The sequence below is a fragment of the Pseudonocardia sp. EC080619-01 genome, from assembly GCF_001420995.1.
Taxonomy (GTDB): domain Bacteria; phylum Actinomycetota; class Actinomycetes; order Mycobacteriales; family Pseudonocardiaceae; genus Pseudonocardia.
The window spans coordinates 576,441-691,783 of the sequence record NZ_CP012185.1 but is presented as its reverse complement, the minus strand read 5'-3'; the positions used below and the strand labels follow the sequence as shown (position 1 = coordinate 691,783).

Annotated in this window: 97 protein-coding genes and 9 pseudogenes (1 of these 106 only partly in view); 50 read left to right on the top strand and 56 right to left on the bottom strand. The window is 67.5% G+C overall.

What is annotated here, in order from left to right; all coding sequences use genetic code 11:
* The 4 genes and pseudogenes from AD017_RS31360 to AD017_RS31345 all read left to right on the top strand — a co-directional run.
* Positions 1-668 carry the 3' portion of a proline racemase family protein gene (locus tag AD017_RS31360; RefSeq protein WP_060577293.1) on the top strand. The gene continues 334 nt to the left of window position 1, outside the view, so 668 of the gene's 1,002 nt are visible here — the last part of the coding sequence; the start codon falls outside the window, past its left edge; its stop codon occupies positions 666-668.
* A gap of 1,161 nt (positions 669-1,829) precedes the next feature.
* Positions 1,830-2,596: pseudogene (locus AD017_RS31355) on the top strand (IS256 family transposase); the annotation flags it as partial.
* Between the two features lie 207 nt (positions 2,597-2,803).
* A complete protein-coding gene (locus AD017_RS31350) occupies positions 2,804-4,033 on the top strand; it encodes an IS110 family transposase (protein ID WP_060577292.1) in 1,230 nt (409 codons plus the stop codon).
* 99 nt (positions 4,034-4,132) lie between these two features.
* Positions 4,133-4,605, top strand: a pseudogene (locus AD017_RS31345) (transposase); the annotation flags it as partial.
* Positions 4,606-4,658: 53 nt separating this feature from the next.
* Here the strand turns inward: AD017_RS31345 and AD017_RS33995 are convergent.
* From AD017_RS33995 to AD017_RS31330, 4 genes and pseudogenes are all read right to left on the bottom strand, one after another.
* Positions 4,659-4,884, bottom strand: a pseudogene (locus AD017_RS33995) (leucine zipper domain-containing protein); the annotation flags it as partial.
* 241 nt (positions 4,885-5,125) lie between these two features.
* On the bottom strand, positions 5,126-6,004 hold the full coding sequence (dapA, locus tag AD017_RS31340) for a 4-hydroxy-tetrahydrodipicolinate synthase (RefSeq protein WP_060577291.1): 879 nt from the start codon (positions 6,002-6,004) through the stop codon (positions 5,126-5,128).
* 41 nt (positions 6,005-6,045) lie between these two features.
* The gene (locus AD017_RS31335) at positions 6,046-7,452 is read right to left on the bottom strand and encodes an NAD(P)/FAD-dependent oxidoreductase (RefSeq protein WP_060577290.1); all 1,407 of its coding nucleotides are present in this window, start codon (positions 7,450-7,452) and stop codon (positions 6,046-6,048) included.
* Positions 7,453-7,550: 98 nt separating this feature from the next.
* A complete protein-coding gene (locus AD017_RS31330; RefSeq protein ID WP_060577289.1) occupies positions 7,551-8,918 on the bottom strand; it encodes an MFS transporter in 1,368 nt (455 codons plus the stop codon).
* Positions 8,919-9,251: 333 nt separating this feature from the next.
* Between AD017_RS31330 and AD017_RS31325 the strand changes: the two genes are divergently transcribed.
* Together AD017_RS31325 and AD017_RS33990 are read left to right on the top strand one after the other, a co-directional pair.
* Positions 9,252-10,511, top strand: coding sequence for a CdaR family transcriptional regulator (locus AD017_RS31325; RefSeq protein WP_060577288.1), 1,260 nt, complete (start codon positions 9,252-9,254; stop codon positions 10,509-10,511).
* 485 nt (positions 10,512-10,996) lie between these two features.
* Positions 10,997-11,389 (top strand): annotated as a pseudogene (locus AD017_RS33990) (transposase); the annotation flags it as partial.
* Positions 11,390-11,442: 53 nt separating this feature from the next.
* On the opposite strand, the gene AD017_RS31315 reads toward AD017_RS33990, so the two are convergent.
* Complete coding sequence (locus AD017_RS31315; RefSeq protein WP_168172337.1) at positions 11,443-12,888, bottom strand: DnaB-like helicase C-terminal domain-containing protein; 1,446 nt, start codon at positions 12,886-12,888, stop codon at positions 11,443-11,445.
* An 843-nt stretch (positions 12,889-13,731) separates the two neighbouring features.
* Between AD017_RS31315 and istA the strand changes: the two genes are divergently transcribed.
* Positions 13,732-15,213, top strand: coding sequence for an IS21 family transposase (gene istA, locus AD017_RS31310; protein ID WP_060577485.1), 1,482 nt, complete (start codon positions 13,732-13,734; stop codon positions 15,211-15,213).
* The gene (istB, locus tag AD017_RS31305) at positions 15,210-15,977 is read left to right on the top strand and encodes an IS21-like element helper ATPase IstB (RefSeq protein WP_060575501.1); all 768 of its coding nucleotides are present in this window, start codon (positions 15,210-15,212) and stop codon (positions 15,975-15,977) included. Before istA ends, istB begins: the two co-directional genes overlap by 4 nt.
* Here the strand turns inward: istB and AD017_RS31300 are convergent.
* The 3 genes from AD017_RS31300 to AD017_RS31290 all read right to left on the bottom strand — a co-directional run bounded on the left by AD017_RS31300 (position 15,926) and on the right by AD017_RS31290 (position 20,245).
* Entirely contained in the window at positions 15,926-16,798 is an 873-nt protein-coding gene (locus AD017_RS31300; protein ID WP_145986109.1) for a UvrD-helicase domain-containing protein, read from the bottom strand. The two genes, istB and AD017_RS31300, sit on opposite strands and share 52 nt — an antisense overlap.
* 5 nt (positions 16,799-16,803) lie before the next feature.
* Positions 16,804-18,711, bottom strand: a complete 1,908-nt coding sequence (locus tag AD017_RS31295) for an ATP-dependent endonuclease (RefSeq protein WP_145984171.1) — start codon at positions 18,709-18,711, stop codon at positions 16,804-16,806.
* 292 nt (positions 18,712-19,003) lie between these two features.
* Complete coding sequence (locus tag AD017_RS31290) at positions 19,004-20,245, bottom strand: class I SAM-dependent methyltransferase (RefSeq protein ID WP_060577283.1); 1,242 nt, start codon at positions 20,243-20,245, stop codon at positions 19,004-19,006.
* Between the two features lie 429 nt (positions 20,246-20,674).
* Here AD017_RS31290 and rfbA point away from each other — a divergent pair, with 429 nt between their 5' ends.
* The 4 genes from rfbA to AD017_RS33980 all read left to right on the top strand — a co-directional run bounded on the left by rfbA (position 20,675) and on the right by AD017_RS33980 (position 24,952).
* Positions 20,675-21,568 carry a glucose-1-phosphate thymidylyltransferase RfbA gene (gene rfbA / locus AD017_RS31285; protein ID WP_082538462.1) on the top strand — a complete coding sequence of 298 codons (894 nt, stop codon included), beginning with the start codon at positions 20,675-20,677 and terminating at the stop codon, positions 21,566-21,568.
* Positions 21,569-21,579: 11 nt separating this feature from the next.
* Positions 21,580-22,563, top strand: coding sequence for a dTDP-glucose 4,6-dehydratase (rfbB, locus tag AD017_RS33985; RefSeq protein ID WP_082538463.1), 984 nt, complete (start codon positions 21,580-21,582; stop codon positions 22,561-22,563).
* Complete coding sequence (locus tag AD017_RS31275) at positions 22,563-23,867, top strand: NDP-hexose 2,3-dehydratase family protein (protein WP_060577484.1); 1,305 nt, start codon at positions 22,563-22,565, stop codon at positions 23,865-23,867. The genes rfbB and AD017_RS31275 overlap by 1 nt, the downstream gene beginning before the upstream one ends.
* A 377-nt stretch (positions 23,868-24,244) precedes the next feature.
* Positions 24,245-24,952, top strand: a complete 708-nt coding sequence (locus AD017_RS33980) for a response regulator transcription factor (protein ID WP_227013387.1) — start codon at positions 24,245-24,247, stop codon at positions 24,950-24,952.
* Between the two features lie 129 nt (positions 24,953-25,081).
* Here the strand turns inward: AD017_RS33980 and AD017_RS31270 are convergent, their stop codons facing one another.
* On the bottom strand, positions 25,082-25,708 hold the full coding sequence (locus AD017_RS31270) for an NADPH-dependent FMN reductase (RefSeq protein ID WP_145984172.1): 627 nt from the start codon (positions 25,706-25,708) through the stop codon (positions 25,082-25,084).
* A gap of 63 nt (positions 25,709-25,771) precedes the next feature.
* Between AD017_RS31270 and AD017_RS31265 the strand changes: the two genes are divergently transcribed.
* A complete protein-coding gene (locus AD017_RS31265) occupies positions 25,772-26,179 on the top strand; it encodes a MerR family DNA-binding transcriptional regulator (RefSeq protein WP_060577279.1) in 408 nt (135 codons plus the stop codon).
* 40 nt (positions 26,180-26,219) lie between these two features.
* Here the strand turns inward: AD017_RS31265 and AD017_RS31260 are convergent, their stop codons facing one another.
* The 12 genes from AD017_RS31260 to AD017_RS31205 form a co-directional block, all read right to left on the bottom strand.
* Positions 26,220-27,563 carry an MFS transporter gene (locus tag AD017_RS31260; RefSeq protein WP_082538466.1) on the bottom strand — a complete coding sequence of 448 codons (1,344 nt, stop codon included), beginning with the start codon at positions 27,561-27,563 and terminating at the stop codon, positions 26,220-26,222.
* Between the two features lie 1,078 nt (positions 27,564-28,641).
* Complete coding sequence (locus AD017_RS31255) at positions 28,642-30,945, bottom strand: SDR family oxidoreductase (RefSeq protein ID WP_060577278.1); 2,304 nt, start codon at positions 30,943-30,945, stop codon at positions 28,642-28,644.
* 32 nt (positions 30,946-30,977) lie between these two features.
* Positions 30,978-31,922, bottom strand: coding sequence for an aromatase/cyclase (locus AD017_RS31250; protein WP_060577277.1), 945 nt, complete (start codon positions 31,920-31,922; stop codon positions 30,978-30,980).
* 29 nt (positions 31,923-31,951) lie between these two features.
* Positions 31,952-32,731 carry a 3-oxoacyl-ACP reductase FabG gene (gene fabG, locus AD017_RS31245; RefSeq protein ID WP_060577276.1) on the bottom strand — a complete coding sequence of 260 codons (780 nt, stop codon included), beginning with the start codon at positions 32,729-32,731 and terminating at the stop codon, positions 31,952-31,954.
* 1 nt (position 32,732) lies between these two features.
* Complete coding sequence (locus tag AD017_RS31240; protein ID WP_082538467.1) at positions 32,733-34,181, bottom strand: acetyl/propionyl/methylcrotonyl-CoA carboxylase subunit alpha; 1,449 nt, start codon at positions 34,179-34,181, stop codon at positions 32,733-32,735.
* A 10-nt stretch (positions 34,182-34,191) separates the two neighbouring features.
* Positions 34,192-34,659, bottom strand: coding sequence for a biotin/lipoyl-containing protein (locus AD017_RS31235; RefSeq protein WP_060577275.1), 468 nt, complete (start codon positions 34,657-34,659; stop codon positions 34,192-34,194).
* A 77-nt stretch (positions 34,660-34,736) separates the two neighbouring features.
* Positions 34,737-36,377 carry a carboxyl transferase domain-containing protein gene (locus AD017_RS31230; protein ID WP_060577274.1) on the bottom strand — a complete coding sequence of 547 codons (1,641 nt, stop codon included), beginning with the start codon at positions 36,375-36,377 and terminating at the stop codon, positions 34,737-34,739.
* A 100-nt stretch (positions 36,378-36,477) separates the two neighbouring features.
* Entirely contained in the window at positions 36,478-36,729 is a 252-nt protein-coding gene (locus tag AD017_RS31225) for an acyl carrier protein (RefSeq protein ID WP_060577273.1), read from the bottom strand.
* A 56-nt stretch (positions 36,730-36,785) separates the two neighbouring features.
* Entirely contained in the window at positions 36,786-37,994 is a 1,209-nt protein-coding gene (locus AD017_RS31220) for a ketosynthase chain-length factor (RefSeq protein ID WP_369821727.1), read from the bottom strand.
* A 5-nt stretch (positions 37,995-37,999) separates the two neighbouring features.
* A complete protein-coding gene (locus tag AD017_RS31215; protein ID WP_060577482.1) occupies positions 38,000-39,271 on the bottom strand; it encodes a beta-ketoacyl synthase in 1,272 nt (423 codons plus the stop codon).
* The gene (locus AD017_RS31210; RefSeq protein WP_060577271.1) at positions 39,271-39,600 is read right to left on the bottom strand and encodes a TcmI family type II polyketide cyclase; all 330 of its coding nucleotides are present in this window, start codon (positions 39,598-39,600) and stop codon (positions 39,271-39,273) included. The genes AD017_RS31215 and AD017_RS31210 overlap by 1 nt, the downstream gene beginning before the upstream one ends.
* 39 nt (positions 39,601-39,639) lie before the next feature.
* Positions 39,640-41,133: an FAD-dependent monooxygenase gene (locus tag AD017_RS31205; protein ID WP_060577481.1), complete on the bottom strand. Its 1,494-nt coding sequence runs from the start codon at positions 41,131-41,133 to the stop codon at positions 39,640-39,642.
* 491 nt (positions 41,134-41,624) lie between these two features.
* Here AD017_RS31205 and AD017_RS31200 point away from each other — a divergent pair, with 491 nt between their 5' ends.
* The 8 genes from AD017_RS31200 to AD017_RS31165 all read left to right on the top strand — a co-directional run bounded on the left by AD017_RS31200 (position 41,625) and on the right by AD017_RS31165 (position 50,426).
* Positions 41,625-42,767 carry a nucleotide disphospho-sugar-binding domain-containing protein gene (locus tag AD017_RS31200; protein ID WP_145984173.1) on the top strand — a complete coding sequence of 381 codons (1,143 nt, stop codon included), beginning with the start codon at positions 41,625-41,627 and terminating at the stop codon, positions 42,765-42,767.
* Between the two features lie 1,045 nt (positions 42,768-43,812).
* Positions 43,813-44,961 (top strand): DegT/DnrJ/EryC1/StrS aminotransferase family protein, encoded by a 1,149-nt coding sequence (locus tag AD017_RS31195; RefSeq protein WP_060577269.1) that lies wholly within the window; start codon positions 43,813-43,815, stop codon positions 44,959-44,961.
* The gene (locus AD017_RS31190) at positions 44,948-45,571 is read left to right on the top strand and encodes a dTDP-4-dehydrorhamnose 3,5-epimerase family protein (RefSeq protein WP_060577268.1); all 624 of its coding nucleotides are present in this window, start codon (positions 44,948-44,950) and stop codon (positions 45,569-45,571) included. The genes AD017_RS31195 and AD017_RS31190 overlap by 14 nt, the downstream gene beginning before the upstream one ends.
* Before the next feature lie 83 nt (positions 45,572-45,654).
* Positions 45,655-46,656: an NAD(P)-dependent oxidoreductase gene (locus AD017_RS31185; RefSeq protein ID WP_060577480.1), complete on the top strand. Its 1,002-nt coding sequence runs from the start codon at positions 45,655-45,657 to the stop codon at positions 46,654-46,656.
* A 165-nt stretch (positions 46,657-46,821) separates the two neighbouring features.
* Complete coding sequence (locus tag AD017_RS31180; RefSeq protein WP_168172842.1) at positions 46,822-47,733, top strand: hypothetical protein; 912 nt, start codon at positions 46,822-46,824, stop codon at positions 47,731-47,733.
* Positions 47,726-48,589, top strand: coding sequence for an SDR family oxidoreductase (locus AD017_RS31175; protein WP_060577266.1), 864 nt, complete (start codon positions 47,726-47,728; stop codon positions 48,587-48,589). Before AD017_RS31180 ends, AD017_RS31175 begins: the two co-directional genes overlap by 8 nt.
* A complete protein-coding gene (locus AD017_RS31170; protein ID WP_369822008.1) occupies positions 48,535-49,725 on the top strand; it encodes a glycosyltransferase in 1,191 nt (396 codons plus the stop codon). Before AD017_RS31175 ends, AD017_RS31170 begins: the two co-directional genes overlap by 55 nt.
* An 89-nt stretch (positions 49,726-49,814) precedes the next feature.
* Positions 49,815-50,426 (top strand): NADPH-dependent FMN reductase, encoded by a 612-nt coding sequence (locus AD017_RS31165; protein WP_060577264.1) that lies wholly within the window; start codon positions 49,815-49,817, stop codon positions 50,424-50,426.
* Positions 50,427-50,538: 112 nt separating this feature from the next.
* Here AD017_RS31165 and AD017_RS31160 read toward each other — a convergent pair whose 3' ends face one another.
* From AD017_RS31160 to AD017_RS31145, 4 genes and pseudogenes are all read right to left on the bottom strand, one after another.
* Positions 50,539-51,558 (bottom strand): hypothetical protein, encoded by a 1,020-nt coding sequence (locus AD017_RS31160; RefSeq protein ID WP_145984176.1) that lies wholly within the window; start codon positions 51,556-51,558, stop codon positions 50,539-50,541.
* Positions 51,551-52,458 (bottom strand): annotated as a pseudogene (locus tag AD017_RS31155) (aminoglycoside phosphotransferase family protein). The gene AD017_RS31160 and the pseudogene AD017_RS31155 overlap by 8 nt, the downstream one beginning before the upstream one ends.
* Before the next feature lie 75 nt (positions 52,459-52,533).
* Positions 52,534-52,977, bottom strand: a complete 444-nt coding sequence (locus AD017_RS31150) for a hypothetical protein (protein WP_227012941.1) — start codon at positions 52,975-52,977, stop codon at positions 52,534-52,536.
* Positions 52,978-53,161: 184 nt separating this feature from the next.
* Positions 53,162-53,593, bottom strand: coding sequence for a hypothetical protein (locus tag AD017_RS31145; protein WP_145986106.1), 432 nt, complete (start codon positions 53,591-53,593; stop codon positions 53,162-53,164).
* 228 nt (positions 53,594-53,821) lie between these two features.
* Here AD017_RS31145 and AD017_RS31140 point away from each other — a divergent pair, with 228 nt between their 5' ends.
* Positions 53,822-54,436 (top strand): TetR/AcrR family transcriptional regulator, encoded by a 615-nt coding sequence (locus tag AD017_RS31140; RefSeq protein WP_060577261.1) that lies wholly within the window; start codon positions 53,822-53,824, stop codon positions 54,434-54,436.
* A 232-nt stretch (positions 54,437-54,668) separates the two neighbouring features.
* Here the strand turns inward: AD017_RS31140 and AD017_RS31135 are convergent, their stop codons facing one another.
* The 4 genes from AD017_RS31135 to AD017_RS31120 form a co-directional block, all read right to left on the bottom strand.
* Positions 54,669-55,445, bottom strand: a complete 777-nt coding sequence (locus AD017_RS31135; protein WP_060577260.1) for a 2-phosphosulfolactate phosphatase — start codon at positions 55,443-55,445, stop codon at positions 54,669-54,671.
* Complete coding sequence (locus AD017_RS31130; protein WP_060577259.1) at positions 55,442-56,332, bottom strand: aminoglycoside phosphotransferase family protein; 891 nt, start codon at positions 56,330-56,332, stop codon at positions 55,442-55,444. Before AD017_RS31130 ends, AD017_RS31135 begins: the two co-directional genes overlap by 4 nt.
* A 127-nt stretch (positions 56,333-56,459) precedes the next feature.
* Positions 56,460-57,491 carry a hypothetical protein gene (locus AD017_RS31125; RefSeq protein WP_145984177.1) on the bottom strand — a complete coding sequence of 344 codons (1,032 nt, stop codon included), beginning with the start codon at positions 57,489-57,491 and terminating at the stop codon, positions 56,460-56,462.
* Positions 57,491-58,162 carry a hypothetical protein gene (locus AD017_RS31120; RefSeq protein WP_060577257.1) on the bottom strand — a complete coding sequence of 224 codons (672 nt, stop codon included), beginning with the start codon at positions 58,160-58,162 and terminating at the stop codon, positions 57,491-57,493. The genes AD017_RS31125 and AD017_RS31120 overlap by 1 nt, the downstream gene beginning before the upstream one ends.
* Before the next feature lie 238 nt (positions 58,163-58,400).
* Here AD017_RS31120 and AD017_RS31115 point away from each other — a divergent pair, with 238 nt between their 5' ends.
* Positions 58,401-59,138, top strand: coding sequence for a hypothetical protein (locus AD017_RS31115; RefSeq protein ID WP_145984178.1), 738 nt, complete (start codon positions 58,401-58,403; stop codon positions 59,136-59,138).
* Positions 59,139-59,192: 54 nt separating this feature from the next.
* On the opposite strand, the gene AD017_RS31110 is transcribed toward AD017_RS31115, so the two are convergent.
* On the bottom strand, positions 59,193-59,894 hold the full coding sequence (locus tag AD017_RS31110; protein WP_227012942.1) for a TetR/AcrR family transcriptional regulator: 702 nt from the start codon (positions 59,892-59,894) through the stop codon (positions 59,193-59,195).
* A 180-nt stretch (positions 59,895-60,074) separates the two neighbouring features.
* On the opposite strand from AD017_RS31110, the gene groL reads away from it, so the two are divergent.
* A complete protein-coding gene (gene groL, locus AD017_RS31105) occupies positions 60,075-61,709 on the top strand; it encodes a chaperonin GroEL (protein WP_060577255.1) in 1,635 nt (544 codons plus the stop codon).
* A 101-nt stretch (positions 61,710-61,810) separates the two neighbouring features.
* On the opposite strand, the gene AD017_RS31100 is transcribed toward groL, so the two are convergent.
* From AD017_RS31100 to AD017_RS31080, 5 genes and pseudogenes are all read right to left on the bottom strand, one after another.
* A complete protein-coding gene (locus tag AD017_RS31100) occupies positions 61,811-62,998 on the bottom strand; it encodes a hypothetical protein (RefSeq protein WP_145986105.1) in 1,188 nt (395 codons plus the stop codon).
* Positions 62,946-64,169: an IS110 family transposase gene (locus AD017_RS31095; RefSeq protein ID WP_060572134.1), complete on the bottom strand. Its 1,224-nt coding sequence runs from the start codon at positions 64,167-64,169 to the stop codon at positions 62,946-62,948. Before AD017_RS31095 ends, AD017_RS31100 begins: the two co-directional genes overlap by 53 nt.
* Before the next feature lie 1,131 nt (positions 64,170-65,300).
* Complete coding sequence (locus AD017_RS31090; RefSeq protein ID WP_060577253.1) at positions 65,301-65,636, bottom strand: helix-turn-helix transcriptional regulator; 336 nt, start codon at positions 65,634-65,636, stop codon at positions 65,301-65,303.
* A pseudogene (locus tag AD017_RS31085) lies at positions 65,633-66,764 on the bottom strand (tyrosine-type recombinase/integrase). Before AD017_RS31085 ends, AD017_RS31090 begins: the two are co-directional and overlap by 4 nt.
* Before the next feature lie 176 nt (positions 66,765-66,940).
* Positions 66,941-67,702, bottom strand: a complete 762-nt coding sequence (locus tag AD017_RS31080) for a site-specific integrase (protein ID WP_082538470.1) — start codon at positions 67,700-67,702, stop codon at positions 66,941-66,943.
* A gap of 380 nt (positions 67,703-68,082) precedes the next feature.
* On the opposite strand from AD017_RS31080, the gene AD017_RS31075 reads away from it, so the two are divergent.
* Positions 68,083-68,487 (top strand): hypothetical protein, encoded by a 405-nt coding sequence (locus AD017_RS31075; RefSeq protein WP_060577251.1) that lies wholly within the window; start codon positions 68,083-68,085, stop codon positions 68,485-68,487.
* Positions 68,488-68,537: 50 nt separating this feature from the next.
* Here AD017_RS31075 and AD017_RS31070 read toward each other — a convergent pair whose 3' ends face one another.
* Both AD017_RS31070 and AD017_RS35660 read right to left on the bottom strand, forming a co-directional pair.
* A complete protein-coding gene (locus tag AD017_RS31070; protein ID WP_060577250.1) occupies positions 68,538-70,163 on the bottom strand; it encodes a hypothetical protein in 1,626 nt (541 codons plus the stop codon).
* A gap of 82 nt (positions 70,164-70,245) precedes the next feature.
* Positions 70,246-70,686, bottom strand: a complete 441-nt coding sequence (locus AD017_RS35660; protein ID WP_060577249.1) for a site-specific integrase — start codon at positions 70,684-70,686, stop codon at positions 70,246-70,248.
* Positions 70,687-71,670: 984 nt separating this feature from the next.
* On the opposite strand from AD017_RS35660, the gene AD017_RS31055 reads away from it, so the two are divergent.
* Positions 71,671-72,429 (top strand): hypothetical protein, encoded by a 759-nt coding sequence (locus tag AD017_RS31055; protein ID WP_060577247.1) that lies wholly within the window; start codon positions 71,671-71,673, stop codon positions 72,427-72,429.
* Positions 72,430-72,681: 252 nt separating this feature from the next.
* Here AD017_RS31055 and AD017_RS31050 read toward each other — a convergent pair whose 3' ends face one another.
* The 3 genes from AD017_RS31050 to AD017_RS31040 form a co-directional block, all read right to left on the bottom strand.
* Positions 72,682-73,044 (bottom strand): hypothetical protein, encoded by a 363-nt coding sequence (locus tag AD017_RS31050; RefSeq protein WP_060577246.1) that lies wholly within the window; start codon positions 73,042-73,044, stop codon positions 72,682-72,684.
* 50 nt (positions 73,045-73,094) lie between these two features.
* On the bottom strand, positions 73,095-73,463 hold the full coding sequence (locus tag AD017_RS31045) for a type II toxin-antitoxin system VapC family toxin (RefSeq protein WP_060577245.1): 369 nt from the start codon (positions 73,461-73,463) through the stop codon (positions 73,095-73,097).
* A gap of 64 nt (positions 73,464-73,527) precedes the next feature.
* Positions 73,528-73,815 (bottom strand): AbrB/MazE/SpoVT family DNA-binding domain-containing protein, encoded by a 288-nt coding sequence (locus AD017_RS31040; RefSeq protein WP_060577244.1) that lies wholly within the window; start codon positions 73,813-73,815, stop codon positions 73,528-73,530.
* Between the two features lie 249 nt (positions 73,816-74,064).
* Here AD017_RS31040 and AD017_RS31035 point away from each other — a divergent pair, with 249 nt between their 5' ends.
* The gene (locus tag AD017_RS31035; RefSeq protein WP_060577243.1) at positions 74,065-75,336 is read left to right on the top strand and encodes a hypothetical protein; all 1,272 of its coding nucleotides are present in this window, start codon (positions 74,065-74,067) and stop codon (positions 75,334-75,336) included.
* A 190-nt stretch (positions 75,337-75,526) separates the two neighbouring features.
* Positions 75,527-75,760: a hypothetical protein gene (locus tag AD017_RS31030; protein WP_145984179.1), complete on the top strand. Its 234-nt coding sequence runs from the start codon at positions 75,527-75,529 to the stop codon at positions 75,758-75,760.
* 575 nt (positions 75,761-76,335) lie between these two features.
* On the opposite strand, the gene AD017_RS31025 is transcribed toward AD017_RS31030, so the two are convergent.
* Positions 76,336-76,530: a hypothetical protein gene (locus AD017_RS31025; RefSeq protein WP_145984180.1), complete on the bottom strand. Its 195-nt coding sequence runs from the start codon at positions 76,528-76,530 to the stop codon at positions 76,336-76,338.
* 142 nt (positions 76,531-76,672) lie between these two features.
* The gene (locus AD017_RS31020) at positions 76,673-77,032 is read right to left on the bottom strand and encodes a hypothetical protein (RefSeq protein WP_060577240.1); all 360 of its coding nucleotides are present in this window, start codon (positions 77,030-77,032) and stop codon (positions 76,673-76,675) included.
* A gap of 1,642 nt (positions 77,033-78,674) precedes the next feature.
* On the opposite strand from AD017_RS31020, the gene AD017_RS31015 reads away from it, so the two are divergent.
* From AD017_RS31015 to AD017_RS37610, 9 genes and pseudogenes are all read left to right on the top strand, one after another.
* A complete protein-coding gene (locus AD017_RS31015; RefSeq protein ID WP_060577239.1) occupies positions 78,675-79,001 on the top strand; it encodes a hypothetical protein in 327 nt (108 codons plus the stop codon).
* Between the two features lie 165 nt (positions 79,002-79,166).
* Positions 79,167-80,726 carry a TIGR02677 family protein gene (locus tag AD017_RS31010; protein ID WP_060577238.1) on the top strand — a complete coding sequence of 520 codons (1,560 nt, stop codon included), beginning with the start codon at positions 79,167-79,169 and terminating at the stop codon, positions 80,724-80,726.
* A gap of 41 nt (positions 80,727-80,767) precedes the next feature.
* Positions 80,768-81,961, top strand: coding sequence for a TIGR02678 family protein (locus AD017_RS31005; protein WP_369821715.1), 1,194 nt, complete (start codon positions 80,768-80,770; stop codon positions 81,959-81,961).
* Positions 81,958-86,055 carry a TIGR02680 family protein gene (locus AD017_RS31000; RefSeq protein WP_060577236.1) on the top strand — a complete coding sequence of 1,366 codons (4,098 nt, stop codon included), beginning with the start codon at positions 81,958-81,960 and terminating at the stop codon, positions 86,053-86,055. Before AD017_RS31005 ends, AD017_RS31000 begins: the two co-directional genes overlap by 4 nt.
* A complete protein-coding gene (locus AD017_RS30995) occupies positions 86,045-87,286 on the top strand; it encodes a TIGR02679 family protein (protein ID WP_060577235.1) in 1,242 nt (413 codons plus the stop codon). The genes AD017_RS31000 and AD017_RS30995 overlap by 11 nt, the downstream gene beginning before the upstream one ends.
* A gap of 238 nt (positions 87,287-87,524) precedes the next feature.
* A pseudogene (locus AD017_RS35915) lies at positions 87,525-87,662 on the top strand (VOC family protein); the annotation flags it as partial.
* An 89-nt stretch (positions 87,663-87,751) separates the two neighbouring features.
* Positions 87,752-87,904, top strand: coding sequence for a hypothetical protein (locus tag AD017_RS35655; RefSeq protein WP_168172340.1), 153 nt, complete (start codon positions 87,752-87,754; stop codon positions 87,902-87,904).
* A 26-nt stretch (positions 87,905-87,930) separates the two neighbouring features.
* A complete protein-coding gene (locus AD017_RS30985; protein WP_060577234.1) occupies positions 87,931-88,332 on the top strand; it encodes a GAF domain-containing protein in 402 nt (133 codons plus the stop codon).
* Positions 88,333-88,353: 21 nt separating this feature from the next.
* Positions 88,354-88,479, top strand: a pseudogene (locus AD017_RS37610) (hypothetical protein); the annotation flags it as partial.
* An 87-nt stretch (positions 88,480-88,566) separates the two neighbouring features.
* Here the strand turns inward: AD017_RS37610 and AD017_RS30975 are convergent.
* Positions 88,567-89,193 (bottom strand): TetR/AcrR family transcriptional regulator, encoded by a 627-nt coding sequence (locus tag AD017_RS30975; protein WP_060577232.1) that lies wholly within the window; start codon positions 89,191-89,193, stop codon positions 88,567-88,569.
* Positions 89,194-89,406: 213 nt separating this feature from the next.
* Between AD017_RS30975 and AD017_RS30970 the strand changes: the two genes are divergently transcribed.
* The 3 genes from AD017_RS30970 to AD017_RS30960 all read left to right on the top strand — a co-directional run bounded on the left by AD017_RS30970 (position 89,407) and on the right by AD017_RS30960 (position 92,187).
* Positions 89,407-90,930 carry a carboxylesterase/lipase family protein gene (locus AD017_RS30970; protein WP_369822007.1) on the top strand — a complete coding sequence of 508 codons (1,524 nt, stop codon included), beginning with the start codon at positions 89,407-89,409 and terminating at the stop codon, positions 90,928-90,930.
* A 16-nt stretch (positions 90,931-90,946) separates the two neighbouring features.
* On the top strand, positions 90,947-91,744 hold the full coding sequence (locus AD017_RS30965; RefSeq protein ID WP_060577230.1) for an alpha/beta fold hydrolase: 798 nt from the start codon (positions 90,947-90,949) through the stop codon (positions 91,742-91,744).
* Between the two features lie 68 nt (positions 91,745-91,812).
* Positions 91,813-92,187 (top strand): YciI family protein, encoded by a 375-nt coding sequence (locus AD017_RS30960; RefSeq protein WP_060577229.1) that lies wholly within the window; start codon positions 91,813-91,815, stop codon positions 92,185-92,187.
* Between the two features lie 142 nt (positions 92,188-92,329).
* Here the strand turns inward: AD017_RS30960 and AD017_RS35650 are convergent, their stop codons facing one another.
* Entirely contained in the window at positions 92,330-92,485 is a 156-nt protein-coding gene (locus AD017_RS35650; RefSeq protein WP_168172849.1) for a hypothetical protein, read from the bottom strand.
* Positions 92,486-92,595: 110 nt separating this feature from the next.
* On the opposite strand from AD017_RS35650, the gene AD017_RS35910 reads away from it, so the two are divergent.
* Both AD017_RS35910 and AD017_RS30950 read left to right on the top strand, forming a co-directional pair.
* Positions 92,596-93,075, top strand: a complete 480-nt coding sequence (locus tag AD017_RS35910; RefSeq protein WP_193427377.1) for a hypothetical protein — start codon at positions 92,596-92,598, stop codon at positions 93,073-93,075.
* A complete protein-coding gene (locus tag AD017_RS30950) occupies positions 93,072-93,506 on the top strand; it encodes an MBL fold metallo-hydrolase (protein WP_227012944.1) in 435 nt (144 codons plus the stop codon). Before AD017_RS35910 ends, AD017_RS30950 begins: the two co-directional genes overlap by 4 nt.
* A gap of 187 nt (positions 93,507-93,693) precedes the next feature.
* Here AD017_RS30950 and AD017_RS36775 read toward each other — a convergent pair.
* Positions 93,694-93,795: pseudogene (locus tag AD017_RS36775) on the bottom strand (3-ketoacyl-ACP reductase); the annotation flags it as partial.
* Positions 93,796-94,062: 267 nt separating this feature from the next.
* On the opposite strand from AD017_RS36775, the gene AD017_RS30945 reads away from it, so the two are divergent.
* On the top strand, positions 94,063-94,929 hold the full coding sequence (locus AD017_RS30945; protein ID WP_060577227.1) for an AraC family transcriptional regulator: 867 nt from the start codon (positions 94,063-94,065) through the stop codon (positions 94,927-94,929).
* Between the two features lie 266 nt (positions 94,930-95,195).
* Here the strand turns inward: AD017_RS30945 and AD017_RS34900 are convergent, their stop codons facing one another.
* From AD017_RS34900 to AD017_RS33950, 3 genes are read right to left on the bottom strand one after another with little or no spacing between them, the layout of a single operon-like run.
* Complete coding sequence (locus AD017_RS34900; protein ID WP_145984181.1) at positions 95,196-96,176, bottom strand: hypothetical protein; 981 nt, start codon at positions 96,174-96,176, stop codon at positions 95,196-95,198.
* On the bottom strand, positions 96,173-97,876 hold the full coding sequence (locus AD017_RS33955) for a class I SAM-dependent DNA methyltransferase (protein ID WP_082539119.1): 1,704 nt from the start codon (positions 97,874-97,876) through the stop codon (positions 96,173-96,175). The genes AD017_RS34900 and AD017_RS33955 overlap by 4 nt, the downstream gene beginning before the upstream one ends.
* Positions 97,877-97,887: 11 nt before the next feature.
* On the bottom strand, positions 97,888-99,594 hold the full coding sequence (locus tag AD017_RS33950; protein WP_082538475.1) for an AIPR family protein: 1,707 nt from the start codon (positions 99,592-99,594) through the stop codon (positions 97,888-97,890).
* A gap of 907 nt (positions 99,595-100,501) precedes the next feature.
* Between AD017_RS33950 and AD017_RS30930 the strand changes: the two genes are divergently transcribed.
* The 3 genes from AD017_RS30930 (at position 100,502) to AD017_RS30925 (ending at position 101,529) form a co-directional block, all read left to right on the top strand.
* The gene (locus tag AD017_RS30930) at positions 100,502-100,681 is read left to right on the top strand and encodes a hypothetical protein (protein ID WP_082538476.1); all 180 of its coding nucleotides are present in this window, start codon (positions 100,502-100,504) and stop codon (positions 100,679-100,681) included.
* A gap of 313 nt (positions 100,682-100,994) precedes the next feature.
* Positions 100,995-101,297, top strand: a complete 303-nt coding sequence (locus tag AD017_RS33945) for a DDE-type integrase/transposase/recombinase (RefSeq protein ID WP_168172341.1) — start codon at positions 100,995-100,997, stop codon at positions 101,295-101,297.
* 16 nt (positions 101,298-101,313) lie between these two features.
* Positions 101,314-101,529 carry an IS3 family transposase gene (locus AD017_RS30925; RefSeq protein WP_082538478.1) on the top strand — a complete coding sequence of 72 codons (216 nt, stop codon included), beginning with the start codon at positions 101,314-101,316 and terminating at the stop codon, positions 101,527-101,529.
* 106 nt (positions 101,530-101,635) lie between these two features.
* On the opposite strand, the gene AD017_RS30920 is transcribed toward AD017_RS30925, so the two are convergent.
* From AD017_RS30920 to AD017_RS30885, 8 genes are all read right to left on the bottom strand, one after another.
* The gene (locus AD017_RS30920; protein WP_060577224.1) at positions 101,636-102,454 is read right to left on the bottom strand and encodes a DUF6282 family protein; all 819 of its coding nucleotides are present in this window, start codon (positions 102,452-102,454) and stop codon (positions 101,636-101,638) included.
* Complete coding sequence (locus AD017_RS30915) at positions 102,451-103,920, bottom strand: class I adenylate-forming enzyme family protein (protein WP_060577223.1); 1,470 nt, start codon at positions 103,918-103,920, stop codon at positions 102,451-102,453. Before AD017_RS30915 ends, AD017_RS30920 begins: the two co-directional genes overlap by 4 nt.
* 5 nt (positions 103,921-103,925) lie before the next feature.
* On the bottom strand, positions 103,926-105,071 hold the full coding sequence (locus tag AD017_RS30910; protein ID WP_060577222.1) for an acyl-CoA dehydrogenase family protein: 1,146 nt from the start codon (positions 105,069-105,071) through the stop codon (positions 103,926-103,928).
* Positions 105,072-105,127: 56 nt separating this feature from the next.
* A complete protein-coding gene (locus tag AD017_RS30905; protein ID WP_060577221.1) occupies positions 105,128-106,564 on the bottom strand; it encodes an MFS transporter in 1,437 nt (478 codons plus the stop codon).
* 66 nt (positions 106,565-106,630) lie between these two features.
* The gene (locus AD017_RS30900) at positions 106,631-107,443 is read right to left on the bottom strand and encodes an enoyl-CoA hydratase/isomerase family protein (RefSeq protein ID WP_060577220.1); all 813 of its coding nucleotides are present in this window, start codon (positions 107,441-107,443) and stop codon (positions 106,631-106,633) included.
* The gene (locus AD017_RS30895; protein WP_060577219.1) at positions 107,443-108,372 is read right to left on the bottom strand and encodes a fumarylacetoacetate hydrolase family protein; all 930 of its coding nucleotides are present in this window, start codon (positions 108,370-108,372) and stop codon (positions 107,443-107,445) included. The genes AD017_RS30900 and AD017_RS30895 overlap by 1 nt, the downstream gene beginning before the upstream one ends.
* Complete coding sequence (locus AD017_RS30890; RefSeq protein WP_060577218.1) at positions 108,372-109,328, bottom strand: MBL fold metallo-hydrolase; 957 nt, start codon at positions 109,326-109,328, stop codon at positions 108,372-108,374. The genes AD017_RS30895 and AD017_RS30890 overlap by 1 nt, the downstream gene beginning before the upstream one ends.
* An 81-nt stretch (positions 109,329-109,409) precedes the next feature.
* Positions 109,410-110,018 (bottom strand): TetR/AcrR family transcriptional regulator, encoded by a 609-nt coding sequence (locus AD017_RS30885; RefSeq protein ID WP_060577217.1) that lies wholly within the window; start codon positions 110,016-110,018, stop codon positions 109,410-109,412.
* A gap of 219 nt (positions 110,019-110,237) precedes the next feature.
* Between AD017_RS30885 and AD017_RS30880 the strand changes: the two genes are divergently transcribed.
* The 4 genes from AD017_RS30880 to AD017_RS30865 all read left to right on the top strand — a co-directional run bounded on the left by AD017_RS30880 (position 110,238) and on the right by AD017_RS30865 (position 115,061).
* Positions 110,238-112,646 (top strand): xanthine dehydrogenase family protein molybdopterin-binding subunit, encoded by a 2,409-nt coding sequence (locus AD017_RS30880; protein WP_060577216.1) that lies wholly within the window; start codon positions 110,238-110,240, stop codon positions 112,644-112,646.
* Entirely contained in the window at positions 112,643-113,479 is an 837-nt protein-coding gene (locus AD017_RS30875; RefSeq protein WP_060577215.1) for a xanthine dehydrogenase family protein subunit M, read from the top strand. Before AD017_RS30880 ends, AD017_RS30875 begins: the two co-directional genes overlap by 4 nt.
* Complete coding sequence (locus tag AD017_RS30870) at positions 113,476-113,976, top strand: (2Fe-2S)-binding protein (RefSeq protein ID WP_227012945.1); 501 nt, start codon at positions 113,476-113,478, stop codon at positions 113,974-113,976. The genes AD017_RS30875 and AD017_RS30870 overlap by 4 nt, the downstream gene beginning before the upstream one ends.
* Positions 113,977-114,491: 515 nt before the next feature.
* Positions 114,492-115,061 carry a hypothetical protein gene (locus tag AD017_RS30865; RefSeq protein WP_060577214.1) on the top strand — a complete coding sequence of 190 codons (570 nt, stop codon included), beginning with the start codon at positions 114,492-114,494 and terminating at the stop codon, positions 115,059-115,061.
* Positions 115,062-115,343 lie beyond the last annotated feature (282 nt).

The following is a 115,343-nucleotide window of genomic DNA, read 5'->3' as shown; positions in this document are numbered from 1 at the left end:
AGCCGGTCACCACGGTGCGCCTCGACGCCCCGGTCGGCCTGGTCGTGGCCGAGGTCCGGGTCCAGGATGGGCGGGCCGAGGGGGTGACGATCGCGAATGTCGCCTCCTACGCCCACGACATCGGCCGGCAGATTGACGTCGAGGGCGTCGGACGGATCGAGGTCGACATCGCCTATGGCGGCAACTTCTACGCGATCGTCGACCTTGAGGCGCTCGGCGTGCCGTTCGAGCGAAAGGCAAAGCAACAGATGCTCGACGCCAGTCTGTCTGTCATGGCGGCGATCAACGAGCAGGCCCGACCTCAGCACCCGGAGCAACCCGAGATCTCCGCGTGCCATCACGTCTACCTCGCCGCTCCCGGGGCCACCGCACAGCACTCCCGCCATGCGCTAGCGATCCATCCCGGCTGGGTCGACCGGTCGCCGGGCGGGACCGGAACGAGTGCGCGAATGGCACAGTTGCACGCACGCGGTGAGCTGGAGCTGCACACTGACATCGTCAACGAGTCGATCATCGGGACGTCGTTCACCGGGCGCCTCGTGGGCGCTACCGACGTCGGCGGGCGACCCGCTGTACTGCCCACGTTCACCGGACGCGCTTGGGTCACCGGCACCGCGCAGTACATGCTCGACCCCTCCGATCCGTTCCCGGCGGGTTTCGAGCTGTGAGCGCTCTGCGGGCGGCAACTGCGGGCTCCTGGTGCAAATAGGTACACAATCGCAGCCGCTGGTGCAGGGGTGTGTGCTGCATCTGGTTCGCAACACCTTCCACGATATTGGTCGCATGAGCCCGCCCTGAACGTCTTCGCGATTGCCTTCGGGAACGTGTCGTCCCCGACACCACCTGGTCACCATCAACGCCAGTTGTATCGTCGATCAGACAGACCGCTCACTCCGGTGGGTGAGAACCGATGGCCAGGCGACCGCAGAGGCGGACGATTCATGCCCTCCAGGGAATCCGGCACTCTTGATTGGGTGGGTCCGGGCGGACGGTCGTCGACAGGCGGTGTCGGCGACAGCGCTGGAGCCTCGGTGAGAGTGTAGGTCGCTGCTGTCCACCGACAGAGTTTGAACGGCCGCCGACACGCGGTGGTGGGCTCGGTGGTGCGGAGGTACTCGCCGCTCTGAGACACACGCTCATCCGATGTGTCCCGGCCATGTGCTGACTGAGCGCGCCGGGGCGACTACGGATAGATGCACCGCTCCCCAGCACCCGGTTTCGCTGTGGGCTACAGCAGAGCCGGGGCACCGACGGACGGATGACCGATCGGGTGGCCCGCACGTGGTGGGTCGGGGTCGTTGCTCGAAGACGACCCCGGCCCCGGGCGGCTACTCGTCCGCTCCCCAGCGACGAGTAGCTGCACCAGCAAGGCCTTGGGGTCACGGAGGACCAAGGAACGTGACCTGTCCGCACCACAGTCGCGGCGGTGGGGGACGGAAGCGACGGATTATCGGACGCGCGATCTCGGATCGGTCGACGAGACACCCACAATTGGACCGTCCGAGGTCTGTTCCGAGATGCCCAGGTCGCGTTGTGTGCTCGGCGTCGGTGATGGGGTTACAGGCCGCCAGCCGGGCCGCGCCGTGGCGGGCCAGGATCCGTGATTTCGAGCATGCCGCGACTGGCGGTGGTAGCTGCGATCGCGGCCGGGCCACAGCGCAGCTCACGTCGCGCGGCCAGGACCGCCTGGTCAGTGTCGGCGCTGGGTGGCGTCCCCGCTGGTGGTGGAAGTAGCGGGCCCGTCCGGCGTGGCTGAGCACGGTGGAGGGGCCACCGCGTGAGTCTCTGCGTGAACCCGCCAAGGATCACGGAGAGAAAGGTGCCACGCGATGGCCCTGGACCAGTCTGCCCTGCTCGAAGTCCTCGAAGCGCTCAAGGTCGCCGATGTCGGTGACCGTGTCCGCACCGCCGCGGAGACGATCTACCGAGCATTGATCGAAGCCGAGCTCACCGACACCATCGGTGCCGCGCTGCACGAGCGCAGCGATGCCCGTACTGCTCAACGCAACGGGCACCGCACCCGCACGTTGTCGACCACTGCCGGCGACCTGGAGCTGCGGATCCCGAAGCTGCGCACCGGAAGCTTCTTCCCGTCGCTGCTCGGGCGCCGACGCCGGGTCGACCAGGCGCTGTTCGCGGTGGTGATGGAGGCCTACCTGCACGGCGTCTCGACGAGGAAGGTCGACCTGGTCAAGGCCCTCGGCGCCGACTCCGGGATCTGGCAAGTCCGAGGTCTCACGGATCTGCGCCGATCTCGACACCGAAGTCGGGGCGTTCCGGGACCGGTCACTGGCCGAGCAGCGCTTCCCCTACGTGTTCCTCGACGCGACCTACTGCAAAGCCCGGGTGAACCACCGGGTCGTGTCCCAGGCGGTGGTGATCGCCACCGGCGTCCGCGCCGATGGCTGGCGCGAGGTCCTCGGGTTCGCCGTCGGCGACAGCGAGGACGGGGCGTTCCGCGACCGCATTCCTGCGCAGCCTCAAAGCCCGCGGTCTCGGCGGGGTGCAACTGGTGATCTCCGATGCCCACACCGGGCTCAAGCAGGCCATTTCCGCGGTGCTGCTCGGGACGGCCTGGCAACGCTCATCCGTCAACATCGGCAGCGGCGGGAGGTTCCCGCTGGTCCACCTCCACCACCGGAAGAGGACCTTGGCAGCGTGACCCTCGAGGTCCAGCGGCAGACTGGTCCCTCCCGGTGGTGGTCGTTCCTCGATCGGCCAGTGGGAGTCGTGCCACGAGCACCTGGATGAGCGTCCGAAGGGGATCGGCCCGGAGTGGATCTGTCCTCCGAAGGAGCTCCTCTTGTCCAACCACCACCCACCAGGCTGGCCCGCGTTCACCGGCATCGACTGGGGCGGCAGCGAGCACCAACTCTGCGTCCTCGACACCACTGGGACGCAGCTGACCCAGCAGCGCGTCACCCATAACGTCGCCGGGCTCACTGAGCTCGACACCGCGCTCACCGCGCACGGCACGGTCCTGCCCATCGCCGTCGAGCGGGCTGAGGGCGTGCTCGTCGAGCACCTCCAGTCCCGGGACCACACCGTCTTCCCGGTCTCGCCCCGCATCGCCGCCCGGGCGCGGGAACGCTACCGAGTCGCCGCGGTCAAGGACGACCGGCTCGACGCGTTCGTCCTGGCCGACACCCTGCGCCCCGAGCACCATCGCTGGCGAGCTCTGAGTGTCCCCTCGCCGCTGCTAGCCGAGATCCGAGCGCTGACCCGCGACCGAGATCGTCTCCAGCAGACCCAGCAGGCCACCGAATCTCAGCTGCGGGCGATCCTCGAGGCCTACCACCCCGCGCCCGCGCGGCTGTTCTCCTCGGTCGACCGCCAGATCACCCTGCACTTCGTCCTGGACTACCCGACCCCGGCCGCGGCGTCACGGATCAAGGCCACCCGCATGAGCGGGTTCCTGACCCGCCATCACTACACCGGCCGAGTCTCCGCGCAGGTCCTGGCCGAGCGGTTGCGCGAGAACCTGCTCACCGCCTCGACCGGGACCGTCGCCGGCAAGTCCTACTCAGCCCGGTCCTTCGCCCAGCTGCTGCAGCTGCTCAACACCCAGCTCGCCGAGTACGACGACGCCATCGCCGCCGCGGTCGCCGAGCACCCCGACACGCCGATCTTCGCTGGCTTCCCCGGCGTCGGGCCGGTCCTCACCGGCACGCTCCTCGCCGAGATCGGTGAGGACCGCACCCGGTTCCCGACACCGGCGACGCTGCTGGCCGAGTCCGGGCTGGCTCCGGTCACCTGCGCCTCCGGCCGCTCGCGCAAGGTCCGATTCCGCTACGCGGCCAACACGATCCTGCGCGAGGCAGCGATGTGGTGGGCCTACAACTCGGTGAAGGAAGCCCCCTGGGCCAAGGCGGCGTTCCGCGAGGCTCGTGACCAGCGCGGCCAGCACTACCACCGCGCACTTCGTGGCCTCGCCGCCCGCTGGATGCGCGTGCTCTGGACCTGCTGGAGCACTCACACCTCCTACGACCCGCAACGCCACACCACCGCCCAGGCCGCACTCACAGCGGGCTGAGCAGCGCCCTTCTCCAGCCGCCGGCGACCAAGCCGCGCGGCCACCTGATGCTGCACTGGTTCAGAAGATCGAACAGCTCGCAGGTTGACAGTGGGAGTCTGCCGGGTGCACTTCGCAGCGCTTCGTCCTGGCCCAGGTCCCTAAAGGCAACGCCGAGATGGTCGCCGCCGCGATCCGCACGATCTTCGCCCAGCCCAAGGCTGACATGGTCCGTGACCAGCTCGAGGTGATCGCCGGCATGCTCGGCCGTCAATCAGCGAAGGTCGAAACGATCCTGCGGGACGCCGCACCCGATCTGCTGGCCTTCGCTGATTTCCCGCCCGCGCACTGGAAGAAGATCTGGTCGACCAACCCGCTGGAACGGCTGAACAAGGAGGTCAAAACGCCGCACCGACGTCGTCGGGGTGTTCCCCAACCCAGACGCCCTCCTGCGCCTGGCCGGTGCAGTCCTGGTCGAGGCCCACGACGAGTGGCAGGCCGGTGACCGCCGCTATCTCGGCGAGGCCACCATGGCCCTACTCGTCCCGAATGCCGCCGCAGAGCTGGCCGGACCTGAACTCATCACGGCATGATCTGACCTGCAGAGACCCTCGCGAGCGACTTACACCAACCGGGGGGACGCCACCCGGCGCTGTTCGGCGCTGTGACGGGTCGGGCTCTGGTGTGGGCGGGAGGACCGGTCGCGCAGACCGGGATCTCCTTCCCGGTCGTAGCGGGTGATCCAGCGGGAGACGCACTGACGGGAGACCCCGAGCTCGCGGGCGACGTGGGACTGCGGACGGCCATGGTCGCGGACTCGTGCGGCGAGCAGCCGACGCCCCTCGCAGGGTCAAGCGAGCGTTAGCGTGCACGGTGGCGGTGTCCTCGTGGCGAGATGGACGGCTTCAGGCACCTCCCACCTCGCCCGAAGGGCCTTCCCCGTTCAAGTAGCCACGCCGTCGGCCACCCGTCACCAACCGTCTGGCCGGGTACAGCGTGGTCGGCGATGGCGGGCAGCGGTTTCCAGACCGCGGCGAGACGGTCGGTGTCCTTCTCGGTCTTTCTGCAACCCTGTCGAGCCCATGCGGCGAGTGCTCGGCCAACCGTTGCCGGTCAGAGCGCGTAGAGGAGCTTCTCGATGCGGCGTGCGTGTTCAGGAGCGAGGTCGGCGACGGGCCGCCGGGGTGACCCGATGGGGTGCCCCAGCGAGGCCATCGCGCTCTTGATCGCGGGCATGAACGGGACCGAGATGAGTGCGTCGATCACCGGGTACACGTGCTTCCATGCGGTGAGGGCTCGGGCGTGGTCACCGTCCCGCACAGCCCGGTAGACCGCGACGATCTCGGTCGGCACGACGTTCGCAGCCCCAGCGAGGACGCCGGCCGCACCCTCCATCAGCGACGCGTGGATCAGGCTATCCCAGCCGACGAAGGTGGCGACGTGGTCGGCGTGGTGATGGATGAGCTGCAGCGCCTGCTCCATGTTCGCGCTGGAGTCCTTGACGTAGCGGATGGTGTCGATCTCGCGAGCGAGTCCGCCGACGGTGTCCGGATCGAGGTTGACCCCGGTAGCCGAGGGAATGTTGTAGAGCATGATCGGCAGGTCCACGAGTCCGGTGACCTCGCGGACGTAGTTGACGGTCTCGGGCAGGGTGAGCGGCTCGTAGTAGGGCGTGACGAGCATGGCGACGTCGGCGCCGGAGGCTCGGGCCTCGTTCGTCAGCCGAATCGCCTCCGCGGTGCTGGAGGCGCCGGTCTGGGCGACCACGGGCACCCGACCGGCGGTGTGTTCCACGACGGTGTCGACGACGAGCCTGCGCTCGTCGGTGCTCAGCGCAGCGAACTCACCGGTGGAACCGCAGGCCACGAGCCCGTCAACGCCACCGTCGATCGAGCGGTCGACGAGGAACCTCAGCGCTGGGACGTCGACGTCGCCGCCGACGTCGAAGGGGGTGGCCAGCGCGGTAAGGACGCCCTGCAGGTCCTGGGTCATGTCGTGTCTCCTGACGGTCGGTGGAATGCAGGTGGCTGGGTTCAGGACGCGAGGGCGGGGGCGATGGCGGGCGTCCCCTCGAGTTCTCTGCCGCGGGTCTGGTGATCGGTGGCGAGCACGCCGGCGGCGTCCTGCGCGGCGGTGAAGCCGGAGGAGACGGCGGTCTCGGTGTAGAGCGTCCCGAGGTAGTCGCCGGCCAGGAAAACGCGCTCGGTGGGTCGGGTGAGGGTCGGCTGTAGCGCCCCGCGGCCGGGGAAGCAGTACGGGGCGCCGGTGGGCCAACGCTGGACGTGTGCTTCGGAGATGATGTCCGCGGAGCCGGGCAGGACCTGGTCGAGGTCGCGGGTGTATAGGTCGAGGATCTCGTCGTCGGGACGGTCGATGAGCGTGCGGGCCAGGCTGGCGGGGGAGAAGGTCATGAGGCTGCCTCCGGGCCGACGCTGGGTGGTCTCGGCGCCGCGGACGATGTTGCCCATGTTGAGGGCGACATTGAATGACCGTTTGGGGCTCGCGATACCGTAGGCGCCGTCCCAGGGGCGGGGACCGGTCTCGTTGGTCAGGAACGCGGCGCTGACGTACGGTCCGTAGACGATCTTCGACAGCGCCTCGCGAACGTCCTCCGGCAGGTCCACACCGACGCGGTGCGCGATCGGCGCCGGTGTGGCGAGGACGACGGTGCGGGCCTCGGCCTCGTGGTCGACGCCATCGCGGGTGTAGCGCACGACGACGGAGCTCCGGCGGTGCACGACCTCCCGGACCTCGGCGCCGAGCCGGACCCGGTCGCGCATCGACGCCGCAATGGTCTCGGTTAGCACCGATGGGCCACCGGAGATGCTGCGGTCCAGGCCTTGCCCGATGTTCCAGACCAGGCTGAAGTAGCCGATGCCCGCACCGGCGGCCAACTCGTTCGGGTCGGCGGCCGAACGCGTGACAGTCGGCCGGAATAGTGCTTCGGCGTCCTCAGGCAGCGCGCCGGTGTACTCGGCGAAGGAGCGGTTGTTCTCGAAGGCGTAGATGCGCTCCTGCCGGGCGCGAGCGCTCTCACCGGGGCGAACGGCGACCGCGCGCGCGTAGCGCAGGACGTCCAGGCCCACCTTCGCACCGGTCCGGATCAGGGCGACCCGCGAAGCCAACGGCATGGGGATGCGCACCGGATAGGTCTCGACCCGTCCCTTGAGCAGGAGCTTGCCGTTCATCGCCAGGCCCTTGAGTGACCCCGGTACCCTCACCGAGCCGATACCTGTCTCGCCCAGCAGGGCCGCGGTCGAAGTGTTCGCCCCGGCGAAGACGTGCCCACCCCAGTTGAGGAAGTACGGCCCACGCTTCTCTGACCGGATCCGCCCGCCGACCCGGTCACCGGACTCGAGCACCAGGCCATCCCAGTGGCGCAGGCGCCATGCCGCCGACAGGCCGGACAACCCGGCTCCGACGATAACTACGTCCTTCATGTCGTACTCCTCGTGTGCTGTCACCGGCGGGACGGGGTCGCGATGTGGACCGATGGGTGAGGGATGGGCCCGGCCCGGGGCAGGTCCTACCCGGGAGGTCAGGACGGGCCGTCGGACGCGGGGGCGGCAGAGGACGCTAGTTGTGCGTCCGCGGGGCCGAGCGACGCCGCCTCGCCCAAGCCCAGACCACGGGTCTCGGGCGCCCAGAGCCAGGACACGACCATCCCGAGCAGCGTGATCACCGCGCCGATGATCATCGTCGGAGCGATTCCGAGACCCGACAGCGAGAGCGGTACGAGGAAGGTCCCGACGGCGGCTCCGATGCGCGAGAGCGAGGAGGCTAGACCGACCGCGGAGCCCCGGATCTCGGTCGGGAACAGCTCGTTCGGGTAGATCCACTGCAGAATCTGGGACCCGCCGATGAAGACAGCGTAGGCAACGAACAGGCCCATGACGACCAGGGTGGGCGCGTTCGGGAAGATGCCGAGCAGCAGCATAGCCACACCGGCCCAGAGGAAGCTATGGATGATCAGCGACCGGCGCCCCATTCGGTTCACCAGCAGCAGCGAGACGACGCAGCCGACCATGAACATCACGGTGATGACTGCTGCACCAATCGTGTCCGTGCCTTCCTCCAGACTCAGTGCCCCGAGGATCTTCGGCCCGAACGCGTAGATGGCGAACAACGGGACGATCGAACAGGTCCAGAACAGGGTGATGAACAGCATGCGCTTGCCATAACCGGCCCGAAGGAGCGCGCCGACCCGGAGGTTCTCCTGCACCTCGGGCTCGATATCGTCGACCGAGGCCTGCGGTCCGAAGATTTTCTGCATGACGGCTGTGGCCTCCTCGGCGCGGCCCTTCCTCAGCAGCCACCGCGGCGACTCCGGCGTGCCGATCCGGCAGAGGACGATGATCAGGCCCGGGAGGGCGGCACTGGCCAGCATCCAGCGCCAGCCGTCCTCGTAGGACAGCAGCAGCTCGCCGACCAGGTAGGCCGCGGCCGCACCGACAAACCACATGGTGACGAAGGCACCCAGCAGGGGCCCGCGGTATCGCCGCGGAGAGAACTCCGCTAGCAGAGATGTCGCGATCGGGTAGTCGGCGCCGACCGCGACGCCGACGAGCAGCCTCATGGCAATAAGCCAGAACGCGTCGGTGACGAAGAACTGCAGGGCCGAGAAGACGATGATCGCGATGAGGTCGATCGTGAAGAGCAGGTGCCGCCCGAAGATGTCGGTCAGCCACCCGCCGAGGAACGCCCCCAGGAAGATGCCGATCAATGCCGCGGCGCCGACCAGGCCTTCCTCGGATGGGGTGAGGCCCAGCGCCGGCGACGCCTGGACGAGGGCGACGCCGATGATTGACAGCACGTAGCCGTCGAGGAACGGGCCGCCCGAGGAGAACAGCGCGAGCTTCTTGTGGAAACGGGACAAAGGCGCATCTTCGAGCACATTGTGGGACATCGGGACTCCGGGATCGGGTGCCGTGCCGCGACCGTGCGGCAACGCTCCGCGTGACCGGCGGCGCGTACCGACGACGGTGTCAGCGACGCCGCGGTTGGGGCTTCCGACAACCGTTCGAACTCGACGGGTCCCGTTCCGACACGGTGTCGGATGCAAGCCTCCGGCCTGATGTTTCTCCACCACCATGTCGTGGTCGAGCAAGCCGTCCGTGGTGATTGACCGGGCTACGGGCGCGGAATACTTTCGGTCGTGCGACCGACGACACGCCGACGTGACCCCGGGACCTCACATGACCACCGATCTCGCGGGCGCCACCCGCGGACCCGCCCGCCGATGAGCGCCCCGCCGGCCCCGGGTGCGGGTGACCGGGACCTGTCCACCGGGGCGGTGGCCGACGGCCTCCAGCAGGTCGTCGATGTGCTCGCAGCCCGGCTGGGCCGGTCGGTCGCGGTCGACGACAGCCGGGGCAGGCTCGTCACTGTCAGCCGGCACTTCGGCGACGAGGACGACATGCGCGTCCACGCGCTCATCCGGCGGGAGTCCGACCCGCGGGTCATGGCGCACTTCCGCTCCCACGGCATTTACGACTGGCATGCGCCGGGCCGGACTCCGGCGAATCCCGACTTCGCGTTCAAAGCCCGCGTGGTCTGCCCGGCCCGGGCGCACGGCATCTCCTTCGGGCACCTGTTCCTGATCGACGACGGCGTGGCGGAGTGGGAGATCGAGCTCGCCACCGCCGCTGCCGCCGAGGTCGGGCTGCTGATGTACCGACGGCTCGTGCTGCACGAACATGGCGGGCAACGGCGGGAGGAGCTCGTCCGGGACCTGGTCGCACCCGCCGCCCCCACTCGCGCTCTCGCCCGCGTGGCGCTGGGTGCCGAGCTCGGTGTCGAGGAGGCGGCGCCCGTCGTCGCACTGGCGGTCGATGTTCCCGAAGCCGGGTACTGGACGGACGTGTGCGAGTCGGCACTGCGCGCGGGGGTGGAACGGGCGACCCGCGACCACGGGATCCCCCGTCCCCTGCTTGCCGTGCAGGCGACCAGGGCGGTTCTCGTCCTGACCGGCGAGGCGGCCACGGCCGGGAAGCCCCGCTCTGTGGTCAACCAGGCGGTCGCGGAGGCGGCGAGACTGTGCGGGAGCCGGGTCGTCGCGGGCCTGGGGGCTCCCCACGTCGGGGCCGACGCCACGCTCGAATCCCACGACGGAGCTCTGCTGGCCGTGCGAGCGGCGACGGTGCTGTCCGCGCTAGGCGACGTGGTCGACGAGGACGACCTGGGGGTCTTCGCCGTCTTGTTGCGCCTGCCCGCCGCCGAGCTCCGCCCGACCCTCTACCCGGGCCCACTGCGCAAGCTGCTCGCCCACGAGTCCGGACCTGCTCTGGCGGAGACGCTCGAGGTGTACCTCGACGAGGGCTGCGAAGCGACCCGGACGGCCGCCCGCCTGCGGATCCACCGGTCGACGCTGTACTACCGGCTCGGGCGGATCCAGTCGCTCTCCGGGATTTCGCTGCAGGACGGGCACGGACGTTTGGCGCTGCATGTCGGCACCAAGCTGCGACGCTTCGTTGAGGCCCGCGGTAGCGGCCGGGCCTGAGACCAGCCCTCGTCCCCGAGGCCCGGACGGCCGCCGTCAGGCGAGGTGGGTTGGCGCAAGGAACTTCCTTGTCCGGAACAGGTCGGTTCGGTTGATGGTCTGCCGTGCCGCCTAGATCTGTTAGACGAGCTGCGGCTGCGTCAGTGGCGGGTCCCCGCGGTCCTCGATGCCCAGCGCCGCCCATCCTGGGGTGTCGAGGTTATCGGTGCCGTTCACACCGCGGTAGGGATCCGACCGCGGTGGGCGGCGACGGCATCGGAGCCGGCCAGACCTGCGCAGGAGTTTCATGCCTCGGGGCGCTGCACGCGGTCGTAGTCGCGCAGCAGCTGGCGGTGGCGCGCAACGCGTTGCGTCGCCGTCCCGGACGGCCTGACCCGCACATCGGGCGGCCCGGCCCTGGGAGAGCGCGGGCCGAGACCGCCGGTCGGGGCAGGTCTAGGGGCGTCCTGCAGATGATCTGAGGGGCCTGCCGGGATGATCATCGGATGGTCGGTAGGGGCGAGTTGACCGACAGGGCTTGGGCGCAGAGCGAACCGCTGCTGCCGGCCAACAGCGGCCGGGGACGACGGTGGCGCGATCACCGCCAAGTGCTCAACACGATCCTGTGGAAGCTGCGCACCGGGGCGCCGCGGCGGGACCTGTGCGAGCGATACGGGCCGTGGAAGACTGCCCACGAGCGCCTGCGGATCTGGACCGCGGATGGCACCTGGGACCAGATCCTGGACCACGTCGTGGTGAAGGACGACTCGGTCGGCAACGTGGAGTGGACCTTCAGCGTCGGCTCCAGCAACGTCCGGCCCACCAGCACTGAGCTCTACCCATCTCAGCTACGCCACGCCGCAGGCCCGCGACCAGCTTCACCCAGGATGGAAAACGCTCACTGGCGACCGACCGGTCAATGAACATTGTTTACGCGACACTAGAGAGTCGATCAGGGAAACCCTACTGATCCGTCCAGCGTCGTGAATCGCGAGTAATGCAGCTGGTGGGCAACGGTCACCGTACTGTTCGGGCCATGCCGGTTCTTCGCGATGATCAGGTCAGCCTCACCGACTCTGGGATGATCGGGCTCTTCCTGGTCGGGTCGATCCAACAGCACTACTGCGTCGGCGGCGTGCGCGAGTGCGTCCGACTCGCCCAGGTCACTCAGCAGGGGGCGTTTGTCAGTCCGATAATGCACAGATCGTCCGAGATCCGCGCAGCCCACGATCGCCACGCCCAGCTCCATCGCCAATGCCTTTAGTCGTCGACCAACTTCAGTCGATTCTCGTTCTCTGTTGTTCGCAAACGATCTCGCCACGATAGCGCTCATCGGATCGATAACGATGAGACGTAGGTTCTGTTGGTCCACAGACTGAATCACTGCACGTGACAGCGCGTCAAGGTCCGGCGAGGCTCCCGTCTCGATAAACATCGGGCTATCCGCGATCCTGTTTATCGTGTCGGCCATGCGCATCCACTCAGCCTCGGACATACGGCCCGAACGCATATCGCTAATTCGGATCCGCACCTCTGCGGACAGCACCCGCTGAACGACGTCCACCTTGAACATCTCGGAGGTAAAAAGGGCTGCCGGGACTCTCCCGCGGATCGCGACATCCCTCAGTATCGTCAGTGCCAACGACGTCCGCCCTGCCCCCGGTCGTGACGCGATCACGGTGAACGAGCCCGGGATCAACGCGCCAAGCGTGACGTCGAGATCGGTCAGTCCCGTACTCAGGTCCGCAACAGCGGGGCCGACCGAGGCGACGGCATCGATCTTGTCCATCGTGGGTTGTAACAGATCTAGCAGCTCCTCCGGAAGTTCGACATCAGTGCGGCCGTTACCGAAGCGCGACACTTGTGCACCGAACTGCATCTGCCGCAGCAGTCGCTCGTCCAACGCCCGAGTTGTCGGCGCACCAACTATATGATCGTGCGCTTCACGGAGGCGGTTAATGGGCTCCTCGTCGTCTTCCCGTGAGTCGAACGTCACTGCCGTCTCGAAGTTTGATCCCAGCCCGCCCGCAGTCAGATTCGCCGAACCCACCCACGCTGATCGGTGCCCGTCATCGTGCTCAAGAACGTAGGACTTCGCGTTCTGGAAGTCCGGCGCCATCACCATGGACGTCTGGACCTGCATCGGGAAGTCCTGCGCCAAGGCGAGGATGGAGCGCAAGGCCGGGATCTCGTACTGCAGTGGACTCCCGCCCAGCAGAACTTCAATCCGCCCGCCGCGGTCCAGCAACGCCTGCAGGTCTATTCTGACGCTCGCCAGTCCAGCCGAGGTGAAGAAGCCGGTGCGAAGTAGAATCGACGTCGCAGTTGGCAGTTCCTCTCGCATCCACGCTAGCAAACGATCATCCCGGCCCTCGAGTGCGTAGTCGACAACGCGCATGACGCACCTTTGCATGCCGGGCACCTCACGTCGCTCGTGGGTATGCCGCTCGGCGACCTGCCGCGTCCACTTGACGGTTTCTTGCCCAGGTGCGGCAAGTCGCGGCAGTGCTCACTTAGATAGCGTGTTGAGAAGATCAACTCTCGGGTGTGAGCACGTACTCCTGCTTGCGTCGGGTAAGTTCGCCGCAGGCAATGCGTCGGGTGATGGTGTTGATCGCCATCCATCGGATCATGGCCTCGGTCATGGCGGGGTGTCACTTCGTAGTCTCGGGCCAGGCGGCGGTGTGCGGTGAGTCGGGCTAGGACCCGCTCGACCACTCACCGTCGCGGGAGGCTGGCGAATCTGCGCTGTTCAGGCGGTTTGCGGACGACCTCGACGGTGGTGCGCAAGATCGTGTTCGCCCAGTCGAGGAGGCGTCCAGCGAACCCGGCGTCGGCGTAGACGAACCCGCACCTCCGTGTGGAGGTAGAGGTCGAGCAGGATCAGTCTGGCGCCTGCGCAGTGCTCCACTGATGCTGGACACGCCATGGTGGTGAGCAGCAGGCCGAGGGTGCCGGTGACGGGTGTCCACCGGTCTGCGGCGGCCTCGGCCGCTCCGCCGTCGAGCAGCGGGCGCGTCGCGAAGTTCTCCAGCAGCTCCTCCGGGTTGCGCCGGTGCGGCAGAAGCCGTGTGTCCGCGTACGGGCTCTGATGTCGCTGTAGGTACGAGCTGATCTGTCGTTGGTCCGGCGCGTCGGATCCAAGATCGGCTCAGGGAGGGACCACCCTCCGGGCTTGTCAGCCGCCAAGCAGACGAAACCCGGAGGGTGGTCACCCGTGATCCTGCCTGTGGAGGCATGGATGGATATCAGGAGGTTCGCCCCGCTGCGCGCGGCTGGGGCGTCGTGGAAGGAAATCGCAGCTCAAGCGGGCTGTGACTGGAGGACGGCGAAGAAGTATCTCTCGCCGGGAGCCCCGATGGCACCGCCGCGGGCGAGCTCGCGGGCGGGGACGGTGCCCAGGCTGGTGGACCCGTTCACTGACGTGATCGATGCCTGGCTCGCCGATGATCCGCGCCTGCTGGCCACGGTGATCCATGAGCGGTTGGTTGCCGACTACGGCTTCACCGGGCACTACCAGCGGGTCAAGGTCTACTGCGCCCGGGCGAGGGCACGGATCGAGCTCGAGTCCGACGCCCAGGGGCGCCCGCCGGGGCTGCACCGCCGGTTCGAGGTCGTCGCGGGCGCCCAAGCCCAGGTCGACTGGGGCGACGAAGGAACGCTGCTGGCCGGGGCCGGGCAGGGACGGAAGGTCTACTCGTTCCACATGACGTTGTCCTACTCGCGGGACCCGTTCATCTGCTTTGTCACCAGCCAGGATCTGGCCACGTTCTTCGACTGCCATCGCCGGGCGTTCGCGCACTTCGGCGGTGTCCCGGCCACGATCGTCTACGACCGGACCAAGACCGTGGTCCGCCGCCATGTCGCGCCCGGGCGTGCGGTCCCACTCCATCCGCAGGCGGCGTCGTTCGCTGAGCACTACGGGTTCGCCATCGACGTGCTCGCCGCCTACCGTCCCACCGGGAAGGGCCGGGTCGAACGTCAGGTCGCGATCGGGCGAGACCACGTCCTGTCCGGGCGGAGGTTCACATCGCTGGCGGAGCTCGATGCGGCGTTCGCCGCCTGGGTGCCGATCCGGCGCGGGCAGGTCCACCGCACCCACGGCGAGGTGATCGGTGTTCGCGCCGCCCGTGATCACGACGCCTTGGGGCCGTTGCCGCAGTTCGGATATGCGGTCACCGAGACCCACCTGCGCCGCGTCGGGCGGGACGCGTTGATCTCCTTCGCCGGATCTTCCTACTCGGTCGCCGCGAGAGCCGCCGACAGGCGCGTGACGAAGGCCGGGCAGCGGGTCGAGGTCCGGGTCGGGGTCGAGCACGTGGAGATCTGGCGGCTGCCCGTCGACAGCCCCGACCGGACCCCGATGCTCCTGGCCAGGCATCGGCTCGCGGCCGTCCGCGGACAGATGATCGTCGACCCCGCACACTGGGCCGAGCTCCCTGACGGCCACACCCGCGCCACCACCCTCACCGTCACAGACGAAGAACCTGTTGCCGCCCAACAACTCCAGGACGACCCGACATTCCCTTCGGCGTCGACATCGGCGTCGGCGTCGGCGTCGGCGTCGGCGTCGATGGTGTTCGGTGAGTCGCAGGCAGCACTCAAGGTCATGGTCGCCCGACGTCCGCTGGCCTATTACGACCGGCTCGCCGGGCTGGCGCCACCACCTGACCCCGCCGCTGCGGCCGGCGCCGAGAACGAGTCGTTGGTGGGTGCGGCATGAGTGAGCTGATCACCGGCAGGATCACCGCGCACGCCACCCGTCTCGGGCTGCCGCACCTGGCCGAGAACCTCGAACTGCTCGTCGGACGCGCCGAGGCCGACTCCATGGGTTACCGCGAGTTCATCGACACCGTCCTCGGTGAGGAACTCGGCCTGCGCGAAGGACGCCGGTTCCGCACCGCGCTCAAGCTGTCCGGGCTGCCCCACCACAAGACCCTCGACGAGTTCGACTTCGCCTTCCAGCCTGATCTCGACGTCCGCAAGATCCGCGATCTCGCCGCTCTGGCGTTCGTCGAGGCCCGCGGCAACATTGCCCTGCTCGGGCCGCCCGGCACCGGGAAGACCCACATCGCCGTCGCGCTCGCCGTCGCCGCCTGCCAGGCCGGGCACTCGATCTACTACACCAGCCTCGATGACTGCGTCCGCCAACTGCGAGCCGCCGAAGCCGCCGGCCGGTTCGCCCGCAAGCTCCAGACCTACCTACGGCCCTCGGTGCTCGTCCTCGACGAGGTCGGTTACCTGCCCTGCGACCGGGCCGCAGCGAACATGGTGTTTCAGCTGATCAGCCGCCGCTACGAACGCGGCTCGATCATCCTCACCAGCAACAAGACCTTCTCCGAATGGGGCCAGGTGTTCACCGACGAGGTCATCGCCACCGCGATCCTCGACCGGCTCCTGCACCACTGCGACGTCGTCGCCATCAACGGGCCCAGCTACCGGCTCAAGGACCGAGCGCTGTCCGCCGTCCCGGCAGCTGTGTCATGATCCCGTCCGGGCCAACGACACGTCAGGTCGTCCACCGACCGACACCACAGCCCGTCCCCGGACACGCCGCGGAAACCATGGATGAGCTGCATCGGATCGGCGCGAATCACCTTGGTCTGCGCGGCCAGGCGCCGGATCACGGCGTCCTGCAGGGCTGAGGCGTCCTGGTGCTCGTCGGCGACGACGACGGGGAAGCGCGCGAGGTAGCCCTCAGCGAGTGCGGGAAACTCCTCGAGCAGCTGCCAGAACAGCGCACCAAGGTCGTCGAAAACGAGCCGGCCAGCGCGATGCTCGACGGCGATGCCTTTCAGCAGGACGTCGAGTTCCTCTGGTGGGGGGGTCCGGCCGTCTTGGAAGGCGGGGTAGCGGTGCTCGGCCAGCCCGTCGAGCGGAACCTTGCGTCGCTTGAGCGCTTCCATGGCGGCGGGAGCGGCCACGGCGAGGGCCGCGGCGCGCCGTCGGGTGCTGACGATCTGTAGACGCGGTGGAAGGCCCAGTGCGCGGCGGTGCGCGCGTACCGCGCCCCAGAATAGGGAGTGATAGTTGGATACGAGGACACGGCGTCGAGCCAGCGGGTCGAGTTGGCGCGCGGCTTCGCGGTCGAGCTGGCTGCGGGCCTGGTTGGAGAAGGTCAGCAGCAGGACCCGGGCTCCGATGGTGGTGTCGGGGACCGGAGGCAGTGGCAGCGTCGCCGTGAGCTCGCCAGCCAGACGTACGGCGAGGTGGGTCTTCCCGGTTCCGGGGGGTGCGACGACGACTCGATGCACGGCCGAGCTCGCGCAGACGGCGTCGTGCTCGGGGTCGGCGCGGCGCCCGGTCATGACAGTCACGGCGTTCCCGTGGCGTCGCTGCACTCGGCCGGCGGTGGTTGCGGTGCCTCGCCCATGAGCAGCTCGGCGAAGCGTGGCTGGTCGTCGGCCTGTAGCCAGGCCACGAGCTTCCGGATCCCGCGACGGTAGGCCGCAGGGACACCGGAGGTCGCGAGGATGGTTTCGGCCACGAGTCGGCTCTGGCGAGCGCCCTTAATTTCGAACGGCGGATGCTGGTTCTTCGACGGGCCAGCGGCCAGCACCACGGCGACCAGCTCACGCGCGGTCGGCTCCGGCAGCGCCGCGAGCAACCCGCCTACGTCGGTCGCGGACTTGGCCGGTTGCCGGATGTCTTCCGGCAGGTGCGAGAGGTGCCCCAGCAGGTGCTGGCGCTGGTCGTCCCAGCTGGCTGTGCGGTCCTCGGCCAGGGCTTCGAGGGCAGTGGCGAGGGCGGGCAACGGCACCCGCCCGGCCAGCGAGCGCTCGAGATTCCGTGCCTCAGTCGCCGGGTCGTGCAGTAGCAGGGCCGCATAGTGGCCCTCCTCGCGGAGGCGTCGCAGGGTCTCGGGCCGATCCTGCTCGACCCAGACCACGACGTCCCTCCCGGCATGTGCGAGCAGATTGGCCATGGGCGGCTGCAGCTCGGCACCCGCGCAGTCGATCAGCTCCACCCCCAGGTTGGCCATCGGTGGTACCTCGCCGGCGGCGGCGAGCGCATGCCAGAACGTCGCGAGCACCGGGCCGTCGCTGACCCCTTCCACCAGGAGCGGAACTGGCGCGAACAGGCCTCGGACCACGCCCCCGTCCAGCCAACGCTCGTAGTGCCGCTTGGCCGGCACCTCTAGATCGGCGAGGGGCCGCACCTGGTGCGGGCTCGGCATGAGCACGAGGTCATCGAGTTGGAACCCGCGCACGATTTCCGGGGAGTGGGTGGACAGGAACAGCTGTCCACCGTTGGCGACGATCGGGCGCAGCATCTGCACGAGCTGGGCCTGGCGCACCGGCTCGAGGGCCTGTTCCGGTTCGTCGAACGCGGCGATCAACGACCCGTGCTTACCGGCTGAGAGCCGCAGGATGGTCGCGACCAGCAGCATCCGTTGTGCCCCCAGGCCCTGCCGCTCCACGGGGATCGCGATGTCGCCGGGCCCGGGGAAGGCCAGTCGCAACGCCTGAAGTAGCTCGCGTCGCGAGACCGGACCGGCCTCGAACGTAGGGGACTGCTGTTCCTCGAGCAGGCCCATGGCGCGCAGATCTGTGCCCAGGCCATCGAGAACCGAGCGAAGGGCTTCGGCCCCGTTGATCTGTTCGGCCCCCTGTCCGAGCGCGGCGCGCAGGTCGTCGACCGGCCCGTCGATGTCCACCCCATCGAGGAGCCGGTCCAGGACGCTGCCCTGGTAAAACGCGAACTCGCGGGACGGGTCCTGGGCGCGTCCGTCGTAGACCCACCCGATCCGTCGCCGTAGCCGCGCCGGGAAGCGGGCATCATCCGACTCGTCCTTGGCAAAGGAGTAGGCCAACTCCAGCTCGGCATCGCCCCGCAGCCGGACGCGCAGCACCTGCTCGATGCCTGGGCCGTCCGGTCCCGGGTGCACCTCGCGGGTCGCGCTCGACCAACCCTCGAGGTGTTCGACGGTGTCGGCGACCAGGTCTGGCGGCAGATTCCCGAATACGGCCTCGATCTCGAATCCGGGCTCCGGGGCACGGCGATAGAAGTCGAGCTCGGACAGCGGACGGCGACGCCCCAGCCCGGGATGAAACAGCAGATCCAGCGCCGCGAGCAGGCTGGACTTGCCGGCGTTGCTCGGACCGAGGAGCACGGTGAACTCCCGCGGGTGAAGTTCCAGCCACTCGATCGCCCGGAACCTCGCGATGCGTAACCGTCGGATCATCACCGGGCGATCCTTGCCTATGGCCCCGGCACTCATGAAACCTGGGAGTCGCTTTTGGTGACGACGCCCACAGTAGCCGGTCGTGGGCACAGGCGCGGCGCCAGTCAGTGCCTCGGAAGACCTGGCCGCGCACTCTCAACTCCGGGCGTCGCGGGACGACTCGGCGCGGTCGGTGAGATAGTCGGTCCAGTCACGGCGCACACGTTGGGACCACCGCTCGGATGCGGTGCTGTTGATGCTGAGCGGGCCCGCGGCCAGCGGCACGGGGATCTCGGTGGCCCATGTCGCGCGGGCGGCGCCGCTGCAACGCATCGTCCAGAGGCCCAGATCAAACGGAGTCGAGTTCGGGGAGAGGGAAAACCAACTTCCCGCCGTTGGCCAGGAAATCTTGCTCTCGTTCGATGAAGCCATCGCGGTAGACCCACGGCAGGACCAACAGCTGATCAGGATTGTGCGCTTTCGCCGCTTCCTCCGACACGATCGGGATTCGGCTCCCAGGCGTCAGACAGCCACTCTTCTCAGCGCTCACCTCACCGATGCACGGCAGATCCTGCTCGGTAATCTCGCAGTACTGCAGCAGGACGTTACCCTTAGTCGATGCACCATAACCGAGCGTCAGCTTTCCTGCCGCCGCGGAGGCGTCCAGAAACTCCCTTAGCTCGTCCCGGTGTCGCTTGATCCGCCCGGCAAACGCTTCGAATGGGGCCATCGAGTCCAGAACGGCTTCCGTCTCTAGGTCACGTAGCCGCTGCAATCCCGCGTCATCCACCGAACGGGTACTGGTGTCCTTAGCTAGCACGGTACAGAGGCTACCGCCATACACATCCGTAACCTCCGAGGAGAGAACCTTTAGCCCGGCCATCGAAGCCATGAGTTCAATCTGTGCAAATGCGTAAAATTCGAGATGCTCGTGACAGATATTATCGTAACAGTTGGCTTCGAGCATCGTCCTCAGATAGTTATGCTCAATCATCCAGATGCCGTCCTCGGCCAAGATCGAGCGAACGTCTCGCATAAACTGAGTCGGATCTTGTAGGTCGTAGAAACAAGCGATAGAAGTAACGATGCGCGCACTCCGGTCGCCCATGCGATCGCGGTAGGCCGCGGCCGAGAAAAAGTCCACGATGAGCTCGCTTCCACTCGGATAGCGATCTCGAAACTTCTCAGCAGAGGGATCACACCCAACCAGCTGCAGATCGGACCCTCGGTATGCATGAAGGAGCGTTGCATCGTTACTGCCGATGTCGAGAACCACGTCACCGGCATCGAGAGTGACCATCGAGGTGACCTGCTCAACCTTATCGGCCAAATGATTGATCATGAACGGCCGAATGCTTGAACGGTAGCCATAGCGCTCCCCGTACATCAATTCGAGGTCGGCATCGTGTCGAAGCTGAACCAGCCCGCAGCCAGGTGGTGAGCACTTGATAAGTTCGAGCGGCCCGGCGATTTCTGGCTCATTCCGGCTGCGCGGGAAAATCCCTGTCAGCGCCTGCTTTCCCAGATCCAGGATCGTATTCAGATCAGTATTGCCGCAGATTCGACAGCTCTGAATAGCGGTGCTCTTCATCTGCTCTCCTTGAGGCCGCTCAGTCTGCACAGCACTGGCCAGATCGTCACCCGAGTAACGGTACCAATAAAGGCTACGCTCGATCCACTTGCTAGCGGCAGTTTTAACTATCTCTGTAGGATTGCTTTCATGTTCGTCCTAAACTTGACGAGTTGCTAGCATGCGCTCCGATGGCGAGGAGCCGACTGCGTCTCTTTACGGTAGGTTGACGCAAAACTAAGGAACATCTGTATAAGATCAGCTTGAACCCTTGCGTCCTGAACCTCGAACCTGGTCAAACTATCCTCAGCCAGCAGGCCGCACTGAGGGAACACTGCCATCAACAATGCGATCGGAAAGGTCGCCGAAGATCCAATGTGGCTCGAGCGTATGGTCCAGCACCTATATTCAAATCACCATGATGCGTGAAGACACGTGAGGACGCCATACATGAAGGGAATAATCCTAGCCGGCGGAAATGGCACGCGCCTGCAGCCCGCAACGCTAACCGTTTCGAAACAGTTACTCCCAGTCTACGACAAGCCGATGGTTTACTACCCGTTGTCGGTGCTGATGGTTGCGGGCATACGGGAGATACTGATTATTTCGACACCGCAGTCCCTTGATTGCTTCCGCACATTGCTCGGAGATGGAGCGCACCTCGGTCTCACCTTGAGCTACGCCATTCAAGACGAGCCGCGGGGGCTGCCTGACGCTTTCCTAATCGGCGCTGATCATATCAAATCTGAATCAGTAGCACTTGTTCTAGGTGATAACATATTTCACGGCTCCAACTTCGGAGGAATCCTACGCCGAACCGTCGCCGAGCTCGATGGGTGTGCGCTCTTCGGCTACGGAGTCCATGATCCACAACGGTACGGCGTAGCGGAGTGTGATGCTAGCGGGCGGATTCTCTCGATCGAAGAGAAGCCAGCCTCCCCCAAATCTAACTTAGCTGTGACCGGATTGTACCTATACGACAACGACGTCGTCGAGATTGCTCGGTCGATCCAGCCGTCGACGCGTGGCGAGCTGGAGATCACAGACGTCAACATGGCCTACGTGGAACAAGGCCGAGCACGACTGGTTGACCTCGGCCGCGGATTCTCCTGGCTCGACACTGGCACGCACGACTCGCTGACTGACGCGAGCCAGTACGTCCAGGTGCTTGAAAAGCGTCAGGGCGTGCGGATCTCCTGCGTAGAGGAGGTCGCGATGCAGATGGGTTTCATCGATCGCGAGGCCTGCTATCGGCTCGGTGAGAAACTGGCCTCGTCGGACTACGGCCGCTATCTGATGGAAGTTGCCGCACCTCAGCCGTCGTCGTTGCGAACTGTGAATTGAGGAGCTAGGCGATGCGAGTTCTAGTTACAGGCGGAGCCGGGTTCATCGGCTCACACTACATCCGATCATTGCTCCTCCAGGATAGTCCGCTGCAGGTACGAGTGCTCGACGCGCTGACGTACGCGGGCAACCAGGCCAACCTGGACCCAGTGGCAAGCGACCCACGGCTGGAATTCGTGCTCGGAGACATCCGGCACCGCGACACTGTGCGTAAGGCAATGGCAGACGTCGACGTCGTCGTGCACTTCGCGGCCGAATCACACGTCGACAGGTCCATCGCCGCAGGCGACGACTTCGTAACGACTAACGTCGGCGGCACATTCACGTTGATGCAGGTCGCGCTCGAGAAGGACGTAGAGCGATTCGTTCATGTTTCCACTGATGAAGTCTACGGCAGCATAGATACCGGTACGTCAGTCGAGACTGATAGCTTGAATCCGAACTCACCCTACTCAGCATCCAAGGCGTCATCGGATATGCTTGCGCGCGCATTCCACCGTACGTACGGGCTGCCGGTTTGCATAACGCGTTGCTCTAACAACTACGGGCCTTACCAACACCCGGAGAAGGTCATTCCCCGGTTCGTGACTGCCCTGTTGGAAGGAGATTACATCCCTCTCTACGGCGACGGTGGTAACATGCGGGACTGGTTGCACGTGGACGATCACTGCGCTGCTCTGCGCCTGGTCGTTGAAGGCGGCTGTTCCGGCGAGATATATAATATTGGCGGCGGGACCTCTCTCAGCAATATCGAACTCACTAGGCGACTGCTCGACGTAGTCGGGATGGACTGGTCGCGGGTGCGCCGGGTACCGGACCGGCCCGGGCACGACCGTCGCTACGCGATCGACGACTCGAAGATTCGCACCGAGCTCGGATATTTGCCGCGCACATCATTGGAAGATGGGTTAGCGGCAACTGTACGATGGTACACCGATCATCGTAATTGGTGGGCACCTGCCGCTGTAGCACCTACAACATTGGGTGGCAAGTGATGTTCGACGACGTAGGAGAGTTTCTTACATGGTTCGCTGAACGGAAGAGGGCCAATGCCTACGAAGTTGAGCGAGTTCCACTGGCTGAGACCGACGGGTGGCAAGTTGACCCCGAGTCGGGTGATATCACTCATCACACGGGGCGTTTCTACTCTGTGCGCGGCTTGTCCGTGGAGTCGGATAACACACGAGTAGCTAGTTGGAGTCAGCCGATTATTCTACAGCCAGAGATCGGCATTCTCGGAATACTGGTGACCGTGGTTAGCGGCAAGGTGTATTGTCTCTTACAGGCAAAGATGGAGCCTGGAAACGTTAATCTACTTCAGCTATCACCGACGGTACAGGCTACGCGCAGCAACTACACGCGCGTGCATCGCGGTAATCCGGTGCCGTATCTTGCCCACTTCCAGAACGGTCGTCCGGGCAGGGTCGTGTTCGACAGCCTGCAATCCGAGCAGGGGTCCTGGTTCTTAGACAAACGCAATCGAAACATGATTGTCGAGATCGACCAACCAGTGTCGACTGGGGAGGATTTCTGCTGGGTTAGCTTGGACGTAGTCCATCGGCTGTTGGAGCATAGGAATCTCGTGAACATGGACACGCGAACAGTTCTTTCCGGCTTGCCGCTTCTTGGTGTCGGCAGAATGGTCGATGGCGAAGGCCGATCCAGCACACGCGAGCTGCTTAGCTGGCTCACTGAGATGAAAGCACGGCACACGCTTAACCGAAGGCTCGTTCCGCTCAAGTGCATGGAATACTGGCAGCAGAACGACGACGAGATCATCCACGTCGATGGACTCTACTTTTCAATTTTCGGCGTGAGCGTGCGAGCTAGTAGTCGCGAGGTGGCCAGTTGGGCACAGCCAATGCTGGCCCCGACCGGACTTGGTGTCGTCGCGTTTGTTGGTCGGCACGTACGCGGGCGTTTCCACCTTCTGGTCCACGCTGGCACCCAGGCTGGAACCCACGATGTTGTGGAGCTGGCCCCAACCGTACGGTGTACGTTGGCGAACCATGTCGCCGAAAAACCCCGCTACCTCGACCTGGTCGAAGAGCTCGGCGCGGACCGCCGTATCGTGGACGTTGTTCACTCGGAGGAGGGCGGTCGGTTCTTTGGCGCAGAGAACCGGTACGTAGTCGTCGACGCGGGTGAGGAAATTGCCGTCGACGATGTTCCGGAGGAGTTTCAGTGGATGACTGTAGAGCAGCTCTCAAACTTCCTGCGGTACGGCAACCACGTAAGCGTTGAAGCACGGTGTCTTCTGGCCTGCTTGGACAGCCAACGACCGACAGTACGTCTGTGAACATGCCAGCCGGAGACAGCTCCAACCACGCCGCGTGGGCAGGGCCGGAGGACGATCACCTCCTCCACCGTCCTCGGTGACCGGTCTCACATACTCAGTGCAGCCTGGCTCCTGCTCGTCCGAGTTCCCGCCACTCGCCACAGTCTGACCTGAGAGCAACACAGAGAGATTGAGGTAGCTGGCGGGACACGGCGGTGCAACATCCATGCGAACTCGGTCCCTGAAGATCCACACGGACTCGTGGAGAGGCAGAATTGTCGCGACCACCCACATCTTGGTACGCGGGCCAGGAAGTGGATCATAAGAAGTCGATCATTGCCCGTTTCGTCTGAACCAGGCTACTGTGGATGAATTGACCGGTTCGGGGGAGGATGATCGTGCGGATACTCGTCGTAGATCCAGACGAGAGGGCAGTTGCAACATTGGTCGATAGGCTTCGTCGATATGGGCATGAGACGCGCGCCGTTCCCGACGGAGGTGCCGCATTAAGCTCCTCAGGTTGGGCTCAGCTCGTCCTGATGGAGATGGACCTCCCGGACGTCGACGGGACTCAGGTGTGCCGCCGAATTCGAGATACCAGCGACGTCTACATCATCGTTGTTTCTTGTCGAACTTCTGAGGCGGATCGGGTTCTTGGTCTACAGGCTGGATCCGACGACTACATCGTGAAGCCCTATGGCTTCCCGGAGTTGCTGGCTAGGATCGAAGCGGTGTTCCGTAGGGAGCGGCGCTTCGATGCAGTTCGACCATCTATGTCCAGTGGTTCGCTGAATATCGATCCTGCGGCGTTCGAGGTCAGACTGGGTAGAAGAGATATACCGTTGACCCGGAAGGAATTTGAGCTTCTGTACTTGCTGGCCTCTGAGCCTAATGGAGTAGTTACCCGCGAACGACTGATGGCTGAAGTGTGGGGCGACCGCTGGACTCCATCGAACAGTCGTACGATCGACACGCACGTGAACTCCCTCCGGCGTAAACTCGGCAGTCGTGAATGGATCCGGACCGTGCGCGGGATCGGATTTCGGATTGGCGTTCCTTCGGACATGGAAGCCGGTATTGTCGACTGGGCCAGCTGTCGTCCCTGATTCTCCTGCGCTGATTTGCATGGGTTGAATCTTGATGACAGCCGCCTTCCGCTGTCCAATCAGGCTGTAGTGGATCCTCAGCTACTGATGAGAATCCATGAGCTGGCAGCCTGTCCGCACGGCGTCGAGTCACCCGGGAAATGGTCGACTTGTTCTTGCGCTGGTGAGGGCCTCGGTCCACCAGTGGAGTTCACCAAGCGCGGTGTGTAGCGCCTTTGTTACGTCGGCATCGGGCGTGAATCGGCCCTCCTCGTCAAACTGCTGCCAGGGTGTGGGCAAGCCGATAACGCGTCGAGTGGTGATGGCGTTGAGTTCGGCCATGACTCCGCGTAGATGTTCAATTGCGGCGTGGCCGCCGTGGAGACCGTAGCCGACCAAGAGGACCGGTTTGAGCTGCCATTCCGCATAGTGCCAGTCGATGAGGCGTTTCAAGGTCGCGGGGTAGGAGGCGTTGTACTCGGGGGTGACGAACACGAAAGCTGTGGCCGCACCGATTCGATCGGCTAGCTCCGTTTTCGGCTCACCGCCTGGATTGAGTAAGCTGTCGTCAGGCAGAGCGGCGTGTGCGAGGTCGATGAGGTCGATCTCGAAGCCATCCAGGTGCTCGATCGCCTCAACCACCCAGGCAGTTACGGCCGGGTTCACCCGCTGGGCGCGGGCGCTGGCCGAAACTACCGCTACGCGGCTCGGCTCCTGTGGTGTGGTCGACGTCAGAGGAGGGGCAGTTCCGCTGCCGACATGGGCCTTGTTCGTCATGCAGATCACGGTGCCGGTTCAACATACGTTGAAGTCAAGTGGCGCGTTCAGTAGCGTAGAGGCATGACAGTGATCAACTCGCAGCGCGAGCTCGGGGCCGTCGAAGGATTCACTGTGGGCGATGTCGCCGCCGGCAGCGGTGTGGCGCCGTCCGCCGTCCGGTTCTATGAGGAGCATGGCGTGATCAATGCCGTCCGCACGCCGAGCAACCAGCGTCGCTTCGATGACTCTGCAGTGCCCCGAATCCAGATCGCCAAGCTTGCTCAGCGCCTCGGGTTGACTGTACGCGAGGTCGCTGAGTTGTTCGCGGACATGCCGGCAGCTCCTACATGCGAGGACTGGAGCCGGGTCGCCGACCATCTCGTGGCCGAAGCACAGGCCCGCATGACCGAGTTGACGTCGCATTTGGAACTGCTGACCTCGGATGCGAGCTTCGAGGAGGTTGGGGCCAGGCTCGAGGCACGGCGCTGACGGCAGTTCGGTCGCCAACGGCTTCTACCGCGTGGCAGCGTTATACGGCGTCGTCGGGAGCGTCGGTGAGGGGGTGGGCAATTTCGTCGGCGGGCAGACGAGCAACGACGATGGCGATGGCCGCGACGAGCACGGGGACCAGTCCTGCAATCAGGAAAGTCATGTGTAGTCCGACGGCTTGGGACGCGGGGCCGGCCAGGGCCATCGAGACCGGCATGAAGCTGTTAGTGACGAAGAAGTCCAGTGAGGAGACCCGGCCCAGCAGGTGGGGTGGGACGCGGCGTTGCAGCACGGTTCCCCAGATGACCATCGGGCTGGCGAAGAGCACGCCGAGGATGAACGCGGCGATCATCGTCTGCCATACGGCTGTGGTGAACACCATCGCTGCAAGCGGGATCATCGCGGTGCCCCACATGAGGTTCACTGTCGTGAGGTAGCGCCGTGGTGTCGGCAGGGAGGCCATCAGCAGAGAGCCGGCGGCCGAGCCGATCCCGAAAGCGCTCAGCACGATCGCATGGTCACCCGGTCCGCCACTGAGTTCGTCCTTGATCAGGAACGGCAACAGGACCTCCAGCGGGCCCATCAGCATCAACGCCATCACCGAGGCGAACAGCAGCGTCGCCAACAGCCACGGGGTGCCGACCATGTAGGTGAAACCCTCGCGGACGTCACGCAGGGCGGTGCCGACCGCGCCGGCGGCAGAGACATCGTCCTGGAACGTCGGCTCGCGGCGCACCGGAGTACTCGGGACCCGTGTCAAAGCCAGCAGCCCCAGCATCGACATCCCCGCGGCCAGGCCGATCGCCGCGGCTGGACTCACCATCGCGATCACAGCCCCGGCCGCGGCAGGGCCGGCAGCCTGACCGATCGCTTGGCGCGCCATGCCCTCGAAGCCATTGACCGCCTGGAGGTCACCGGCGGGGACCAGCGCGGGCAACCAGGCCGAATAGGCGGGGAAGTAGAACGCCATGCTCATGCCCATCACCAGCGAGACCACGGCCATCAGCACGACGGAGTTGACCTGTAGTGCTGCCAGCACAGCCACGAGAGCTAACCCGGACACCTGAACGGCTGCGACACAGACCAGGATCCACTTCTGTGGCACCCGGTCGGCCACCACCCCCCCAAGGACAGCGGGCAGGATCAGCCCGAGAGCGTTCGCGGTCGCGACCAACGAGACCTGCGTCGGGCCGCCGCCGAGGCTGATGACCTCCCACACCACTGCCACGATCCAAAGCCCGGTTGTGAAGCTCGTGAACACCAACGCAAGCGCCAGGCGCCGGTAGTTCGAATGCCGGAACGGCGCCAACGCCCGCGGCAAGGACAGGCGGCGCTCAGGTTCTGTTGGTGCCGGGTCGGGATCACTCGGTTGCAGCGAAATCACACCTCCTACCTTGTGCCTTCAACATATGTTGAAGGCAAGTGTTTTGGGGTGAAGGCGCGAGCAGGACACATTCAACTAGCCCCTGTAACCGTGCACCCGAAACCTTGCGCTCCCGTAGGGTCCCGCCTTGCCAGCCGCTAGCCCCGGCCCTTAATGATCTTGGAGCGTTACCGCGGCCCTGGAAGCAGAACGTGCCCCACGACCAGCTAGGACAGAACTTGCTGAAGGTTCTGTTCGCCCGGTCAGAGAGTGGCTTTCCAAGCGCAGGCTACATCGACCCGCCCGAAGAGCATCGTGTCCGCCGACGGGACGGGGTGGCGTCTCATGTCGGTTCCCGGCTGTTGGCTGACCTCGCGGACCGCACGATGCTGATCCGCGAGGTGCCGCAGGTGTCGGCCGGGTTGCGGCGCCCGCAGATCCGCCACGATTCGAGGCCAGGGCCGAGGCAACGTCGCAGTCGCACTTGTCGACGGCGGTCCACCTCCCTGGACGCGGGCCCGACGGAGACACCGCAATTTCCGAGATCGCCGTCCTGGCTGACTATCTAGCAGGCGATGTTCGGTGCGGTGGCCTCGAACTCCGCGGTATGGCGGCTGCTCATCGCCTCGAGGACCGCGACTTGGCCGCGGTCGCGCAGCACGAGGCGCAGCTCGGGAAGCGGTCTAGGCTCAGCACGCCGAACAACACGGCCGGGCGGTGCCGATCTCATGGGTGACCAGACGGGGCCTCGGCGAGGGTCTGGTGATCGACGTGGACGCGACGATCGCGGTCTGTCACAGCGAGAAGGAGCAGACCGCGCTGACGTTCAAGGGACCGTCTCGGCTACCCCCTGATGCTGGCGTTCTGCGCCAATACCGGCGAGTTCCTCGCCGCGACACCGCGACACCGCGACACCGCGACGGGGCAATGCCGGGGTGAGCACCGCCGCCGACCACATCGACGTCCTCGATCAGGCGCTGACTCAAACTCCGGACGCTTACCGCCACGGGCACCCGATCCTGGTCCGCCTCGACACGGCTGGCACTAGCCGACACCCCAGATCTCAGGTGGACCGGTGGTTTAGAGCCGATGGTCGCGGTCAGCCGAGCAGTGCGCCACCGCTCGCATCGACGAACGTGCCGGTCATCCAGCGCGCATCCGGCGAGCAGACGAACGCAACGATGTCACCGACATCCGCGGGCTCGCCGATACGGCTAAACGCGGACAGCTGTGCGATCTGTTCGCGCGCCTCCGGGACGTCGAACACGGGGTTGCCGTTCTTGGTGACACCAGGTCCGACACTGTTTACAGTGATATTGCGCGGTCCTAGGTGTCGGGCGTAGTGTAGCGTGACTTGTTCGATTGCGCCCTTAGTCATCGCGTAGGCGATCTCGCTCGGGTTCGCGAAGCGAGTCAACCCAGAAGAAATATTGACGATGCGGCCACCCTCCGGGATAAGTGGCAATAGCCGCTGGACTAAGAAGAGCGGGGCTTTTGCGTTAACTGCGACGAGTCTGTCGAATTGCTCAGGAGTGATGTCCTCTGGATTGACGCTGCCCATGATGCCGGCGTTGTTCACCAAGATGTCTAGCGACACCGAGCCATGCTGCTCACGCAAGCCGGCCTCGAGCTTGCGGTGTAACGTATTGACGTCATCGGCGACGCCGAACTCGGCCTGCACGGCGAACGCGCGCCCTCCGGCCGAGACAATCGACTTAACCGCCTGATCGGCCGCATCAGCGTCCGACGAGTAGTGCACGACGACGAGCGCGCCCTCGCGGCCCAACCGCTCGGCAATCGCTCGCCCGATTCCCCGGCTCGATCCGGTGACCAGGGCGGATTTGCCCTCCAGCGTGCCCATGTAGATTCCTTTCTCTGCTGGGGCGCTGCGGGTGGCGACGCCCGTGATGGTGGTCAGTTCGTCCCGGTGGCGTCCAAACCAGCGTCGCAGGGCCTCCTCAAGGCCCGCGGCGACGTCGTCGATGAGTGAAATCCACGCAACGTGACCGTCAGGACGCACCAGTACGGAGGCCAGCTCGGGGCCCAGCGCGTCGACTCGTCCGGCGGCTGCCACGTGCTCGACGCGCTCCGCCCAGCCTCGGATCCGGTCGGGCGGAACCGCCCCGGCTAGGTCTAGCAACAGGCCGTGGCCGCGGCGCAGTACGTCGATTCCGCTGACCAAGCCCCTCGTTGTCGGCACCTCGATGTCCGGCAGCCGCATCCCGACCAGTGGGTGAGACGTGGCCCGCGCTGTCTTGGCGTCGCTGGAGTCGCTGTAGCGGACGTCCAGCCCGCTGATCACGGCCGCCAACTGATCCTGCCCCTCGGGCAGGGTGGCGATCTCCCCGATCACGGTACGGAGGCTGTCTGTTTCCTCACCTCCGAGTAACAGCAGGGTCTGCGCTCGCACGTTGTCCATGACGTCGGCACCGACGGAGTGTCGCTCCGTGTGGTAGGTATCGAGCAGCTCGTCACCGGCTTCGCCGCGCACGACGGCAGTAAGCTTCCAGCCCAGATTGTCCGCGTCTTGTAGCCCCAGATTCAGGGCCTGACCCGCAGCCGGAATCTGGCGGTGTGCGGCGTCCCCGGCTAGCAGCACCCGTCCGCGGCGGTATTGTCGGGCCTGGCGGCTCGCGTCGTCGAACGCGTCAGTCCATAGCGGCCGGCCGGCCCCGATGTCCTCACTTGTGACTCGTCGCCAGCCGTCGACGATCTCGTCGAATGACGGCGGTCCGGTCCGTTCGACAGGCGGCCTGCCGAACTCATGGAACATCACCCGAGTCACACCGTCCGAGCGCCGGTGGGCGATCGCCAATCCGTTCTCATGCCGCTCGAAATGGCGGTCTGCAATCGCGATATCGTCCACGTCGGCGCGCAGCAACTCGCGCTCGGCGGCCTGACCCGGGAAGGCGATCCCGGCCAGATCGCGCACGGTGCTGTCCTGTCCATCGCAACCGATGACCCAAGCAGCGTGCAGCGTGACAGGTCCGCCGGGCGTGTCAACCTCGACACGTACACGCTCGCCCGTATCGGTCAGCGCCTGCACCGTGTGTCGTCGACGCACGTCCGCTCCGAGTTCGGTGACCCACTCAGTCAGCGCAGCCTCGAGGTCGAACTGCGGCATCTTCCAGAACCCGGGAAAACGGCTGGCTACCCCCCCGGCAGGCACAGGGATGCCGCCGAAGTGGCCAGTGTCCACACTGTCCATCCGCCCCAGCCGCCCAAGCAGACCGCCCTGGTCGAGTACCTCCATCGTGCGCGCATTGAGCTGGGATGCACGCGATTCCCCCGTCGCCTCGGCCAGATGCTCCAAGACGACGACATCGACGTCGCCCCGGCGTAGCAAGCCGGCGAGTAACAGGCCGACGGGCCCTGCCCCCACGACGATCACCTGGAAGTCCACGGTGTCTCCATCTCCCGATCACTGCCCGGCTCTCAGCGCCGCTTCTCGGCGTAATCTCTGGCGTGGTCCAGCGTTGCCAGGCTGTTCGTGCTCAGGGCCTTCTGGACGTAGGCGCGGGCATCGGCCATGCCCGCCTCGGGTCCGAGGACCGAGGCGATGTTCTCCTCGTTGATCATCACGTCGTGCCGTGATGACGCGAGGATGCCATCGGTATCCTCGGTAAACTTCCACAATCCGGTATGCAGCGTCATCAGCGTCGGGACCCGGATCTGTTTGTAGACGATCCGCTCGTGCGGGAACGTCACCCGGATCGACTTGGTGGTGTGCACTGAGCCGTCGTTGCTATGTGTGTCCATCTCCAGCACCTGCAGGCCGGGTGTGTCCTCATCCAGCTGAACCCGCGCCACGTGTGGCAGCTTCTGCTCCCACGCGGCAGCGTCATTAATGAAGTCGAACATGTCCTTGGCGCAGCCCTGGACGTGTATCGAGTCGGTGAACGAGAAGAAGTTGTCCGACCCGCCCGACGCCGCCTCGGCGGAGCCCTTTAGCGCGTGGAGCTCCGTGGTCGAGTTTCGGTCGACGGCTTTGTCGATCCAGTCTAGAGCCTCCAGATCGTCGTCGAGGGCGCGGTAGTCGTGCAGCAATCGGACCCGACTCGACTCATCGCCACGAGGCTCGACGATCCAGGTGCCGCCCATCGCGGCAATCGGAGCTGTCGGGGCCTCTTGGCGGAACTCGATGCGCAGCGCGTCGGCTTCCAGATCGCGGCGGGAGATCCAGGTCTTCGCGTCACCGTTCGCGGTTGCCCAGATCTGGATCCGCTCGGAACCGCGGGAGCGTTCCAGGCACTCGACGTGCACAGATGGTGGGAACATGCGAGGCCAGTTCTCGACCTCGGCTAGGAGTTGGTAGACCCCCGCAGCAGGCGCCTCGATCATGATCTCGTGCTCGATATGACGGTGTCCGTTATCGTACATGGTCGTACCCCCTTCGGGATGCGGTGGGATCAGAAGTTGCCGAGCCCACCGCAGACGTTGATCGCCTGCGACGTGATCGACGCCGCGGAGTCCGAGGCGAGGTACCCGACCATTCCGGCCACCTCGTCGGGTGTGCTATAGCGCCCAAGTGGAATCTTGCCTGTGAACATCGATTGGATCTCGTCCTCCGACTTGCCATAAGCAGCGGCATAGCCTTTCCGGACGCGCTCGGCCATCGGGGTTTCGACGTAACCGGGACACACGGCGTTGACCGTGATTCCGGTCTTAGCTAGTTCGTTTCCGAGTGCTTTGGTGAAGCCCACGACTCCGTGCTTTGACGCGGAGTACGGCGCTCCCAACACGACGCCCTGCTTGCCGGCCGTCGAGGCGATGCTGATAATCCGACCGGACGACTGCTCGCGCATACCGCCACTGGTCAGCACTTCGCGAGTGACCAGGAAAACGCTGTTCAGGTTTGTATTGATGACGTCGAACCACAGGTCGTCATCGATGTCTGCGGTTACCCCTCCGCCGCTGCGCCCTACGTTGTTGACCAAGACGTCGATAGGGCCGTAGCGCTCGACTGCGGCCGCGACCAGAGCCTTGACGTCGGCTACGTCCCTGACGTCGCAGGCCTGGCCGTCAACGTCATGCCCATTGCTCCGCAGCCCGTCCAGGGTCAGCTCGACCGCGTCCGCCTGCCGGGAGCAGAGGAACACGCGGTTCCCTTGCTGGGCGAGCTGCGTCGCCACGCTCAGGCCGATTCCGCTGGTGGCCCCGGTGACCAGGACCGTCCGCGCCTTGCTCATGTCATCCTCCTGGTGTTTCGTTGAGTTCTGTCCGGCGCTTGAGCTGCTCTCGGGGCTCGGTTCTTGCCGGAGTCGGTGGTTCTCGCGAGGTTTTCTCCTCGCGCCGCCGCAGCACGAAGTCGACAACGGCGGTGCTGGGCTGCCCCACCGCGAATAGCGGGTCGGCCAGCACCTCCCGGAGGAACTCAGCGGTTGTGCGGATGCCCTGACCGTTCACCCGGAACTCCTTCAGCGCGCGGTCCATGCGCGCCACCGCCTCGGACCGGGTCGGCGCCCAGACCACCAACTTCGCCAGCAACGAGTCGTAGGAGGCTGGAACCTTGTAGCCGGTGAAGCCGTGCGTATCGACCCGCACGAACGGCCCACCGGCCGGCTCAAATTCAGTGAGAATGCCGGGCGTCGGGACGAACCCGCGGTCGGGATCCTCGACATTGATCCGGCACTCGATTGCGGCGCCGCGCAGCATGATGTCGGACTGCTGCAGTCGCAGTGGCTCCCCCGCCGCAACCCGGAGCTGCTCCTGGACCAGGTCGACACCGGTGACCATCTCAGTGACCGGATGCTCAACCTGGATCCGGGTGTTCACCTCCATGAACGCGAAATCGCCTTCCGGCGTTACCAGGAACTCGAACGTGCCCGCCCCCACGAATCCCACAGCGTGCGCTCCCCGCACAGCTGCCTCACTCATGCGTGCAGTCAGCTCGGCCGGCAGCTCGGGCGCTGGGCTCTCCTCGATCAGTTTCTGGTGCCTGCGCTGCACTGAGCAGTCACGCTCGCCCAGGTGTACGACGTTGCCGTGGCAGTCTGCGAGGACTTGCACCTCGACGTGGCGTGCTGTGGGTAAGTAACGCTCGACGAACACCCGGTTGTCGCCGAACAGGGACTGAGCGGTCGCCCGTGTTTCCTCGTACGCCAAGGAGAACTCGTCGGCCTCCCACACGACGGACATGCCGCGGCCACCACCGCCCGAGGCCGCCTTGATAATCACTGGGTAGCCGATCCAGTCCGCGACGCCCAGCGCTTCCTCAGCCGATCGCAGCGGGTCGACGCTGCCTGGGAGCATTGGTATGTCGGCCTCGGTCATCAGGCCGCGCGCCGCGGTCTTGTCCCCAAGCTGTGCGATTACCTCTGCCGGCGGGCCGACGAAGATTAGACCATTATCCCGAACCACCTCTGCGAAGTCTGGATCTTCGGAGAGGAACCCGTAGCCGGGATGTACAGCCTGGGCACCGGTGGCCAGTGCCGCCTCGACGATCGACGGGATGTTCAGGTAGCTCCGCTTGGCCGAGGCGGGTCCGATCTGCACCGCCTCGTCTGCATAGCGGACGACTGCGGAGTCTCGGTCCTCCGTGGAATGCACGGCGACGGTCCGGATCCCGAGCTCCCGGCATGCTCGTGCGATGCGCAGGGCGATCTCGCCTCGGTTGGCGATCAGCAGCTTCGCGATCACGGTGACCTCCTTACTCGTCGTCGCGGTGGGACGTCTCGAGAGCGAACAGCCGGTCTCCGAATTCGACCGAAGCGCCGTCGGCTGCCAGCACGGCGCCGATCCGACAATCCTTGTCCACCTCGACCGGAAGCCTCAATTTCATCGCCTCAATGATTGCCACCTGCTGACCGGCAGAGACACAGTCGCCCTCGTCCACAAACGGTGCCGCGTCCGGCGAGGGACTCCGGTAGAAGCAGCCGACCGTGTGCGCAGTCAGATATGCGATGTCCGGCTCGATCTCGGGGTCCTCGCCTCGTTCGGCGGCCGCGGCTTGGCCGTTCACAGTGGTCTTCGGGGGACCGACCGCCTCGACCGCGGCGGGCTCCAGCCACTCCATCTCCACCGCCACGTCGCCGGCCCGCACGCGCAACGCGGACACCAGACGGTCCTCGCCTGCCAGCATCCGCTCAGCAACGCCCCGCACCTGGTTCAGCAGCACAGATTCACCGGCCTCGGTCTTCCCACGCCCGTAATCCGGATCGATCGGGCTCGGAGACCACTCTCCGCGATTCATGATCAATTCCCCTCTGCTGTTCCCGCCTTGACGTCCGCGCGGCCCACAGCAGCCTCCGCCGTTCCGAACGCCCGGAAACGGGCGCGACGCGAGGCGACAAGCACTCCGGGCTCGGCTGTGGCCAGCCGGCGCAGCGACGCCGCGAGCGCGCCGCGGACCCGGCGCGCCGCCTCGGCGTGGTCCTCAGTCATCCTCTCTGGCTCCGGCACGACGCCGTCGACGACGCCGAGGTCCAGCAGTCGCCTGCCGTCCAGGTGCAGTGCCGCGGCCGCCGTCGGTGCCTTCGTCGCATCGCTCCAGAGGATCGCGGCGCATCCCTCGGGGCTGATTACTGAGTAGATAGCGCCGGACCCGATCAGTACATCGTCGGCCACGGCGAGGGCCAGCGCGCCCCCGCTACCACCCTCGCCAATCACCATCGTCACGACCGGCACCGGCAGCGTCGTCATCAATCGGATGTTCTCGGCGATGGCCACCGCCTGCCCATGCCGTTCGGCTTCCACACCGGGGAACGCTCCGGGAGTGTCCACTAGCGTCACGACTGGGACCCTCAACTTCGCGGCCAGTTGCATCAGCCGCCCAGCTTTGCGATAGCCGTCCGGCGTGGGCATGCCGTAGTTGCGGGCGCTCATCTCGGCGGCGGTGCGCCCCTTCTGGTGACCGATCACCATTACCGGCACCCCGTCTAGCAGGGCCGGACCACCGACTACGGCGGGGCAGTCCCCACCGAGCCGATCGCCATGCAGCTCTTCGAAATCGTCGAAAGCACGCGTGAGGTAGTCCAACGTGGTCGGGCGTCCCACCTCTCGCGCACCCTGCACGGTCTCCCACGGGTCACCGACCGGGACCTCAGTAGGCTCCCGGATTACCGGGTCCGGCCGTGCCGGATCCGGCTTCGCGTCGCGGTCCTGCAACGCCAGCAGGTGCCCGATGAACGTGCGGAATGTGCGCCGGGTTCGGATCGCGTCGATGAAGCCGTGCTCCAGGAGGAACTCGGCCGTTTGGAACCCCTCCGGCAGCGACTGCCGGAGCGTCTGCTGAATCACTCGTGGTCCCGCGAAGCCCAGCCGTGCACCCGGTTCTGCGACGATCACATCGCAGAGCGTGGAGAACGAGGCCGCGACCCCACCATAGGTCGGGTCCGTGACCAGAGAAATGGTCAAGACCCCCGCCTCATCTAGGGAGGCGAGCGCCTGCGCGGTCTTCGCCATCTGCATCAGGGCGAGCGCTCCCTCCTGCATCCGGGCGCCACCGGACGCCGAGACAATCAGCAGTGGCGTGTGCTCAGCGAACGCGTGCTCGGCGGCTCGAGTGATCACCTCACCGATCGCCGCCCCGAGGCTGCCGCCCATGAACCGGAAGTCCATTACAGCGGCGACAAGTGCCCGCCCGCCGACCGTGCCGGTCGCGACGAGGACGCCCTCCTCCAACCCGGACCGCCTGCGCGCCGCTTCCAAGCGCTCCGGGTACGGCACAGTGTCCGCGAACTCGAGCGGGTCGGAACTCCTCACCGGCAGCTGCAGGTACTCAATCGTGGACTCGTCGAACAATTGCTCGATCCGCTCCTCGGCGGTCTGCCGCTGGTGGACACCACACTCGGGGCAGATGTGCTGTCCGCGGAGCAGGCGCTTCCCGTAAACCATCGTCCGGCAACCGGGGCACACTCCCCAGCCGGAGTCACCCTCCGCCCGCCGCGGCGCCGGTGGAAGAGCTCTCACCGTCTCGCTCGTCGAGCGCGTCACCTCAGCCTCCGTTCACCGTGATGAGGAGGGCACGGGGCGTGAGCGCGGAGCTGACGATGTTGTCGTCTAGCACCAGGCTGTACTCACGCTCGATCCGCGCGATCGTCTCCATCAAGGCGATCGAGTCGTAACCCAGCTCCTCGAACTCCACGTCCAGGATGTCGCCGTCCAAGCTCTGGGTAAGGTCCTCACCTGCCGCCTCGCGCAGAATGCGTTTGAGGTCGTCCAGCTCCACCGTTGCCGTTTCGGGCATGTCGTGCTCCTCTTCCGTGTCTACTTGTGTGCGATGCGATGCGATGCGGTGGCTTGCTATGCGCGCAGCACTAGGGCGGAGTTGAAACCGCCGACGCCGCGGGCTAGCACCAGCGATACATGTAGGTCCATCAGCCGAGGCCGGTCGATCACTAGATCCAGGCCGTATGCCGGGTCCGGGTCGACGTTCACCGTCGGAGGGATGAGACCGTCCCGCATTGCCAGCAGCGCCGTGACAACGTCCAGAGAGCCGCTCCCCGCACCAAGGCGTCCGGTCAGGGACTTCGGCACCGTGACCGGGACTCCACACTGCCCAAACACTCCAACCAAGGCATCGGCCTCAACGCGGTCCAGGTCCGCCCGCGCGGCGCCGTCGGCAAACACAACATCGATCTCGGACGGCGTGACGCCAGCATCTTGGATCGCGGCCAAGATGGCTCTGCGCAGGCCCGGCTCACGCCCGCTCTCCGGCGACGGATCGATCGTCGCGCCGTACCCAGAGACCTCGCCGTAGACCCGCGCACCGCGGGCTCGGGCGCTGTCGGCATCTTCGGCGATCATCATCGCGCCACCCTCACCAGCGACGTGCCCACTCGCGTCCGCGGCGAACGGCCGGTAGGCCCGGTGTCGGTCGTCATCAGCGCTCATGCGGTTTCCGGCCAGGTGCCCTACCCAACCCCAGGGGCAGATCGAAGCGTCCATCCCGCCGGTCACGATCATCACCGAGCCGTCGTTGATCTCCTGGCGGGCTTGCGCCACTGCGTCCAGACCCCCGGCGTGGTCGGTTACCACCACGCTGCTTGGTCCGCGCATACCGTTGCGGATCGAGATCTGACCGGTGTTTACCGCGTAGAACCAGGCGAATGACTGGTACGCGCTGACATACTCGCTACCGCGGCTCCACAGGGCCTGCAGCTCGTTCTGTCCAAACTCGAACCCGCCGCATGTGCTCGCCGTGATGACGCCGGAGCGGAGCTGGTCGACCTCGCCCCTGACGACCCCGGCGTCGGCCAGTGCCCAGTCCGCAGCGGTCAACGAGAGTTGTGTCACCCGGTCGGTTTGGGGCAGCAGCCGTCCTGGAAGGTGATCGCGTGCGTCAAAACCGAGCACCTCGCCAGCCAGACGGGTCGGGTAGCGCGAGGCGTCGAACCGAGTGACCGGTCCGATGCCGCTCCGCCCTTCCAGTGTCGCACGCCAGTAATCCTCGGTGCCGAGACCATTCGGGGCAGTCACCCCGACGCCGGTCACTACCGTTGTCGTGGTCACGCGGTTCATGCCTGATCACGTAGACCCGGCTCCACGAGCACCATCGCGCTCTGGAACCCACCGAACCCACTTCCCACCGTGAGTACGGAGTCGGTCTGCTGCTCGCGTGCTGTCCTCGGGACATAGTCCAGATCGCACTCGGGGTCAGGGACATGAAGATTCGCAGTCGGCGGAACGACGTTTTCCCGGATCGCCAGGACGGAAGCAGCTATCTCGATGGACCCAATTGCGCCCAACGAATGGCCGACCATCGACTTGATCGAACTGACCGGAACTTCATAGGCGCACTCGCCGAGACTGAGCTTGAATGCTTCCGTCTCGTGCCGGTCGTTCTGCTTGGTGCCGGACCCGTGTGCGTTAATGTAGTCGACCCGGCGCGGGGCCAGCTTGGCCTGTGCGAACGCCGCATTGATTGCCTCAGACATCTCCTTCCCGTCTTTCCGCAGACCGGTCATGTGGTACGCGTTGCTGCGAGTCGCGAACCCGGCGATCTCGGCGAGCACGTCAGCGTTCCGCCGGCGAGCAGCCTCAAGCGTTTCCAGCACGAACACCGCGGAGCCCTCGCCCAGTACGAACCCGTTACGGGTCCCGTCAAACGGACGTGACGCGGTCGCGGGATCGTCGTTGCGGGATGACGTGGCCTTGATTGCGTCGAAACAGGCCATGGTGATCGGCGAGATCGGTGCGTCGGTCGCGCCGGCGACCATCACATCCGCAGAGCCGTTACGGATCAGCCGGCAGGCGTGTCCCACCGCGTCCAGACCGGATGTGCAGCCAGTGGACACGACGCCAGACTGCCCCTCGGCCCCGACCCTCCAAGCCACTTCCGTAGCAAACGAGCTCGGCACGAAGTGCGAATACAGGTGCGACGGAGCATAGTCGTGGTCGACTAGTGTCAACCGGCCATCGTCGCTGACGACGCGGTATTCCTGCTCCAGGCCCATGGTGGCTCCTACCGCGCTGCCGATCGTGACACCGACCCGAGCGGGGTCCAGCTCATCGATCTCCAGCCCACTGGATGTTACGGCGTGTCCGGCCGCGACGACCGCCAGTTGGGCTGCGCGATCCATACGACGGACCTGCTGCGGGCCAAGTCTGTGCACGTAGGGGTCAAAGTCGATCTCTGCTGCAACCCGGGATCGGAATCGTGACGGATCGAAGAAGGTGATCCCGCGCGTGGCGGTCCGGCCTTCGCTGAGCAGCTCCCAGAACGCTTTCACCCCGACGCCCCCGGGGGCCAATACCCCCATGCCCGTGATGACGACACGGCGGTCCATCACGTGTGCCGTTCCCAGCGGTAGAACGACGTCGCTATCGCGTCCTTCGGCGACTGCCAGGTTTCTGGGTCGTAAGCGCCGATATGCGCCTTCAGCATCTCGCTAACATTGACAAACAGCGGGTGCCTCTGGGCCTCTTCGATTGACCGGATACCGTCATCGTCGGCGAAGTCCTGCATGTGGAAGTAGAGTCCATTGTAGTGAAACAACTGGCGACGGCGAGTTCCCATTAGATCTGGCATCTCGGTCGTGTCAAACTCACCAAAGATGCGGGCGACATCGTCGGCGGATTCGGGTCGCATTCGCGCCACGATCAGCGTGCTGTGCACTTTCGCTCCCTCCGATAAGCAAGTCAGGTCGTCCGCGGCTCACACTGCGACTGCGGGACCGCGCACAGCACTGCCAAACCAGCGTCTCAGAGCGGCGACCAGGTCAGTTCGGCCCGGTGCAACCCAGGCCACGTAGCCGTCAGGTCGGAGCAGCGCCGCAAAGACACCATCCAGCGCGGCCGGGACGTCGGCGTCGGCGACGGACGCGTTGACAACGTCGATCCGGTCAGCCCATCCGCGAGCAACCGCTCGTTTGCCGGCCCGATCGTCGAGGGCCAACAGAACACCACGTCCGGAATGCAGCAGCTCAGTAGTGTTGACCGAACGGCCCTCGTTGGTCGTGAGTTGACACGGCGGCATTCGCATGCCCAGCAATGGGTGGCTCGCCACCGGGTCGACCGCGTAACGGATCTCCAGGCCGCTAACCAGTGAGACCAGATGGCGGCTGACCTCAGGCCGAGACATCAGCGACGTCATCACGTTACGCAGCGGCTGCATCGACTCGCCCGACAGGAACAGCAACCCTTGGGCGCGGGTGTTCATCAGGAGGCGCTGCCCGACCGGCCACCGTTCGGACTCGTAGGTGTCCAACAATCCATCGGGGGCAGTCCCCTTCACCTTGGCGGCGAGCTTCCAGCCGAGATTCACCGCATCTTGGATGCTCGTGTTCATACCCTGCCCGCCGGCTGGCAAGTGGATGTGCGCGGCGTCGCCCGCGAGCAGTACGTTCCCGCGTCGGTACTGCGTGACCTGGCGAGTGGCGTTGCCGAACGAACTTGTCCATATCGGGGTCGCACCGTGGATGTCTTCACCAGTGAGCCGCTGCCAGCCGTCCGCCAACTCAGAGAACGGCGGCGGGGCGGTGCGTTTCTGGGCAGGCTTGTCTCGCTCGCACACCACGATCCGGGTGACCCCGTTAGCCAGCGGGCCGGCCATGACCATGCCGGTCGGACAGATCTGACCGGCCCAGCGCGGCTCGACGTCACAGTCAGTGATGTCGGCGATAAACATCTCCATCGTCGCCGCGCTACCGGGAAAGTCGAACCCGGCGACCTTGCGGACCGTACTTCGGCCGCCGTCGCAGCCGACCAGATAGCGAGCTCGGACCCGCCCCGCGCCCCGCGGACCGCGGAAGTCGACGTCGACGCCATCACCGTCGTCGTGAAAGCCGGTCACCTCGTGAGCCCGGCGAATGTCAACGCCAAGCTCGGACGCCCACTCTTCCAGGACCTCCTCGGTACGGCTCTGCGGGATGCCCTTGCCACCAAAGTGCGCGCCTGGCACGACGCCAAAATCCATCGATAGTCCGCCGAAGTGACCGACGTTCGAGGTCTCGATCTCACCAAACCGGTGCAGCAGCCCGCGCTGGTCGAAGATTTCCATCGTCCGTGCCAGAAACCCGAGGCCCCGCGATTCGCCGGTCGGCACCTCCAGCCGTTCGAGAAGGACAACGTCGATCCCGGCCAGCCGCAGCTCCGCCGACAGCATCAGCCCGGCCGGACCCGCACCGACCACGATTACTGTCGTTTTCATATACCGCCTCATCTCGAAGCCCGAACGGATCGTTAAGTTACGTGACTCGACGTTCCCTCCGGTGCACGACAAGAGTCAACACACTTCAGTTCAAACGTTCGCTGACTCTCCGTCAGGAGCTTCGGCCATGATTTGACGCAGAACTGACCAGGCCATTGAGCCTGAGATACAGATGAGCAGCAGAGGTTAGGTCGCGCGTCGCACAGCTACCTCACCCGCGCAACGTCCACGCGATGCGAGGCCAGAACGTGTCGAAACTTCCCCTGGAAGCTGCTCGATGTGGGCGTCTGCAGCAGGGTACTAGAGACTAGGGACTAGCCCAGAGTTGGATGCCCTGCGCAGCCGGAGATCATCGACCAGCGATGTTCCCACCTAGGGATCAGCCAGCGATCTGACCGAGATATGACCAGGACTTTTCCGGATGAGCGTTGATTCGTTCCGCGTATACCGACGACTCTGGAGGCGACTCGCGATTCTGAGGAGTGAGCTGTGTGAGGGTACTTTTCGTCGCAGGGCCGACGGCGTCGAATGTAGCCGGGCTCGCACCTCTTGCAGCCGCTCTACGAGCAACAGGGCACGACGTCGTCGTAGCAGCGACTGCTGAGATCCTTCCAGTCGTGACTGGCGTTGGCCTTCACACAGTGGAGGCATCCTCGGTCGAGCTGGCAACCTTACTCGCGGACCATCCCGCAACGGGGGCAGCAACGCATGAGGACGAGGTCGCAGCTGCGGGCCGACGGTTCGGGCAACTGGCCTTGGCCATGGCCAAGCCCCTGTACAAACTCGTCGGCACGTGGCCGCCAGACCTGGTGGTGGCTGGGGCGCACGCGTATGCGGGTGCACTTGCTGCTGTAGCCGCTGGGGTGCCGTGGGTGCGCCACGCGATCACCGCGAACCATATCGATCGTTCCGGCGTGCATCCTGGGGCTTCGGACATACTGGCTCCTGAGCTGGCCCGGTTGGGTGCCGATCGATTTCCTGCCCCGTCGCTGATGGTCGACCCGTTCCCGGCTTCGCTCCGTCCTGCGGAGGCCCCCACAGAGCAGATAGCTCCCATCCGCTGGGTTCCGATCGACCACCCAGTCACCATCGAGCCGTGGATGCTCGATGCCTCCCCGCGGCGGACTCTGCTCACTGCCGGCAGCATCAGCTCGGATTATTACGACGTTGATTTGATCCGCTCGACCGCCGCGGCACTAGATGGGTCGACAAGTGAGATACTGGTTGCTTGTCCGCCTGAGGCAGCGGAGAGGTTGCGCGGGGTTCACGGAATTACCCGGGCAGGCCAGCTCCCGTTCAAATTGCTAGCACCGACCCTGGACTTAATCGTCCATCACGGGGGTGGGTTGACGGCCCTGACCGCTCTCGGAGCTGGCGTTCCTCAGGTCATCCTCCCGCTTGAGTCAAAGAACGCCGACTCGGCGCACCGAATGTGCGCGGCGGGCGCCGGGGTGGCTCTCCCCTCCTCTGACGCCAGCCTGGCCGACATCGGCGAAGTCTGCCGTACCCTCCTCGAGGACCGATTGGCTAGGGACCGATGTCGTGCTCTGGCTACTGAGATGGTGGCCATGCCGCTACCGGCAGACGTTGCTGGGTCACTGGCCGATCGCTTTGTGGACGTAAGGTCGTCGTGAGGCGAATGACGTGGTCGACCGCGCTAGCGGCCCGCGCGAGATCCTTCCTCGGCGGCCACTGTTCGCCCACCACAATCCACGCATCCGCTGTACCGCACGGTGCTGAGGCAGCGATCCAGGTGCGGATCCTGTCAGACGCGATCACCGCACCCGGCTCAGTACCGGCAGGCAGGGTCGTCATAGAGGTATCGACCGACCGGCCGGTGTCCGGGGTCGGGCTTGCTCGGCTCACCTCCGGAGCCACCACAGAGGATCTGAGGGCGGGACTGGTCGGCGTCACCGCCGCAGACCCGGGCTCCGTGCGTGCTGGTGCCGAACGACTGCAAGGGATAGATCTTCTCGGCGGCGTACTGGTGCGAAACGGTGCCCAGGCGACGTTTGATCAGCATTTGGAGGAGGGCCACTACGAGCTTTTCGACTACACTGACATAACGACGGCTTCACGCCCAACCCGCGGGGCGCTGACTGTGGGGCCGCCGTGCGCACGCTCACGTACTAATCCGCCGGATATCACGCTGACCTCAATCGATGCCGACGTTGGCCCGCGTTTCGTCGTCGACGGCAAGCTACGCGCGAGCGAGCCAGTGCGGGTTATTAACAAGCTGGCAGCGCAGCCGTCCGAGGCAGTCTTTTTCCCAGCATTCTCGGATACATCCGAAAGTCGACTGGCCGGCTGGTTCGGTCAGTTCCACGGATCGGCCCCGCCACCTAAACCGCCTATTGATCTTACCGCCGGCATTGGATCCATGCCGCTATCGAGCAGGCTCGACTCGACCGTAATGGCTCCCGGACGTCCCGGCCGTTACGTCATAGCTAGCATGCTGAATGATTTCGCCGAAGGCCGACGCATGGCCGGAAAGGGTCAGTATCTGGTTGTCGAAGTTCTCCCTAGCCACTCCCGGTAGTAGAACGAGTGGGCATCGAAATGCTAACCCGATCTCCATAGCAGCCCACAGAATGTAGCCGAGGGTGCCACGACCCTGCCTTCGATTCGAATTGAACGACTCCACCTCTGACTATTTCCAACCCGTTTAGGAGGCGCGCAATGTCGACGATTTCCGTGTGGGACTACTTGTCTGAGTACCAGGCAGAGCGGGACGAAATTCTTTCTGCCGTGGACACAGTATTCAAATCCGGCCAACTGGTGCTGGGCGAAAGCGTCCGTGGCTTCGAGCGAGAGTTCGCCCGATTTCTCGGAACATCCCATTGCGTAGGAGTAGACAATGGGACCAATGCTGTAAAGCTAGCACTGGAGTCGGTTGGTATTGGGCCAGGCGACGAGGTCATAACTGTGTCGAACACCGCGGCACCAACCGTCTTGGCGATTGAGGGCGCCGGGGCCGTCCCGGTTTTCGTTGATGTTCTTCACGATGATTACCTGATGGACGTCGCAGCAGTAGAAGCTGCAGTGACGCGACGGACGCGAGCCATCGTTGTGGTCCACTTGTATGGACAGTGCGTGGATATGGCGCCATTAACTGCAGTGGCGGAGAAGAACAAGCTGCTTGTAATCGAAGACTGCGCACAAGCGCACGCAGCCCGACATCATGGTCGACTGGCAGGGACTTTCGGCGCAGCGGGGGCATTTTCATTTTACCCGACGAAAGTACTGGGTGCCTACGGTGACGGCGGCGCCGTCGTGACGGCCGACGATACTACGGCGGACGAGCTGCGGAAGCTGCGGTACTACGGGATGCAGGACGTGTACTATGTCGTTCGAACGCCAGGCCACAACTCGCGACTGGACGAGTTGCACGCAGAGATCCTGCGTCGGAAGCTAGTCCGGCTACATAACTACGTCGCGGACCGTCGCGCGGTGGCGCAACGTTACGCGGACGCGCTGGGCGACACGGAACTGGAGACGCCAGTCGTAAGCGTCGGTAACGAGCATGTTTACTACGTCTACGTCGTCCGGCACCCGGACAGAGATCGGATCCTCGCCGAGCTGGCCGATAGGGGAATCCGGCTAAACGTAAGCTATCCGTGGCCCGTGCACACAATGACGGGTTTCGAACACCTTGGGTATCGCCGTGGCTCGTTACCGGTGACCGAGGATCTCGCGGGACAAATATTCTCTCTGCCCATGTACCCGTCGCTGTCGCAGGAACGGCAGGACCGGGTTATCTCAGCTCTACGCGAAGTTATCGGCGTCGACCACTCGAGTGCCACTGGGGCGAGCCGTGGAAGCACGTGAACTCGTCGTCGCCGGCTCCTACGAACTTACTCCCTCACGCTTTGCAGATGAGCGCGGGGTGATCGCAGTGACGCATGACGATCGCGAACTAGCGACGATCGTCGGGCATCCGATGTTTCCAGTTCGTCAGTGTACCTCGACTCGATCCGTTCGCGGGGCGGTTCGTGGTATTCACTACACGGCAACCCCGCCGGGCAGCGCAAAATTTGTCTACTGTCCTCATGGGCGTGCGCTGGAGTTCGTGGTCGACCTTAGAGTTGGATCACCGACGTTTGGCCGTTGGGATTCCGTAGTGCTAGACGGAGATGGAGCGGCATCTGTGTTTCTGCCCACCGGCGTCGGACTCGCGTTCGTAGCTCTCGAGGAGGAAACAACCATCCATTATATGCTCTCTCAGCGCTTCAAGAAGGAGCGCGAGCACGCGGTCTCTGTCTTGGACCCGGAGCTCGCTCTTCCGCTGCCCGTGGATATGGATCTGTGCTTTTCAACGCGTGACCGCGATGCGCCGACGATTAAGCAGGCCCGCGACGCGGGATATCTACCTCGCTATCAGACGTCGCAGGCGCTGGAAGATGGCCTTTACCTTGCCCTGCCGCCTCGCTCGGATTAGTGGACCATCGTCAGGGGCCGCGGTGTCGACCGCCGTGCGACTGCTGATTGTTAGGAGCGGATATGGGTTCCGACCGGAGGACCATGCGTTCCCCTGACAGACGGGTAGTGGTGCTTGGAGCGACCGGATTCGTGGGATCGGCTGTGCTGCGTCTGCTCGCTGAGCGGGCAATTCGCGTGCGCGCGGTGTCTCGCCGTCCAGCGGTAATACCGTTGGGTGCCGTCGCGGACGTCGAGGTGTTCCCCGCGGATCTCGCCGAACAGGGCGCGATGGCAGAGGTGTTGGAAGGCGCCGACGCCGTTATTCACACAGTGGCCCACATCTCGGGTTCGTCGACATGGCGTATCGGCGATGACGACGCTCTTGCCGAGCGCGTCAATGTCGGTCTGATCCGAGACCTTGTTTCGGCTGCGGGCTCACGCCAGGTGGCTGAACCACTAAACGTTGTCTTCGCTGGCGCGATGTCGCAGATCGGTGCTCACGATGGCGACGTCGTGGACGGAAGTGAGGACGACTGCCCATGCGACGAGTACGGCCGGCAGAAGCTGGCAGCCGAGCGAACGCTCCTTAGCGCCGTCACCGATGGCCTGCTCCGCGGTACCTCTCTGCGTCTTCCGACGATGTACGGGTACGGCCCGGCATCCTCCGCGCTTGACAAAGGGGTCGTATCGACCATGGTGCGACGGGCGGTGGCGGGAGAACCGTTGACTATGTGGCATGACGGTACTGTCCGCCGGGACCTGACATACGTCGAGGACGCAGCGGCAGCTCTTGTGGCGGCGGCCGAGCAGGTTCCGGTGCTGTCCGGACGGCGGTTCGTCCTAGGAACTGGGCATAGCGTGCCCCTCGGTTCAGTGTTTCGCACGGTGGCCACGCTGGTGGCCCAGCGCACGGGCTCGCCCCCGGTTGAAGTGGTAGCGGTGCCGCCGCCGGACTACGCGGAAGCCAGTGACTTCCGGAGCATCACGATCGACGCCTCCGCGTTCCGCGCGGCGACCGGCTGGCGGCCTATGGTCACGCTTGACGAGGGTCTGCGCCGCACCGTCGACTTCTGCGTAGCGGGTGGGGAGGCTGCTCTACGCTGATCGGCCGGTAGACCAAAGCTGAAAATGACCGGGATTTAACCGTGACCAGGGTGATCCCTTTCTTCCGATCCGGCCATCCTCAGGGGTACAGCCGGATGGACGTGCGCCGCACCAAGCCCTCCGGTCCCGCTCCGAACACGGACAGCGCCCGCGAGAGGAGCCAGCATGTCCAGACTGCATCGCGATGACCCTGCGTCGCCGTCGCCGTCGCCGTCGCCGTCGCCGTCGCCGTCGCCGTCGCCGTCGCCGATCGCGAGCGAGCTGATCGCGGTCCACACCACAGCCGACGGGATCGACGCACCTCCATTTGTCGCGGCCGGGTGGGCCACGTTTCGTGTGTCGACGGAACGTCCTATCTCGGCAGTCGGGCTCGCCCGGCTGACGCACCGCACGACGTTCGGCGATCTGCGTGATGGGCTGACAGGCGTCATCGCCGATGATCCGCTAACTGTCCGCGCGGGCGCTCGGCGCTTGGAAGGCATCGATCTGCTGGGGGGGCTGTTGCTCGGGGGCCGCCGAGCAGGGACGTTCGACCAGTACCTCAAGCCGGGGTGGTACGAGCTGTTCGACTACGCAGACATCACCACCTCCGCGCGCCCGAGCCGCGCCAGCTTCACCGTCGTCGCCGGGCCGGGCGAGGGGATCCCGGACACTGGGCCGGACACTGGGCCGGGCGCCGTGCTGGTCGCCGTCGCCGACCCGTTTCCCCACTACGTCATACAGGGAGCGCTGCGCGCCGGCCATCCAATTCGGCTGATAAACGCCTTACGCGACCAGCCCTCGGACGCAGTCTTCTTCGAGCTCGCCCCACACGCTTTGCCCGACCACGTGGAAGACTGGGCGCGACGTTTTGAAGACGATGAGCCACCGCCGTATCCGCCCGTTGATCTCACCGCGGGAATCGGCGGTATGCCATTAGGCAGTGGCCGTAGTTCTGTTGTGACGCTTCCCCTCCGACCGGGACGCCACCTTGTAGCAAGCTTGTTAAACGACTTCGCGGATGGCACCCGGATGACGGCAAAAGGGCAGTTCCTGATCGTCGATGTTCATCCGGGCGAGGAGGCAATGGATGCTTGAGCGAGTGCTGGTGACGGGAGCAACCGGTAGTGTGGGCCGGCATGTCGTGGCGCAGCTGCAGACCGCAGGGGTGGGAGTCCGGGCACTGACGCGTGACCAGCGGGTTACAACGCTGCCGGACGGCGTCGAGATAGCCGAGGGCGACCTCACCCAGCCCGAGAGCCTCAATGAGGCTTTCGCCGGTATCGACGGGATGTTCCTGTTCCCCGCCGATAGAGGAACCGGAGACGTCCTTCGAATCGCCCGGAAGGCCGGGGTGCGCCGAGTGGTGGTCCTGTCCTCGCTCACCGTCCTCGATCGCCGCGGAGGCGACTACGTCGGTGACTACCACCGACGAGTCGAGGTTGAGGCCGAACGCTCCGGACTCACCTGGACGCACGTGCGGCCCAGCGAGTTTGCCGGGACCGCGCTACGCCGGTGGGGCAAGTCGATCCGAGCCGAGGGCATCGCGCGGGCTCCTTACGCCCGTGCCGTTCGTGTGCCGATTCACGAGGCTGACATTGCAGCTGTGGCCGTCTTGTCCCTGCGGTCCAGCGAACACGCCGGATGTGCATACTCGATTACCGGACCGCAGGCTATGACAAGTCGAGATCAGGTCCGCGTGCTGTCCGAAGCCCTTGGGAAGGAGATCCAATTCGAGGAGCTCGATCCTGCACAAGGTCGTGCTCAGTTCGGGGAGTATGTGCCGCACGACCTCGTAGAGAGTGTGATGCGATATATGGAGAACTCGGTCGACGCGCAGATGCCAATCCTGACGACAGTCGAGCGGCTGCTTGGTCGTCCACCACGGACGTTCAAGCAATGGGCAGCCGAGCATGTGGAGGAATTTGTCGACCCCGAGTGGGAGCAGCGATGAGGATTCTCGCCTTCGCGGGAGTCAGCGCGTCAACGGTCTTTTCTCTCGCTTCACTACTGCATGCTGCGCGACACAAGGGGCACGAAGTATTGCTCGCCGCAGGTCCAGACGCGGCCCCTTGGGCGTGCAAGGTCGGACTTCCAGTGACGATCGTGACTCCCATGACTTGGCAGGAAGCGGCTTACCAACAACGAGACGGTTCTCCATGGAACCCACCGGAAGACTCGTCAGGGCACCGCGAGCACGTCGGCTTTATGTTTGGGCGGTTCGCAGCGGCCACACTGGCCGGTCTCGCTGATCTGGTCCAGGCGTGGCGGCCAGACGTGACCGTCGGCGGCCCGTTGGCCTTCTCCGCGGCTCTGGTGGCTGCGGAGCTAGGCGTTCCGTACGTGCGCCAGGCGTGGGACGCGGGCGATCCGGCGCGGGAGGAGGAGGTTGGTGGGGATCAGGTGCTGGCGCCCGAGCTCGGTCGGTTGGGTCTAAACGAGGTGCCGGATCCGGATCTGCGGGTGGAGATCGCGCCCCCGAGCCTGTTGTCGCCAGACCTGCCGCCAGGGACGCCGATGCGTTGGGCCCCCACGAACGTCCAGTGTCCCCTGGATCCGTGGATGTACCGTCGCGCGAGTAACCGCCCCAGGGTGCTGGTAACTGCTGGGAGTATGGCATCCCCGGAACACCGCGGCGAAATCCTCCGCCGAATGATCAATGCCGTCGTTGACATGGACGCAGAAGTCATCGTCGCAACACGCGAGTCGATGGCCGAGGTGCTACACGACGAGCGTCGCGGGGTGTTTGCAGGGTGGGTACCTCTGGACATCGTGGCGCCGACCTGTGACGTGATCGTTAAGCCCGTCGGTAACGTGAGTCTGATGACGGCACTGCGAGCTGGCGTGCCGCAAGTGACGCTCGCCGAGCAATATGTGCTGATCGGGACTACTCGCAGCGTCGCCGACCGCGGCGCCGGGATCATGCTCCCGCCTGGGGAGGACACCCCGAACCATGTGGTCGACGCTTGCCGGAAGGTGCTGGCGAATCCATCGTTCCAGACGCGGGCAGGGGAGCTCGCAGCGGAGATGGCTAGTCTGCCGCCTCCGTCCAGCGTGGTAGCGGACATCGAGCGGCTTGCGCGGACTTAGACCTCTGGTCGGCTTCAATCTCTAACGGCTTACGAAGAACAAACCGACAGCCAGCATGCAGAAACTGCGCAAAGAGGAGTACAGAGGCTATGACGGACATACCCCTCCGGCTCGCCGTGCTCATCGGCAGCGTACGCGACGGCCGGATCGGCCCAACGGTCGCGCACTGGTTCGCCGACCGGGCACGAAGCCACGGCGGCTTTGAACCGGACCTGATCGATATCGCGGACTATGAGCTCCCGATACGCCTCACTGCTAGTCCAACGCCATCAACCCAAGAGGCGCTAGCCGAGCTGACCCCTCGATTGGCCGCCGCCGAGGCGTTCGCCATCGTAACGCCGGAGTACAATCACAGCTATCCAGCTTCGCTCAAGAACGTTATCGACTGGCACCACCTGGAATGGGCGGCCAAGCCGGTCGGTCTGATCTCCTACGGAGGTATGGCGGGAGGGCTGCGGGCCACGGAGCACCTGCGGCAGGTCTTTCCGGAGCTGCACGCCACGACCGTGCGGGACACGGTCAGCTTCCACCGAACGAGCGCGCTCGACCATGGTCCATGGGACGATTTCGGCGGGGCTGGTAAGCATGACTCGCAAGCCGAGAACGATGCGACGGCCGCCACGAAGGTGCTTCTTGACCAGCTCGAGTGGTGGGGAAACGCCCTACGAGACGCCCGCGGGAAACGCCCGTATCAGGTCTGATCGGTAGTGGCTGCGACGTGGTAGCCCGGAACGGCCGCCGCCTGCGACTGGCTCTGAGTTGATCCCCTGGCCCGAGCGTTGACGATCGGTGAAGCCCCCGCCAGCTCAGTGGTCAGCGTCCGTCTAGCAAGGCCTGGATGCGGGCGTTCAGAGCATCGGCGTCGTCCGAGACGCTGTCGAGCACGGCGAGCACTTGATCCAGCGCGGGCGTGGTGATGGTGGGTAGGGGTTTGGCATCGGGTGAGGTGGAAAGGATGCCAGCTGGTTTAGGCAGGGCCATCTCCTCGGCGACGTAGTGAGTGCTCCGGGCGGCGGCGCGGGCCAGGCGGGCGCGGATGGTACGGGCAGTGATGGGGCGGTAGTCGTCGAGCCAGCCGTGCTGGTCAACGGCTGGAAGGAGGGTTGCCGCGGCGCGCCACCGGCGCGAGCCGCGTGTTTGATGAGTGTGCGGGGCGTCGGTGGTCGGAGCGTGAGCGGCGACGAGGTCCATGCGGGCGGACCCACGGCCGAGGCCGTCGAGGGTGCCGAGGATGTCGAGCCAGCGTACGACCGCACATGCCGGACACGCACGGGGATCCGCAGCGGTGGGCACGGCCTGGCCCGCGATCGTCACGACCTCGTCGACGTCACCGCCCATCGGCAGGTCGGTCGTGGTGTCGACGACGACCGCGGCGGGGGTCAAATCCCGCGCGGCGGAATAGGGCAGGGCGAGGGCGACGGTAAGCACGACCAGGAAGGCGTCGCGGCGGCCGTGCAGTCCGTGTGGCCAGCCGCGGGTGGGGCAGGCGGCGATCATTGGGCCGGGCTCGGTCCATCGCGGCCGCCGCAGTACCGGTGCTGAGGGTGCGGCCGGGCCGCTGTCGGGCCGCTCCAGGAGGTGACCGGCGTGGTGGTGGGCGGTGACAATCGCGCGCAGGCGTCGGGCCATGGTGGCCGGGCGGGCTGGGAGCGCGGTGAGAAAGTTAGTCAGCGTGTCGACCGTGGTCGGCAGTGTCGGCTGCCCGGTGGCGGTGGCGTAGTCGCAGAACAGTGCCCACTTCCCCGCATAGCTGGGCCCGGCATCGGCCGTCTCGGGTTCATGGCTGGTACAGGTGCGATACTCGGGACCTGCGGTATTCGTCGGGTTATCCATGGCTCAGGACTCGGTCCAGCGCAGCCCGTCCGGCGGGCCCCCATGCCGGTTTGCCGCCGGGGAGGCCGCGGTCGCCGTTCTGGCCCATCAGCATCAGGAACAGACTCTTGAGCACCGCCAGCCCGCGAGCACGCCGCACCGTTGCCCCGTCGATTTCGCCGTAGGCGGAGAGGAAGCGCTCGGCCGCACCTGCCGGGAGCAGTACCCAGGCGGCTGCGAGGTCCACCGCAGGGTCGCCGGCGAACAGGGCGCCGAAGTCGACCACGCCGGTGAGTGTCCCGTCGGCGGTGACGACGTTGGCCGGGTGCAGGTCGCCGTGGACCCACACCCGCGGCCCGGCCCACGCGGGCGCGGCGACGGCGTCCTCCCAGACGGCACGGGCCCCGGTGGTATCGATATCGAACGCGGACGCGTCGATAGCGCCCAGGAAGTGCTCGAAGCCTCCGGTGCTGTCGTGGGGGTGGGCGGCGATTCCCAGCCATCACCGGGTGCATCAGCCGGTGCTGGGACGTGTAAGGCCCTAAGGAACGCGGCCAGAGTGTCAGCGGCGTGCTCGGGCCGGGCGAGCACTCCCTGGTCCAGTGGAAGGCCTGGTACCCAGGTCATGACGGTCCAGAGCTTGCCGAAGCGCTTGCAGGGTGTGCCGGTGCGGACCGGGACGGGTATCGCCAGGGGCAGGTGCGGGGCGAGCCGGGGGAGCCAGTGTCGTTCCTTGAGCTGCGGGTCGGGGGTGGTGTCCATGCGTTGGATCCGCACCGCGAGCTCCTCGCCGAGGCGCCACATCTGGTTGCCCCAGCCGCCCTCCACCTCACGAAGCGGCAGGCCTGCCAGATCCGGGTGCTGATCCTTCAGCAGCTCACGGATCAGAGCGGCGGTGATCTCCGGCTCGGTCTGGGACACATGGCGACCGTATCGGGGCCCGCCGAACCGAGACCAGACCAGCAGATGCGCCCTGTTCACGTCGCCGTAGTCCGGCTACCCGGACCCGACCGGGGAAGAGGCCTCTGGCTCCTCTGACTCCGCTCCGGGCTCGTCGGTGATCTCGAGCCTCGCCAGGACGAGCTTCCGCAGCAGAAGGTACTCATCCACGCATCGACGCAGCTCGTTGTTGGGAGGTCGTTTACGCACCTCCCTGCCCACGACGACCTCGTGAGCAGCGAACTGCTCGCGAGTCAGATCGACGTCCAGTAGACCGAAGCGGTTCCACCAGTGGTAGTCGACGTGGGCGCCGTCAATGTGCACCTCGCCGAGGACCAGGTCTCCACCGAGCAGATCATTGACCACCAAGGCGGTCACGCCACACTGGTCGCGCGCGGGATTGCTCGCGTCCCAGTCAGCCTGACACTCCGGAGGACGTGTCCCGTCGCACCAGCTCTGCCGTACCGCGCGCTCGACGTCGGCAAGGGTGTAGGTGGGCATGAGACGAACGTGCCACAGGACACCGACAGCGACCTCACCCCGGCGCGCCGCCGGATCTTGCTCCGACACGAAGAGGAGCTGCACCGCCTCGTCCCGGTGCTCGATGTCCTCCCTGCCCGCATCCGGCGTGACAATGGATCAGTCCCGCAGCGCTGCGCCGCGCCCTTGCTGGTGCCGCCTGAGGTCAGTACCAGCGTGTGCGTCCCCAAGGCTTGAAGACCGAGAGGACGGTGACCGCGGTCAGGACGGTGACTCCGGTGATCGAGATGGCTAGGACCTCTGCGGCGGTGCCGGCGGGTTCGGTGGCGGCCGGGATGGTCTCGGTGAGCTCGCGCAGGCGGTGGGCTGACAGGAACGGGATGGCCAGCAGCAGCCCGGCGCTGAGGACGAGCTTGGCCAGGACCCACCAGTGTCTGATCAGGCCCCACGGTGTGAGGACTGAGCAGAGGATGCCGGTGATCAGCATGCTGATCGAGAGTGGTGCGTTCACCGGGAGGTCGAAGTAGTGCATGGTCTCGTAGGCGCTGACCCGGACGATCGGATCAGTCGAGACGAGTCCGCGTAGCGCGAGGGTCATCATGGCTGTGGCCGCACCGAGCCAGCCGACCGAGACCACGACGTGGGCCACGAGCAGGGTCTTGCGGCTGCGTGGTGACAGTTTCCGCCGACCGCGCCGAGTCCGCGCTGAGGCAGTGCGGCGCGGAGTTGTTGCTGGTGGGTTGGCTGTCCGAGTGGCAGGTGGAGTGGGTTCCCGTGTCGTGGTGGGCTCGTCGGTCACGGCCGCCGGTCCTCTCCAGGGATACTCGTCGGTGTGGAAGATCCAGCAGCGAACGAGCGCGAGTGAATGTTTACTCACGACGGTAGCAGTGGCAAGCCGGACACGCGTAGCCGTGTTCTTGCGGCCACGCGCAAGCTCATGGACGAGCGTGGGGTCGCCCGTGTCCGGGTCGACGCGGTGGCGAAGGAGGCCGGACTGTCGGCGGGCGCGTTGTATCGGCACTTCGCCGGCCGTGAGGAGCTGATCCTTGCGGTGATTCTCGACAGTGTCCCGCGCAGCATGAGCTTCGGCGGCGCGCCCGACGCCGGGCACGAGGTCGTGCGCGATGCGCTGGCGGTGATGATCGGGCAGGTCTACGAACACGAGAAGCGGATGGCGGCCGTCGCGGTGACAGTCCTAGCCGACGAGACGTTGCACGAGCGGTTCCGCGACATGCTGGCCCGCGCCCCCGGGGGGCCCGAGGAGTTCACCCGAGCGCTGGCCGTCGCGCTGCGTGGCTATGCCGATGCCGGAGTGGTGCGTGCCGATCTCGATCCCGCCGCCGCAGCAGCGCTGGTGCAAGGAAGGTGTTTCCACCACGCGGTCATGGACCGGCTGCATGGCCCACGCCCCGCGCTGGGAACCTCCGACGAGGTCACCTCCGAGGTCATGGCCCTCCTGGCACCGGCCGCCCAGCGCTGAAGTTGACTCAGCCGCATCCGGTGCTGCACCTGACGCATCATCGATGCGTCAGGCTGCGGCCGCGACGGCCGCGCCTCCTGCTCTCATCTGGGCGATAGCCATCGTGACCTGCGGGATCGACAGTTCGACTCCACCGATTGACTGGCGCACGTGCGATATTCGAGGGCTGCGGTAGACACCGGGCTGATCTGATCCAGTCCGCAGTGGTGCGCGGGGGCGAGGAGTCGGCTTGCTATCCGGTGTAGATGCCGTCGCGCAGGATAGGGACCGAGCGGCTGTGATCCAGCTCGGCGGCGGCGTCGACGTCGTGGCTGAATCCGATGGCAGCGAGTTCTCGGCCACTGGCGCTGCGGTGCAGCGAGGGGGCGATGCCGAGGTCGGCGACCGCATCGAAGGCGGCTGCGGCGACATCGGCCTCGGGGGAGAGCCCGCGCCAGCCGAGCTCGGTCAAGGCCCGGATCACAGCGCCGGCACCCCAGAGGTCCTCGATGCCCGGGCGCAGGCTGCCATCTGGCCAGCGTTCACCGGCTGCGATGATCGCCAACCGTGGCTGCTGGCCCTCCGTGTGGGGTTGCTGGGTAAGCCAGGCCGCGACGGCGTGCCGGTTGCGCAGGCCAGCGGCGACGACCTGTGGGCCGTGAGCTGCCAGTTGCGCGCTGATGGTGGAGCCGTTCGGGGACGGCAAGACCAGCCGTTGAATCGGTCCGGCGGTCGACAGCGTGGACGGTGAGAGACTGACCTGCCCTGAGCGGGCCTGGGAACGGCCCGCGGCGAGTGTCGCGTCATGGCGGCGGGCGAGGTCTGCGGCCCGTTCGTCGCGCCACGGACAGGGTACGACGGCGATACCGAGATCACACGCGACCGACAGCGTCGTGGTGAAGCTCAGGACATCGACGACCACCGCGAACTCGCACTCCTCGGTCACGACGGCGGCGCCGCTCGTGCCCCACTCCATACGCACCGCGAACTCGGCCTGTGAACCGATCCGGCTCAGCAGGGATGGGGTCATGGGGACTCTCCGAGGACTTCCTGAAGGGCTTGAGCCTGTGTGCCATCGGGATCAGGGCTAGACATCCCGGCCATGGTGACGAGTGCTTTCCATAGTGCCCAGCCACGCGCTCGTTTCCAGGTCTGCTCGTCGAGCCTCACCGCGTCCCGGAAGATTGCCCGCTCGGGCGGGGCGAAGTAGGTCCAGGCGATGGCCAGGTCGCAGGCCGGGTCACCGACGCCGCAGCTGCCGAAGTCGATGATCGCGCTCAGCTGTCCGGACGCAGTGAGGAGATTTCCGGGAGCGATGTCGCCGTGGAACCAGACCGGTGGCAACGGCCAGACATGGGTGGTCGCGTCGAGCCAGATCCGTCGACACTGCCTGTCGTCGAAAGCGGCGGCAGCGTCGGTAGTGCCCCTGAGCTGATGCAGTGCCGTGTCGACCTGGTCGCTGTAGGCGCTGGGATGGCAGCCGCGATAGTGGGAATGTCGCCCGGCCGCGGGTCCGGTCTCGGCCGGGAGCTGGTGCAGAGTGTGGAGTACCTCGCCGAGGTCGTGGGCGAACTGACGCCGGTCGAGATCGGGGGTGTCCGCGACGGTGGAGCCGTCGAGCCAGCGACGTATCGACCACGGATACGGGTAACCGTGGCCCGGCGAGCCGAGCGCGACAGGAGTGGGAATGGCCACGGGCAGACACCCGTCGAGACAGGCGAGTGCTCGCTGCTCCTTGCCGACCGCAGCAACATAGGCCGGGCCGGCAGGAAGCCGGGCCGACAGCTCCGAGCCGATCCGGAACGTCCTGTTGTCCCAACCCTGCTGCGGAACCGGGGCGACAGGCAAACCGCTCCAGCTCGGGAACTGGTCGGCGACAAGCAAGCGCACCATCGACGCGTCGATCTCCTCAGGCATGGTGAATGAGCCTGACTGCTCGTGGAATCCCGCGACATATCCGGGTGGGATCGGCTTCCGTGGTTGCCGGTGTGGTCAAGAGAGCTCGCCCTTCACGTCGGCGGGGGCCTTCGGGCTGACGACCCGGTCAGATGTAGACGAGGTCGGCGTCCGGATCGCGCCGCGCGATCTCGTCGACCAGGCCGGCATCGAGGTCCTCCTCGAGGATCACGGTGAGATCGTTGAGCCCGCCGCCGGGGTTGCCCAGCTCATCGAGGGGATGGTCCACCCGTCGGAACAGCCGGCCGGGATGGTCGGGGGAGCCGAAGTCGAGCACGACGCGTGGATCGTGGGCGCCGGGCCCGTCGGGCAGCGTCACCCGGGCGTCGGTGTAGCCGCGGTCGAGGAGCCGGTGGGCGTCGCGTTCTGCGGCGGCGCGGCTGGCTGACAGGGCGTCGGCTCGCTTCGCCGCGGCGGAGTGTTCGTGGGCGCTCAGTGTGCTCGCTGGGGCGGTGGGCAGACGGCGGTGGTCGAGTCGCCAGCGGGCGGTTGTGGGTAGTGGCACGGCGGGCAGAACGCGTGAGGGCCGGCGACGGATGTCGAACAGCCGCAGCGAGACCCGCGGGCGGAGGTCGAAGGGCCGCTTGTGGGTGTGCTGCACAGCGGCCACGGCGACGGTGTCGGACAGTGTGGCCCAGGCGAGGATCGACCCGTCTGCTCCGTGCTCGGGTGCCGGAATGGCGGGGTGTGTCGCCCACCAGCACCATCGGGTTTGTCGCAGGTCGGTGCCCAGCAGCCAGCCGGGGCCTGGGGTCGGGGGCGTGCGGGCCCGCCACAAGGGGAGATACTGCTCGGTCGGCCACGTGAGACTGGCCAGGGCGATCGGCTGGACGTCGAGCGACCCGTCGCGGCCGACGGCCAGGCGCGCGGCTATCGCGGTGCCGACGTCGTGCACGGCGACCGAGGTCGCATCCAGGTGCAGCAGCCGGCGGCGCGGGTGGTGCCACGCGTTCGGCGGGGACACCAGAGCGGCCCACGATGCCGTCGCGCGGACTGAGCCGTCGGTGTCGATCGTGGCGGCGAAGGGGTGGCACCGGTCCACGAGCACCGCGTACCCGCCCACCGCATGGGCAGCGCCGGTGGCGAGTTCCGCGCGCGTCACAGCGGAGGCCGGCTGCATCAGCTCAGACCGTGGTGGTCGATCAGCGCCTGCTGGTCGGGGTGGACCGTGTCGGTCCACGGCAGTGGCAGACGGGCGTCCCCGGCCAGTTCGGCGCGTTCGTCGAGATCGGAGACGGACAGTCGCTGCGACGGGTCGAAGCCGTAGGTCTGTGGTGTCCGGATTGTTCGCAACGCGATGGTGTCCGGCTCGACGTCGACGGCGACGAGTTTCACCCCGGCCACCCCGACGTCGCTGATGAACCCGGCCCAGCCCCAGGCGTAGCGGCGGTGGGACAGGACCGCTTCGGCTCCGTCGACCTCGCAACCTACGGTGGGCCATTCCCGCCATCGCTGGGAGGACTCGTAGACGTGGTCGACCTGGGCCTTGTTGAAGCCCGCGGGGAGCTCGACCGCGGTCCGGGCGGGGCGCATGCGTTCGGACAACGTGAACAGAGCGCCGAAGGCGAGGTCCTCGCTCAGTTCGAGTCCGTCGAGTCGTTGGGTGTTCGTGCCGACGGAGATGTGGGCGCGGCCGTTCTCGACCCGGTGCCCGAGCCAGAGGGTGGTCATCGGGTGGCCGATCGCGCCTTCGTAGAACTCGACCCAGGTCGGGCCCTTCCACGGGGAGACCCCGAAGAACGGGAAGTCGATCGGAGGATGGCTGCGATCGTGGGGTGGAGCTGGTCCCATCGTCTGAGTCTGACAGCCGAGGTGATAGGAACGCGATCTCCGGTGGGGCCGTGCGTGGCCTCACTGCCTGGTAGTAGGTTCAGTCTCATGTGGCTTCCGCTCGCGCAGCGTCCCCGCACCGCCTGACGGCGGTGCACCCCGCCGCCCGACCTCGTCTCTGCGGGGTCCGGTGGCCTCTGGTCCGTGCCGACCTGGGCTCGTCGTCCAGACGTGACACCCCCTGGCCGCCCAAGGAATGGTGCTGTCCTGGGTCATCCCGATCGTCGTCTGGATCGCCGTCGGGACCGTGGTCCTCTGGTTCATGGTCCGTCGCTTCGCGACCTCGGCCTGCCCCGGGGACCTGCCGAGTCGTCGCACGATGGCCGCGTTCCTCGCACCCACCGCGATCGCCCAGTTCGGCGCGGTCCTGCTCTACAACCAGATCCCGCTGCTGGCGAACTTCCGGATGGGCAACGAGACCGGCGCGGTCTTCTTCATCGCCTGGCAGGCCACCGTCGTCATCGACACCGCCGCGGTGTTCTTCACCAACTCACTCGCCGTCCAGACCGCGCGCGAGCCCCACCGGGCCGCAGAACTCGCCCAGGCCACCCGGCGCCGCATGCTCCTGATCTTCGTCCCGCTGCTGGTACTCGGCGCGGGACTCGGCTGGCCAGTGCTACGCATCCTCGGCGAGGGCTACACCAGCGGCGCCCCGATCATCGCCGCGCTGATGCTCGGGGTTCTGTTCCGGCTGGTCGTGGTCTTCGAACTCGCCCGCCGCCAAGCCCATGGCGACGCCCGCGGCTACACACGCCTGTCACTGCTCAACTGCGGGATGGTCGTCCTGATCGCCTGGCAGGTCCCACTCCCGCCGCCGGCCACAACACATCCGTCACTGGTCATGCTGCCTTTCGTCATCGGCTACATCATTGTCCAAGCAGCGTTCGCCAGCTTCCTTCTAGTCCAAGACAAGCGGTCACGAGCACGAACCCGTTAGACGGCCAGGGTCCTTCCGGGCGCCGCGGGCGCGGTCTCGCCGCCGGTCGGAGTATCACGCCTGCTCCGGTGCCTGCAGGCCCTCGAGGAGAAGCTCCGCGCTGTAGGCGAAATGTGTGGACCAGTCCGCGGCTCGGGGCGCGAGGGTGGACATCGTGGGGTAGCGCTGCGCGTTGGCTTGTAGGTGCTCGTGGACTGCTTGCCGTGCGGCGGGTTCGCTGTCGTGCTGCCAGGAGGCCTCGGCGGCGACGGATCCGATCACCAGGTTCGTCACCGCGGCGGCAGCAGCCGCGAGACGGTCGTCGGTGAAGCCCGCTCGCGACAGCGCCGCGTACACGTACTCCGATCGCGCGAGTGCTTCAGGCCCGATGAGTGGGCGGCTGCTGGCCAGAGCGCCGGACCAGGGATGAGCGAGAAGGGCTGCTCTCAGGTTGTGCATGAAGGAACGGACCTCGTCGACCCAGTCGTGCGCGGGTTCGCTCGGCAGCGGCATCTCGCCGAACACTGCGTCCACGGCTAGGTCGAGGAGGTCGTCGCGCACTGAGACGTGCCAATACAGCGTGGTGGCGTGCACATCGAGGGCGGCGGCGACGGCGCGCAGATTCAGGCCGTCGAGCCCGGCCCGGTCGAGCTGAGACACGACCTCGGCGGCGATCCGTTCCCGAGTCAAGCCGTGTTGCCCGCGCCGCGGCGGCCGCTCCCGCAACCACACAGCTCCGGGCATCACAGGCCCCGTGACGGCCTTCTTCGGACTCATGGTCCTACATCGTAGGGCCGCCGGGTTGCCGTCGTCGAGCATAGTCCTGCATAGTAGGACTGGCACTCGATGGATGCGAGTGCCAGTCAGCTGTGGTGAGGCCGGCATCAGAGTCCGGTCGTCCGTCGCGGGCACTGCACCTGATCGCCCATGAGCACGTGTCAGGAGGATCCGCAGGACATGGCGAAACAGATCGCGTTCGACGAGCAGGCTCGTCGCGGGCTTGAGCGGGGGATGAACACCCTCGCCGACGCCGTCAAGGTGACGTTGGGGCCGCGCGGCCGCAACGTCGTCCTGGACAAGAAGTGGGGCGCGCCCACCATCACCAACGATGGTGTGTCGATCGCCAAGGAGATCGACCTGGAGGATCCGTGGGAGCGGATCGGTGCCGAGCTGGTCAAAGAGGTGGCTCAGAAGACCGACGACGTCGCCGGTGACGGCACCACCACCGCCACTGTGTTGGCCCAGGCGCTGGTCCGCGAAGGGCTGCGTAACGTCGTGGCCGGAGCCAGCCCGGTGGGGTTGAAGAAGGGCATCGAGAAGGCCGCGGCGGCCGTGTCACAGCAGCTGCAGGACTCGGCCCGCCCGGTGGTCGAGCGGGCGCAGATCGCGGCGTCGGCGTCGATCTCGGCGTCGGATCCTGAGATCGGTGAGCTGATCGCCGAGGCGATGGACAAGGTCGGCAAGGAAGGCGTCATCACGGTCGAGGAGTCGCAGACCTTCGGTCTCGAGCTCGAGCTCACCGAGGGCATGCGCTTCGACAAGGGCTACATCTCGCCCTACTTCGTGACCGACGCCGAGCGGATGGAGGTCGAGCTCGAGGACCCGTACATCCTCCTCGTCTCGTCCAAGATCTCCACGGTCAAGGACCTGTTGCCGTTGCTCGAGAAGATCATGCAGTCGGGCAAGCCGCTGGCGATCATCTCGGAGGACGTCGAGGGCGAGGCCCTGGCCACCCTGGTCGTCAACAAGATCCGTGGCACCTTCAAGTCCGTCGCCGTCAAGGCCCCGGGCTTCGGTGACCGTCGTGAGGCCATGCTCGCCGACATGGCGATCCTGACCGGTGGCGAGGTCATCTCGGAGAAGGTCGGCCTCAAGCTCGACAACGCCGACGTCTCCCTGCTGGGCACCGCTCGCAAGGTCGTCGTCACCAAGGACGAGACCACCATCGTCGACGGTGCCGGTGACAACGAGCAGATCGCCGGCCGGGTCAACCAGATCCGCGCCGAGATCGAGCGCACCGACTCCGACTACGACCGCGAGAAGCTCCAGGAGCGTCTCGCCAAGCTGGCCGGCGGCGTCGCCGTCATCAAGGCCGGCGCGGCGACCGAGGTCGAGCTCAAGGAGCGCAAGCACCGCATCGAGGACGCCGTCCGCAACGCGAAGGCGGCCGTCGAGGAGGGCATCGTCGCCGGCGGCGGCGTCGCCCTCGTCCAAGCCGGAGTCTGGGACGCGATCGAAGGACTCGGCGTGGACGACCCTGACGAGCAGACCGGGGCAGCCATTGTCCGGGTCGCCCTTGAGGCGCCGCTCAAGCAGATCGCGATCAACGCCGGTCTTGAAGGCGGCGTGGTCGTCAACACCGTGCGTAACCTGCCCGTCGGTGAGGGGCTGGATGTGAGGACCGGTGATTACAAGGACCTCGTCGCTGCGGGGATCATCGATCCGGCGAAGGTGACCCGCTCGGCGCTGCAGAACGCGGCTTCGATCGCGGCCCTGTTCCTCACCACCGAGGCGGTCATCGCCGACCAGCCAGACGACCATGCGCCTGCGCCGGCTGATCCGAGCGGCGGGATGGGCGGCATGGGGTTCTGAGCTGCGCCCGGCTGGTGCGCCCCTCCGCTTGGCGCATCAGCCGGGCTCGCTCAGCTTTCGTCGTCGCGAGATGAGTCGGCGCGGTCGGCGAGGTAGTCGGTTCAGTCGCGGCGCACTCGTTGAGCCCACCGTTCGGCTGCGGTGATGTTGATGCCGAGCAGGTCGGCGGCCAGCGGGACGGGGATCTCGGTGGCCCAGGCTGCGCGGGCGGCGTGTCGGGAGGGGAGCAGCGCGATGCCGTGGCGCCGCAGACCTCGGGCGAGCACGTATGGAGCTATGGGCCGTCCGGCTGCTCGTCCGGGGAACAGCCAGCATTGCGTGTGGGCCTGCTGTCTGATGCTCGAAGCTGGAGTGGCCCGGTCGGCGAGAGCGCGGACCAGGTCCGCGAGGGTGGGCGGCAGCGGGAGCGGTGTGCCGTTGATGTGCAACGTGCTGTCCTCGCCGTCCTGGTCGACGTCGTCGGTTGTGAGTTGGTACAGGTCGGTGCAGGTGCGTCCGTAGAGCAGGATCAGGGCGCCGGCGACGCGCAGGTGCAGCGGTAGCTCGCCGTCGGTGAGACAACGCCGCAGTCTCGTCCAGCGCTCGTGGTCGTCGAGGACGTCGTGGGGGTCGGCGCTGGTCCGATGGCTCATCGTCAGGTCGGGGCACAGGCCGCGGGCTCGTGCCCAGGAGATGAAACCGCCGAGGAAGTAGCGGGTCTGCTTTCCCTCGGTCAGCCAACGGTCGAGATCACCCTGGCTAGCGGTGGTCAGGTCGCGACCACGGTCGTCGAGCCAGGTAAGGAACGCGATCGCCAGACGGGCCTGGGTCCGTATGTGGGTCGCGGTGGCCTGGTCGGTCGGACTGCCGCGGCCGCGCTGACGGGCTTGGCGTAACAGGTGCCAGGTCGCGAACGGTTCGACGATCCGGGCGTGCGGGGTCGGGACCTTAAGCAGTTGTTCGTCGAGCCATTGTTCGACGCGCTCGAGCATCTCGTCCCGGGCCGGGAGGACCCCGTTGGTGACGAGAAGGGCGCGTAGCCAGTGCAGAGCAGCAGTCTGCGGGTAGACGTCGAGCACGGCGTGGTCGAGGGGCTCTTCGTGGGCACGGGAGGCGAGGTCGGCGAGAATCTGCAGGCCCGGGCTGGTGCCTCGGATCCAGACAAGCGGGGTTGCGACGTTGTCGAGGTGATCAAAGGCGTTCTCGAGGGGTGCGAGTTGCTCAGCGATCCCGCGAGTAGGAATCCGAATGACCGTGTCAAGCCGCGATAGCGGGTTGTGGTGCGGTGATGGTGAACATCCTCCGGTCACGCAGCAGGGCCCACAGGACGTCGACCAGGCGTCTGGCCAAGGCGAGCAGAGCCTGGGTATGAAGCATTCTTTCGCTGCGTTTGCGCTGGTAGAAGGCCCGGGACGGGCCATTGACCTTGAGGCTGGACAGTGCGGCCATGTAGAACACTCGCCGCAGGCGGCGGTTGTAGCGTCGTGGGCGACGCAGGTTCCCGCTGATCCGGCCGGAGTCCTGGGGCACCGGGACGAGTCCGGCGTAGGAGGCCAGCCGCCCTGGAGAGGTGAATCCGCCCAGTTCAGGGCCGACACCGCCGTGGGTGGCGGTGAGGAACTCCGCGCCCAGGATGGGTCCGAGACCGGGCAGCGACTCGATGATCGCCGCGTCCGGGTGGGAGCGGAACACGGTGGTGATCAGCTTGTCGGTGTCCTTGATCTCCCGGTCGAGTTCCAGCAGTCGTCGGGCCAGGCCGGCAACAAGGATCGCGGTCCGCGTCTCGCTGGGCAGTGCCACGGTCTGGGCGTGGGCGACCTCGACCGCGGTGGCGGCCATCGCAGCAATACCCGGTGCCCACGCCCGATGGGCACGCAGGTACTCGATCACCCCTGCCTCGCCGGCGTCCCGGAGGGCCTGGGGTGTCTGGAACCCGGTGACCAGCACCAGAGCGCTGCGGGTGGAATAGTCGAATGCCGCCTCGAGACCGGGAAAGATCGACCCGAGCAGGTCACGCAGCCGGTTGACCCCGCGCACCCAGTCGGCCATCAGGTCCTCGCGATGGGCCACGAGCCGGGCCAGTTCGGCAGTGGTCTCATCAGTGGCGGTGACCGTGGTGAGGTCGGCGCCGCGCATGCGGGCGGTCTCGGCGATGACCTTCGCGTCACGGGCGTCGGTCTTGGCCTCGCCCCGGAACACGCCGCTCATCCGGTCGACGACCCGACCGGGGACATAGACCACCTGCTGGTCGGCCGCGGTGAGGACCACCTGCAGCAGCGCCGCATAGCTGCAGGTCAGGTCGATGGCCCACCGCACGTCCTGGGCCGCTTCCGCAGCGCGGGCCAGCAACGCCTCGATCGCGGCCTGGTCGTTGCTGACCTTGCGGGAGAACACCACCTTGCCGTCGGTATCGATCGCGCACGCATGGTGCGTCCTCTTCCCGACGTCGATCCCGATCCAGATCACTGGCCGTTGCGCCACGCGCAGGCTCCTGTCGTTGCAGGTCACGCCCGTGGACAACCCGCCATCAGGTCCCTAATCAGCGACGGTCCGCACAGATCCGAATCAGTGGCCAGGCCTGTCCAGCACGACGGGGCGGCCATTCCTTCCGAGCCACCGAAGCGACAACACCTCATCAGCCACACCCCGTCGTCCCGGGCATCCGGGGCACCAACCCCGAACACCTACGACCTTAGGGACATCTGATGATGTCGCGTATCCGTGCCCGCAGTACGTCGTGGTCGGTCTCGTCGGGCCTGCGACGAGCTACGGGTGGGGCCTCGGTGAGGTCGGGTTCGAGCAGGTGGCCGGCGTCGCGGCAGTCCAGACACAGCGGGTACCGCGCTTTCGGGTGCGCGGGGTGCCGAGCTCGGCAGAGCGCGCACGGCGCCGGGGTGCGGGTAGCGCATCGGGGGCACAGGTCCGGGTGTCCGGCGCTGGCACGCAGCTCGACACGCGTGGTTCGGCCGCAGCCGCCGCAGCGCCGGGTGGGTCGTTGGTAGCAGCCCCGGCAGATCGGCTCGCCGTCGTCGCTGCGGGAGTAGGTGGGGGCGTCAACGGCGCAGATGTGACAGCGTCGCGAAGGAGCCTGATAGCAGACCGGGCAGAGTCCTGAGCCGTCGGACAAGCGCCGCTGGATGACACGAGAACGTCCGCAGCGCCCGCACGGTTCGACCGGTTTGGGATGGCAGCTGCCGCACAACGGTTCACCGGTATCTGTGCGGCTGGCGACGGCGCGCGTGTGGCCGCACCGACCACAGGAGGTGGCGTGCCGTCGGCGGCGACAGTCGTCGCAGATCCGCCCACCCTCGACCCGGTGACGGAGTTCGCGCAGCGCTCCGCATCCATGGCACCGCGGCACCCGTACCGCGGTGACGCCGCGGTCGGCGAGTATCGCCGCGATGCGCAGCACGCTCGGTGGAGCTCCGGAGTCTCCCGAGGTCAAGGCGTCGGGATGGGCATGGAGATGGCGATCGACGGCCCGCAAATAGCTGCGCGCCACATTCGTGGTCACCAACTCGGACGCTGCGCCGACATCCAGGCCGGGCACACCGGCGACCATGGCGTCGGCGATGCGGGCGGCCACTTCGTCGAGGGACTCGCGTGCGGACGTCACGCGGTCGGTGGCCGGCGGATCGTGGTGCGCCGCGGCACCGGAGCATCATCCTTCGACGAGGCGCTGTCCGCGGTGCCGGTCTTACGGACCTGGGTGTGGACGGCGTCGATCTCGATGAGGTCGTTCGGGGTGCAGCCCAGGACGTCGCACAGCGCGGCGAGGGTGTCCATCGACAGCCGTTGCGGGGGTTGGGTGACCAGGCGGTAGACCTGCTCGCGGGACAGGTGGATACCGCGCTCGGCAAGCGGGGAGAGCAGATCGCTGGTCTGGAACATCTCGCGCTCGGCCATGCGGGCACGCAGTGTCCAGCGGAATCCCATCTTCTTGATCACGGCTGGTCCTCCCACAGCTGGCGGCGCTCCAGGGAGCGGCGGACCAGCCGGTTGCGGTACTCGTCGGACACCCCGGTGTAGATCGCGGTGGTCGAGGCGTAACGATGCCCGGCCTGCTCGGAGACGAACCGTTCCGGGTAGTCGAACTCCACCAGGTGTGTGATGTAGGAGTGACGCAGGCAGTGCAGATCCAGCTCCGGATCGAGGCCGGCGGCATCACGCACCTGGTCGAAGGCGTCGTTGACTACGCGCAAACTGACCCGACCGGCGCGCTCGGTCACCCAGACTGCGCCGAGACGGCCCGGGTTGAGCTGGGGACGGACTTCGTCGACCCAGTGCTGGAGTACCTCGACGATCCAGTCCATCTCAGGCACCGTGAGCACGGTTCGTCGTTTCGGCGGACTTCCGCGCGAGGCTTTCCCGAAGCGCACGAACCATGCTCCGTAGCGTCCGTACTGCGGCATCTTCGGGGCATGTCGCCGGTCGGACAGATCGAGCCCGCGGACCTCGGCCCGGCGCAGTCCGTAGGCGTAGATGCACTTGAGCATCGCGGCGTCGCGCATCGCGGTCAGCGCGCCCTTGCGCCCCAGGCTGGCCATCGCAGCCGGGCGTGCGTCGGCCGCGTCGAACAGCGCCTGCACCTCGTCGTAGGTCAACGGGCGACGGCCGGGCTGGCCTTCGAAGTCGGTGACGTGCACGACGGAGTTTCCGTCGTGGAAGACCTGCTGTGGAACCTGGCCGAAGCGTTCCCAGCACAGCTCGCCCCAGCCGTAGCGACGATCGGTGGCGAACTCCAGGAACAGCGTGATCGCGATCTCGTAGTTGCGAGCCGTCGACACCGTGATCGGTCGCCGCCCGACCTGCGAGCGCAGCGCCACGATGAACGCCTCGGCATCGGCCGGCTCCCACTGCCAACTGCCACGGGTAAGAGTTGGTGAACTCGGCGAACCGACGCACCAGCCTGACGCGGGGTGCGACCGTGCCCTGTTCGTTGAGAAACCGGGCTCGTTGCTGGCGTGCCCAGCCGGCCAGCATCGCGTCGAAGACTGCCGGCATCGGATCGAGGTGCACCACCGCGTCCGACAGCATCGACCGCGCTGAACCCGGTGGCTCCGCTCGCTCCCTCATGTTGCATCTAACGCAACATTGTTGAGTTAGATACGGCCTATGCGGGGTTATGGCTGGCAGAGCGGTCGGTGCTACCTTGCTCACCAGCGCTAAGGGAGGCCGCCGACCTGGGTGTTGCTACATCACCTTCTCGTGCGGAGATGTTGCATCCGCTGCAACTCCGCAGCTTTGAGGGGCTACAGCCCCATGTTGGTGGCGGCGTTCGAGCTCCATGCGGTCTGCACGCGGACGTAGCCGCCGACCGAGGCCAGGGAGCGGTGTCGGGTCTGGGCGGCGATCTCGCGGTCGGAGGCACCGCGCAGGTGCGCCCAGGTGACGAACCCGGACCGCAGGGAGTGCGGGGAGTAGCCCTGCTCGGCGTGGCCGGCGGCGGCGGCGAGTTCGGTGATGCGGCGGTTGACCGAGGCCCGATGAAGCGCGGTGGGGGCCGGCCGGTTGCCGGTGGAGACGCGGCGCAGCAGGGGGCCCTCGGTGATCTCGGAGAGCTCGAGCCAGGCATCGAGGGCGCGCACGGGGCAGGCGTCGGGGTGGCTGGCGTAGGGCAGGACGACGAGCTCGGTCTGTTCGCCGCGTTGGTTGGTCTTCGACGAGGGGATGACCAGGGTGCGGCCGCGGTCGTGGTGCAGGACGTTGTCGACGGTGAGCGCGCAGAGCTCGGAGCAGCGCAGTGCGGAGAAGAACCCGATCAGCAACAGGGCGCGGTCGCGGGCGCCGGCCAGGTCGGGTTCGGGCGGGCGGGTGCGGAAGTCGCGGGTGGCAGCGGTGGCGGCGACCAGGTCGAACAGCTGCGGCGGCATCAGCGGCGGCGCCTGGTTGGGTGGGGCGCCGTGGACGCGGCGGATCCCTTCCCAGACGGTGGTGACCCGGGCCGGGCTGGTCGGGTCGGGAAGGTCCTGCAGGGTGTGAAAGAACCGGATCGCGGCCATGCGCCGGCTCATGGTGGAGACCTTCGCCCCGGCCTGGGCGAGGGTTGTCGCTCACCGCGGTCGGCGGCGCCGGTGCCGGGTTGTGGTCTTCTCTGGCGCACCAGTCGCAGAACTCTCGCCAGTCCGTGCGGTAGGCCTCGATCGTGGACGACGCCTTGGAGGCTTGGACGTAGGCGGCTTCTTCGGCCGAGAGCGGTACATCGGCGAGGCCGGCAGCAGGCAGCACGGCCGCCTCGGCCAGCTCGTTGGACAGACCTTCCGCCACGATCAGCAACGGTAGCGGTCCGGGCTGACCGTCTGAGGCAGCGTGCTCGGGCTTTCCTGCACCGTTTCCCGCTGGCGGTGTGTTTCGGCTGCAAGCGCGACGTGCCGCCCGGGGCGGGGTCATCCACATGCTCCATCGCGACGTCGCCCAGTTCGAATGGGACCAGAACGCTGTCCGCGAGGGTCGGGCCGCACGCGCGGCGGCCGCAGGGCAGACCGGCAGCATCGCAGCGGGGAGCTACACCGTGACCGAGCTCTTGGACCTCCCGGACCCCGTGGTCTGGCAGGTCCACTGCGATGCCTGCAACCCCCACACCGACACCGCTACCGGCCTGGCATGCGAAGGCTGCTACTCGTTCGGCGTCGAACGCTGCGCTACCTGGGCTCAGCTGGTCGACTGGACGGCGCACCTCATGGACAAGCCCTGGGTGATCGAGGCCACCAACTCGGCGGAGTTCATCCGGGCCGCAGTCCATGCAGACTCCGAGGTCGGCTTGCTCTGCCGTCCCGAGGAGCGCTACCGCGACGCGTGATCCGGGACGCCCGGGCGAACAGCTCGGACAGTGCTCGCCGCGACGTTGGGTCAGTGCACGGCTTCGAGTAGGTCGGTGATCGCTGGGCCGAGTGGATCTCCGACGAGCGTGAGCGAGTTCTCGGCCCGGGCGGCCAGGTCGAGTGGAGCGACGCGGTCGGTGAGCTGGGCGTGCACCAGCCGGTCGAGCCCGGCGCCGAGCAGAGGAGCCGCGGTCCGGATGGTCCCGTGCAGTGCTGCGGCGGCGGTGCTCCCGCTGTGCACGACGATGTTGCGCTGGCGGTAGAGACGTCGGAACGTGGTGATGAGCGTGTTCTGCACGTCGGTGAGCTCGCGTCGGGGGTCACCGAGCAGCTTACTCATCCGCCGCTGCGCGGCCCGATCGCCGCTGTTGCGCAGGGTGAGCGTGTGACCCTCGGTCAAGGCGTCGGCGACGACGACACTGCGAGCGCGGTTGTCGGGACAGGCAGCGAGCCGGTCAGCGAGGAGGTCGGGATCGTCGCTGTTGTGCTGGTGGGACAAGGCTGTGAGCTCGGCCCGGGGCCAGGAGCAGGCGATGATCGCGGCGAGCCTGCTCGCTGCTACCACCTTGCCCTCTTTGTGATCTGCGGGGTCGCCGGGGTGGTTGAGCAGTGACTCGATCGCGGCCCACGCACCGGTCACCGCCGAGGTGATCGGGCCGCCGTTGACCGGAGCGGCGAGCTCGAGGGCCTCGTCGAGGCGCTCGTCGGCGTCGGCGAGATACATGGTCGCCTCACGTTCGAGCGCAAGCACGATGGCGCCTCGGCCAGGTCGTTCGAGATGGAACGGGGCATACCCGGCGATCCAGGCCTGTCCGAGGGGCTCGAGGGTGCGTCGGCCGCCCGTGCGTGCGTACGAGCGTCGGGCCTGAATGCGGTCGATCTTCGCGGCGGCGATCCGGACCGCTGCGGCCACGTCCTTGCAGCGGACCTGGTAGGCGAATGCACCGTTGTGCCGGGGGACAGGGTCGCTGCTCAGCGCCCGCCACCAGGCCGAAGTGTCGGTGGGGGAACGCCACTGCGGGAGATGCTCGGCAAGCTTGTTGACATCAGGTACCGATACGAACGGGACGAGTACCTCGAAGTCTCGGTCTGGTTGCTCGGCCAGCCCCTGCGTCTCGGCCAGCAGATCGGCCAGGGTCGCGTCCTCGTTACGCAGTAGGCGGTTCACCCGGGCGTGAAGCTCGGGGCTGCTGTGGCCGCGGTCGAGCAGGTGGGTGGCGATCGCGCGGGCGAGACGTTCCGGTGCGGGTGCCTTCGGTGTGTCGAGGTGCTCACCCCACCGGTGCAGGTAGCCGGAGTGGATCATGGGGAGCATCTGGATCAGACGGCGGCGCTCCCTGCTGTGCGCGCCAAGCCCGGAGCGCAGCAACGTGACCAGCTCGCCGCGAAGGCGGGAATCGCCGAGGCCGTGGTCGGGGCCGAGCTGACGTTCCAGATCGCGCAGGTACCAGCTGAGGGCTCCGGACGACAAGACTCGCTGGTCGACCCAGTCGCCGCCCTCGATCGCTTCCTCGAGAGCCAGCACGCTGCTGACGTCCCAGAGGCGACGCGGCCACGGGGCCGTGTCCTTGAAGAAGTCCAGCAGCCGGCTCGCGACATGGGAGGCATACGGGCCGTCGGAGAGCCGTTCGGTGGAGTGCTGGACAGGGGTCATGGCTGTGCTACCTTAGGTCCAGCGCTAGCGCGCGACGTCTTGAGATGGGGAGCCGCCTTCGGGCCGCTCCCCACTCGTTTGTCTACAGATCTGCCCCGACGCTCAGGCCAGTGTGCCCGCAGACCCCCTGAGCGGGCCGCGCGCCCCAAGCTGGAATCAGCTGGCCTCGCCTGTACGGGCGCCCCGCCAGAACGTTGACCGGTGATCCGGATGGATCGAAGAACCGGATCGCGGCCATGCGCCGGCTCATGGTGGAGACCTTCGCCCCGGCTCGTGCCAGGGCGGTCAGGTAGCCGCTGACCGCGGCCGCTGGGGCGGGCGCGGGCGTGTGGTGCTCGCGGGCGCACCAGTCGCAGAACTCCTGCCAGTCGGTGCGGTAGGCCTCGATCGTCGTCGCGGCCTTCGAAGCCTGGCCGTAGGCGGCCTCCTCGGCCGAGAGCGGGCCGCCGTCGAGGTCGGTGACAGGCACCAACCCGGCGGCCGCGGCCGCGGCGGTGAGCTCGCGGGGCAGGCCATCGGACACGATCAGCGACGGTAGAGGGCCAGGCCGAGATCGCCGGGACCCGCGCCGTGTTACGCCGGATTCTTGCTCGGCGCGGTGCGGGACGGAGAGCGACCGACGCCGGAACGCCGCGGTCGGGCGGGGTGAGGCTCCGAGGAGGTGGTCGGGGGGAGCAGGCGGTCGGCGTGCACCGGGGGCGGTGGGGGCACCGAGCCGCTCTGACGGGCACGGATGACCGCGGGGAGCTCTCGGAGGACCGCGGGGACCTCGCGTAGCACTATCGAGATGGCGAAGGCCAGCACGAGAATCAGGACCGCGGTGGACACGTCGGCATCCGGGCCGACCACGAAGGCCGCGGTCACGACGCCACCCGCCGGTCCGGCAGCTCGTACTGGCCACCGCGACCGGCGCCGGGCGTCGAAGCCGGACGCTTGTTGTTCCACCTCGTACACGTCGTTCGCCCTCTCCGTGGGTCGCGCCGGGGGCGCGTTGGCTCGTTGCTGAGTGCGACGATCACCCGTCGGCGTGGACAAGTCGAGGCCGACGCAGATACGCTTTGGACCGCCTGTCGAACACGTTCGAGGACGAGAACCACGAGAGCCGCAGCGGGCGGTCCAATCCGTTTCGTCCAACCAAACGCTCTTGATCATCGTGTTCACTCGTGCGGCGTAACCTTCCGGGGAAGGACGCGTGGTGGCAGCTCGTGCGCCAGATCGCCGGACAGCGGCCTCGCGCCTCGCAGTGCGGATCCGTGCGGCACAACAGCTCGTCGAGGCGAGAGACAGTGACGGCCTGACCGTCCACCAGATCGCGAGCAGGAGCCGAGAGTTGTTGTGGGGCCGTGGTCGTCGGCCGGCGAGCATCGTCCTCGACCGATCGCTCCTGCAGCGGCCACCAGCGGGAGCCGCTGTGCCATGGGGAAACCTGGCCAGAGCCCGCGGACGCGACGGGCGGCTCCTGCCCGGCCTGCGGGCAGTCGGGGGGACCAAGACCCCTGCCCTGCAGATGTTCCTCCTCGCAGCGCTCGAGGCGCAGACCCGGACTGCCCTACGCGGGGACGGACGTACCACCATCCCCCTGGTCACCTCGAATAACCCCGAAAACGATCAGGGGGGACCGACCTGGATCAAGCTGGTCGCCGCGGCGGCCGCGGACTCTGCGAGCGGAGTAAGCCCGTACGGCGGGTACCGCCAGGAGAACCGGCTCCGTCAGATCAAGAAGGCGCTCGATCGACTCGAAGTCACTGGTCGCGTCGAGCTCGGCGCCCGGCACTTCGCCGACCGCTACGAGAGCTTCGTTCTCTGCCGCGAACACGAAGACGGGACGGGGCGCGCGCCGTACACCGTCCCGATGCGCGAGCACCGCTTACCGCTGCCACCAACGCTGTGGCTACGCGGCTGGATCCACATGCTCACCGACTCCGAGCTGTTGCTCTACCTCGCGCTCCGCGCACATCTGATCGCCCATCCAGAGCTCAGCTCAGGGCCCTTTGTCCTCAGCCGCAGCACCCGCGACGACTACGGCATCTCGAAGGACAACTACGAATCCCTCAGGGAGCTACACGAGTTCGGCCTCATCCAGCTGCTCTCGGATGAGGGGCGCTCCCCGGACGGGACGATGCGGGACTTCAAGTCGGTCGGCAACGGACACTTCCACCGCGTGGCCGTCCAGGAGACTGGGCTAGATGCCGATGCTGGCCAGATGGTGCTGACGGGTCTTCGCACCCTGGGCAAAGCCGCCGGGGTGAGCCGGGCCCACCCGTGACGCTGGAGGCCAGGCAGGCACCGCCGCCCGTGGAGCACCCTGACGATTTCCCTCGGCGTATGACCATCGAGGACTGGGTCTCGCTGTGACTCAGAGATCTCGCAGGCCTCCTCGGCGAGCTACCGGCGCCGGACACCCCCCCAGACTGGCGCCGGGCACGCCGCGTTCGCCCCGGGATTCGGTGGCCAGAACCTCGGCTGGAACCCGTAGACCAAGGCGCGATGCCCCGGCGGTCCGTTCTGGGAAGCTGGGCTACCGGACATCGCGGCGAGGCAGGCGCCGGCGGTTGAACCTGTGGAGCAGTTCGTTCCGCTCGGACTGCCCGCCGGGGCGGGCCTCGGCCCTCAGCCAGGCGGCGGTGAGCAGGGCGAGGACGAGGCAGATCAGCGGGGCCCAGAGCTTCGCGCTCATCGGGACCACGACGGCCGGGGCCATCGCGGGAAGTACCCAGCCCAACACGACACCGAACAGGACCGCGACCACACCCAGGCGCAGCGCGGCCGGGCTGAGGTCGGGCACGGTGTTCTCGCGGTAGCGGGCGCGGGCGACTGTCAGGATCAGGACCGCGAGCACGACCAGCACGAGCAGCTGCAGCGCGACCAGGAGCGTCGTCATCGTGGCTCTCCCTCGGGTGGGCCGGGTACACGGTGGTGCATCCCGTGGGTCTAGCGGATGGGTACGACAGTCACGCCGACGTCGAGCTGTGTCCAGGCGGTGTCGGCGGTGACCGCTGGCCCTTCGAGGCGGGTGGCCAGGGCCAGGCAGCACCGGTCGCCCAGGGAGAGCCCGGCCGCGCGGGTGACCGGCCACAGCGCCGCGGCGGTGACGGCGTCGGTGGCGGTGACCGGCTCGACGCCGATCCCCAGGGTCCGCAGCTGGCGCAGGGTGCGGTCGGCGTCGACGCCGCGCTGGGCCAGCTTCTGGTAGATCTCCGAGAGGTTCACCGCCGAGAGCACCGCCGCCTCGAGGTAGCTCTCGACGAGGTCGGCGCCGGGCTCGGCGCGCAGCCAGGCCAGCACCGCGGAGGCGTCCAATACCGCCGGGCCGGAGGAGGCGGGGGAGCCGGGGAGTCGCTGGCCGCCGGCCGGTCCGGCCCGGTCACGAGGAGGCGTCCTCGGTCGCGGCCTCGGCCCGGCGCTCGGCGAGCAGCTCGTCGGCGACCGAGTCCTGCGGGCCGCCCTGCCACTCCGCGGCGATCTCCCGGCGCATCCGCGCGACCAGCTGCGCCCGGGACTCCATCACCACACGCCCGTCCTCGACCGACAGCAGCAGCGTCGATCCGGCAGCCAACCCCAGGTCACGACGAACCTGCGCGGGGATCAGGATCCGGCCGTCCCGATTGACGACGACCTCGGCACGTCCCGCCTCGTCCACCTGTTCCGACATGCCAGCGAGTCTAGCGCAGACAAGCTCACACCCTGTCGGGTCACTCCTTCATGCGACGGCAGCCCATCGAACCTGCGTAGGCCTGCTACGCAACATAACTTTGCTTCTGTCGCGTAGCGGGGACGACTGCTTGGCGGCATCTCGTGCATGATCCCGCCAAGCACGACCGTGTTTCGTACCGTTACGGTGCAAACGAAACGAAAAACGGAACGATTGACAGAACGGAACAGAACTCCTACGCTCAGCCGCGTGACCGAGGAGTCGACCCCCACGCAGGCCGTCGAGGCAGACGCCGTCGCTGACGCTGGCACCGACGGCGCCAACGCTGATCTCGCCGACGTGCCGGCGTCGGTGTTCCCCCCGGCCTCGCCGGTGCTGTCGGCCGCGACCCCGTCGGTGGGCCGTGGCGTGGAGCTCGAGGCGTGCCAGTTCCCCGGCGGCTGCCCGCACACGGTCGAATACGCCGGTACCGGGCGGCGCCCGAAGTACTGCTACCAGGTCGTGGGCGGGGTGATGCACGACCGTGGCAACGCCAAACGCGTCGCCGACGGCGGCGCCCCGGCCCGGCGCCGCGGCGAACCTGATGACGCCGCCGCGCGCCCGGTCACCCGCGCCCAGCAGACCGTGCAGACCCAGGTCACCGGCCTGGCCACGCGGCTGGAGGAAGTGTCCGGGGAGCTGCGCGACGCCCTGGGTAACCTCGCCGACCCCGACGCCGTCGCCGCCGAGATCGCTGCCGCCCGCCGCGGCGCCCGTGCCGAGATCGACACCGCCCAGGCCGCGCGGGACGAGGCCACTGCTGAGCTCTCGGCCACCCGCGCCGAGCTGGAGGCGACCCAACTAGCCCTCGACGAGGCCCGCACCGAACAGGCCCGGCTGCAGCGCGACCTCGACACCACCCGGACAGAGCTGGCGTCCGCCGTCCAGGACCGGGACGCGGCCGGGGCCGAGCGCGACCGCCTCCGTGGCGAGGTGACTGACCAGGCCCGCGCGGTGGAGGAGGTCCAGGCCGAGCGCGACGCCGCCCAGGTCGCGGCCGAGCAGCTGCGCACCGAACGCGACACCGCACGGGCCGAGACCGAAGCCGCCCGCCGCGACGTCGAACGCCTCCAGACCGACCGGGACCACGCCATGGCTGAGCGCGACACCCGCGCCGACGAGCGCGACACCGCCCGCGACCACGCCGCCGAGGCGCGCACCCAGCTCGCCGTGGCCGAGTCCAGCATCGCCGCGCTGCGCGACCAACTAGCTCGCGACCTCGAGCGCGAACGCGCCTACGGCCAGCAGCGTCTCGACGACGCCGAGACCCGCCACCACACCCAGATCCGGGAGCTGCGCGCCGAATTCGCCCAGCTCCGCACAGGGCAGAACAGCGCCGCTACGCCGCAGGCCGGGACCGACCAGCCGCGCAGCACCGGTGGACGACGGCCGAGCCCACGCACCGCACGGCGCCGGACCGGCCCGACCGCCCCACCCACATCTCCCGACCAGCCCGGCGACACCTCCGATGACCAGGAGTGAGACCCCGTGAGCTCCTCACCCCCGCCCCTCACCCCCCGCCCCTCACCCGAGCCACCCCGACCGGCGCCACCCCGGCACACCAGCGGCGCGGCCGGTGATGCCCGCGACCGCCCGGCGCAGCTCGCGCGCCCACGCGCCGGCCTGTGACCGCTGCGGGCAGGTCGCGACCGATCCCCTCCAGCAGATCTTGATGAGTGCCCAGTGGCTCATCCCCGCCGCCGACGGGCCCCGACTTGCCCGCTACTGCCGAGCCTGCCCACCTACCGGCCCGATCACCGACCTGACCTGCACCCGCTGCGGCGACGGCCCGCTGCTCACCGGGACCCTCGCCGCCGGCCCGGACGGGGACATCCCCTCCCCCGCCCGACAGTGGCTGACCACGAACGGCTGGTGCCTCGACAGCCAGGTCTGCCCCGACTGCTGACACGAGCACCCGAACTCACTGTGAGAACTCGACTTGGCCGAGCGCTTCGACCACCGCCACCAGCGTCGCGTCGCGACACCGATTGCCAGCGAGGGCCGGGGACGGCCACTGAAGAGGAGGGGGTCGACAGGACTGACGAGCAGGAGGCCCCGACGGTGCGGCCCCGCGCCCTACGGGTGTCGGCTCTTGACACGTCCGGCCGCTCCGAACTACAAACTGGGGCCATCGAGAGACGGCAGTCGTGAATGCCACAGGGACGGCGACCGGATCGAGACGAACGGGAGTGTGGTCTATCAGAACATCCCCCGAACATCTGGATCATTGACCACTGCAGTCGAAGCGGGGTCCGGCCACAGCGGCCGGGCCCCGCTTCTGCATGCGTACCTGGGTCTCCCGGGGGGGGGGGGGGGGGCTTGTGGCCCGGCGCAGACGCCACCGGCTATCACCTGTCCACCACCGTCACCTTGGGGCGCCAGATCGTGGCCCCCGGCGCGGGTGAGGCTCTCAATCCCGCGAGTTCAGCCGTCGTCGCCGACACGACACCGGCGGTTCGAGCCCCGGGCCGTCGCCCCCGCTCACATCTGCGGCGGAGACGGCTCGGGGTCCGTGTGGTGGTCACTGTCGTGGCGGTGGTCGAGGGCGGTGATGCTGATCGTGTCGACTTCGCCGGTGTCGAGCAGCGCCTCGGTGCGGCGGTCGGCCTCGGCGAGGCTGCCCACGATCCACTCGGCCACGACCTTGTAACGCTGCGCCAACTCACCCTCCTGCACGCACACAATCTATGCCGCCCACCCCCACCGGGATGGACGGAAGGGTGTGGGCAAAGAATCGGGCCTCGCGCCGCCGTGGGCGACGCGAGGCCCGAGACTCGCAGGTGGCGACCGGTCAGCTGGTGGCGACCGGTCAGTCGACTCAGTCGACGCTGTCGCCGGCGCCGCCGGCCTGGGCGCAGTTGTCGGACTGGTCGGTGACCGAGTCACCGGACTTGGCCTTGCCCTCACCCAGGATGCCCAGAGCACCGGTGAGGCCGTTGCCCGCAGCGGCGTCCTCGACCGGGACCTGCACGCCCAGCACGTTGACCGGGACGTTGTTGTTGCACGCCTGGACCGGCACGTCGACGTTGTTGCCGTTGAGCCCGGCAACCAGGCCCTCAGCGCTCTTGTCGATGCCGTCCCCGTGGCCGTGGTCGCCCTCGGAGGCGAACGCCATCGGGCTCAGCGCCAGCAGCGACGCCGCGGACGCGGCCACGACGATTCCAGCCTTCTTCAGCACAGCACATCTCCTGTTATGTCCCGGCCCCACCCCCGGATTAGGGGCGGTGACCCGTCGGATGCCGGCACTTTGATCAAGGTGGGTGCCCGTACCGGCTGCGCGACAATTTAGAGCAGAAATGATCCCGTTTCCAGTCGCGCGCCACCATCGTGTGGACGTATTACCGACGGTGGCGGATACGCCTTCGTCTGGGTATTCCCGGGACACTTCCTTGACGGTCGAGCGCCGGTTCACCGCTGCCAGGCCACGACTCCACGTAACCGCCCGTTGGTCGAGGCCGACGATCACACGCGCGGCCAGCAGGCGATCTGCAGCGGAGCTGTGCTCTGGGGTGCTGTCGAGCAGGGGCGGGGAACACGGTCCGTGAGCACCCCGGAGGCTGGTGACGATGATGCTCACGGGCCGTGGACGGCGCTCCCCGGCCAACAAGCAGCGACGGTAGCAAACGAATCCGACGACCAGGCCGGGGCCGGTTTCAAGTACGGCCGGATGAGCGACACGTGGTCGCGGGAACGGTGCGAAACGTGCTGCTAACGTTCTGCGCGGCGGGGCTCGGGGGCGAGGCTCCCGTCGGTCGTCGTCGGATACGGAGCCCGATGCTCCCTATCCGGCGGCGACCATTCCCAGCGTCACCACTCGATTGCCTGAATCATGCATCGGCGCTATCACCGACACCAGCAGCTGGTCGTTGAGCAGACATGCAGGCGGATCCGGACGATCTCACCAGCGCGGGCCTCGACCGGGCGACGCCGGCCGGCGGAGGGCGACACCGCCTGCGCACAGAATCCGAAGAACCGACAGCGACGGTCCCGCCACTGATGCGGCCCCGTGAGTCTCCCCGCCACGACCCGGTACGGGGTGCGCTACTCGTACTGAGCTGCGTCGCGGTCGCGATCGCGGTCGCCGTGTTGGTTGTGCTCCTCTGACGCCTCCGGTCACCGCCGAGCACCGCGGGAGCACCGATCACCACGTCGTCGAGGCAACGGCGCACGCCTTGATCGACACAGACCTACCTGGCGGAGCGTCGCGTTCTCCCGCGCGGCCCCTGCCGGCGGGTGGCGGGCGAGCCACCATCCGTACCCCGGGCCGACCTCCAACCCATCGACCGTCGCCGCCGCGGCCGCCGTCAACGCGAGGGCGGTCGCGTCGCGCGGGAAAGCCACACCAACCGGGCACAGGTCGTGACCGCAGCACGGCGACGCAGCCGTGTCGACCCGGTGCCCCGGACGGCCACCGCAACGCTCCCGGCCACCGATCACGTTTCCCGCCCAGCCACAGCTCCGACACCCCAGCTGCAGGAGCGCACGCAACCGTATCCCCTCCACCACGCGCCACCTCCGCCACCGTCTTCCCGGACCCCGTCACCGCGGCGACACCACAGCGATGGTCGACGCCCGCGCATCCTTCCTGGCCGGCGACCATTATCGGCCGCTGCGCTCCACCATCACCGCGCTGACCGCCGAGCGCCCTACGGCGACCAGGCTGGTCGTCGACCTCGCCGGCGGCACCGGCCACTACCTCACACCGGTGCTCGACGCCTTCCCCGCCGCACATGGGATGACGGTGGATGTGTCCATCGCGGCGCCGCGCCGCGCGTGCTCATCCGCGCGCTGCCGCAATCGCCGCCGATGTCTGGGCTCCGTTGCCGATCGTCACCGGCTCGACCGGCGTTGTGCTCAGTGTGTTCGGGCCCCGCAACCCCGGCGAGGTCGAACGCATCCTCACTGCCGACGGGATCCTGCTCGTCGCCTCCGCCCGCCCCGAGCATCTGCACGAACTCCGTACCCTCGTCGGAGGGATCGGAGTTGACCCGCACAAAGCCGCCCGACACCGGGCCGCCTTCACCGGGTTCGTCCCCGTAGTCCTGCCCGGCCATCGGCCTGCCCAAGATGGACTTCCTGGGCTGCGCGACGTCGCCGTCATCGGCAACGCCCTCGACAACATCAGTCGAACCAGCCCTCATCAGTAGACCAGCGGTGCAGTGGTATGAGCGCTGACAGCCGCGGGTCGCGGTCTCTGATTGCCGAGGTGCCATCGCGATGCCGCCGATCAAGCCCTGCCGCAGCCGCCGTCAACGCGAATGTTGTCAGGGTTTAGCGATACCGTGACGGCGAGGCTGACAAAGGAGCGTCTTATGGTCCGGTTCCCGCAGGTGCCGCGTGAGCTCTTCCGCTTTACCCAGGGCGATCGTGCCGAGCTCTACACGGCGGTGCTGCGCGTCTTCGGCGAGGCCAACGACCGGCTCGAGACCTCCCTCAAACCCGATCAGCTAAGAGATCGGCTGCGGGGCGTCGGCTGGTTCGACGCGTTGGAGGACATCGATCTGACGGCCGCGCTCGGCAGTTTGCGTGGCTGGGAGCTGCTCGATGCCACGCAGGACCACGCGGGGGAGTACCGCACCGCGGAGGAATACGAGCAACGCAACGTCTCCTTCTCCCTCACTCGACGAGGGGAGGCCGCGCTCGCCGGAATCGACACTGTGCTCGCGGTGCTGGCCTCGGCCGGTGCGCTGCAGACCGCGGTGCTGGATGCGATCGCGGCCCGGCTCGCGATGCTCGGGGAGCTACTCGCGGACCCGACTACGTCGAACCGAACGGTATTCGTGGCACTGACCGAGCTTGAGAACCATCTCGAGGCGCTGCGCGGCAACACCCGGCAGTTCAACGGCGAGCTGCAGCGCCTGGTCCGCGGCGAGGCCGCCGACGTCGAGGTGTTCCGCGAGGTCAAGGCGGCAACGGTCGGGTACCTACAGGAGTTCCTGGTGAACCTGGATCGCCGGGCCGTCGCGGTGTCGGACGCGGCTCGCCGGGTTGAGGCACTCGGCGTCGACGAGCTGTTCACCCGGGCGTTGGCTGGGGCGGATCTTCCACCGACCCCGGACGAGGATCGCGCGGGGGTCTGGTTGGACGGTCGGCGGACTCGGTGGGCCGGGCTGCGAGCGTGGTTCCTGCCCGAGCGCGGGACACCTGCTCGGATCGAGCAGCTCACCACTGTCGCCAGACGGGCGGTGATCGCCCTTCTGCAGGCTTTGGACCGCATCACAGAGTCGCGTAAACGGGTCAGCAGCGCGGGCGAGGACTTTCGGGCCCTCGCCCGCTCGTTCGCTCTCGCCCCCACCGAGGACGACTGCCACCGCCTGTGGAATGTGGCATTCGGCCTCAGCTCGTCGCGGCACGCGCACCTTGCCCACCCCGATCCCGAGCTGGTGGGGCCCTCGACACCGTGGACCGCCGCGCCCCCGGTGCACGTCTCGGCGTTGCTGCGTTCCTCTGGACGCACAGACCGACACAGCCGCCCCGGACGAGTCCGCGACGTCGCAGCCGTGCGCACAGCACGGGCGTTGCAAGCCCGACGGGAACGCGCCGAGGCCGTCCGAGCATGGGAGGAACTCGCTGGGAACGGGCCCGGCCCGGTACCGCTGTCCGGATTCGCGCAGCTCGACCACACTGTCTTCCTGCGCCTGATCGACCTGCTCGGACGCGCGTTGTGCAGTCAGGTGGGCACCGATGGCCTCCGCCGCGCGGCTACGGCCGACGGTCGGATGGAGCTCGTGCTACGCGACCCGCCCCCCGGTCGTCCGCCCGCCACGATCAGTACCCCGCGGGGCACGTTCACCGGTCCGGACTACCTCGTCGACATCCGTCGTGCCGGGGAGCGGGCTCCAAGGGCGACCGCACGGAAGGTGGCACGGTGAGCCGGCTACCAAACCAACTCGTCCTTGCTGAGAAGGAGGACGTGGCTCGCGGTATCAGGCTTCTCCTGGCAGAGCCCCTGCTTACCGCGCACAAGGACCCGGCCGGATTCGACGTCGTCCGCCGCCGCCGCGACCCGCTCGCGGCCTATTTCGAGTTCTACTGCGGATGGCGTCTGGTGGTCGAGGCACGCATGGGTTACGCACGGTTGACCAAAGTCCGGGTGAGCGCGGACGCGAGCAGGCCCGCCCGGCGTCGCCGAGCGGGTGCGGCCCCCTTCGACCGCCGCCGCTACATCCTGCTGTGCGTTGCCGCAGCGGAGCTGATCGGGACACCAGTCACGACCATCGGGCTGCTCGCCGAGCGGATCGTCCTCGCCCTGGCGGTCGATCCCGACCTCCCCGCGTTTGACACCAGTAACCGGGCCGAGCGGATGGCTCTGGTCGACGCCGTGCGGATGCTCGAGTCTTACGGCACGCTCACCGCCGTCGACGGTGCGACCGACAGCTTCGTCGAAACTGCCGCGGCCAAGGTGCTGTACCGAGTCGATGCCACCCTGCTGATGCGGCTACTCGCAGCACCGACCGGGCCGTCCCGGCTCAGCGCGCCGCCGACCGACCCGGCAGGACAGCGCGCCGAGCTGCTCGCCGAGCAGCGGTACGGGCCAGCACCTGATCCCGCCGAGCTGGCGGAGGGCCCCATCACGGTGCAGCGCAATCTCGCGCTGCGTCATCGGGTGTTCCGGCGCCTGCTCGACGATCCGGTCGTGCACCGGGACGACCTCACTGAGGCCGAGCGCTCCTACCTGGAGTCGCTGACCGGGCGTCGGCTGGTGCGCGACGCCGCCGAGCAGGCGGGCATGGTCCTGGAGGAACGGGCGGAGGGGTGGATGCTGGTCGACGTCGATGCCATCGCCACCGACGTCCGGTTCCCGGACGACGGTAGCCACGCACGGATCGCGGCGCTGGCCCTGCTCGACCGGCTCACCACGTCCGGCCCGGCGGTTCCCGAGCAGCTCACCGTCGCGACAAGAGCTCTACTCGCGCGGTTCCCGGCCTGGGCACAGGCCTACCAGGACACCGACGGGCACCAGCGGCTGCGCGACGCAGCTCTCACGGTCCTCGCGCAGTTCGGGCTCATCCGCTGCGACGGCGTCACCGTTCGGGCCACTCCCTCCGCCGCGCGGTACGCGGTGATCGCCATGACCGAGGCACCCACCCACGAGGAGACCCCGTGAGTGTCACCCTGTTGCACCCCGACCACACCGCCGCACCGACGCGCTGGGTGCCCCACCGCGCCGGGATTGAGAACGTCTGGCGCTACTACGGCGAGGTCTTCGAGTTCCACAACGGACGGCTGCTGCTTCGCGGTGCCAACGGCAGCGGCAAGTCGAAGGCACTAGAGCTCCTGTTGCCGTTCCTGTTCGACGCCAGCCTGCGCGCCCAGCGGCTCTCGACCTTCGGGACCTCGGAGCGGACGATGCACTGGAATCTCATGGGGGAGGGCACCGACAACAAGACTCGGGTCGGCTACGTCTGGGTCGAGTTCGCCGGCTCCGCCGGCACAGGCCCCAACACGCCCCGGCGGTACTTCACATGCGGGGCCCGGTTGCAAGCCACCGTGCATCGCAGCAGCGCCGATGCCGACTTCTTCACCCTCGGCCGCGCGGTGTCCCCCGGTGAGTTCACCACGACCGACGGACGGCCTCTGACCGTGGCGGGCCTGCGCGAGCGGCTCGGCCACGACGGAACAGTGCACGACTCCGCCGGGGACTACCGGGCAGAGATCCGGTCAGTGCTCTTCGGCGGGATCACCGAGCAACGCTACGACTCCCTCGTGCTGGCGTTGTTACAGCTGCGCACTCCAAAACTGTCCCAACGGCTGGATCCCTCCCTGCTCTCAACACTGCTGTCCCGAGCTCTGCCCCCGCTGGGTGAGAGCGAGCTCGGGGAACTCGCGGAGGGATTCCAGCGGCTCGACCGGCAGCGCGAGGAGGTGGAGCGGCTCGACGACGAGGCCGCGACTGCGCGGTCGCTGGCGACCGCCCAGCAGACATATGCGCGCCGGGTCATCCGAGCCGCCGCCGCGGAACTGATCACGGCGACATCGGTGATGGACGGACACACCCGGACCGTCCGGGAGAACGAGGAAGAGCTCGCGGCAGCACGTCTCGCGCACGGCCGGGCCCACTCCGACGGAGCTGCGGCCCGGACGCAGGTAGAACGGGTGGCGATCGAGGTCGAAGAGCTGCAGGCGCGATCGGAATACCAAGAGGGCGCCGCGGCTCTTCGACGGATCGCGGACCTGCAGAGACAACTCCGGAGCGCCGAAAAGCATCGCACAGAGGCGGCCGCGCGGGCCGCCGCCGCCGAGAGCCACGCCCACGACGACGACGAGTCGGCCCGCTGCGCCGCAGAGGAACTCGGCTCCGTGTCGGCGCGCGCCGCGGAGCTCGACGAGGCGGCCGCGGACCGGGCGGCTCGGGCCGGGATGCTCTCCGTGCACGCGGAGATGCTCGCCCCGGCCGGCGCCGACCGCCGCCGGGCCGAGGCGCTGCTCGGCGCCGCGGTGACTGGGCGGCTCGGTCAGATCGATGAGGTCCGTACCGCTCTACGCGAGCACGAACGCGTCATCGACCGCCGCGGTCACGTCGAAAACCTCGTCGAGCAGTCCCGCGAGATTCTGGAGCACCGCTCGCGGGAGCAGGACGAGAGCGCGGCGAACCATGAGGCCGCCCGGCTCGAGCGCGCGGGTCGGCTCGCAAACTGGGCGCAGCAGTGCACGGAGCTGAAGGTCAATCCGGCTGCCGCCCGGGCCGCCGCGGATGACGAACCGGAGCTGACGCGCCTGGTCGAGGTCGCCGCCGCGGGGATCGTGACCGAGCTGGCCGACACCGACGCCGATCTACGGGTGCGGGCCGATGCCGTGGCGCGCCGACTGCAGGAACTCACAGAGGAGACCGAACGGATCCGCGCCGCCCGGCACGTCCCGCCGCTCGTTCCAGCCACCCGCACCGCCGACCGGTCGAGGGCAGTCGGTGCCCCATTGTGGGAACTGGTCGACTTCGCCGAGCACCTGCCCGAGGATCGGCGGGCCGGGCTCGAGGCCGCGCTGCAGGCATCCGGTATGCTCGACGCATGGGTGGGACCCGACGGTGCCGCACGCATCGACGGCCACGACGTCCTCGCTGACCCCGAGGCGCTCCCACCGGCACCGAAGCGGTCACTGATCGACCTCCTGCGCCCGGAACCCGGCGGTGTCGTGGCGGCCGACCGGGTCACTGCCCTGCTGTCAGTGGTGGCGGCCGGGGACCAGTTACCTGCATCCCACCCGGCGGCGATCGGGACCGACGGGACGTGGCGGCTAGGACCCACGACCGGGAGCTGGGACAAGCCGGAGGCGCAGCACATCGGAGCCACCGCCCGGAGCCGTTCCAGAAAGAGGCGACTCGCTGAGCTCGCGACCGAGTCACGGGCGGCCGAGGCCGAGCGGGAGCAGGTCCGCGCAGACCGCGCGGTCGTCTCCGACCGTCGGCTCACACTCGACCGCGACCGGGCCGGACTGCCCGCCCGGGCGGAACTCGACCGGGCCCACGAGCAGTGGCAGCGCGCCGTCGCCGCGACCGAATTGGCCGACGCCGCCGTCGCCGATCACCTGGCGCTGCTAACCCGTGTCTCCACCGAGGCGGCGGCCCGGCTGCGGAAGCTGGACGACACGGCCGCCAGGACCGGGCTGCCGACCGACATCGCGGACCTGCACCAACTCACCGCCGCGGTCGAGGCGTTCCGCGGTGCGGCCACCAGCTGGCTGTCGAGTGTCGCCGATCTCGCTGCGGCGTCGCGCCGGGCTGCGGAGACGGGGGCCGCGGCAGAGCGCTCGGCATGCACGGCGCGGGACCAACGGGACGCGGCGGCAGAGGCCGCCGAGCGGGCCGAGGGACTCACCCACGCCGTGCGTACCGCCGAGGACGCCGTCGATCAGTCCTACCGCGAAATCGTCGACCGGCTGGCAGATCTGCGGACAGCCGGTGATGCGGCGAAGAAGCGACTCGACGCCACACAGAAGCAAGAGCATGCCGCCGAGCTGACGACCGCGCGTCTTGAGGCCGTCAGCGCCCGTGCCGTAGCCGAACAGGATGCGGCGATCCTCCACCGCGACGACGCAGGTGCCTGGATGCGGCGGGTCACCGCGGCTCCGTTCGGATCCGACGCCGGGCTCGACGACGACGCCGAGATGACCGGGGACGGGGTGCGCGCCACCCTGGAGACTGCCCGCGGAGTCGCCACACGTTGGGCGGCGACCCCGCACGAGCCACGGCTCGTCGTACAGGCCCTCGACCGGCTCCGCGACGAGCTCTACCGCGCGCGAGAGGTGCTCAGTGCCCGAGCGGACCTGCAGCTCGTACCCGTCGAGGAGCACCACCATCTGCTCACTGCATCGGTCGACGGTGTCCGGACCGGTGCCGCAGGACTCGCGGCGGCGCTGTCGGACGAGGCGTTCCGGGCCCACGAGGACATCACCGAGTCCGAGCGTGCCCTATTCGAGACCACCCTCACCGGGGACACCCGCCGTCACCTCGCCGACCGTATCCGACGGGCGGTGGCGCTGGTTGACGATATGAACGCCCGGCTCGACGAAGTGCGCACTGCCTCCGACGTCGCGGTCCGACTCGACTGGCAGGTCGACCCGGAGCTCCCGGCCTCGGCCCGGGCGGCGCGCGAGTTGTTGTTACGCAACCCGGCCGCCCTAGGTGACGACGACCGGGCCGCGCTGCACCGCTTCTTCCGCGATCGGGTGGACGCCGCCCGCGCCCGCGATGACTCGATCAGCTGGGAACAGCAGCTCGCCGAGGTGTTCGACTACACTATGTGGCACCGATTCGTCGTCCGACTCGACCGCGGTCGCGGCGAGGGCTGGCAGGTACTGACAAAGAAGCTGCACGGTGCACTATCCGGCGGGGAGAAGGCGATCGCGCTGCACTTGCCACTGTTCGCCGCCGTCGCGGCGCACTACGAGTCGGTGCCGACCGCGCCCCGGATCATCCTGCTCGACGAGGTGTTCGTCGGCGTCGACGAGACCAACCGCGGGCAAGTATTCGCGCTACTCGCCTCGCTGGATCTGGACCTGCTCCTCACTTCCGACCACGAATGGTGTGCCTACCGTGAGCTGGACGGGATCGCGGTGCACCAGCTCGTCACCGGCGACGGAGACGACGCCGTGACCACCGCCCGCTTCGTCTGGGACGGCGAGGACTGGCGCGGCGAGGACGACGACGAGGAGCAGACAGGAAACGACGCGAACGACGGGGACGGGGACGACCGTGCCGGCTGAGTCCAGTGTCCCGGCACCGCTGGACCGGCCCGAGCTGGAGCCGCTGTGGCGCGAGATCCACCACCGACTGGGCACAGGGCGGCCCATCGCCCGGATTCGGGTCGATCAGCTCGACGACGGTGGCCGCGCCGCACTCGCCGACCTACTCGGCACGGTCCGGTACCCGAGCACCCCCATCGCATTCGACCGGCTGGAGTCGGCCGTCGTCCAGATCGCCTTCCTCGACGTCCGGACCGTGGTGGAACAACTGATCGGCCCGGTCGATGACCGGGCAGACCGCCGCGCCAAGGACTCCGCAGCCCGTGCCCGGCTGTGGACGTGGCTCGAGGGGCACCCACTAGTGGGACAGCGTCCGGCACTGGCCGAGTGGATAGCCGGTCTGCGACGGGCCGGCATCGGCGACGTCGAACATGCCCGCGCTCTGCTCACCGATGCCGTCACAGTATTGGGGCGACTTCCTGCTGATGGGGTGCCACTGCCGACCTTCGCTCAACAGGCCCTCGGCCGCACCCACGCCCTCGACACCGGCACTGCATTGTCGTCGACCGTGCTGCGCGGCGTCGCTGCACTGCTTGGCGCCGATCCCGCCACGGACGCTGAGGGACGGCGTGAGCTCTGGGAGCGGATGGGCGTCGACGCCGACGAGTTGTCCTCGACCGTGCTGGTCGCTGGCATGCGACCAGCCGGATCCGGCCTGGCGGCGATCCTCCTAGGTGCCTCGGCCGACGCCGGTGAGGCGTGCGTGCTAACACTCGCCCAGGTCCGGAGAAACCAGGGGATCCGACTCGATGGGGGCGCGGTGGTGCACGTTGTGGAGAACCCGTCGATCGTCGCGATGGCGGTGGACCGCCTCGGAGCCCGGTGCCCTCCGCTGGTCTGCACCAATGGTTGGCCGAGCGGCGCCGCGATCCGGCTCCTACGCGCGCTCGCCGCGCGTCACGAGATCCGCTACCACGGCGATCTCGACGGCGACGGTGTGCGCATCGCCGCGCACGTTGTAACGGCGACCGGGGCCCGACTCTGGCGGATGGGGGCCGACGACTACAGCGCCCACGTCCCCGAGGTCGGAGCACCAGTAGGACGGGTCGGCGACGCTCCCTGGGATTCGGACCTGGCCCCCGCCATGCGGGCAAGCGGAGTGTCCCTGTCCGAGGAACATATCGCGGAGCTGCTTCTCGACGACCTCAATTCATCCGGGGCCAACAACGGCAACGACGCCGGAATCAGATGAGATGCCCGAGAGGCTCCGGCGTGATGACCGTTGCCGACTCGCCGGAGCCAGGCCTGGGGACCAAGGTATGGCTCACGGATGGACCCGCCTCGGGCCACACACCGGTCCACCGTACTTGGCCCGTGGATCCCATCTTGCGTGCTGTCCCACGCACGTCGTGGACAGTGCAAGCGTCCAGACGTACGGAGACCCTTCCGCCACCGCGGCGGCAAGGACAGAACAGGAAGACGAGACGGCGCTGGACGCGATGCACCGCCTCTGGCGGGACGAGGGACTCCCGATCACACTGGAGCCCGAGGACGTCGGCTGGGCGCGGATCTTCTATGGGCTCGACCCCGATGGCTACGAGGTGATGTTCGAACAGTTCACGAACTAGCTAGTTGGGCAGCACGTCCCGGCGACCGTGAGGATTCCTCATGTATGAGGATAGAGTGGGCCTTTACGGGCCGGACTACTTTGACGCCAGTGTCGCTATCCGAGTTCGAGCACCTCGCGGTCACCTTCGCGGCGCTCACCCGCGAGATGGAAGCGGCCGACGACCCCGAGCAGACCCGGCTGATCATCACCCCCACGCCATCGACATCGCGCCCGGCTGCACGTCCGTCGGCATCTCCCTGACCCAGCAGAACGGGTCGGTCTCCACCGTGGGCCCCACCGACCGCGCCGCCCAGCGGATGCACGTGCTCCAGAACGATCTCGGCGAGGGCCCCTGTCTGAGCGCGCTCTCCGACCACGTCGCCTACCAGATCGACGACCTCCGCACCGACGAGCGCTGGCCCCGATTCGCCCGCCGCGTCGCCGCGGAGATGCCAGTCGCCAGCATCATGCTCCCGTTCCGGCTGTGCGCCTCCCACGGAGCCACCGGCGCCCTGAACCTCTACGCCGACGAGCCGCACGCGTTCAACCTGCACTCGCGCGCCGTCAGCACAGTGCTGGCCGCACACGTCGCGTTGCGCTGCTCGCCGCCCGCGAGCACGAGCACGCCGCGCACCTCGAAGCCGCTCTGCGGACCAATCGCAAGATCGGTACCGCGGTCGGAATTCTGATGCGCGACGAGATTACTCACTGAGGACGGCGCGTTCGACTACCTGGTCGAGGTCTCCCACCGGCTCAATCGCAAGCTCCGCAATGTCGCCGACGTGATCGTGGACCAGGGCGGGATGCCCGGCTGCCGGCGCGCGCAGGACGCCTAACCCACTCTCCCGCCGGCTCCCTTCTCTGTGAGGCGGACCGCTCTCGTCGGTCCGGCACCTCTCGGCGCCGCAGCCGATGAAACCCACTCACGCGCGGAGATGGGCGCGGCGCTCTTCGGCGCTCCTGAACAGCCGGTCCAGATGTGTGTCGATCGCGGCGAGGGCGTCCTGAGGCTCGATCACGTCGAGTTCGATTAGGGAGGTGAAGCCGGTGAGGGCGAGGAGCAGGTTGGTCTCCGTCGCCGGGTCGCGGTCGGAGTCGATGTGCCGGTCGGTGATCGCCTGGCGGACCAACTGCTCGACGAGGGCCCGTCCCTTGACGAGGCCGTGGCGCGCCTGCTCGTGCACGGCCTCGTCGTGCAGCGCCTCCAGGACGTAGGCGGCGCTCATCCGGCTGGTCGCGCGGGCGTCGGCATGCAGGGGGAGCATCTCTGCGAGCGTCAGTTGCAGCACGTCACGGGGGTGCGGGCGGTCACCGAGCTTTTCGAGCCCCTGGTGTACGCGCATCGAGGTCTGCTCGGACGCGAGATCCATGGCGAAGGTGAGCATGGCCGACCGTGAGGCGAAGTAGTGCTGCAGCTGCCCGAGTGACATGCCCGCCTCCTGCGCCACCATGCGCATCGTCAGCTGTGTGACGCCGCGCTGCTCCACCACCCGCCACAGTGCGCGGGCGATCGCTTCGCGGCGTCCGCGGTGATCCACCTGTTTCGGCATCGCCGGTCCCTCTTTCGCGCTCCGGGGTCATGCCAATACAGTTGACATAATACATCTGACCCGTAATCCTTGGGCCACTCGCGGGCCGAGGCCTCGTGTCCGAGCAGTCAAGGTACGGACCGCGGAGGGCATGGCTCGGAGCGCTCCGCTTCGCCGCGTCCGCGCCGCCGACCCGATGGTCTGGAACGCGGTGACGCAGCGACCACGCGTGAGGTGTCCGTCGCGACAAGGGGGATTGCAGTGGACGGGGTAGTGAGGACGAGGTCCGGTGCGGTGAGGGGTGTGCCGGATGTCGAGGTGGTGGCGTTTCTGGGGATCCCGTACGCCGCGCCGCTGCACGGGGCCCTGCGGTTCCAGGCTCCGCTGCCGGCACCCGGGTGGGCTGATGTGCGGGAGGCACGCGAGTTCGGGGTGTGGGTTCCGCAGCAGGCGATCCCGTCCGCCGTCTCCGGGGCTACGACCGGCGAGCTCGCCGATCTGCGCGGTGCGTCCGGTCCGGAGTGCCTGACGCTCAACGTCTGGACACCGCGTTCCCGACACGATGCCGACGGTGAGGGGTTGCCGGTGCTGGTGTGGGTGCACGGCGGAGGATTCGTCGGCGGCTCGGCGAACACCCCCGGCTTCGACGGCACGAAGCTGGCGCGGGCCGGGGTGGTGCTGGTGTCGGTGAACTACCGGGTCGGCTACGAAGGATTCGGCTGGGTGCGCGACGCCCCCTGGAACCGCGGTGTGCTCGACCAGCTCGCCGCGCTGCGGTGGGTGCAGGACAACATCGCCGCGTTCGGCGGTGACCCGGGTCGGGTGACGGTGTTCGGCCAGTCCGCAGGCGCGACCTCAATAGCCACGGTCATCGCCGGGGGCCGCGCGGGCGGAGTGTTCCACCGCGGTATCGTCCAGAGCCCCGGCAACGTGTTCGTCCCGCCGGAGGAAGCGCGCGCCGTCTCCACGATGATCACCGAGGAGCTCGGTGTCGCCCCGACTGCCGAGGCCCTCGCCGCCGTCCCCACTGGAGCGATCCACGACGTGCAGTGGAACCCGGTGGCGGTGATGTCCGCGGACCCGGAAGCCTGGAGTCATCCGAACAGCCCCTACGGCGTGGTCCTCGACGGCGAGCTGCTCGACGAGTTGCCGTGGGCGGCGATGCGGCGGGGCGTCGGCCGCTCGATCGACCTGATATGCGGATGTACCGCGGCTGAAGCGCGCATGTTCACGGCGAACCTGGACCCGGTCGACGCCGATCCGGCCGGCGTGGCCCGTGGTGTCGGCCTGGCCCCGGCCGCGGTGGACGCCTATCGCCACGCCCGACCCGGTATCACCGACAGCGACCTGTCCACGTTGGTGCTCTCCGACGCGTTCTTCCGGCTGCCCGCCCACCGATCTGCCCGTGCCCACGCCGAGGCCGGCGGTCGCACGTTCTTCTATGAGTTCGACTGGGTCGGTGATCGGGTTTTGGGCGCCTACCACGGCCTCGACCAGTCCTTCGTGTTCGGCCTCCCGACCGGCCCGCTCGGCTGGGACCTCGGCGCGCAACCCGGAGAGTTCGACACGCTGTCCACGGCGATGCGGTCGGCCTGGACGCAGTTCGCCGCCAGCGGGGATCCCGGCTGGCCGCGATACCGGCCCGACGAGTGGCTCACCCGGATCTGGGACCTCCCGCCGACCGTAGGCGTGGACCCGACCGCCGTCTCGGCCGAGATCTGGCAGCGGCACCACCGCACAGCGACATCCCACCGTTGAGGAGGAGCAGGCCCACATGTCCGCAGTGAACTCGACCGTGCTGGCCGCGCCGGGGGCCGCCGAGCCACCCGCGGTCTTCGTGCACGGCGTGCTGTCCTGGGGCACTGACGACCGCTACGGCTTCGGCCACCAACGCCCACTAGCCGCACACCGCCGGCTGATCCTGATGGACCGCCGCGGCCACGGCGACAGCCCAGACCTCGAGGGCCCGTACCGGACCGACTACACGGTCGACGCCGAGGACATCATCGCGCTCCTCGGCGACGGCGCCCACCTCGTCGGACACTCCTACGGCGGGGTCGCCGCGATGCTCGCCGCTTCCGCCCGGCCCGACCTCGTCCGGTCCCTGTGCCTGATTCAACCCGGGGCGCTGCGTGTCGCCGAGAACGAACCGGTGGTGCGAGACACGCTCGCCCGGGCCCGCGCCTCCACAGCCACACTCCCCGACGACCTCACCGCCGCGGACTACCTGCGCATGTCAACCGAGTCGCTCGGGATGCCCGCACCGCCGGCGACACCCGGGCGGCTGCGTGCAGCCTGGACGTCCATGGGGGAGAGACCCTGCTGGGACGCCGAGATCGACGTGTCCCCGCTCGCGGCCGCAACCTGGCCGGCCTCGGTGATAGTCGGCGACTGGGCCGACGCACCCGCAGAGTATCTACGCCTGGCCGGCGACCCCCTGACAGCGGCGGCCCACGTGCTCGCCGAGCGCATCGGTGCCGAACTGCTCACCGTGCCCGGCTTCTATCCGCAGACACAACAACCGGAGGCGATCAACGACGCACTGACCACCCTCTGGGCCATGGCGTCCTGACCGCGTTGTGCCCCCGGTCGGCACTATCCCTTCAACCGTCCGTCAACCACTCGATGGAGCAGATTCTCATGACGCAGTACTTCCTGACCCTTCCGCACGACAGCGCCGACGAGCCGACGATGGAGTCGATGCAGGACATGGACCCGGCCGAGCTGGAAGCGGTGATGGTCGCGGTGGAGAAGTTCAACAGCGACCTGAACGGGGCCGGCGCCTTCGTCACCGCAGGCGGTCTGGAGCCACCGTCGACCGCGATCACGGTCGAGACGACGAGCACCGGAACGACCCGAACCCCGAAACCGTTCGTGAAGGCGGACCAGTACGTGGGCGGCTTCTGGATCATCGAGGCGGCCGATCAGGAGGCGGCACTGGTCTGGGCCGAGCAGGCCTCGGCCGCCCTGCAGCCCCGGATCGAGGTTCACGCCCTGCAGGCGGCACCGGAGTAGCAGTCCCGATCCGACACGAGAACGCGGCCGCCGAACCGGACGACCGGTGCGGCGGGCGCGTGTCGTGGAGCTGCTCGGCCCCGCGACGAGTTCGGATCGACCGCGTAGCTGCGCGACACTGCGGTGGGGGTTGGAACCCGAATCAAGCGTGGAGGTGCTTCGGGGTGTCGTCGAACTCGGCTGCGGTCAGGACGGGCCCTGCACCTGACTCGCGGGCACCGGTGACCGTGAAGCAGAGCATCTGAGTGGCGACACCCGCGCCGCGCGCGTCAGGGTGCACGAAGGCGTCCTCGATCATGGCGACGCCAGGGGCGGGGGTACCCACCGTTGTGCAACCGTCCACGCGGGAGCGGCGACGTGCGAGGGGTGGGAGACGGGGGAGAGGCCGCGGCGCAGGGAGTCCGCCTCGTGGGTGTCGGCGACGGGCCGCTCCGCGCGGTTCGCTCGGCGGTCCTCCTCGAGGTGGTCGATCCGGGACAGTTCATCCACCGCCCGCCAGCCCCGGTCGTGTCGGACACGTCTCATCGCGAGGGTGGCGGGCGGCACGGCGACCGTCGGCTGGAGGACGAGGAGGCGGAGCTGAGTGTCGAGGGCCCAGTCGTGGAGGGCGAGCAGTGCTTCGGCGGCCGGTGGGGTGCCGGGTGGAGTGAGTATCCGGAGGCACGATGCGCGAACGAACCGGACGTCCGGGTGGGGGAAGTAGGCGCGGGCGGTTCCACTGGCTCGCCGACCCTCACCGAGGGCGTTCGGGACCGCGGCCTCACCGCCCTCGGCGTCCTCGACGTCACCGAGCGTGGCCTGGTGCTGCGCGAGACCGCGCCCGGGGTCGACCCCGGCGACGTGCGACGGGCGACCGCCGCGGACATCCACGATTGCGAGACGACATGAGTACCACCCCTGATCTCCTGCAGTACCGCCGTGGCCTGCACGGCCTGGGTTCGGGCTGCTTCGCCTGGCTGCTGCCGGACGGTAGCTGGGGCTGGAGCAACTCCGGCCTGATCACCGGATCCGGTACCTCGCTGATGGTCGGCACCCTCTTCGATCTCGCACTCACCGGGGAGATGCTGGAGGGAATCCGGCCGGTCACCGACCGGCATCCCCTGCAGACGCTGGTCAACACCCACTCCGACGGCGACCACGTCTTCGGCAACCAGCTCCTGGCGGAGCGGGACGTCGAGATCATCGCCTCTGAGGCCACGGCGGAGCTGATCACCCAGGACCAGGTTGATGCACTGGCGTCGGTGCGCCGTCGCTCCGGCACGTCGACACACCGGATCTCGCCGCCTTCACGGGGTGGCTGCAGCCGGGTGACGTCGTGAGCTTGCTTGGCGAAGGACTCGGCGAGTCCCGGCAGACCGTCCGGTCTGCGCCGCCGGTGACCCCGCTCCGCGCCGGACCACGCTCCGCTGCGACGCCCCTGCCGTCGCTAACAAGCGCGCCGGCGTGGGGCTCGTCGCCTCCAGACAGTGTACGGAGAACGCTCCCTCAAACCGTAGATGAGGCGGCTTATCCGACGCCGAGGCCTCCACCAGCTCGCTGGTTCTGCCCGGTCATCCACCGGCCATCGGGGCCGACCAGGAAGGCCACGATGTCGGCAATATCGTCGGGCGCGTCGAAACTTCGCCCAGGACAGCGGCAACGATCCCGAGCGGGCGGTCGCCTGGACCACTGTTGCAGGGACGGCGACAGTCTGAAGTACGCGCGGGCTACGCCCCCGTGACTGCCCAGCCGCACGGGCACCGTCAGCGACGCCGCCACGGCCTGATCTCGACCTGCCGCACCGCTCGGCGTCGCGCCCCGACAATCGCGGGCACAGATCGTCGGACCTCGCCAGTCGGCGTTCCCCAGGCTGGGACATGCCAGGAAGGACCAGACATGGAGCTGTGGAACCGCGCGATGGACGCCATCGAAGAACACCTCGACCACGACGTCCCCGTCCGGGACGTGGCCGCGGTGGCCCTCACCTCGGAGTACCAACTCCGGCGGGTGTTCTCGATGCTCGCCGGGATGCCGCTGTCGGAGTACATCCGCCGACGGCGCATGACCGTCGCAGCGAGTGCCGTACGCGACGGCCACGAAGCCGTGCAGGACATCGCCGTCCGGTTTGGCTACTCGTCGGCGGATGCGTTCTCCCGCGCGTTCCGCAGCGTGCACGGGATAGGGCCCGAGCAGGCACGGCGCCCGGACGCCGTCCTGCGGTCCCAGCCTCGTCTGTCCTTTCACCTCACTGTTGAAGGGAGAACAGACATGCAGTACCGCATCGTCGAGAAGCCGGCGTTCCGAGTGGTGGGGCGCAAGGTCCGCTCCACCATTGCTTACGAGGGCGTCAATCCCGATGCCGACCGGCTCGTCCGGTCGCTCCCGGACGCCGACTGGGAGATGTTCGAGGACCTGTCGGACCAGGAGCCGCGCGGCGACATCTCGGTCTGGGGCAACGTCGACGGGACAGGCGGGGCCGAGGGCACCGAGGCCGACTACTACGTCGGCGCGGCCACCCACCAGCCCGCCCCCAGCGGGTACGACGTCCTCGCCGTGCCGGCGCACTCCTGGGCGGTGTTCACAGCCTCCGGGGCGTTTCCGCAGTCGTTGGAGTCGCTCTGGCGCGCCGTCGGAGGCGAGTGGTTGCCCGCTAACCCCTACGAGCTGATCCCCGCACCGTCGCTCGTTCGCGCGACCTACCACGACGAGCACGGTGAGCACGGTGAGTTCGAACTCTGGCTCGCTGTCCGACCCACGATCTGACCGGGCCGACAGGGCGCAGCCTGCCCGCGAGTCCGGCGGCTGGCGGGCAGACATCCTGCGCTTCCGGAGCGTCAAGCATCAGGTGAGACCGGAACGTCAAGCATCAGCCGGGACACGACAGTCGAGTCAGCGCCCGCCGTGTCTAGACCTTCCGTTCGGTAACCGATTGGCGCGAGAGCCTCTAAGAAAGCGCAACTGCAGCCCTCGAAACACCTCTCAGGAATGCAAATCCCGACGGTCGACGGCGCCTTACGGGGCAGTCGTCGCTATTCCTCGTCCTTGTCCTTCTCTGCATCTTCGTTGAGAAGCGCATCGTCTGACAGGTCCGCGGGGAGGAGAGCAGCAAGGGAATCCCCCCGCCTCGTTCGAACCAGGCGGTGCTCATGGATCGGCGATCGTTCGGTGACTTTACTGGCGATAGTCTCAAAGAATGCGGCCGCAGAAAGACTGTGGTCGGGCTCTTCGAGAATCTCGACGTGAGGAGATTCTGAATCCTTATCCCAGGTGCCGACCAGGAGCATCGTAGCATCGAATGCTTCGCCATCGCGACGTAACCGGTGGAGGATATCGTTCAGAATGGGGTAGGCGCCGTCTTCCTCGTAGATGCTGGAATGAACGAGGTAGGCGTAGCCCATGATAGCCATTGGATGGCGCCGACGAAGACTTTCGACCTCTCCAACGGCCTCCTCGTGGCGATTCTTCAGGTTTTTAAGGTAGGAGGAGAACATCGTCTTCGTTGAAATTAGAATGTCTGGCCCACGTCGCCACGAAGAGAGCCCCACGTCGATCTGTTTAGCATAGAAGTCGCCAAGTATGTACGCGTTTGCGTTTCCCAGGCTGTGGTCAACAAGGTCCTTGATTGAGGCCCGAAATCCCTTATCTTGAATATAGCTACGTGTTCCTTTCGAGGTCGTCTCAAAGCGGCGCAGCTCCGAGGCCAGCGCATCAATTTTCCGCTCGACCTCGGCGAGCCCATCTGGCAGAACGCGCGGCTGTCGCAGGCGAGGCCATACCTCTGATTCGGGGAAGCCCAAACGTCTCAGCTCATGTGCGATCCAGGCGTCAAGGGCTTTAGCCGTTCGGCCTTGCTGCTGCTTCGCCTTCTCTCGAATTGGTATTGATAGCAAGCTTCTTGCTAAATCCAGTTCAGGTGTGTAGGCCCCCGATCTCCATGGAGAGCTCTCGGTGAGGCTTGCCTTTGCTAGTATGCTGTCTAAAGCAGTGAAGCCATCATTCTTCGATGTCACTTTTGAGCTCGCTCCGAACTGCCGCGGATTCTACGGGAGCGAAGCTTCGCGAGAGCTCCCCGAATCAAGCCCACGTCCTCCTTGGAGATCTCGAGGACTTCAGAGAGTAGAACCTCGTCTACCTGCTCAACAACTGAAGCCAAACTCGAAGCCCGATAAGAATGCTCGAGGGTCAATTGCTTGTGGCGTAGGCGCTCCCACGCCGCGAGGATATGCGGAACTAATGGCATAGGGAGCGCCGACGCTTCGCGGGGCTCCATCTTCACGATCCCGCCGCCGTACGACCTACCCTGTAACTCAGCGCCCAAAGCTGTGACGGAGTTTAGAGAGAGCAGAGGAAGCGCAGGTACTGCTTCCTTGGGAAAGCTCTCGGTGAGACGAACGCCGTGCATCGAATTGACAAACGAAGCTTCAACATGATTCGAAATCAGACGCGGGGCGATATGGCTCATGTATGTAAAGAAGAGGTCCGGCGCCCAAGGGCGCGGCGGGCGCCACCAGGGAGTGCGGATTGAGCACTTGTATGTCTCGTTCAGGCCTTGCTCGACGCCCTCCGAGATGTACTTTTTCAGTCCACCCCGCGGCTGTGTATCCTCTGGGTTGAGGAGCCACACTCGCGCCCCTTCCAGGCGGAGCTGTTGCCAGTCTCCTTCGGAAAAGCCCAGTCCTCGCAGGTGCCTACTCCCCGGCGGAACAACCTTCTGTACCTGAGTCCCAGGCTTCAAGCCATACTCCTGCCGCGTGCTCTCAGTCAGAGTAAAAAACTTGTTCGCGCCGGTTACCGTTCCCAATTCAGTTTGGCCAAAGCTTGAAAGGGAAGTAAAGGACGCTGCAGTCAAGGCGCTGTACGCATCGCGATTAGCTTGCGGCAGCAGCAGATCTGTCCACTTTCCGCTAGCTACCGGAATCACGGAATCAGTGTCAAAGATGTGAACTTTGTTGAGGTCGTCGGCCGTGTTAACGTGATGCAAGTTGAACGTCTTACAACCGCCTCTGCCGGAGGCGACAAGTAGAACTACCTGTTCTTCCGCATCCGCGAACTGGAGTCGCTCGAAGAGTACCAAATGCACTTTGGCAAAGCGCGCGCGTAGCCACCGACGAATCGGTTCGGCGTAGCCGACCGTCATTAACTCTGCTGGCAGAACCATCGCAATTCTGCCGTCAGGCTTCAGGAATCCAGAAGCGTGCACTAAGAGCGCCGCCCACGACGATGCTAGGCCAGAAAGCCGCACACCTTGAGCCAGTGCTGCAGAAGCGGATCGCTTGCGGGCATCTCCTCTGTGGGTCTGATAGCGCACAAACGGCGGGTTGCCGAGGATAGTGTCAAATTCGGGAAGTTGGCTCCCGATCTGCGATGGGAGCGCCTGTTGAAAGAAATCCCCGGGAGGCAGTAGGGTGCCGCTGAATCCTCCCGCCTCTAGGTTGGCTTGACTTTGATCTAGCGAGGCCGCATGGAGATCAACGCCAAAGATCTGGTCGTGAATCTCACTTGGTGTACAACCGAGGTCCTTAAGTCGCTCTGCTGCAGCCAGAAGGAAGACTCCATCACCACAGGTGGGATCAAGAACACGGCCGGCCCTCGGATCCCTAATAGTCCAATCAGCAAGAAACTTTGCGATCGAGTAGGGTGTAAAGAATGCACCCCTGGCCTTCCGAAGCTCAGCTGTGTCCGACCGCACGATGTCCTTTGCGAGATGCATAACTGGTATCCTCACGGCGCCGGAGAGACAGAGAATAGGTAAGAGTTTCCTGTCGTTTGCTTGCGCGCGTCTCGCGCCGCTTGACGTTTCGCATCACGTAGAACTTCGCCTTGGAGCCGGAGCACGCCGGATCGGCTCTTAAACGCGACCTTTGAATCATAGTTCTCGTCGAGCTCCGACTCTTGCTCGACATGGAAGTTGATCAGGTCAGTTACTTCTCCAGCAATTTGAACTAAAGCTTCGTAGACGGGTTCCTCGGCGTTCTTAAGCCAGCGCTCCGGAATTTCAAGGAGCTGATGGCCAGCTTCCGACTGGCGAACGACCTCTGCGACCAGATGGGCGAGAGTGAACTTGATGGAGGCGAAGCTCGACTGCAGCTCGTCCCTGAAGTCGTCCCTGACGGACTGAATTGCCCGATCTAGAAGGAACAACAATCGAAGCTTGTAGGGGGTGATGCTGCGGTTGAAGATCCGACGATAGTCTTGGTCGAATAGTCGAACCTTCCGAACCGCTGCCCATGGTTCGCGGAGATAGATTGCCATCACGAGCTGGGCAGCAAGTGAGTTCTCGAGGACTTCAGAGGCTCCAGTCTTCTCGCCAACTTTGATCTCGAAGCCAAAAGATTTGCCGAACGTGTCAGTGACGCCCCGCTGAAGGTCGCGCAAAACCACGTCACTCGATCGCTGATCTCGAAGCGAAACGGCATTCTGATTATTAGATCGGTACGTAATCTGATCTGCAACCTTGCTGTCGCTGAGGACTTCCACGACTTTGACAACTAGAAGTAGATCGTCTGTCAGGTGGCTCTTGTTGTCGCTCAACGTTATGAGCGACTGACACCCATTGACGACGCCTACTCGAGACATCGTCAGAGTTCGGTCATCGACTGTGAGCTTCTCTGTCAGAAGCGTCATTCCGTTGTGATATGCCGGGAAGAGACGGTGTTCGTCGAGGTCTAGCACTGTGTCTTGAAGTTGCTTGTTGATCGATGTTCTGCCAGCAAATAACCGGACGTTGCGACTGAAGAGGGTATGGTCTGTGATGCCGGGGAGTTGAACCAGTTCTTTAGCTGGAACCAAGCCAACCGCGAGTCGCTCGGAGCTGGTGAGCTGGACTTCAGAAGGTGGAGCTACCGCTCGAAGTTGCACTGTTTCGTGGCGCAGGTCTGGCCTGCGTGTGCGTTCGGCTACGTCGGTGATTTGCTGCCTGTCCCAGACTTCCAGAGACGGACTGACCGTGTCGCGGGCCGTAAGGTACGAGTCGCCAGCCGAGTCAAGTGCAGCATTTGTTACGAACACCAAGCGCACGGTGTAGCTGCGGGCTGCGACCTTCTCTTCAACCTCCTGGCGGATGATAAGTTTCTTTAACTCGGCGTTTGGCTTGGAGTCGAGCAGTGCCCGAACTGTCTCCGGAGAGTCGAAGTAGGTTGCCGCTCCAACCAGATTCTTCAGGTCTTGGTCGCCCTGAGTAGACTTCTGAGGGTCTTCTCGCCATTTTCCCTGAACGACGGTGACCTCAAGCAGGTCGTCGTCAACGAGTAAGGCGTCGATGCCCTTATCGCCGCCGCCATCACAGATGGCATCATCGACGTCTTCAGGGTCAAGCCGCCAGACGTTCACCAGAAACCATGCCAGCATCGCAGCGGACATCGTGCGTGTTCCGAGCCGGTAAGGTTGGACCTCGTCGGAGAGCAACTGATCGCCAGCTTCGAGATCCATCGATCAACCTTCCATGCCGGGGAACGTCTATGAAGTGTCTCATGCCAGACAGACAGGACGTCTCGGGTCAAGTTGGAGCTGAGCCTAGTGAGGTCAGCTGGCTGCTGCGACACGGAATGCCCTCGGGGCAACCGACTGCAGGCGTGTTCTCGACGAGGAGCCCTCGCCGGGCAGGCAAGTCTCCGGGATGGTGGGCGTGCCATCCCGCCGACCTCCCGGAGGGCGTACCGCACGGGCACCCGTGGGCGGAGCGTGGCATGGTCGGGTGCGGTTGCGTCGAGGGCCGCCCACGGGCGCCCGCACGGTCGGTCTGGTGACAGGTCGACGGGAAGGCGCGGGGGAGCGGGCCCGCCCCCGGGTAACCCCCGGGAATCAACGACAGAAGCCGACGATGGACCGTCGCCCGTGAGAGATGCGGCAGCGAGTCCGTGCAGGGCACGAGGGGTAACAGCGAACGTCGAGCGTCCCCGGAAGTAGTGGATCTTGTCTCCGCGGGTTCGGGGTTCGATCCCCGGGGCCCGCAAGCAGTAGAGACTACCCGCAGACTCCGGGCGCGCAACCACTGATCGGCAGCCTCGAGCAGCGCTAGGAAGTCCTCTGCGTGGCCCCGGATGCTCCGGGGGCTAATCACGACTCCCGGTGACTCCGGATTCTCTAGAAGCTCCGGTCCATGCTGCGCTTCGTACCGACCTGACGGGCCTCGACCCGGGCGCCACTCGGTGACGGCGGGCGGGGTGACGGTCTGGACGTTGTCGCCCATGGCTACGCCAGGTTCCCGGGCTATCGCCTCCAAGTCGTACTGTCTCGTCCCGGGTTTGGTGTAGGCCATCAAAGCCCGGAGGGTGATCGATCGATGGCCGCCCCGAGGAAGTACTCCGACGAGCTGCGGGAACGAGCAATCGGACTCGTGCTCGACGTGAAGGCCGACCCGCAGGATCGGGGCGGGAACGTCTACCACCGGATCGGCGATCAGCTGGGGATCAACCCGGAGACACGGCGGGGCTGGGTCAAGCAGGTCGAGATCGACAACGGCACGCGCCCGGGAACGACCTCCGACGAAGCTGCGCGTTGCCGAGCTCGAGCGTGAGGTCCGGGAGTTGCGGCGGGCGAACGCGATTCTGAAGTCAGCTTCGGCCTTCTTCGCGGCGGAGCTCGACCGCCCCAACAGGTAGTACTGGACTACGTCGACCGCTACAAGAACGATTTCGGGGCCGAGCTGACCTCCGCGGTACTGAAATAGGCCGGGTTGAAGATCGCCCCGAGTGCATATCGTGCGTCGAGGAGTCGTGAACCGTCGGCAGGGTCTGTTCGCGACGCAGGAGCCATGAAAGACATCGAGCGCGTACGCAAGGCGACCTTCGGGGTCCATGGCAGTCGAAAGATCTGGGCGCAGTTGCGGCGTGAGGAACCCCCTCTGGGGCGCCGACATCACCTACATGCGGCCCTACTCGGGGCGGGTGTACACGGCCTTCGTGATGGACGTGTTCTCGCGGCGCATCGTGGGCTGGCAGCTGTCCAAGAATCTGTACACCGAACTCGCCCTGGACGCTTTGAACATGGGGATCCGGGCTCGCGAAAGCACTGGGTCGGATCTGTCGTCATTGAAGCATCATTCGGATCGCGGTGTGCAACATCTCGCCGTCCGCTACGGTGAGTGGCTCGCCGAGGTTGACGCCGTCGCATCCGTCGTATCCGTCGGATAGGTCCTACGATAGCGCGATGGCGAAGGCATTCAACTCGCTGTCCAAGGCCGGACTCGTCTGCGACCGAGGTCCGTGGCGCGGGCTCGACGACCTCGAGCTGGCCGTCGCGGAGTACGTCGACTGGTACAACCACCGCCGCCTACACGGCGAGCTGGTCCTGATCCCGCCCGTCGAGCACGAGGAGACCCTGCACGCCGCCATAGAACTCGCCCGGCAGCCCGTCGGAGCGTGACGACCGAGCCTCCACCGAACCCGAGACTTGACACCTCCTGATTTATGTGCGGCCGGCATGCTCGGGCCGGACGTCTGCCGACCCGGGGCTCCCGCACGGTCGGGCGTCAGGGTTCCAGGAACGTGCGGCCGTTTGTGCCCATGATTCGGTCGAGCAGATCCTCCCCGAGGTGCGGACGGAGCTGCGCCCGCCAGGCTGTCAGGCCCTCCCGGTAGTCCGGGAACGCGGTGTGGCCGAGGTCGCTGCCGAACACGAGCAACGACGACGGGTACGACCGGGCCAGCCGGACGGTGGGGCAGTCGGCCGGGTTGGACCCGAGATCGGCGACGCAGCCGACCTCCAGGCGGACGTCGAGGTCGCGCAGCTCCCCGACGAGGTCGTCGGACCACTGCATGAACTCGAACGTGGGGTGGTTGATCAGGAAGCGGCGGGCACCGCGGTCGTGGGCGTGGCGGAACACCCGGAGCGCGTCGGCGACGGGCACGTGCCCCGACGCGAGAACGAGGTCGTGTGCCGGCACGAGGTCCAGGACGTCGTGGAGGTCCGGGGTGGGTGTGTCGCCGTCCAGCACCGGCACCTGCCGGAGGTCGACGCCGCGGTGGACCGCGAGCGACTCCGACCCGGCCGCGGCCCGGTGGGCCGCCGAGGAGATCGTCGGCAGCCATACGACACGGCCACCGAGCCGTGCGCACACCTCCACCGCGTCGGGGTTGCAGCCGCCGACCGGGGAGTTGAGGACGATGCCACCCGTGACACCCGGCCCCGCGAGCGCCGCTCGTTCGGCCGAGGAGCCCTCGTGGGCCTTGAGGACGAGCCGGGCGACGCCCGCCCCGTGGGCGGTGGCCACCGCGTCGGGATCGGAACGCCGGCGCGGAAGGATGCTCGGGCCGGAGTGGACGTGGAGATCGACGACGTGGCCGGTCACAGCTCGACGACCTCGATCGCGCTGGCGACGTCCAGCTGGCGCCGACGGGTCTTGCCGACGGCGGAGTCTCGGGGCAGTGCCCGTATCCGGGCGACGGCGGACGGCCGCATGAAGGCGGGCAGGCCGGCCCGCCGGTCCCTGATGGCCTCGATCGGGATGGTGTCGGACTCGACGAACAGGACGAGCTCCTCGTCCACGAGCGCGCTCGGCCGCTTCCAGACGGCGAGGTCGGTGATGGCGTCGATGCCGCGGAACGTGCTCTCCACGAAGCCCAGCGGCACGAACTCGCCCTTGACCCGAACCGAGTCCGAGGCGCGGCCCGTGTAGACGAGCCTGCCGTGCTCGTCGTCGTAGCCGAGGTCGCCGCTGGCGAACCAGCCGTCGTGGGCGAGCGGTTCGACGACGCCTCCCGGGCGGACGTACCCCTCGGCGAGAACGCCGGGCCCGTCCGCCCTGACCTGGATCTCGCCGTCGACGATCCGGTGCGCGAGACCCGGTCGGGGACGTCCGCCCAGATGCACCGCTCCCTCGGGCGGGGCGTCGGCGTCGTCGCGTCGCCAGGTGTGGGTGTGGGACAGGCCGCCGAGCTCGGTCGAGCCGTAGACCGAGATCCCCAGCGGGATGTCGAACTCCTGCAGGAAGGCGGGGTCGGCGTAGAACACGACGCGCATCGAGTGCCCCGCCGCGTCGGCGGCGGTGGTGCGCCGCTTGAGGATCTCCAGCGGGGGTGCGTGCAGGACCGCGGCGGTGACGCCGTGCTCGCGGACCTGCGTCCAGAACAAGCTCGCTGAGAACCGCGGGAGGCTGAGGCAGCTCGCACGGGATGCGAGCGAGCCGAGGACGGCGTAGCCGAGCGGGTTCACGTGGAACAACGGCAGCGGCGTCAGGACGGTGTCGCGCTCGGTGAGCCCGAGGACGTCGGCGACGTAGCGGCCGAGGGACAGGAAGTAGCCGTGTGACTGGGCGACCAGTTTCGGCGGCCCACTCGTCCCCGAGGTCAGCATGTAGGCGCTGGTATCGGAGGGAGCTGCCCGCAGACCCGGGAGGTCGTCGACGCCAGGGGACTCCCCGCCGCTCCCCGGCGGCTCCGTCTCCTCGACCAGAAGCCAGCGTTCCGTGATCGACGGCGGGACCGGCCGCGGATCGGTCGTCAGGACCGCCCGGGGGGCCAGGGGGTGGAGCACCTCGCCGATCAGCTCGTCGGGGAACGCAGGGTTGATCAACGCAGTCGGGAGACCGGCGAGCTGGCACGCCATCCAGCCGGCGATCCATCTGTTCGAGTTGCCTCCGACCAGGGCGACGGGCTCGCCCGGTGTCAGGCCGTCGGCGAGAAGCTTGCGTGCGAGCCCGGCCGCCCGGTCGACGGCCTGAGCGACGGTCATCGGCTCTTCGGCGAGGCCGAGCCGCGCCGTCCCAGAGTCGGCACGGCGTGCCCGCAGCAGGCCTGCGACGTTCTCTGCGGTCATGGGGGTCAGACCATCCCCTCGAGGGATCCCGAGCGCAGGATGCGCCGGGCGATGTAGTTGCGCATGACCTCGACCGATCCACCGCCGATGCGGTAGACTTTGACGTCCTGCATCAGCTGGCCGTAGTCCGTGTCGGTGTAGCAGCCATGCGAGCCCACCAGGGCGAACGCATCGGACGTGGCCCGTTCGGCGGCGTCGACGGCGACCATCTTGGCGATGCTGGTCGCGAGGGCGGTGTCCCTACCGGAGTCGGCGAGGTCGGCGGCGTGGTCGCGGGCCAGCGAGCTCGTGTACAGCTGGGCGTAGGCATTGGCGACCGTCCACTGGATGCCCTGGAAGTCCGCGACCTTCCGGTCACCGACGTCGCGGCCCTGGGCGTAGGTGACGGCCTGCGCCAGTGCGCGCCTGCCGTAGCCGATCAGCTCCGAGGCGTTGCCGAGCCGGCTCACGTTGAAGGTGGTCAGGAAGGTCTCCAGGCCCGCGCCGACCTTCCCGAGCACGGCCGAACCCGGGACCCGGACGTCGTCGAACGCCATGTCGGCGGTCGGGAGCATCCGGAGCCCGATCGGGTTCGTCTGGGTGCTGCTGACGCCGGGCAGGTCAGTGTCGACCAGGAAGGCGGTCAGCCCGAGGTCGGTCGTGGCGTAGACCAGGGTGACGTCGCTCTGGTGCCCGAGGTTCACGTGCGTCTTCCGGCCGGTGAGGATCCAGTCGTCGCCGTCCCGGCGGGCCCTGGTCTGGATCGCCTTCAGCGAGGACGCCGCCCCGGGCTCGGAGATCGACTCGGAGAAGACGATCCGGCCCCGGGCGATGCCGCCGAGATAGCGGGCCCGTTGTTGCGCGGTGCCGAACGCGAGGAGCCACTGCTGGCCCTGGATGGCGATCTGCGGGGACACCAGGCCGTGGCGTGCGACCTCCTCGCAGACGAAGCAGTACTCGGCGATGCCACCACCGAGCCCGCCGTCGGAGGGGGGTGCCGTGGGACCGATCCACCCCTGGTCGCCCATCGCCCGGTAGACGTCCCGGGGGAACCGGCCCTCCGCACCGGCCTTCTCGAGCTCGGGGCGGTGGAGGTCGGCGAACTCCCGGAGCCGGCGGCCGAGGTCCTCCGCCCACTGCGGTCCTTCGCGGAATCGGAGAGTGATGTACATGGGATCGCGCTCCTGGTCGGGGTGAGGGTCGTCCGGCTGCGGGCGGTGGCGACGGATCAGGTCGTCGAGGGGGGCCGGTCCTGCTCGGAGCCGGCGATCTCGTCGAGGGACCGGTTCCGGGTCCGCACGCCGAAGAGGGCGATGTTCAGCCCGCCGAGCAGGAGGGCGAGGCCCGTCGTCACGAACACCGCCGTGAACCCGAGACCGGTGGAGATGGCGGCGATTAGGAAGCTGCCGAGCACGACCGAGAGGCGCCCGACGCCGTTGGCGATGCCGGCCCCCAGCCCGCGCAGGCTCGTCGGGAAGATCTCGGCGAGGTAGGCGTACTGGACGGCGACGTTGGTCTGCAGGAGCAGCGTGACGAAGAAGCCGGCGGCCACGAGGACGACCGGGCTGGTGGTCAGGCTGAACGTGACCATCGCCGCGGCGATCAACGTGCACAGCACGAGGGACACGTGCTTGCGTTCCCACCTGTCGGTGATCGGCAGCGCGGCGAGCGCGCCGATGAAGGGCGAGATCGCGAGGATGGTGGTGACCGTCAGCGCCTGCTCGGTGGTGTAGCCGTTCTGGACGAGCAGGGTCGGCACCCAGGTGCTGAAGCCGTAGTACCCCAGGTTGCCCAGCGCGAGCGTCACCGAGATGACCACGACCCGGGGGAGGTACCGCGAGCCGCGCAGGTCGGCCAGCCCCCGTGTGGGCTCGGGGGCGCGCTCGACCGGAGCGGGCAACGGGCCCCCGGCCGCGGCGGTGCCCTGCCGCTCGAGCTCCGTGACGAGCTTCTCGGTCGCCGCGTCGACCCGGCCGTGGACCTCCTGCCAGCGCACGGACTCGGGCAGGACGAAGATCGCCACGATGGCGGGAACGATGCCGAAGCCGCCGATCACGAAGACCCATCGCCACGCGTCCGGGCCCAGCGGCACGATCAGCCGTGCGGCTCCGGCCATGATCGGCAGGCCGAGCAGGCCGATCGCGAGCATGAGCGACTGCAGGCGGCCGCGGAGCCGGCCGGGGAACATCTCGGCGACGTAGATGATCAGCACGCCGGTCACGGCCTGGAGGCCGAGACCGGTGAGGAACCGGAGCACCGAGAGGGTCGTGACGTCCGGGGCGAGGGCGCAGGCGATCGAGGCGACGGCGTAGAAGAAGGTCGCTCCGATCAGGACCGGCCGGCGGCCGATGCGGTCGGCTAGGCGGCCCCCGGCGATGGCGCCGATCAGCATGCCCAGGAAGGTGTAGGATGTCAGCGCTCCGACCTGGGTGGCCGACAGACCCCACTCCGCGCGGATCGCGGGCATGGCGTAGGACAGCGAGTTGATGTCGGCGATGTCGCACAGGAACAGCACACCGAGCAGGACGATCCAGCCGATGTGGGTCCTCGTCAGGCGGGGCAGCCGTTCGGTTCTCGCGGCGAAGGTCGCCGCGTCGGCAGTCTCCGGGGTTCGCTCGGGACGTTCGGGAGTGCCCGACGTGCCCGCGTTGATGACCGGTCCCATGGTTCTCCTTTGACCTATGGTCGGACATGCGTGGGTGGTGCGAGGGAGGCGTGGTCGCCTCGGCGGTCAGGTTCCGGTGAAGACGGGAGGCCGTCCGTCACGGAACGCCGCCATCGCCTCGGCCGAGTCGCGGGTGGAACGCGCGACAGCCTGGTGCGAGGCGATGAGATCGAGTGAGCTGCGCAGGTCGTGGTGCTCGCCGTGCCGGACTGCGCTCTTGATCAGCTGCACGGCGACGGGTGGCTGGGCGGCCAGCTCGGCGGCGAAGGTCGTGAGCCGGTCCTCGAGACGGTTCCGGGGACAGACCTCGTCGACCAGCCCCCACCGCAGCCCCTGCTCGGCGCCGACGAACTCGCCGGTCCAGAGCAGCCGCAGGGCCCGGGACCGTCCGACGATCCTGGGGAGGTAGTAACAGCCGCCGTCGCCCGGGACGAGCCCGACGCGGACGTACCCCTCACTCATCCGGGCCTCGTCGACGGCGATGCGGTAGTCGCACATCAGCGCCATGTCGAGTCCCGCGCCCACCGCGACACCGTTCACGCCCGCGATCAGCGGTTTGGTGAGCTGCTCGGCGGCGAGCGCGACCTGGTGCACGTCGTCGGTCATCAGCCGTCGGTCGGCGAGCGGCTCGCGGTCGCCGAGGACGTCGAGGACGTCGAGGTCGGCGCCGGCGCAGAAGGCGTCCCCCCGGCCGGTGAGGACGACGACGCGGATCTCGTCGTCGCGCTGGAAGAGGCGGTAGGCCTCGGCCCAGGTGTGCAGCATCGGGATGGTAAACGCGTTCTTGCGGGCCAGCCGGTTCAGCCGGATCCAGCCGACGTGGCCGACGATCGCGACCTCGAGGTCCGGAGCGGACGGACGGGTTCCGGGGGCGCCCATCAGTACCCCGAGCTCAGCGGGTGCAGCGGGTCCGCGGCGCGCACCGTCTGGGTGATCTCGCCGATCCGCTCCACCCGGAACCGGACCTCGTCGCCCGGCCGGAGCCAGCCGCGGAACCGGTCGGAGCCGAGCTTGTAGTGCTCGTAGAGGCACCCCTCCGGGACCGTTCCGGACCCGATGACGTCACCGGCGCGCACCCGGGTACCGCGCGAGGCGTAGGCGATGATGTCGGCGAAGTCCCAGTCCACCGCGTCCCAGCGGCCGGCCGTGACCTGCTCGCCGTTGAGCTCGGCGACCATGCCGAGTGCGAAGCCCTTGCCGCTGCGGAACGGCTCCAGCGCGTCCCGGGTCACGAGCGCCGGGCCCAGGGTGGTCGCGGTGTCCTTGCCCTTCGTGGGGCCCAGGCCGAGCGGCCGTTCACGCAGCTGGAGGTCGCGGGCGCTCCAGTCGATCATGATCGTGTAGCCGGCGATGTGGTTCCCGGCGTCCTCGGGGGCGATGTTGCGGCCGCTCGTGCCGATCACCGCGCACACCTCGAGCTCGAAGTCGAACATCGAGCTCCCAGGGGCCACCGGTACCGGGTCGGCCGGGCCGATCACGGCGGCGGGGTTGCTGAAGTAGAAGGCCGGGAAGTCGGAGTGGCGGGCGTCGAGCACGGTGCTCGCGTCGCCGCCGCAGTTGCGCAGGTGCTGGTGGAACGCCGAGCAGTCCCGCACCGAACGCGGCCGCAGCGGGGCGAGGAGCTCGACCTCGTCCAGGGCGTGGGTGCGGCCCGGCCCGTCGAGCGCGTCGCGGCACGCGGTCACGAGCTCGCCGCGGTCGAGCAGGTCCAGCACGGTGTCGCCGGGGGCGAGCTCGACGACCGTACCGCCGTCGATCACGCCGCTGCGCTCGTCGCCGCCCGGGGGCACGAAGGTGACGACGTGCATCAGACGGCCCGGTCCGCGAGCCCGAAGCCCTCGAAGCGCCCCATGCGGTTCAGCACGGCGAGGCGGTCGAACGGCGGGATGGCGGGATCGAGGTGGCGGTAGACGTTGATGACGTTCTGGGCGAGCCTGCCGTTCTCCGGCAGGTCGGCCCAGTGGCCCAGGTCGATCGAGGCGATCGCCTCGTCCACGCCCAGGCCGTCCTCGAACCGCTTCCGTGCCTCCGCCTCGACGTGGACGAGGTAGTCCCGCGAGGCCCGGACCGCGTCCTTGCCGGCCAGCGGGCCGTGCCCGGGGACGATAATGTCGACGTCCATGTCCAGGACGAGGTCGAGCGCTGAGATCCACCGTTCGACGGGCCCCGCCCACACCACGGGCGTTCCGCCGGAGAACAGGATGTCGCCGGTGTAGAGCGTGCGGGCGTCCGGGACGTGCACGAGGGCGTCGCCCTGGGTGTGGGCCGGCCCGACCTCGATCAGCCGTACCTCGCGTCCGCCCACGTCGAGAGTGAGGCCGCCCTCGAAGGTGCGGTGCGGCGGGGTCACCGTCACCTCGTCGAGCCGGAACCGGCCGAAGATGTGCCGGACGAAGTCCCCCTCCCGGCCCGGCGAACGCAGGATCGCGACGACGGAGTCGACGGCCTCCTGCGTCATGCGCTCGGCGGCGGCCGCCGACGCGATGATCTCGGCACCGCGCGCGGCCAGGAGCTCGTTGCCGAAGACGTGGTCACCGTCGGAGTGCGTGTTGACCACGGTCTCGATCGGGCTCCGGTCGATCACCCGGGCCACGTCGCCGAGCATCTCCCGGGCCAGGTGCAGGTCGAACAGCGTGTCGACCAGCAGGCTCGTCCCCGAGCCGACGACCAGCCCGGCGTTGCTCAGCCCCCAGCCGCCGTCCGGCTGCATCCAGGCGTAGCAGTCCGACCCGAGGGACGCGAGTCCCCTGCGATACGTGGACATGTGAGCCTTCCTTCTCCTGTGTAGGCCGGCGGCGACGAGCCACCGGGGCCGATCGGCCCCGGGGCGTGCGGTGATCGGCGGTCAGGTGCCGATGTCGAGATCGCTGGGTGACAGCGCGGCGATCCGGCTGTCCACCAGGCGTGCGATGAAGTCGCGGCCGTACGGCACGGCGTCGAGACCGCTGATCATCTCGACCCACGCCGCGTACTGGCAGGCGCCCGCCAGCGTCATCGCCTCCATCCGGACGTCGACGTCCCTGGTCACGGTCCCGCGGTCCTGCTGCACCGCGAGGTAGGCGGCGATCCGCTCCCAGACCAGGTGCGGACCGGTCCCCGCCTTGCGGTGTGCGCTCGCATAGCGTTCGAACAGCCCGCGGTCGGACAGGGCGGACCCCGACATCGGCAGGCTCGCGCGGTAGTAGTCGCGGGTCGCGTCGGTGAGGACGACCAGCCCCGCGCGGAGGTCGAACGCATCGCGCGCCCGGGCGCCGGCTTCGACGAGCGCGTGCCCCTCGGGCAGCCCGTAGGTCAGCACCGCGGCGAGCAATGCACCCTTGTCCTCGAAGTGCTTGAAGATCGACCCCTCGGAGCAGTCGGCCAGCGCGGCGATCCGCTTCGTCCTGACTGCCGCGATGCCGTCCTCGCGAATGATGCGCGCCGTTGCATCGAGAATGCGCTCCCGTATCGACACCGGTCGGCCCCCTCATTGCTCGAGGTGAGGAATGAGTGCTCACTCACCAAGTTGTGGTGAGGTTGTAGCACCCTCGAATCGACGGCGTCAACGAATCCTTGTTCGAGGCGTTGAGCTGCGCCTAGTTGACGCCCAGCCGGTTCAACCCGATACTTCGCCCGGTGAGTAGACGCTCATTGACGAGAGCACGCCTCCGCGACGAGGACAGGAGGACGGCCCATGGACGGCACGCCCGGTCCAGTCGGCGCCCGTGACCACGGTCGCGGCCCGGCGCCCCGTATCGACGGCGAGCGGTTCGTCCGCGGCGAGATCCGCTACCTCGACGACGAGCCGCCCGCGGAGTGCCTGCACGCCGTCTTCGTCCGGAGCACCGTCGCGCACGCCGAGATCGAGCACGTCGACACCGCGTCCGCGGCCCGGGTTCCCGGCGTGCACGCGGTCCTGACCGGGGCCGAGACCGCCACGCTCGTCGGGGACCTGGTCGCGCTCCCGGACGGGGCCGGTACCGGCGCCGTGGGACCGGTCACCGTCCCGTGTCTCACCGCGGATCGGGTCCGCTTCGTCGGGGACCCCGTGGCCGTCGTGGTCGCGGACTCCGAACGGGTCGCCGGGACGGCGGCCGACCTCGTACAGGTGTCGTACCGTCCGCTGCCCGTCGTGCTCGACATCGACCAGGCGTCCCGGGCGGACGCCCCCCGGATCCGTCCGCAGCTCCCCACGAACACGCTCCTCGACGGCGTCGTGGAGGAGGGCCGGGTGGAGGAGGCCCTCGCGCGAGCGCCGCACACGGTGACGGGGGAGGTGCACATGGGGCGGGGCAGCGCGGTGCCGCTCGAGACGCGCGGGTGCATCGCGCGGTGGGACACCGGCGAGCGCAGGCTGCTGGTGCGCGCCGCGTTGCAGAACCCGCACGCGTTCCGCGCGAACCTGGCCCGGATGCTCGGTCTGGCCGAGGGTGACATCCGGGTGGTCGCTCCCCCGCTCGGTGGCGGGTTCGGGTTCAAGTTCATCGGCATGCCGGAGGAGCCGGTCGTGTGCGCGCTGGCGCGCCTGCTGGGCCGGCCGGTCCGGTGGGTCGAGTCCCGGGCCGAGTCGCTGCTCGTCGGCGCCCGCGAGTACCGCGCCCGGTACCGGGTCGGGTTCGACCGCGACGCGCGCCTCCTCGGCCTGGAGGTCACCCTGGAGGCCGACGTTGGCGCCCTCGCCGCGACGCCGGGGATCGGCATGCCGGGCGTCGCCGCGGCGTCCTTCCCCGGGGGCTACGACCTGGCCGCCTACCGGGTCCGCTGGCGGGCGGTGCTCACGAACAAGGGACCGTGGAACGGTGCACGCGGCTTCGGGAAGGAGATCACGACCCTGGTCCTGGAGTCGGCCGCGGACGCCGTCGCCCGGGAGCTGGGTGTCGGCCCCGTCGACGTGCGCCGCCGGAACCTCCTGTACCGGGAGCAGCTCCCGCACCGGACGGCCACGATGACCATCGACTCGGGCGACTACCACCGCGTACTGGACATGGCGCTGCGCATGGCAGGCCGCGGGGACCGGCGAGGACCGGTCGGCCCGCACGTGCGGACCGGAACGGGCCTCGCCTTCGAGCTGACCCCGGAGGGCCGCGACCCCGCGGGCGGCATGTCCCGCGGATCGGAGACCGCGACGATCCGCCTCGACACCAGTGGCGGCGCCACCGTCCTGACCGGCGTGACCAGCCCCGGCACGGGCAGCGAGACGGCGATCGCCCAGCTCGTCGCCGAGCGCATCGGCATCGACGTCGCCGGCGTCCGCGTCGTCCAGGGCGACACCGACCGCACCCCCTACGGGGGAGGCAGCTTCTCCAGCCGAGCCGTCCTCGCCGGTGGCAGCGCGGCGTGGCAGGCCGCCGACCGGCTGCGCGGCGTCCTCGTCCGTGCGGCGGCGACCCGGTTCGGGGTCGCGCCGGAGAAGGTCGAGGTCGGCGACGGCTCGTACCGCGCCGAGGGGCACGGCGTCTCCGTGGCCGCGCTCGCACAGCAGGTCCGCGCCTTCGGGTCCAGCCGTCCCGGACTCGACTCCGAGCAGCTCGAGGCGACCGCCACCTACATGCCCGGCAACCTGCAGTCCGTTCCGGACCCCACCGGGCGCGTGCAGCAGTACCCGACCTACTCCTACGGCGTCTACATCGCCGAGGTGGCCGTGGACATCGAGACCGGGAACGTCTCGGTGCTGCGGGTGCGGGCCGTGCACGACTGCGGAACAGTGATCAACCCCAGGATGGTCGACGCCCAGATCAACGGCGCCGTGGCCATGGGCATCGGCATCGCGCTCACGGAGGAGGAGCTCTACTCCCCGACCGGGCACCCGCTCAGCCTCGGCTTCAAGCACTACATGCTTCCCCGCCTCGCGGACATGCCGGACATCGAGCTCGACCACATCGAGTCCCCGTCCCCGTTCACCCTGCTCGGGACCAAGGGCGCGGGAGAGTCGGGCATCGGTGGTGTCACCGCCGCCGTGGTGTCGGCCGTCCGCGACGCGACGCGCAGCGACCACCGGCAACCGGTCGTCACCCCGATGACCCCGCCCCGGGTACTCGAGCTCGTCGACGCGTCCACCGACCCGGCACCCGCCGCGGCCGGCCCCTCCGGGGTGGGCCCGTGATCCCGGTGCTGCACCTCCCCGGCACCGTTGACGAGCTCGTCGACGGGCTCGCCGACGCGGCGGACCCGGCAATCGTGGCCGGGGGGACCATGCTGATGCCCCGGCTGGCGAACCGGACCCGGCGGCCGGACGTGCTTCTCGCTCTCGACAGGTTGCCCCGGTCGGCGACCGTCACGGTGGACGAGCGGGGCACCGCCACGATCGGGCCGCTCGCCACCTACACCTCGATGCTCGACCATCCGGCCGCCCCGCCGCTGCTCGTCCGGATCTCCCGCGGCATCACCGGCGGGCCCCAGATCCGTAACCAGGGCACCCTCGCCGGGGCGGCGTGTTTCGCGAACCCGGCGTCGGACATGCTGGCGGGGCTCGTCGCGGCCGGCGCGACGATGCACCTGGCGGACGTGACCGGGACCCGGGAGGTGCCGGCCGCGGACTTCTTCACCGGTCCCTTCCGGACGGCGGCCGCCACCGGCGCGGCGTTGCTGGCGATCACCGTTCCCGACGCCGCGGGGCACCGGTTCGGATACTGCAAGATCAAGCGGTCCGAGAGCAGCTGGCCGCTCGCCACGGCGGCCGTCCTGCGACGGCCCGACGACTCGGTCGTCGTGGCGGTCGGGGCCGCCGTGGAGCGCCCCGTCGTCCTCGAGCTCGATCCGGGCCTGCCACCCGACCGCGGGGTCCTCGCGGACCGCATCGAGGACGCGTGTGCCACCGGCGACGTCCGCTGGTGGGCCGACGAGCTGGCCGACGCCCGTTACCGGCGGCGTGTCGCGCCGGTCGCGGTGCAGCGGGCGCTGGCCGCCGCGTGGCAGGACGAGGAGGACGCGACGTGACCACGTGCCGCTCGGTGGAGCTGACGGTCGACGGTGAGGTGCTCGCGGTCCCGCTCGCCGACCCGACCGAGTCCCTCGCGCAGATGCTGCGCCGGACCGGCCGGACCGGCACCCACATCGGGTGCGCCAACGGCGACTGCGGGGCCTGCACCGTCCTCGTCGACGACCGGGCGTACAAGTCCTGCGTCGTGCCGGCCTGGCGGGCCGACCGGAGCGCGGTCCGCACAATCCAGGGGCTGGCCCCGGGCGACGCAGCGCTCGACCCGGTCCAGCGGGCCTTCCGGGACGAGGACGGGTTCCAGTGCGGCTACTGCATCGCCGGTCCGATCATGTGCCTGCACGCGCTCCTCCGGCACGATCCGGCGCCGTCGGAGGACGCCGTCCGGTCGTCCCTGTCCGGGAACCTCTGCCGGTGCACGGGTTGCCAACAGATCCTGCGCGCCGCGCGCGCCGCCGTCTCGCAGCGGCCGGACCCTTCGGAGGACGTCGACGGCTGAGGGCCGCACCCGTCCACCGCTCAGCTGGCAGCCGGTGGTCGGCGTTTGGATTCCAGCATCACGCCGGTGGCGTGCACTTTCGCGATCCCGCCAAGATCCACTGTCCGCGGAGGCCGACGCGCTGATGAACGCGCATCCTTCGGCTGGCGACGATCTGGCCCCGATCCCGGTCGAGCAGCTTCCGAAGTTGAGAGTCATCGTACATAAGGACCGGCGGCCTTGAGTTCGACTCGGTCTATGGAATCAGGTGTGGTGCGAAACGACGTATAGCAGTGAGAGGCCCGAGGCCTCATGCGACCGGTGGCGTGACCCTCGGTGCAGGTAAAGGCTCTGATCGACGGCGTCGCGAGTCCTTTTAATCCGCGGATTTCGGGTTTCGGCGAACTCTTCGGGACCGTCTCATCAGAACTGTTGAGCCTGGTCAGAGGTGGATAACGTGGCATCTGGCGGGTCGATGGACCGGGTGAGAGCCACCAGCTCTGAGCCCGGATCCCGCTACGCACACGAGGCAGCCCATGAACACGATCATCCGCACCCTGGCCGGTCTCGTCGTCGGTGTCTCCGTCGTCGCCGGCACGGTGATTGCGGCGACCGTCACCCCTATCCCGGCCACTGCCGAGAGTGTCATCGCCCAGGCTCCGGTCTCGGGGAGCGCGGTGTCGATGGTGCCGGCCGAACGCGGCGTGGCTGCAGAGGCGGTCGTGGATGCGGTCCGGGCGGTGAAGGTAGTTGAGGACGCCAGGCAGGCGGCAGCGGATCAGGCCCGGAAAGTGAGGGGCGCGGAGGAGTCGCAGGCATCGACTGGTGGGCTGGCCCTCACGTGCGAGCCGCACGCTGCAGCCCGGCTTGTCGGCAACCTGATCGTGAACAAGGATTGCCCCGAGCTGATCGCTGCCAAGGAGCGGGCTCAGCGGGAGTACGCCCAGCAGCAGGCGTGGTCAGGAAACCCCGGCCCTCCCAGTGAAGCCACGCAGCGGCAGCGGATCGCTGACGGCCTTGCCCCGGTCGGTGGTGGGTACGCGCCTGGATCTGCGGAGTACAACACGTGTGTGAAGAACCCGGTCGCCTCGGTTTGCGGCGGGTAAGACTGGTCTTCGCCGAGTGACTGCTGACGCGGTCCGATGTCGCGTCGGTCCCATCATGGGTCGACGGGCCGTCCTTAGAGGTCGCGCCGAGACCAGACTGTCCGTTGCACCGGTGATGCCTTACGTGTTCTCAGAGTGATCGGGCCACGTGGTGAACGCCAGGCTCAGCCCGTCGTGGTGGTGGTGCGCGTGGAGCGCGCTGACGAGCCTGGTCGCCAAGTGGTGCAGCAGCCGGTACAAATTGGGTACAAACCAGCTCGACCCGCGACGCCCAACGACGAC

Coding starts and splice junctions, on each gene's coding strand:
- AD017_RS31315 (WP_168172337.1), bottom strand. CDS start 12,888: ATGCGCGTTGTCGACTACGCACTCGAGGGCCGGGATGATCGTTTGCTA.
- AD017_RS31215 (WP_060577482.1), bottom strand. CDS start 39,271: ATGGACCGCCGTGTCGTCATCACGGGCATGGGGGTATTGGCCCCCGGG.
- AD017_RS31070 (WP_060577250.1), bottom strand. CDS start 70,163: ATGACCCCTGTCCAGCACTCCACCGAACGGCTCTCCGACGGCCCGTAT.
- AD017_RS31040 (WP_060577244.1), bottom strand. CDS start 73,815: ATGTCGGAACAGGTGGACGAGGCGGGACGTGCCGAGGTCGTCGTCAAT.
- AD017_RS31230 (WP_060577274.1), bottom strand. CDS start 36,377: ATGGTTTACGGGAAGCGCCTGCTCCGCGGACAGCACATCTGCCCCGAG.
- AD017_RS33955 (WP_082539119.1), bottom strand. CDS start 97,876: ATGCATCTCGCAAAGGACATCGTGCGGTCGGACACAGCTGAGCTTCGG.
- AD017_RS31275 (WP_060577484.1), top strand. CDS start 22,563: ATGTTCGACGACGTAGGAGAGTTTCTTACATGGTTCGCTGAACGGAAG.
- AD017_RS31290 (WP_060577283.1), bottom strand. CDS start 20,245: ATGAAGAGCACCGCTATTCAGAGCTGTCGAATCTGCGGCAATACTGAT.
- AD017_RS30900 (WP_060577220.1), bottom strand. CDS start 107,443: ATGGGCGCCCCCGGAACCCGTCCGTCCGCTCCGGACCTCGAGGTCGCG.
- AD017_RS31250 (WP_060577277.1), bottom strand. CDS start 31,922: ATGTACGATAACGGACACCGTCATATCGAGCACGAGATCATGATCGAG.
- AD017_RS30925 (WP_082538478.1), top strand. CDS start 101,314: ATGGCGAAGGCATTCAACTCGCTGTCCAAGGCCGGACTCGTCTGCGAC.
- AD017_RS31010 (WP_060577238.1), top strand. CDS start 79,167: ATGGTCCGGTTCCCGCAGGTGCCGCGTGAGCTCTTCCGCTTTACCCAG.
- dapA (WP_060577291.1), bottom strand. CDS start 6,004: ATGACCCAGGACCTGCAGGGCGTCCTTACCGCGCTGGCCACCCCCTTC.
- AD017_RS31130 (WP_060577259.1), bottom strand. CDS start 56,332: ATGCCTGAGGAGATCGACGCGTCGATGGTGCGCTTGCTTGTCGCCGAC.
- istA (WP_060577485.1), top strand. CDS start 13,732: ATGGATATCAGGAGGTTCGCCCCGCTGCGCGCGGCTGGGGCGTCGTGG.
- AD017_RS31335 (WP_060577290.1), bottom strand. CDS start 7,452: ATGAAGGACGTAGTTATCGTCGGAGCCGGGTTGTCCGGCCTGTCGGCG.
- AD017_RS31075 (WP_060577251.1), top strand. CDS start 68,083: ATGCTCCATCGCGACGTCGCCCAGTTCGAATGGGACCAGAACGCTGTC.
- AD017_RS31055 (WP_060577247.1), top strand. CDS start 71,671: ATGTTCCTCCTCGCAGCGCTCGAGGCGCAGACCCGGACTGCCCTACGC.
- AD017_RS33950 (WP_082538475.1), bottom strand. CDS start 99,594: ATGGATCTCGAAGCTGGCGATCAGTTGCTCTCCGACGAGGTCCAACCT.
- AD017_RS31325 (WP_060577288.1), top strand. CDS start 9,252: ATGAGCGCCCCGCCGGCCCCGGGTGCGGGTGACCGGGACCTGTCCACC.
- AD017_RS31330 (WP_060577289.1), bottom strand. CDS start 8,918: ATGTCCCACAATGTGCTCGAAGATGCGCCTTTGTCCCGTTTCCACAAG.
- istB (WP_060575501.1), top strand. CDS start 15,210: ATGAGTGAGCTGATCACCGGCAGGATCACCGCGCACGCCACCCGTCTC.
- AD017_RS31265 (WP_060577279.1), top strand. CDS start 25,772: ATGACAGTGATCAACTCGCAGCGCGAGCTCGGGGCCGTCGAAGGATTC.
- AD017_RS31080 (WP_082538470.1), bottom strand. CDS start 67,702: ATGAGCCGGCGCATGGCCGCGATCCGGTTCTTTCACACCCTGCAGGAC.
- AD017_RS31165 (WP_060577264.1), top strand. CDS start 49,815: ATGACGGACATACCCCTCCGGCTCGCCGTGCTCATCGGCAGCGTACGC.
- AD017_RS31150 (WP_227012941.1), bottom strand. CDS start 52,977: ATGCCCACCTACACCCTTGCCGACGTCGAGCGCGCGGTACGGCAGAGC.
- AD017_RS31050 (WP_060577246.1), bottom strand. CDS start 73,044: ATGACGACGCTCCTGGTCGCGCTGCAGCTGCTCGTGCTGGTCGTGCTC.
- AD017_RS30865 (WP_060577214.1), top strand. CDS start 114,492: ATGAACACGATCATCCGCACCCTGGCCGGTCTCGTCGTCGGTGTCTCC.
- AD017_RS30890 (WP_060577218.1), bottom strand. CDS start 109,328: ATGTCCACGTATCGCAGGGGACTCGCGTCCCTCGGGTCGGACTGCTAC.
- AD017_RS30965 (WP_060577230.1), top strand. CDS start 90,947: ATGTCCGCAGTGAACTCGACCGTGCTGGCCGCGCCGGGGGCCGCCGAG.
- AD017_RS31270 (WP_145984172.1), bottom strand. CDS start 25,708: ATGACGAACAAGGCCCATGTCGGCAGCGGAACTGCCCCTCCTCTGACG.
- AD017_RS31225 (WP_060577273.1), bottom strand. CDS start 36,729: ATGCCCGAAACGGCAACGGTGGAGCTGGACGACCTCAAACGCATTCTG.
- rfbA (WP_082538462.1), top strand. CDS start 20,675: ATGAAGGGAATAATCCTAGCCGGCGGAAATGGCACGCGCCTGCAGCCC.
- AD017_RS31140 (WP_060577261.1), top strand. CDS start 53,822: ATGTTTACTCACGACGGTAGCAGTGGCAAGCCGGACACGCGTAGCCGT.
- AD017_RS31135 (WP_060577260.1), bottom strand. CDS start 55,445: ATGACCCCATCCCTGCTGAGCCGGATCGGTTCACAGGCCGAGTTCGCG.
- AD017_RS30895 (WP_060577219.1), bottom strand. CDS start 108,372: ATGCACGTCGTCACCTTCGTGCCCCCGGGCGGCGACGAGCGCAGCGGC.
- AD017_RS30960 (WP_060577229.1), top strand. CDS start 91,813: ATGACGCAGTACTTCCTGACCCTTCCGCACGACAGCGCCGACGAGCCG.
- AD017_RS31160 (WP_145984176.1), bottom strand. CDS start 51,558: ATGGATAACCCGACGAATACCGCAGGTCCCGAGTATCGCACCTGTACC.
- AD017_RS30905 (WP_060577221.1), bottom strand. CDS start 106,564: ATGGGACCGGTCATCAACGCGGGCACGTCGGGCACTCCCGAACGTCCC.
- AD017_RS31295 (WP_145984171.1), bottom strand. CDS start 18,711: ATGAGTGCCGGGGCCATAGGCAAGGATCGCCCGGTGATGATCCGACGG.
- AD017_RS31180 (WP_168172842.1), top strand. CDS start 46,822: ATGTCCAGACTGCATCGCGATGACCCTGCGTCGCCGTCGCCGTCGCCG.
- groL (WP_060577255.1), top strand. CDS start 60,075: ATGGCGAAACAGATCGCGTTCGACGAGCAGGCTCGTCGCGGGCTTGAG.
- AD017_RS31125 (WP_145984177.1), bottom strand. CDS start 57,491: ATGCAGCCGGCCTCCGCTGTGACGCGCGCGGAACTCGCCACCGGCGCT.
- AD017_RS31110 (WP_227012942.1), bottom strand. CDS start 59,894: ATGAGTCCGAAGAAGGCCGTCACGGGGCCTGTGATGCCCGGAGCTGTG.
- AD017_RS31175 (WP_060577266.1), top strand. CDS start 47,726: ATGCTTGAGCGAGTGCTGGTGACGGGAGCAACCGGTAGTGTGGGCCGG.
- AD017_RS30950 (WP_227012944.1), top strand. CDS start 93,072: ATGAGTACCACCCCTGATCTCCTGCAGTACCGCCGTGGCCTGCACGGC.
- AD017_RS30880 (WP_060577216.1), top strand. CDS start 110,238: ATGGACGGCACGCCCGGTCCAGTCGGCGCCCGTGACCACGGTCGCGGC.
- AD017_RS31195 (WP_060577269.1), top strand. CDS start 43,813: ATGTCGACGATTTCCGTGTGGGACTACTTGTCTGAGTACCAGGCAGAG.
- AD017_RS30945 (WP_060577227.1), top strand. CDS start 94,063: ATGGAGCTGTGGAACCGCGCGATGGACGCCATCGAAGAACACCTCGAC.
- AD017_RS31300 (WP_145986109.1), bottom strand. CDS start 16,798: ATGACCGGGCGCCGCGCCGACCCCGAGCACGACGCCGTCTGCGCGAGC.
- AD017_RS31185 (WP_060577480.1), top strand. CDS start 45,655: ATGCGTTCCCCTGACAGACGGGTAGTGGTGCTTGGAGCGACCGGATTC.
- AD017_RS31170 (WP_369822008.1), top strand. CDS start 48,535: ATGGGCAGCCGAGCATGTGGAGGAATTTGTCGACCCCGAGTGGGAGCA.
- AD017_RS31120 (WP_060577257.1), bottom strand. CDS start 58,162: ATGGGACCAGCTCCACCCCACGATCGCAGCCATCCTCCGATCGACTTC.
- AD017_RS31030 (WP_145984179.1), top strand. CDS start 75,527: ATGAGTGCCCAGTGGCTCATCCCCGCCGCCGACGGGCCCCGACTTGCC.
- AD017_RS30910 (WP_060577222.1), bottom strand. CDS start 105,071: ATGTACATCACTCTCCGATTCCGCGAAGGACCGCAGTGGGCGGAGGAC.
- AD017_RS30915 (WP_060577223.1), bottom strand. CDS start 103,920: ATGACCGCAGAGAACGTCGCAGGCCTGCTGCGGGCACGCCGTGCCGAC.
- AD017_RS30975 (WP_060577232.1), bottom strand. CDS start 89,193: ATGCCGAAACAGGTGGATCACCGCGGACGCCGCGAAGCGATCGCCCGC.
- rfbB (WP_082538463.1), top strand. CDS start 21,580: ATGCGAGTTCTAGTTACAGGCGGAGCCGGGTTCATCGGCTCACACTAC.
- AD017_RS31205 (WP_060577481.1), bottom strand. CDS start 41,133: ATGAAAACGACAGTAATCGTGGTCGGTGCGGGTCCGGCCGGGCTGATG.
- fabG (WP_060577276.1), bottom strand. CDS start 32,731: ATGAGCAAGGCGCGGACGGTCCTGGTCACCGGGGCCACCAGCGGAATC.
- AD017_RS35650 (WP_168172849.1), bottom strand. CDS start 92,485: ATGATCGAGGACGCCTTCGTGCACCCTGACGCGCGCGGCGCGGGTGTC.